91 protein-coding genes, 1 tRNA gene and 2 pseudogenes are annotated in these 103,889 nt (G+C 40.5%); 55 read left to right on the top strand and 39 right to left on the bottom strand.

Annotated features, from left to right (window positions below; translation table 11 throughout):
* The 3 genes and pseudogenes from Q4591_RS12420 to Q4591_RS12410 form a co-directional block, all read right to left on the bottom strand.
* Nucleotides 1–332: pseudogene (locus Q4591_RS12420) on the bottom strand (transposase); the annotation flags it as partial.
* Between the two features lie 88 nt (nucleotides 333–420).
* A pseudogene (locus tag Q4591_RS12415) lies at nucleotides 421–513 on the bottom strand (transposase); the annotation flags it as partial.
* Between the two features lie 98 nt (nucleotides 514–611).
* Nucleotides 612–2,054, bottom strand: a complete 1,443-nt coding sequence (locus Q4591_RS12410) for a helix-turn-helix transcriptional regulator (RefSeq protein ID WP_102519588.1) — start codon at nucleotides 2,052–2,054, stop codon at nucleotides 612–614.
* A gap of 226 nt (nucleotides 2,055–2,280) precedes the next feature.
* Here Q4591_RS12410 and Q4591_RS12405 point away from each other — a divergent pair, with 226 nt between their 5' ends.
* Nucleotides 2,281–3,702, top strand: coding sequence for a sulfatase-like hydrolase/transferase (locus Q4591_RS12405; protein WP_102519587.1), 1,422 nt, complete (start codon nucleotides 2,281–2,283; stop codon nucleotides 3,700–3,702).
* A gap of 4 nt (nucleotides 3,703–3,706) precedes the next feature.
* Nucleotides 3,707–5,146 carry a sulfatase-like hydrolase/transferase gene (locus tag Q4591_RS12400; protein WP_303461248.1) on the top strand — a complete coding sequence of 480 codons (1,440 nt, stop codon included), beginning with the start codon at nucleotides 3,707–3,709 and terminating at the stop codon, nucleotides 5,144–5,146.
* Between the two features lie 41 nt (nucleotides 5,147–5,187).
* On the opposite strand, the gene Q4591_RS12395 is transcribed toward Q4591_RS12400, so the two are convergent.
* The 3 genes from Q4591_RS12395 to punC all read right to left on the bottom strand — a co-directional run bounded on the left by Q4591_RS12395 (nucleotide 5,188) and on the right by punC (nucleotide 7,598).
* Nucleotides 5,188–6,039 (bottom strand): hypothetical protein, encoded by an 852-nt coding sequence (locus tag Q4591_RS12395; protein WP_303461247.1) that lies wholly within the window; start codon nucleotides 6,037–6,039, stop codon nucleotides 5,188–5,190.
* A gap of 125 nt (nucleotides 6,040–6,164) precedes the next feature.
* A tRNA-Ser gene (locus Q4591_RS12390) sits at nucleotides 6,165–6,255 on the bottom strand.
* Between the two features lie 80 nt (nucleotides 6,256–6,335).
* On the bottom strand, nucleotides 6,336–7,598 hold the full coding sequence (punC, locus tag Q4591_RS12385; protein WP_303461246.1) for a purine nucleoside transporter PunC: 1,263 nt from the start codon (nucleotides 7,596–7,598) through the stop codon (nucleotides 6,336–6,338).
* 126 nt (nucleotides 7,599–7,724) lie between these two features.
* Between punC and punR the strand changes: the two genes are divergently transcribed.
* The 6 genes from punR (at nucleotide 7,725) to Q4591_RS12355 (ending at nucleotide 11,052) form a co-directional block, all read left to right on the top strand.
* Nucleotides 7,725–8,627, top strand: coding sequence for a DNA-binding transcriptional activator PunR (gene punR, locus Q4591_RS12380; protein ID WP_102437403.1), 903 nt, complete (start codon nucleotides 7,725–7,727; stop codon nucleotides 8,625–8,627).
* Between the two features lie 266 nt (nucleotides 8,628–8,893).
* On the top strand, nucleotides 8,894–9,553 hold the full coding sequence (locus Q4591_RS12375) for a Bax inhibitor-1/YccA family protein (protein WP_102437401.1): 660 nt from the start codon (nucleotides 8,894–8,896) through the stop codon (nucleotides 9,551–9,553).
* Nucleotides 9,554–9,650: 97 nt separating this feature from the next.
* Complete coding sequence (gene tusD, locus Q4591_RS12370) at nucleotides 9,651–10,040, top strand: sulfurtransferase complex subunit TusD (RefSeq protein WP_102437399.1); 390 nt, start codon at nucleotides 9,651–9,653, stop codon at nucleotides 10,038–10,040.
* A gap of 33 nt (nucleotides 10,041–10,073) precedes the next feature.
* Entirely contained in the window at nucleotides 10,074–10,430 is a 357-nt protein-coding gene (gene tusC, locus Q4591_RS12365) for a sulfurtransferase complex subunit TusC (RefSeq protein ID WP_102437397.1), read from the top strand.
* Nucleotides 10,430–10,720, top strand: a complete 291-nt coding sequence (gene tusB / locus Q4591_RS12360) for a sulfurtransferase complex subunit TusB (protein ID WP_102519576.1) — start codon at nucleotides 10,430–10,432, stop codon at nucleotides 10,718–10,720. Before tusC ends, tusB begins: the two co-directional genes overlap by 1 nt.
* The gene (locus Q4591_RS12355) at nucleotides 10,714–11,052 is read left to right on the top strand and encodes a TusE/DsrC/DsvC family sulfur relay protein (RefSeq protein WP_102437393.1); all 339 of its coding nucleotides are present in this window, start codon (nucleotides 10,714–10,716) and stop codon (nucleotides 11,050–11,052) included. Before tusB ends, Q4591_RS12355 begins: the two co-directional genes overlap by 7 nt.
* 100 nt (nucleotides 11,053–11,152) lie before the next feature.
* Here Q4591_RS12355 and serS read toward each other — a convergent pair whose 3' ends face one another.
* From serS to lrp, 6 genes are all read right to left on the bottom strand, one after another.
* Nucleotides 11,153–12,439, bottom strand: coding sequence for a serine--tRNA ligase (gene serS / locus Q4591_RS12350; RefSeq protein WP_303461243.1), 1,287 nt, complete (start codon nucleotides 12,437–12,439; stop codon nucleotides 11,153–11,155).
* A gap of 18 nt (nucleotides 12,440–12,457) precedes the next feature.
* The gene (gene crcB / locus Q4591_RS12345; RefSeq protein ID WP_076537957.1) at nucleotides 12,458–12,832 is read right to left on the bottom strand and encodes a fluoride efflux transporter CrcB; all 375 of its coding nucleotides are present in this window, start codon (nucleotides 12,830–12,832) and stop codon (nucleotides 12,458–12,460) included.
* A 1-nt stretch (nucleotide 12,833) separates the two neighbouring features.
* Nucleotides 12,834–14,165 (bottom strand): replication-associated recombination protein A, encoded by a 1,332-nt coding sequence (locus Q4591_RS12340; RefSeq protein ID WP_303461241.1) that lies wholly within the window; start codon nucleotides 14,163–14,165, stop codon nucleotides 12,834–12,836.
* 6 nt (nucleotides 14,166–14,171) lie between these two features.
* Nucleotides 14,172–14,810 carry an outer membrane lipoprotein chaperone LolA gene (gene lolA / locus Q4591_RS12335; protein WP_303413150.1) on the bottom strand — a complete coding sequence of 213 codons (639 nt, stop codon included), beginning with the start codon at nucleotides 14,808–14,810 and terminating at the stop codon, nucleotides 14,172–14,174.
* A 174-nt stretch (nucleotides 14,811–14,984) separates the two neighbouring features.
* Nucleotides 14,985–17,753, bottom strand: coding sequence for a DNA translocase FtsK (locus tag Q4591_RS12330; RefSeq protein WP_102531551.1), 2,769 nt, complete (start codon nucleotides 17,751–17,753; stop codon nucleotides 14,985–14,987).
* 243 nt (nucleotides 17,754–17,996) lie between these two features.
* Entirely contained in the window at nucleotides 17,997–18,503 is a 507-nt protein-coding gene (lrp, locus tag Q4591_RS12325; RefSeq protein ID WP_076537850.1) for a leucine-responsive transcriptional regulator Lrp, read from the bottom strand.
* Between the two features lie 178 nt (nucleotides 18,504–18,681).
* On the opposite strand from lrp, the gene ald reads away from it, so the two are divergent.
* Together ald and Q4591_RS12315 are read left to right on the top strand one after the other, a co-directional pair.
* Nucleotides 18,682–19,797, top strand: coding sequence for an alanine dehydrogenase (gene ald / locus Q4591_RS12320; protein WP_102476645.1), 1,116 nt, complete (start codon nucleotides 18,682–18,684; stop codon nucleotides 19,795–19,797).
* A gap of 397 nt (nucleotides 19,798–20,194) precedes the next feature.
* Nucleotides 20,195–20,614, top strand: coding sequence for a secondary thiamine-phosphate synthase enzyme YjbQ (locus Q4591_RS12315; RefSeq protein WP_102519571.1), 420 nt, complete (start codon nucleotides 20,195–20,197; stop codon nucleotides 20,612–20,614).
* Between the two features lie 25 nt (nucleotides 20,615–20,639).
* Here the strand turns inward: Q4591_RS12315 and Q4591_RS12310 are convergent, their stop codons facing one another.
* The 4 genes from Q4591_RS12310 to Q4591_RS12295 form a co-directional block, all read right to left on the bottom strand.
* On the bottom strand, nucleotides 20,640–22,883 hold the full coding sequence (locus Q4591_RS12310; protein WP_303461239.1) for an EAL domain-containing protein: 2,244 nt from the start codon (nucleotides 22,881–22,883) through the stop codon (nucleotides 20,640–20,642).
* A gap of 250 nt (nucleotides 22,884–23,133) precedes the next feature.
* Nucleotides 23,134–24,351: an RsmB/NOP family class I SAM-dependent RNA methyltransferase gene (locus Q4591_RS12305; protein WP_303461236.1), complete on the bottom strand. Its 1,218-nt coding sequence runs from the start codon at nucleotides 24,349–24,351 to the stop codon at nucleotides 23,134–23,136.
* Nucleotides 24,352–24,512: 161 nt separating this feature from the next.
* The gene (locus Q4591_RS12300; protein WP_102437415.1) at nucleotides 24,513–25,778 is read right to left on the bottom strand and encodes a sugar MFS transporter; all 1,266 of its coding nucleotides are present in this window, start codon (nucleotides 25,776–25,778) and stop codon (nucleotides 24,513–24,515) included.
* Nucleotides 25,779–25,908: 130 nt separating this feature from the next.
* The gene (locus Q4591_RS12295) at nucleotides 25,909–27,537 is read right to left on the bottom strand and encodes an alpha-glucosidase (protein ID WP_102437374.1); all 1,629 of its coding nucleotides are present in this window, start codon (nucleotides 27,535–27,537) and stop codon (nucleotides 25,909–25,911) included.
* A 501-nt stretch (nucleotides 27,538–28,038) separates the two neighbouring features.
* Here Q4591_RS12295 and Q4591_RS12290 point away from each other — a divergent pair.
* The 9 genes from Q4591_RS12290 (at nucleotide 28,039) to Q4591_RS12250 (ending at nucleotide 45,029) form a co-directional block, all read left to right on the top strand.
* Nucleotides 28,039–30,819 (top strand): TonB-dependent receptor, encoded by a 2,781-nt coding sequence (locus tag Q4591_RS12290; RefSeq protein WP_303461234.1) that lies wholly within the window; start codon nucleotides 28,039–28,041, stop codon nucleotides 30,817–30,819.
* 82 nt (nucleotides 30,820–30,901) lie between these two features.
* Complete coding sequence (locus tag Q4591_RS12285) at nucleotides 30,902–32,389, top strand: tryptophan halogenase family protein (RefSeq protein ID WP_303461232.1); 1,488 nt, start codon at nucleotides 30,902–30,904, stop codon at nucleotides 32,387–32,389.
* Nucleotides 32,390–32,408: 19 nt separating this feature from the next.
* Nucleotides 32,409–34,304 (top strand): glycoside hydrolase family 13 protein, encoded by a 1,896-nt coding sequence (locus tag Q4591_RS12280; RefSeq protein WP_303461230.1) that lies wholly within the window; start codon nucleotides 32,409–32,411, stop codon nucleotides 34,302–34,304.
* A gap of 76 nt (nucleotides 34,305–34,380) precedes the next feature.
* Complete coding sequence (locus tag Q4591_RS12275; RefSeq protein WP_303461228.1) at nucleotides 34,381–36,357, top strand: alpha-amylase family glycosyl hydrolase; 1,977 nt, start codon at nucleotides 34,381–34,383, stop codon at nucleotides 36,355–36,357.
* A 465-nt stretch (nucleotides 36,358–36,822) separates the two neighbouring features.
* Nucleotides 36,823–37,254, top strand: a complete 432-nt coding sequence (locus Q4591_RS12270; protein ID WP_102476637.1) for a hypothetical protein — start codon at nucleotides 36,823–36,825, stop codon at nucleotides 37,252–37,254.
* Between the two features lie 560 nt (nucleotides 37,255–37,814).
* Complete coding sequence (locus Q4591_RS12265) at nucleotides 37,815–39,866, top strand: glycoside hydrolase family 97 protein (protein WP_303461256.1); 2,052 nt, start codon at nucleotides 37,815–37,817, stop codon at nucleotides 39,864–39,866.
* Between the two features lie 495 nt (nucleotides 39,867–40,361).
* Nucleotides 40,362–41,930: an MFS transporter gene (locus tag Q4591_RS12260; RefSeq protein WP_303461225.1), complete on the top strand. Its 1,569-nt coding sequence runs from the start codon at nucleotides 40,362–40,364 to the stop codon at nucleotides 41,928–41,930.
* A 72-nt stretch (nucleotides 41,931–42,002) separates the two neighbouring features.
* Nucleotides 42,003–44,501, top strand: a complete 2,499-nt coding sequence (locus tag Q4591_RS12255) for a glycoside hydrolase family 15 protein (protein WP_303461255.1) — start codon at nucleotides 42,003–42,005, stop codon at nucleotides 44,499–44,501.
* A gap of 174 nt (nucleotides 44,502–44,675) precedes the next feature.
* Nucleotides 44,676–45,029, top strand: coding sequence for a DUF805 domain-containing protein (locus Q4591_RS12250; protein ID WP_303461223.1), 354 nt, complete (start codon nucleotides 44,676–44,678; stop codon nucleotides 45,027–45,029).
* Nucleotides 45,030–45,131: 102 nt separating this feature from the next.
* On the opposite strand, the gene Q4591_RS12245 is transcribed toward Q4591_RS12250, so the two are convergent.
* The 4 genes from Q4591_RS12245 to Q4591_RS12230 form a co-directional block, all read right to left on the bottom strand.
* Entirely contained in the window at nucleotides 45,132–46,073 is a 942-nt protein-coding gene (locus Q4591_RS12245; RefSeq protein WP_303461221.1) for a DUF808 domain-containing protein, read from the bottom strand.
* A 26-nt stretch (nucleotides 46,074–46,099) separates the two neighbouring features.
* Nucleotides 46,100–47,074, bottom strand: coding sequence for a transporter (locus Q4591_RS12240; protein ID WP_303461219.1), 975 nt, complete (start codon nucleotides 47,072–47,074; stop codon nucleotides 46,100–46,102).
* 76 nt (nucleotides 47,075–47,150) lie between these two features.
* A complete protein-coding gene (locus tag Q4591_RS12235) occupies nucleotides 47,151–48,191 on the bottom strand; it encodes a LacI family DNA-binding transcriptional regulator (RefSeq protein WP_102476632.1) in 1,041 nt (346 codons plus the stop codon).
* Nucleotides 48,192–48,279: 88 nt separating this feature from the next.
* Nucleotides 48,280–48,978: a DUF3334 family protein gene (locus Q4591_RS12230; RefSeq protein ID WP_102476631.1), complete on the bottom strand. Its 699-nt coding sequence runs from the start codon at nucleotides 48,976–48,978 to the stop codon at nucleotides 48,280–48,282.
* Between the two features lie 290 nt (nucleotides 48,979–49,268).
* Here Q4591_RS12230 and Q4591_RS12225 point away from each other — a divergent pair, with 290 nt between their 5' ends.
* The 11 genes from Q4591_RS12225 to Q4591_RS12175 all read left to right on the top strand — a co-directional run bounded on the left by Q4591_RS12225 (nucleotide 49,269) and on the right by Q4591_RS12175 (nucleotide 58,685).
* On the top strand, nucleotides 49,269–50,915 hold the full coding sequence (locus Q4591_RS12225) for a methyl-accepting chemotaxis protein (RefSeq protein ID WP_303461217.1): 1,647 nt from the start codon (nucleotides 49,269–49,271) through the stop codon (nucleotides 50,913–50,915).
* Nucleotides 50,916–51,017: 102 nt separating this feature from the next.
* Complete coding sequence (locus Q4591_RS12220; protein WP_102437341.1) at nucleotides 51,018–51,290, top strand: HPr family phosphocarrier protein; 273 nt, start codon at nucleotides 51,018–51,020, stop codon at nucleotides 51,288–51,290.
* Between the two features lie 25 nt (nucleotides 51,291–51,315).
* Nucleotides 51,316–53,010, top strand: coding sequence for a phosphoenolpyruvate--protein phosphotransferase (gene ptsP / locus Q4591_RS12215; RefSeq protein ID WP_303461215.1), 1,695 nt, complete (start codon nucleotides 51,316–51,318; stop codon nucleotides 53,008–53,010).
* Nucleotides 53,011–53,084: 74 nt separating this feature from the next.
* Entirely contained in the window at nucleotides 53,085–53,594 is a 510-nt protein-coding gene (gene crr / locus Q4591_RS12210) for a PTS glucose transporter subunit IIA (RefSeq protein ID WP_102437337.1), read from the top strand.
* A 54-nt stretch (nucleotides 53,595–53,648) separates the two neighbouring features.
* Nucleotides 53,649–53,999 (top strand): arsenate reductase, encoded by a 351-nt coding sequence (locus tag Q4591_RS12205; protein ID WP_102437335.1) that lies wholly within the window; start codon nucleotides 53,649–53,651, stop codon nucleotides 53,997–53,999.
* Nucleotides 53,999–55,129, top strand: a complete 1,131-nt coding sequence (gene dapE, locus Q4591_RS12200; RefSeq protein WP_303461213.1) for a succinyl-diaminopimelate desuccinylase — start codon at nucleotides 53,999–54,001, stop codon at nucleotides 55,127–55,129. Before Q4591_RS12205 ends, dapE begins: the two co-directional genes overlap by 1 nt.
* Nucleotides 55,123–55,809: a M15 family metallopeptidase gene (locus tag Q4591_RS12195; protein ID WP_241904077.1), complete on the top strand. Its 687-nt coding sequence runs from the start codon at nucleotides 55,123–55,125 to the stop codon at nucleotides 55,807–55,809. Before dapE ends, Q4591_RS12195 begins: the two co-directional genes overlap by 7 nt.
* Nucleotides 55,810–55,908: 99 nt before the next feature.
* Nucleotides 55,909–56,715 carry an alpha/beta fold hydrolase gene (locus tag Q4591_RS12190; protein ID WP_102437331.1) on the top strand — a complete coding sequence of 269 codons (807 nt, stop codon included), beginning with the start codon at nucleotides 55,909–55,911 and terminating at the stop codon, nucleotides 56,713–56,715.
* Nucleotides 56,716–56,905: 190 nt separating this feature from the next.
* Nucleotides 56,906–57,520, top strand: a complete 615-nt coding sequence (gene can, locus Q4591_RS12185; RefSeq protein ID WP_102437329.1) for a carbonate dehydratase — start codon at nucleotides 56,906–56,908, stop codon at nucleotides 57,518–57,520.
* Nucleotides 57,521–57,695: 175 nt separating this feature from the next.
* The gene (gene kdsB / locus Q4591_RS12180; RefSeq protein WP_102437327.1) at nucleotides 57,696–58,439 is read left to right on the top strand and encodes a 3-deoxy-manno-octulosonate cytidylyltransferase; all 744 of its coding nucleotides are present in this window, start codon (nucleotides 57,696–57,698) and stop codon (nucleotides 58,437–58,439) included.
* Between the two features lie 39 nt (nucleotides 58,440–58,478).
* Nucleotides 58,479–58,685, top strand: a complete 207-nt coding sequence (locus tag Q4591_RS12175; RefSeq protein WP_102437325.1) for a DUF2897 family protein — start codon at nucleotides 58,479–58,481, stop codon at nucleotides 58,683–58,685.
* Nucleotides 58,686–58,921: 236 nt separating this feature from the next.
* Here the strand turns inward: Q4591_RS12175 and Q4591_RS12170 are convergent, their stop codons facing one another.
* Both Q4591_RS12170 and Q4591_RS12165 read right to left on the bottom strand, forming a co-directional pair.
* On the bottom strand, nucleotides 58,922–60,028 hold the full coding sequence (locus Q4591_RS12170) for an AI-2E family transporter (protein WP_102437323.1): 1,107 nt from the start codon (nucleotides 60,026–60,028) through the stop codon (nucleotides 58,922–58,924).
* Nucleotides 60,029–60,097: 69 nt separating this feature from the next.
* Entirely contained in the window at nucleotides 60,098–60,331 is a 234-nt protein-coding gene (locus Q4591_RS12165; protein WP_102437321.1) for a sulfurtransferase TusA family protein, read from the bottom strand.
* 180 nt (nucleotides 60,332–60,511) lie between these two features.
* Between Q4591_RS12165 and Q4591_RS12160 the strand changes: the two genes are divergently transcribed.
* The 4 genes from Q4591_RS12160 (at nucleotide 60,512) to Q4591_RS12145 (ending at nucleotide 64,951) form a co-directional block, all read left to right on the top strand.
* Nucleotides 60,512–61,921 (top strand): M48 family metalloprotease, encoded by a 1,410-nt coding sequence (locus Q4591_RS12160; protein WP_102476650.1) that lies wholly within the window; start codon nucleotides 60,512–60,514, stop codon nucleotides 61,919–61,921.
* 96 nt (nucleotides 61,922–62,017) lie between these two features.
* On the top strand, nucleotides 62,018–62,368 hold the full coding sequence (gene arsC, locus Q4591_RS12155; RefSeq protein WP_303461210.1) for an arsenate reductase (glutaredoxin): 351 nt from the start codon (nucleotides 62,018–62,020) through the stop codon (nucleotides 62,366–62,368).
* 8 nt (nucleotides 62,369–62,376) lie between these two features.
* Nucleotides 62,377–62,754, top strand: a complete 378-nt coding sequence (locus Q4591_RS12150) for a DUF2069 domain-containing protein (RefSeq protein ID WP_102437317.1) — start codon at nucleotides 62,377–62,379, stop codon at nucleotides 62,752–62,754.
* A gap of 247 nt (nucleotides 62,755–63,001) precedes the next feature.
* Complete coding sequence (locus tag Q4591_RS12145; RefSeq protein WP_303461208.1) at nucleotides 63,002–64,951, top strand: hypothetical protein; 1,950 nt, start codon at nucleotides 63,002–63,004, stop codon at nucleotides 64,949–64,951.
* Between the two features lie 122 nt (nucleotides 64,952–65,073).
* Here the strand turns inward: Q4591_RS12145 and hda are convergent, their stop codons facing one another.
* Both hda and Q4591_RS12135 read right to left on the bottom strand, forming a co-directional pair.
* Nucleotides 65,074–65,784 (bottom strand): DnaA inactivator Hda, encoded by a 711-nt coding sequence (hda, locus tag Q4591_RS12140; RefSeq protein ID WP_076537757.1) that lies wholly within the window; start codon nucleotides 65,782–65,784, stop codon nucleotides 65,074–65,076.
* A 53-nt stretch (nucleotides 65,785–65,837) separates the two neighbouring features.
* On the bottom strand, nucleotides 65,838–66,968 hold the full coding sequence (locus Q4591_RS12135; RefSeq protein WP_303461207.1) for a DUF2066 domain-containing protein: 1,131 nt from the start codon (nucleotides 66,966–66,968) through the stop codon (nucleotides 65,838–65,840).
* Nucleotides 66,969–67,154: 186 nt separating this feature from the next.
* Between Q4591_RS12135 and Q4591_RS12130 the strand changes: the two genes are divergently transcribed.
* A complete protein-coding gene (locus Q4591_RS12130; protein WP_102437312.1) occupies nucleotides 67,155–68,381 on the top strand; it encodes a uracil-xanthine permease family protein in 1,227 nt (408 codons plus the stop codon).
* 158 nt (nucleotides 68,382–68,539) lie between these two features.
* On the opposite strand, the gene grxD is transcribed toward Q4591_RS12130, so the two are convergent.
* On the bottom strand, nucleotides 68,540–68,881 hold the full coding sequence (gene grxD, locus Q4591_RS12125; protein ID WP_076537750.1) for a Grx4 family monothiol glutaredoxin: 342 nt from the start codon (nucleotides 68,879–68,881) through the stop codon (nucleotides 68,540–68,542).
* A gap of 233 nt (nucleotides 68,882–69,114) precedes the next feature.
* Here grxD and sodB point away from each other — a divergent pair, with 233 nt between their 5' ends.
* From sodB to Q4591_RS12105, 4 genes are all read left to right on the top strand, one after another.
* Entirely contained in the window at nucleotides 69,115–69,699 is a 585-nt protein-coding gene (sodB, locus tag Q4591_RS12120; RefSeq protein ID WP_102437310.1) for a superoxide dismutase [Fe], read from the top strand.
* Nucleotides 69,700–70,015: 316 nt separating this feature from the next.
* Nucleotides 70,016–71,950 (top strand): PrkA family serine protein kinase, encoded by a 1,935-nt coding sequence (locus Q4591_RS12115; RefSeq protein WP_102437308.1) that lies wholly within the window; start codon nucleotides 70,016–70,018, stop codon nucleotides 71,948–71,950.
* A gap of 70 nt (nucleotides 71,951–72,020) precedes the next feature.
* Complete coding sequence (locus Q4591_RS12110) at nucleotides 72,021–73,292, top strand: YeaH/YhbH family protein (RefSeq protein ID WP_102437306.1); 1,272 nt, start codon at nucleotides 72,021–72,023, stop codon at nucleotides 73,290–73,292.
* Between the two features lie 9 nt (nucleotides 73,293–73,301).
* Nucleotides 73,302–74,924 (top strand): SpoVR family protein, encoded by a 1,623-nt coding sequence (locus Q4591_RS12105; RefSeq protein WP_303413089.1) that lies wholly within the window; start codon nucleotides 73,302–73,304, stop codon nucleotides 74,922–74,924.
* A gap of 80 nt (nucleotides 74,925–75,004) precedes the next feature.
* Here the strand turns inward: Q4591_RS12105 and fadR are convergent, their stop codons facing one another.
* Nucleotides 75,005–75,736: a fatty acid metabolism transcriptional regulator FadR gene (gene fadR, locus Q4591_RS12100; protein WP_102437303.1), complete on the bottom strand. Its 732-nt coding sequence runs from the start codon at nucleotides 75,734–75,736 to the stop codon at nucleotides 75,005–75,007.
* Between the two features lie 445 nt (nucleotides 75,737–76,181).
* Here fadR and nhaB point away from each other — a divergent pair, with 445 nt between their 5' ends.
* Together nhaB and dsbB are read left to right on the top strand one after the other, a co-directional pair.
* Nucleotides 76,182–77,768, top strand: coding sequence for a sodium/proton antiporter NhaB (nhaB, locus tag Q4591_RS12095; RefSeq protein ID WP_102437301.1), 1,587 nt, complete (start codon nucleotides 76,182–76,184; stop codon nucleotides 77,766–77,768).
* A gap of 110 nt (nucleotides 77,769–77,878) precedes the next feature.
* A complete protein-coding gene (gene dsbB / locus Q4591_RS12090; RefSeq protein ID WP_102437299.1) occupies nucleotides 77,879–78,388 on the top strand; it encodes a disulfide bond formation protein DsbB in 510 nt (169 codons plus the stop codon).
* Between the two features lie 7 nt (nucleotides 78,389–78,395).
* On the opposite strand, the gene Q4591_RS12085 is transcribed toward dsbB, so the two are convergent.
* The 3 genes from Q4591_RS12085 to Q4591_RS12075 form a co-directional block, all read right to left on the bottom strand.
* Nucleotides 78,396–78,836 (bottom strand): YcgN family cysteine cluster protein, encoded by a 441-nt coding sequence (locus Q4591_RS12085; RefSeq protein WP_303461206.1) that lies wholly within the window; start codon nucleotides 78,834–78,836, stop codon nucleotides 78,396–78,398.
* Nucleotides 78,837–78,876: 40 nt separating this feature from the next.
* Entirely contained in the window at nucleotides 78,877–79,851 is a 975-nt protein-coding gene (locus Q4591_RS12080) for a lytic transglycosylase domain-containing protein (RefSeq protein ID WP_102437295.1), read from the bottom strand.
* A 134-nt stretch (nucleotides 79,852–79,985) separates the two neighbouring features.
* Complete coding sequence (locus Q4591_RS12075; RefSeq protein WP_102437293.1) at nucleotides 79,986–80,264, bottom strand: YcgL domain-containing protein; 279 nt, start codon at nucleotides 80,262–80,264, stop codon at nucleotides 79,986–79,988.
* A gap of 122 nt (nucleotides 80,265–80,386) precedes the next feature.
* On the opposite strand from Q4591_RS12075, the gene minC reads away from it, so the two are divergent.
* Genes minC through minE form a run of 3 tightly spaced genes read left to right on the top strand, consistent with a single transcriptional unit; the run spans nucleotide 80,387 to nucleotide 82,153 of the window.
* Entirely contained in the window at nucleotides 80,387–81,052 is a 666-nt protein-coding gene (minC, locus tag Q4591_RS12070; RefSeq protein WP_076537727.1) for a septum site-determining protein MinC, read from the top strand.
* 28 nt (nucleotides 81,053–81,080) lie between these two features.
* Nucleotides 81,081–81,890: a septum site-determining protein MinD gene (gene minD, locus Q4591_RS12065; protein ID WP_076537724.1), complete on the top strand. Its 810-nt coding sequence runs from the start codon at nucleotides 81,081–81,083 to the stop codon at nucleotides 81,888–81,890.
* 2 nt (nucleotides 81,891–81,892) lie between these two features.
* Nucleotides 81,893–82,153: a cell division topological specificity factor MinE gene (gene minE, locus Q4591_RS12060; protein ID WP_076537720.1), complete on the top strand. Its 261-nt coding sequence runs from the start codon at nucleotides 81,893–81,895 to the stop codon at nucleotides 82,151–82,153.
* 117 nt (nucleotides 82,154–82,270) lie between these two features.
* Here the strand turns inward: minE and rnd are convergent, their stop codons facing one another.
* The 8 genes from rnd to Q4591_RS12020 form a co-directional block, all read right to left on the bottom strand.
* Nucleotides 82,271–83,383: a ribonuclease D gene (gene rnd / locus Q4591_RS12055; protein ID WP_102476621.1), complete on the bottom strand. Its 1,113-nt coding sequence runs from the start codon at nucleotides 83,381–83,383 to the stop codon at nucleotides 82,271–82,273.
* Between the two features lie 69 nt (nucleotides 83,384–83,452).
* Complete coding sequence (gene fadD / locus Q4591_RS12050; protein WP_102437289.1) at nucleotides 83,453–85,126, bottom strand: long-chain-fatty-acid--CoA ligase FadD; 1,674 nt, start codon at nucleotides 85,124–85,126, stop codon at nucleotides 83,453–83,455.
* Between the two features lie 230 nt (nucleotides 85,127–85,356).
* A complete protein-coding gene (locus Q4591_RS12045; RefSeq protein ID WP_102476620.1) occupies nucleotides 85,357–86,271 on the bottom strand; it encodes an alpha/beta hydrolase in 915 nt (304 codons plus the stop codon).
* Nucleotides 86,272–86,314: 43 nt separating this feature from the next.
* On the bottom strand, nucleotides 86,315–87,091 hold the full coding sequence (locus tag Q4591_RS12040; protein ID WP_303461253.1) for a class I SAM-dependent methyltransferase: 777 nt from the start codon (nucleotides 87,089–87,091) through the stop codon (nucleotides 86,315–86,317).
* Between the two features lie 165 nt (nucleotides 87,092–87,256).
* Nucleotides 87,257–87,943, bottom strand: coding sequence for a M50 family metallopeptidase (locus tag Q4591_RS12035; protein ID WP_102476618.1), 687 nt, complete (start codon nucleotides 87,941–87,943; stop codon nucleotides 87,257–87,259).
* A complete protein-coding gene (locus Q4591_RS12030) occupies nucleotides 87,936–88,334 on the bottom strand; it encodes a hypothetical protein (RefSeq protein WP_303461203.1) in 399 nt (132 codons plus the stop codon). The genes Q4591_RS12035 and Q4591_RS12030 overlap by 8 nt, the downstream gene beginning before the upstream one ends.
* Nucleotides 88,335–88,461: 127 nt before the next feature.
* Nucleotides 88,462–89,169: a tRNA (adenosine(37)-N6)-threonylcarbamoyltransferase complex dimerization subunit type 1 TsaB gene (gene tsaB / locus Q4591_RS12025; protein WP_303461202.1), complete on the bottom strand. Its 708-nt coding sequence runs from the start codon at nucleotides 89,167–89,169 to the stop codon at nucleotides 88,462–88,464.
* A gap of 147 nt (nucleotides 89,170–89,316) precedes the next feature.
* Entirely contained in the window at nucleotides 89,317–91,260 is a 1,944-nt protein-coding gene (locus tag Q4591_RS12020) for an ATP-dependent DNA helicase (protein WP_303461200.1), read from the bottom strand.
* 585 nt (nucleotides 91,261–91,845) lie between these two features.
* Here Q4591_RS12020 and hisG point away from each other — a divergent pair.
* The 8 genes from hisG (at nucleotide 91,846) to hisIE (ending at nucleotide 99,127) form a co-directional block, all read left to right on the top strand.
* Nucleotides 91,846–92,745 carry an ATP phosphoribosyltransferase gene (gene hisG / locus Q4591_RS12015; RefSeq protein WP_102437275.1) on the top strand — a complete coding sequence of 300 codons (900 nt, stop codon included), beginning with the start codon at nucleotides 91,846–91,848 and terminating at the stop codon, nucleotides 92,743–92,745.
* A 26-nt stretch (nucleotides 92,746–92,771) separates the two neighbouring features.
* Nucleotides 92,772–94,058 (top strand): histidinol dehydrogenase, encoded by a 1,287-nt coding sequence (gene hisD / locus Q4591_RS12010; protein WP_303413178.1) that lies wholly within the window; start codon nucleotides 92,772–92,774, stop codon nucleotides 94,056–94,058.
* Nucleotides 94,059–94,081: 23 nt separating this feature from the next.
* On the top strand, nucleotides 94,082–95,149 hold the full coding sequence (gene hisC / locus Q4591_RS12005) for a histidinol-phosphate transaminase (protein WP_102476616.1): 1,068 nt from the start codon (nucleotides 94,082–94,084) through the stop codon (nucleotides 95,147–95,149).
* 126 nt (nucleotides 95,150–95,275) lie between these two features.
* The gene (hisB, locus tag Q4591_RS12000; RefSeq protein ID WP_102437271.1) at nucleotides 95,276–96,343 is read left to right on the top strand and encodes a bifunctional histidinol-phosphatase/imidazoleglycerol-phosphate dehydratase HisB; all 1,068 of its coding nucleotides are present in this window, start codon (nucleotides 95,276–95,278) and stop codon (nucleotides 96,341–96,343) included.
* Nucleotides 96,344–96,352: 9 nt separating this feature from the next.
* Nucleotides 96,353–96,991 carry an imidazole glycerol phosphate synthase subunit HisH gene (gene hisH / locus Q4591_RS11995; protein ID WP_102437269.1) on the top strand — a complete coding sequence of 213 codons (639 nt, stop codon included), beginning with the start codon at nucleotides 96,353–96,355 and terminating at the stop codon, nucleotides 96,989–96,991.
* On the top strand, nucleotides 96,988–97,725 hold the full coding sequence (hisA, locus tag Q4591_RS11990) for a 1-(5-phosphoribosyl)-5-[(5-phosphoribosylamino)methylideneamino]imidazole-4-carboxamide isomerase (RefSeq protein ID WP_102437267.1): 738 nt from the start codon (nucleotides 96,988–96,990) through the stop codon (nucleotides 97,723–97,725). The genes hisH and hisA overlap by 4 nt, the downstream gene beginning before the upstream one ends.
* Nucleotides 97,707–98,480, top strand: coding sequence for an imidazole glycerol phosphate synthase subunit HisF (gene hisF, locus Q4591_RS11985; RefSeq protein ID WP_102437265.1), 774 nt, complete (start codon nucleotides 97,707–97,709; stop codon nucleotides 98,478–98,480). Before hisA ends, hisF begins: the two co-directional genes overlap by 19 nt.
* A gap of 23 nt (nucleotides 98,481–98,503) precedes the next feature.
* Nucleotides 98,504–99,127 carry a bifunctional phosphoribosyl-AMP cyclohydrolase/phosphoribosyl-ATP diphosphatase HisIE gene (gene hisIE, locus Q4591_RS11980; RefSeq protein WP_303461197.1) on the top strand — a complete coding sequence of 208 codons (624 nt, stop codon included), beginning with the start codon at nucleotides 98,504–98,506 and terminating at the stop codon, nucleotides 99,125–99,127.
* A 123-nt stretch (nucleotides 99,128–99,250) separates the two neighbouring features.
* Here hisIE and Q4591_RS11975 read toward each other — a convergent pair whose 3' ends face one another.
* Nucleotides 99,251–99,697, bottom strand: coding sequence for a DUF4826 family protein (locus Q4591_RS11975; protein WP_102437261.1), 447 nt, complete (start codon nucleotides 99,695–99,697; stop codon nucleotides 99,251–99,253).
* Nucleotides 99,698–99,958: 261 nt separating this feature from the next.
* Here Q4591_RS11975 and Q4591_RS11970 point away from each other — a divergent pair, with 261 nt between their 5' ends.
* The 3 genes from Q4591_RS11970 to Q4591_RS11960 all read left to right on the top strand — a co-directional run bounded on the left by Q4591_RS11970 (nucleotide 99,959) and on the right by Q4591_RS11960 (nucleotide 102,350).
* Entirely contained in the window at nucleotides 99,959–100,990 is a 1,032-nt protein-coding gene (locus Q4591_RS11970) for a Glu/Leu/Phe/Val dehydrogenase (RefSeq protein ID WP_076537679.1), read from the top strand.
* A 338-nt stretch (nucleotides 100,991–101,328) separates the two neighbouring features.
* Entirely contained in the window at nucleotides 101,329–101,751 is a 423-nt protein-coding gene (locus Q4591_RS11965; protein ID WP_102476614.1) for a CBS domain-containing protein, read from the top strand.
* Between the two features lie 254 nt (nucleotides 101,752–102,005).
* On the top strand, nucleotides 102,006–102,350 hold the full coding sequence (locus tag Q4591_RS11960) for a hypothetical protein (protein WP_102437257.1): 345 nt from the start codon (nucleotides 102,006–102,008) through the stop codon (nucleotides 102,348–102,350).
* Nucleotides 102,351–102,500: 150 nt separating this feature from the next.
* Here Q4591_RS11960 and Q4591_RS11955 read toward each other — a convergent pair whose 3' ends face one another.
* Nucleotides 102,501–102,893 (bottom strand): PliI family lysozyme inhibitor of I-type lysozyme, encoded by a 393-nt coding sequence (locus tag Q4591_RS11955; protein ID WP_303461195.1) that lies wholly within the window; start codon nucleotides 102,891–102,893, stop codon nucleotides 102,501–102,503.
* Between the last annotated feature and the right edge of the window lie 996 nt (nucleotides 102,894–103,889).

The following is a 103,889-nucleotide window of genomic DNA, read 5'->3' as shown; positions in this document are numbered from 1 at the left end:
CCTTTAACAAATTTATGGGTCAGCAAGGTGCCTTTAAAGCCTTTATGCCATTGGGTAAGCACATCTATATCAGACCAATCTTTGGCTTTATCCACATCGACTTTAAGCACCACATGTAAATGATTACTCATCACCGCATAAGCACAAATATCAATCGCGAAAATCGTCGCTAATTCAATAATGCGGCTATCAACCCACTCACGGCGATGTTCAAAGTTTTCGCCTGTCGACTTATCAAACCCACACAAAAATGCCTTACGTACCACACGCGAACAACAGTGGTAGTAAGGCGTATCTTCTAAACTCACGAGTGTTTTTCTAGGTCTGGCCATCATCAATCACCGAATATTAAGCAGTAACTAAAGCCTAGTAGAGTGTTTAATATTTAGCCAATTAGAATGGGTGGCCATGTTATTGATCGCCCCGCTTGCCATCACGAATAATTCTACCCGTTTCATCCACAAGTGCTAAGTAGTCTTTGAGGGAGAAATTTATGCCCTTAGGTTGGATTAGTAAAGAATGAATGAAGAGAAACTCAATATGTGTATTGACACGAACCGGTCCGTTTTCATTGATAATAGCCAAGGTTATAAAAATCACATGGCTTAAACTTATGATTTAACGGAGCATTTATCTTGATATTGTTTGGGTGATAATTGAGTGTACTTTTTAAATACCGTTGAGAAATATGCAGAGTTATTAAACCCAACCGCATAAGCCGTTTCTGTTACATTTTTTGATAATAATATAGACTTAGCATGCTCTATTCTGACATTAACAAGATATTGATTAATGGTTGTTGAAGTCAGCTGCTTAAAATTTTTCATGGTATATGAGCGACTTGCCCCTACGGCACTAACAATATCAGCAACCGTAATATCGTGATGATAGCGATTTAAAATATACACTTTCACCTTATCCACCAACTGTTGCTCAGGGCTACCTGTAGAGAGCTGGCTAACAGTCGTCGCGATCATATCAACTGAATGATGCAAAATACGATCTATGTCTGCAATACTGGATGCTGAGTGTAAACTATTCCCTGCACTCTCCAATCTATCAAGTATGTATTTGTTATTACCACAGTGAAAAATAACTTGATCAAACATCATAAAAGCGACTTCTTTAGCTCTATGCTGATAGCAACTTAATGTATTTTTACTATAACTCTTCAATTTTAGTAATAATTCATCAAGCTTCGCTTTAGCTAAGTCTGGATTTGCTATGCCAATCACTTCTAATAGAGCATCGCGCTCTTTGAGCGGGTAAGTGTTATTCAATTCATAGGGATAATATTGACTAAAGCAACGCTCATTATTAGCAGTAAACTGCGCCAAAGCTAGAGATTGGTGATGCTTTGTATGACGGTGAATTTTTGCATTTGTAAATTTGACATCATTAAATACTGCCCTTGCCCAAATGATTGCACTCAAACTTGCTCCTGCGTAATAAACAATCCATAGCTCAAACGCATTTCCTAAACACATGAAAAAACTTAGTGTAATTGCACCATAAACCTGCGTAGCGACATAAGGTTTAAGATTGTTACCTAACAGTAAAATACAAGGCACTAATAGCTGGATAATAATCAAAACAAGTTGCGATAAATAAATAATCTGATGGTCAATGCTCTGAACACTTATTAACCAAGGCAGTTCACTGGGGTGGTACTGATATAACGGTGCAGCAACAATAAAACCACAACACCAGGCAAAACCTAAAATAACTGGAGTAATGAGCAGAAATTTTGAGATGTGCTGTTTTGCTTGCAAAAATAATGCATAGAGTAAGCAAGGGATACCCACAGTAAACAATAAAACGTTGCGTACGATATCATACCCTCGCCTCGCTTCATTTAATGGCATGATATTAATAAGAGGTCCACACAAAAAGATAATAAAACAGATGATAAATAAGCAATAAAATGGATAAGCCTTACCTATGCGATCTCTGACTAATGTGAAATAAACCAGCACCATAAGAAAAATATTGGCCGCAACAAAAGGGAGTACCGTTCGCAGTAACATATCCCAATTTAATTCAACGTGGTACATAAGCGTTTGATCATTTTGTTTTATTCCAGCCTATAACTATATCTATGGCCTACTTACACAGTCAACACATTGTTAACAATAAATCTTTTTATGTTGCTTAATCATTTGCTAAGATCCTGAATTAAAATGTAAAGATTATTTTATAATTCATTAAAGATGATATTTAATGCAAATATTATTTGCTTGTTTTAGTGTCTAGTGCAATTTCACTAAACAAAAGCTCTTTATGATTAATGACCTTAAACTCTGCACTGGCCTGCTTTTATTGCTATTCAGCCTGGTGGCTCATGCGAATGAAAAACCTAACATCGTATTAATTATTGCTGATGATGCCGGATATCATGACTTTGGTTTTCAAGGCAGCAAAGTGATGAAAACACCAGAAATAGATAAACTGGCACAACAGAGCATTATTTTTGACCAAGCATACGTCACCGCAGCAGTTTGCGGCCCGTCTAGAGCAGGAATTCTCACAGGTAAATATCAACAACGTTTTGGTTTTGAAGAAAATAATGTTACCGGCTACATGAGCAAATCAGGTTTAACCGGTGACGATATGGGCTTACCTCTTGAGCAAAAGACAATAGCAGATCACCTTACAAATCTTGGGTATCGTACTGGGCTATTTGGTAAGTGGCATCAAGGTAATCATGACAAATTTCATCCAACTCAACGAGGGTTTGATGAGTTTTATGGCTTTCGCGGGGGCGCTCGAGATTACTTCGCCTACACAAATAAATTACATCAAGTTCACCCTGCTTTAAAAATGGAAAGAAATTACAAGCAATTTGTAGAACATGAAGGATATTTGACAGATGCACTTGCAATGGAAACCAATAACTTCATCACTCAGGCAGTCTTGGACCAACAACCATTTTTTGCGGTATTATCCTTTTCTGCAGTACATGCGCCCATGCAAGCTACGGCTAATGATTTAGCACATTTCCCCAATTTATCAGGCCAACTTAAAGTGCTAGCTGCAATGAATTTTGCTATGGATCGAGCAGTTGGCTCATTACTCAAGCACTTAAAAATTCACAATGTTATCGATAATACACTGGTTGTTTTTATAAACGACAATGGTGGGCCAACAGATCAAAACAGTGCTAATAACGCTCCGCTAAGCGGCACAAAAGCAAATCACCTGGAAGGGGGAATAAGAGTTCCAATGTTATTAAAACTGCCTAAGCAGCTTAAAACATCAAAAACTCACTACCCATACCCAGTTAGCTCACTAGACTTAGTCCCTACATTTATTAACGCAGCCAAAGGCAAAGTTGATCCTAAAATGCAGCTAAATGGGGTTAACTTACTCCCCTACCTAGCTACAGATAACGCATTAAGACCACATGATATTTTATATTGGAAAAAAGAAACACGTGCTGCAATTCGCCATGGCGATTTAAAATTACTGCGTTTCCCTGATAGACCTGTAGAGCTGTATGACCTATCCAAAGATGAAGCAGAGCAACATAATTTAGCCGCCTCTCATCCAGAAAAAGTTCTAGCGTTAATGAAAGCATTATTCAAGTGGGAATTAACTCTTGAGAGACCTTTATGGCAACTCAAACGTGAATATGAAGGTCAAGCGATGAGCCGTATGGATACCTACCGTAAACCAAAATATAACCATAATAAGGAAGTTTAGAATAATGAAAAAACATGTGATTTATAGCTTAATAACTTTGTTGTTTATAAGTTTTCATACCTATGCAAATGTTGAAAAAACAAATATCGTGGTAATTCTTGCAGATGATCTAGGGTATGGTGATGTTGGGTTTACAGGCTCAACACAAATAAAAACACCCAATTTAGATAACCTAGCGAAAAATGGAATCATATTTAAAAATGGCTATGTCACTCACCCGTATTGTGGGCCATCACGTGCTGGTCTACTAACAGGACGGTATCAAGCCCGTTTTGGGATGGAGAATAATGTCACTTATGCGCCTAACGATAAATATATGGGCTTAACTTTGAGTGAAAAAACCTTTCCTCAACGATTACAATCAGTAGGATACACCACTGCGGTGATTGGAAAGTGGCATCTCGGCGGTGCACCACAATTTCAACCTAATAATCGAGGATTTGATTATTTTTATGGCTTTTTAGATGGTGGCCATCACTATATGCCAAATAAAGTCACTGTTGGAGGTGATGGATATACATTACCGATTATGCGAAATACCGGTATAGCTGAATTTGATGAGTATTTAACAACTGCGTTAAGTAAAGATGCCGCTAAATTTATTACTGATAATGCGCAAAAGCCTTTTTTCATGTATTTATCGTACAATGCACCTCATACCCCTCTAGAAGCCCCCGAACTCGTTATAGAAAAATATAGTCATATTGAAGATCCCAACAGACGAATTTATGCGGCAATGATTGATGTAATGGATCAAGGTATTGGTTTAGTGGTTAACGCTCTTCGTCAAAATGAACTATTAAATAATACCTTAATCATTTTTTTATCTGATAATGGTGGAGTTTACCCTGAAGAGTGGCAACCAGAGAGTAATTGGGCAAGTAATGGCCCTTTTCGCCGCGGAAAAGTTGCATTACTAGAAGGTGGTATACACGTTCCTTTCATTGCGCACTGGCCGAAAAGAATTCAACCAGGACAAACATTTGATGGATTAGTGTCATCTCTAGATATTGCGGCAACGTCTGTGGCGATTGCAGAGGCATCAGACAAACAACTTGATGGCGTGAATCTTATCCCCTACCTTACGGGTAAAAATTCAGGTAGCCCTCATCAGGCTTTATTTTGGCGTTTAGAAGAGGCCAGTGGTATCTATGCTGTTCGTACAGTAGATTATAAATATATGAATCAACCTTTACCGAATGTTGGACGCAGTTTTTTCGATATGAAAAATGATCCTTATGAATCTAAAAATCGAGTAGATCAAATGCCCCAAGCGCAATCTGAACTAGCAAGATTATGGAATAAGTGGAATGGGCTAAATCAAAACAATCTATTGCAACAATCTTGGGAATACCAACAAGAAATGGATAACTTTTATGAACAACTTCAGCGGCGTAATCTACAACAAGCGACGCAAATAAAACCCTATCAAATTAAACAGTAATTACTAATCATCGAAACTAAGGTGTTGTATTAATAGTGTAGTTACGATATCACGGAATTTAACTGACACGCCTCTGATGGCCTTAGGCCGCCATAAAGCATCAATCGGGTGACCCACTTAAAGTCCGCTGTTGAATCTTTAAATTCGGCTGAATGTATCAGCCTTTTTAGTTCACTCGTATCCCAACGGTCTCTTTCTTGGTTGGCTTTAACTTTGGGCTTTTGCCCTACTGTCACATTTTCAAAAGGATTGTGGCTGCAGTAGTTCATTAACTTACACCACTTAAAAAACTGAAATACGGCCGCTAAGTATTCTTTATTGCTTTTATAGCTTCTGCCCTGCGTAAGCAGTTCATCACGGTACTTCATCGCATCAGCCGAGGTAATATCGTTAGTGCAAATAGCTTGAGTGCTTTTTGGTGACCGGTTACCGATTATTGGCAGTAACTTAATGAAGTGAAAGGTTCGCTGTTCAAGTTGTTTAATAGAGAGTGGTCTAATGCCTGACTTCTCTTTTGAAGTAACAAAATCAGCAAGTGCATCGTGTAACGTAACCACGGGCATTGCTTGGGCGACAGCCGTGCTTTCACGGTGTTGTGACAGCTTAGTGTCTCTGATGGGGATTCTATAACTTGCTGGCTTTGTACTGATGGCCAACTTGTTTTTCTCAAATTCACTGCGAAGACTGTTAATCACTTCATCAACATAACGAATAAAGTCATTAATACAGGTTTGATGGTCGATGTTATTGATGATTTTTTTCAGTGTGCCAGCGACATCGATATTACGAATAACCGCTTGTGCTCTGTCACGAGTCAACAAAGAAACTTTAATATCAAAAGGAAAGCCTTTATCGCGTAACGATTTGGCTAAACAGATACGTGTGAAGTACACGTTATTAGGAGCTCTGCTAATGTGAAAGGCAGGTACATTGTCTGAGTCAATCCTCTCAGAAAGCCCCTCAAATGCCAGAAACAAAAAAAGCCGTTGATAATCAACGGCTTTTCTCGTATTTAATATGGCGGAGAGATAGGGATTTGAACCCTAGATGGGCTACAAACCCATGCCGGTTTTCAAGACCGGTGCATTCGACCACTCTGCCATCTCTCCGAACGAGCGAGATAATAGCTATCTCACTCGCTGCTGTAAAGCATAAATTTAAGATTCTTTACTGTTTGCTTAAGTTAGCATCAATCTGCGCTGTTTTTATTAGCGTGAAGTGCGATGCTAGCAGGATCTGGCTTTATGAAGTTATTTGTTACTGAAGCCCAACTATCATGCTTTGACAATAAATAGCCTAAGTAAGCAACAACAGCACTCAATACGATACCTAAACCGATAGTCACTTCATTATATTGTACGAACATCGCGACAATACTTGATGCGCCGAACGCCATACCAATCTGAAGGAAGTTTTGTAAACCTGCAGCTTTGGTGGCATTTTTACTGAACTGCTGTAAGGCATTGTTGACGACCAAAGGATAAGTCGCACCGTTAGCTGCAGCAAGTAATGAGAAGGTTACCAATAGCGGATAAATTGATTCCATTGGGATTACCAAAGTCGCTATTGCAATGGTTGCAACACAAAAGAAAAACAGTCCCAATAAATAATTAAGCGCCTGTGTGGTACCGAATTTTTTAACAAGTACTTTGCTCATGTAACCACCCACGATAAACATGATGGTTTGTGGAATAAAGCTCAAGCCAATGGCTTTAGCTTCATAACCAAATTTAATCATTACACTTGGCCATACCGTTAAATAACTAAAGAATGCTGCAGACAATGCACCAAATATAACCACGTTACCTAAAAACCGGGTGTTTTTTAAGATGGTTTTATAGCTGATATTATCTTCTTGTTCTGCTTGTTTGTTCTCTGGTGCAACTAACAGCTTGGTCATAACGATAAGCAAAACCGCAAGTATTGCTAAAGTAATGAAAACTGCTCGCCAGCCAAATGTATCAACAATTGATGCACCAATGAGAGGTGCAACAGCAGGTGATAGCGCAACTAAAGGCATGATGTTTGAAAACACTTTTTGCGCTTTTTCAGCATCATATTTTTCAACGACAATAGCTTGCCAAATTACACCAGCACTACAGGCACCTAACGCTTGGAAAAAACGTGCGATATTAAGCATAATAATCGAGTTACTGGCGACAATTAAGGCGCTGGCTGCTGCAAAGATAACTAAACCAATTATTAAGGCTTTTTGTTTGCCTACTTTTTCAACTAATGGACCATAAAGTAATTGGCCGATAGCTAAACCCGCTAAGAAAGTCGTTAATGAAAAAGCGACGTTGTTTAAGCTGGTATCAAATGAGTCAGCTATGTTTTGAAATGCAGGTAAATACATGTCGGTGGCAATAAAGCCCAGCATACTTAACAGTGCTAAGTAGCCTAATAAAATAAAGTACTGCACATTGGCAGAGGTAGATGATGCTTTTTTCATAAAAAAAGTGTCCGAAAGTGGCTTAATTAAAAATCAGCGTGCAGTCTAATCACTTGCAAAAGCAATGTGAAACGTTTAGTTTTGATGACTGCATTCATAAATTTTCACAGCAAAGGATAGCAAGCTATGCTTTCAGAACAAGCATTGGAAATGATCGACATTGTCGCTCGCTTAGGTAGTTTCACGGCAGCAGCCAATCAATTACACAAAGTTCCTTCAGCAGTCAGTTATGCCGTAAAACAAATCGAAGATGAACTTGGTGTCATTTTGTTTGAAAGGCATCATCGCAGTGTCAGCTTAACGGAACCCGGTAAACATTTTGTCGCCCACGCAAGAGAGCTATTAGGTGACATGAATGACTTAAAGCGTAGCACTCAACGTGTCGCTAATGGCTGGCAACCGACTCTATCTATCGCTTTAGATAATATTGTCCGCGCTGATCGTATTAGTGTACTAATTGCAGACTTTTATCGTCACTTTGACGATGTTGAACTCATCATCCGTATTGAGGTGTTTAATGGGGTCTGGGAAGCATTAGCAACAGGTCGCAGTGACATCGCCATAGGTGCAACTACAGCTATCCCTGTGGGCGGCGTATATCAGTATAAAGATATGCGCGAGATTCAATGGTCGTTTTTAGTCAGTCGTAACCACCCTCTAGCTGAAATTGATCGCCCATTAACAGACGATGAATTACGCATCTATCCCTCTATTTGCTTAGAAGATACTTCAAGGGAAATACCCAAACGCACAACTTGGTTGCTGGCCAATCAGCGCCGATTAGTGGTGCCTGACTGGATAAGAGCATTCAATTGTTTCCGTGATGGCTCAGGTATCGGCTATATGCCTAGAAACCTGGCAAAACCCTTTATCGACTCTGGGGTGTTAATTGAAAAAACCTTAGAACATCCAAGAAATGCAAGCCCTTGCTGTTTAGCGTGGAATCAAGAAAAGATGTCCCCAGCCCTTGAGTGGGTTTTAGAATACTTAGGTGATACCGATAAGTTACATCAAGAGTGGCTCGCATAACCACAAAGCCAGCATCTTGATGACATTATTAACAAGTTGTAATGATAATTTAATGTTCAGTTCAGCTTTCTTAGTAAAAATGTTGTTTAGGACAATTTTTTATATGAACATGTGTCATTAAATAATAGTTAACATGACAGTGACACTTATATACCTTTAAGCTGTGTTAAAGCTAAGGTATTATAAATCTAAATAATTTAATAAATATCTTTTGTAGTGACTCTTATTGCGTCATTACAGTTTTTTTCGAGTCTATGGAGACTGTTATGAATCAACAAACTTTATCGGGCCATCAAGCTACAACGATGGAAACCAATAAACTGATCAAAAATACCTACATGCTATTGTCGATGACGCTTGCCTTTGCCGCTGTAATGGCTGGTGTAGCAATGATGATGAACATTGGCCCTTTCATGTCAATCGGACTATCACTTGGTAGTATCGTGGTGATGATGGTGACCCTGAAAAAAGCAGACAATGCTTCAGGGCTTGCATGGATTTTTGCCTTTACGGGTATGCAAGGTGCATCATTAGGATACATTTTAAACCACTACGCAGGTTTAGCTAACGGCCCTGAACTTATTATGCAAGCGTTTGGCTTAACCTCAGTTATCTTCATTTCTTTATCAGCTTATGCAATTAGCACTAAGAAAGATTTCAACTTCATGGGCGGCTTCCTTTTTGCTGGTCTGATTGTGGTTATCGGCGCATCACTGATCAACATGTTTGTTGGTAACAGTGTTGCATTTATGGCTATTCAAGCTGCTGTAGCAATGTTGATGGTAGGCTTAATCCTTTATGATACAAGCCGTATTGTAAATGGTGGCGAAACTAACTATATCCGTGCAACGATTTCGTTGTTCTTAAACTTCATCAACCTATTCATGGCGCTATTACACTTGATGGGCATGGGTAATGATGACTAGGCGTTAAGTTACTTGATTATTCATTTGGTTCTGACCTTGTGATTAATCGGCTTACTACGCTAAAATGGCTCCCTTACAGGAGCCATTTTTTATTGTTATGAATAAATTTATTATCCAAGTTAATGGCACGGTTTATGGCTCAACAGCGAGCTTTAGAGCGCTGCGCTTTACGACAAGTGTATTGTCATTAGGCCATCAAGTTACGCGTATTTTCTTTTATCAAGACGGCGTGACTAATAGTAGCCAATTAATCTGTCCTGCCTCTGATGAATATGACTTGCACCAAGCATGGAAAAACTTGGCAACTGAACACAATATTCAGTTGATAAATTGTGTGTCAGCAGCGCTGCGCCGCGGTGTACTGTCACAGCAAGATGCCATCGAAAACACTAAATCACAGTTCAATTCTAGCGCCCCATTTGAAATGGGTGGTTTAGGTGAGCTGGTCACAGGTATTGAAACATCAGATCGATTAGTGTGCTTTTAATGCTGATTTTAAATTGCTTGGCAAGGTAACCACATGAAGCAAATTTGCGTTATTTTCAGACAAAGCCCGTTGGGCAATAGTTCCAGCCGTGAAGGCTTAGACTTTGCGTTACTCAGTGCCAGTTTTGAGCAACAAGTTAGCGTGGTTTTTACTGATGAAGCTGTGCTGCACCTGCTAGCAGATCAGCAGCCAGAATTAGTCGGCAGTAAAGATTACCTATCGACGTTTAAAGCTCTTAATATTTATGATATTGAAACCGTTTTAGTGTGTGAGCAGTCAGCAAAACAATTTGGCATCACTGAAGACAAGTTTAATTTTGAGGCGCAATTAGCTGATAGCAATGCCATTAAGCAATTATTAGCGCAAAGTGATGAAGTGGTGGTTTACTAATGATTTTACATCACATTCAAACCTCAGCCACCACTGACAACGCGCTAAATTGCTGCTTACGTTATATCGCTAGTGAAGACAGTATCATCCTTGCTGACGATGCGATTAATTGCTTATTACAAAACCATTGGCAGCAAAAATTGCTAGATATACAGATTTATATATTATCTGAAGATATACAAGCTCGAGGCTTAACAGCACTTTTACCTAGCAGCGCTAATATCTCAATTATTGATTATGACCAGTTTGTACTGGCTACATTGAAACACACGAAGGTGATTACTTGGTAAATTCAATTGAATTTAATGGGCAACAAATAGAAGTTGATGCTCAAGGTTATTTAAAAAACGTTGCTGATTGGCAACCTGATATGGCAATTATTTTGGCTGCAGGTGAAGATATCGTATTAACCGAGCAACATTGGGAAGTGGTTAATTTTGTGCGTAACTTTTATCTTGAATACAAGACAAGCCCTGCTATCCGCGTGCTAGTGAAAGCCATAGGTCAGACGTTAGGGCCTGATAAAGGTAATTCAAAATACCTTTATACCCTCTTTCCTGTGGGCCCAGCTAAACAGGCGACTAAAATCGCAGGCTTACCAAAACCTGCTAAGTGCCTTTAACTATCATGTAACCAGACCTGCTAAATTTACGGCACAAAAAAACCAAACATGATGTTTGGTTTTTTTTAGGCTCAGATAACGCCTTAACGCTAGCGAAGACTTAGCCTATTTTTTCTAGGCCGCGCATATACGGACGTAATACGTCAGGCACGGTAATAGAGCCATCTGCATTTTGGTAGTTTTCAAGGATAGCAACTACTGTACGACCAACAGCAAGGCCTGAACCGTTTAAGGTATGAACCAAAGTTGGTTTCTTGTCATTAACACCACGGTAGCGTGCTTGCATACGACGTGCTTGGAAATCTTTCATGTTTGAACAAGAAGAGATTTCGCGGTAGGTGTTTTGCGCAGGTAACCACACTTCAATATCGTAAGTTTTCGAAGCGCCAAAACCCATGTCGCCAGTACATAAAATCACAGTACGATATGGAAGGCCTAGCCCTTCTAGTACTTTCTCAGCATGACCTGTTAGCGCTTCTAACGCATTCATTGAATCTTCAGGTTTAACAATTTGAACAAGTTCAACTTTATCAAACTGATGCTGACGAATTAGACCACGAGTATCACGGCCGTAAGAGCCCGCTTCACTTCGGAAACAAGACGTTAATGCCGTCATTTTAAGTGGTAAATCAGCTTCTTCAACGATAGTGTCACGTACTACATTGGTCAAAGGTACTTCAGCAGTTGGAATCAAGCTTAAGCCTTGGCCTTCTTCAGTGGCCGGTTTAGTGTGGAACAAATCTTCACCAAACTTAGGTAGCTGACCTGTGCCTAATAAGCTTTCTTCGTTAACCAGTAATGGCACATACATTTCTGAATAACCGTGATTTTCAGTATGTAGATCTAACATGTACTGACCCACAGCGCGGTTTAGGCGTGCGATTTGGCCTTTCATTACCACAAAGCGAGAACCGGTGATTTTAACGGCGTTTTTAAAATCTAACCCATCTAGATCTTCACCCAGTTTCACATGATCTTTTACTTCGAAATCAAATGTAGTTGGCTCGCCCCAAGTGCGGACTTCAACGTTATCATTTTCGTCAGCACCGGCTGGTACTGCGTCATCTGGTAAGTTAGGCATGCTCATAGCAATAGCATTTAACTCAGCTAACAATTCAGCTAGTTCAGATTTTTTCGCATCCAGTTGAGCACCTAAGTCCCCTACTTTAGCCATGATTTCACTGACATCTTCACCACGACCCTTTGCTTGACCAATGGACTTAGAAATTGCATTTCGGGATGCTTGCAATTCTTCTGTGGCCACTTGTAGCGACTTACGCTTTTCTTCTAAAGCGGTAAGGCGGCTAATATCAAGGATAAACCCACGCTTAGCTAACAGCTCAGCGGTGACTTCAAGTTCGTTACGCAAAAATTTTGGATCTAACATGTTTTATATTCTTAATAGTTAAATGCGAGAAAAAACTAGCTGCTGACCGACATATACCATGAAAATACACAGTACAACGTTCAACAACACGTTGAGAATAGCTTTTGCAAAAAGACCTTCTTGCATTAGCAATAATGTTTCATTGGAAAAAGTAGAAAAAGTCGTTAAGGCGCCTAACAATCCAACACCTATCATGGCTTTTAATTCAGGACTTAACTGGCTGGCTTGACCAATGGCATAAACCACACCCATCAAAAATGATCCCAATACATTTACCAACAGTGTACCAAAAGGGAAACTGCTTCCAAATAGCTGAAGCATGAAAATTGAGATTAGATAACGAAAAACAGCCCCAATTGAACCACCAAGGGCCACAAACATGATATTGCTCATGCTAATCATAGCGCTTTACCTCACTGGTTCGGTCTAGTTCTGCTAAATGGGCAAGTTTGTCTTTGATTCTTTTTTCAAAGCCGCGCTCGGTTGGATAATACAATTGGCTATCTTTTATTGACTCAGGGAAGTAATTCTCCCCATTTGCGTAGGCACCTAGTTCATCATGAGCATAGCGATACCCTGCCCCTAAACCCATATTTTTCATCAATTGAGTCGGCGCGTTACGTAAGTGATCTGGCACTGATTCATGCCCTGTTTCGCTTGCAAGCATTCTTGCTGCTTTAAAGGCGGTGTAAACCGCATTACTTTTTGGCGCACTGGCCAAGTAAACAATGGCTTGGGCGATAGCACGCTCACCTTCAGCAGGGCCAACGCGGTGATAACAATCCCAAGCATTGAGCGCGATATTCATTGCGGTTGGATCGGCGTTACCCACATCTTCAGAGGCAATGGCTAATAGTCTACGTGCTACATAGAGAGGATCGCCGCCGCCTTCAAGTATTCGACAATACCAATACAAAGCAGCATCAGGGGCTGAGCCTCTCACTGACTTATGCACCGCTGAAATCAAGTCATAGAATTGATCGCCATTTTTGTCATAAGCGGCCATTTGATGCCCAGCGACTTGCGTCAGCATCTCTTGAGTAAATTCACCGTTATCAGCAACCAAGTCACTCATTAACTCGAGTAAATTTAATGCTTTGCGCGCATCACCATCACTAATTGAAGCTAACTGCTGCATTACTGTTTCAGGAATAGTAAAACCACGTTTACCAAAACCACGCTCAGTATCCATTAATGCTTGATTGATAATCGCGGCAATATCATCGCCATCTAAGCGATTGATTAAATAAACTCTGGCACGAGACAATAAGGCGTTATTGAGCTCAAAAGATGGGTTTTCAGTGGTCGCGCCAACAAAAATAACAGTACCGTCTTCGATAAAAGGTAAAAACGCATCTTGTTGGCTTTTATTAAATCTATGGACTTCGTCCACAAACAATAATGTACGCTGACCCCGGCTCTGTGCTACCGCTTTAGCTTGCTCAATGGCGGCGCGAATTTCTTTAACGCCTGAGGTTACCGCAGATATCCGCTCAACATGGGCATTGGCATAATGCGCCACCAATTCAGCTAAGGTGGTTTTACCTGTGCCAGGAGGGCCCCATAACAACATAGAGTGAGCTCGATTGGCCTCAAGTGCTTGGCGCAGTGGTTGCCCTTTACCGAGTAAATGCTGCTGCCCTACATACTCACTTATCTCCCTTGGGCGCATTCTTGCGGCTAAAGGACGAAAGTCTGGGGCAAAATCGAAACCTAAAGTAGACACTATAATCTACTGAGCTAGGCTTGAACGTTGATCGTCAATATCAACGTTTGCCGGTACGGTAAATTCAAATAAGCCGTTTTCGTCTGCCGCAACCTTGGTTTGATTTGTTAACGTGAACTGACTGTAATTGCCTTGCTCATCTAACAAATTAAAATCAGTAAGCTCTGCCTCATTGAAACACACAGTGACAGTCACCACACTTGAATCATCCGCTTTGGGCTTAATGGAATAACAGGCTTTAGCTGACTCTGGCTGAATTTGCTCAACACGATACTGAGACCAAGTTGTTTCATCGCGATGAACTAACAAAGCCATTGGAGATGCGTCAATAGCATCGGCAAAATCCATGACTGAAACTTCTTCAGCAAAAGGGTTATAAATCCATAAATCTTTACCGTCAGCCACAATGAGCGACTCATCAGGCTCAGTTAAATGCCAGTAAAATTTGTTTGGATAAGCAAGGGCAAATACCCCTTTACCTGACTGAATGACTTTATTGTTTATATCGGTAACTTGCTGGGTAAAATCAGCTTTTAATGAATCGGCTTTGGCTAAGCGATCACGCAATTGCGCTGATTCATCAGCTAACGCGTTGCCTGACAATAATAATGCTAAGGCTGTAACAACAGCAAAACGCTTGTTCATATAAATTCCTAATACTGTATTGCTAATTCTTAGCGATAAACTTTTAAGGCTAGTGGCTATGCTTTTTGTCACTAAGGCTTTTTCTTTATAAGGTTGATTATTAATGGCTTCATTATAACGGTTTATTTGGCCAAACTGGCTATAAGCGCAGTGATTGTTATGTTCGGTCCGAGGTTAGTTTCTCGGTGGCGGAGGAGCTAAAACCTCACGATTACCATTATGACCTTGTGTACTGACAATCCCCTGGGTTTCCATCATTTCGATAATCCGCGCCGCGCGGTTATAACCAATTTTAAACTTACGCTGCACACTTGAAATTGAACCTCTGCGGGTTTCAGTGACAAACGCAACCGCTTCATCATATAACTGATCAGTATCATCATCAGATTCTGCAGCTTCACCAGGCAGCAATACTTGCTCACCTTCACTGACGCCATTAAGGATTTCTTCAATATAACGTGGCTTACCACGAGCATGCCAGTCTGCAACGACTTTATGGACTTCATGATCGTCAATGAAAGCACCATGGACACGAATAGGTACGCTGGTACCTGGTGGCAAGTACAGCATATCACCCATACCGAGTAGTGTTTCTGCGCCTTGCTGATCTAAAATGGTTCTAGAGTCAATTCTTGATGACACTTGAAAAGCGATACGTGTTGGCACGTTTGCTTTAATCAAACCAGTAATGACATCCACTGAAGGTCTTTGGGTGGCTAAGATTAAGTGTATACCCGCTGCACGGGCCTTTTGCGCAATACGGGCAATCAGCTCTTCAACCTTTTTACCGACAATCATAATCATGTCAGCAAATTCATCGACCACTACCACAATAGAGGGTAATTTTTCTAACTCAGGGGCCTGTTCATCCATACTTTCAGATGACTTCCATAATGGGTCAACTATCGGTTCACCTGCTTCTATGGCTGATTTAATTTTAGCGTTATAACCTTTTAAATTACGTACGCCAAGCGCTGACATTAACTTGTAACGTCGCTCCATTTCACCAACACACCAACGTAGTGCATTAGCCGCTTCTTTCATATCGGTGACGACTTCACATAACAAATGTGGAATACCGCCATATACGGAAAGCTCCAACATTTTCGGATCAATCATGATAAAGCGCACATCATCAGGACCAGACTTATACAAGATACTGGTGATCATCACGTTGACGCCAACTGACTTACCCGAACCTGTAGTACCGGCAACTAATAAATGCGGCATTTTACCTAAATCAACCACCACGGGATCGCCAGCAATATCTTGTCCCAGCACCATGGATAAATCAGATTTACTTTCTTCAAAGGTTTTAGAGTCTAAAACATCGCGCATAAATACCGTTTCACGGAATTTATTAGGCAATTCAAGACCCACAAAGGCTTTACCTGGAATAACCTCAACAACGCGGACACTTTCTGCTAACAATGAACGGGCTAAATCTTTCGACAAATTAGTGATTTTTGAGGCTTTGACACCAGGGGCTAATTCAAGTTCAAATCGAGTCACCACAGGGCCTGGGAATACCCCAACAACATTAGCGACAATATTAAAGTCAGCCAGCTTAGTTTCAACCAACCTCGCGACAATATCTAGTTCTTCTTTGGTAATTGGGTTTTCTTTTCTATCAGGTACATCTAATAAGGTGATACTTGGCAGTGGCGGCATTTCAACTTTAGTTTGGCCATAAACTATTTGGGGTTCTTGGCCTGGCAACACCACAATTCCTTCAACAATACGCGCTTGCTCAACAGCTTTTGTAGTGGCAGGGTTTGGCTGCGAGGTCGCTGTTGCACCTGTGCTATTAGCTTGACTGAATGCTTCACCTAACGAGTCGCTATGACTAACATGAGCCTCAGACTGTTCACTTAAATGATGATTCGCTTGTGTGAAATCAGCTGCGGGGGCATCCCCTGATGCGATCCAAGCTGGGGTTAAATTATCATCGTCTTGGTGATCATTGCTGGCGTTTAATTTGGGTTCAAGTCTACCATTATGTGGCGTTAATTTAGCCTCATGGTCTATTTCAGCGCCAAAGCTTGGCTCTACATCTTGCTCTAAGTCACCTGCCAAATTAGTTTCTTCTTTGTCGCGACTGGGTTTCACTTTCGATTTAATACGGCTGAAAAGAGAGGGTTTTTCTTCTAATTCATCAGTTTCTATTGCTGCAGTAACTTCAGCCTCATTATGCGGCATACTAGTGAGATCAATTGCTGCAGCATCAAGCTCAGCTTTGTCATGCTTTACGTTGCCAGCATCGTCACCACGGTCCTGTTTAAATTTATCAACGACAGACATAAAGCCGCGGGTATCTTCGGTTTCGTTACTAGCTGATAAATAACTTGGGATACTAATGATCTTTTTAACACACCAAATAGTGGCTAGACCTGTACTTTCAATAACGGTTAGCCAGCTTATACCGGTAGTTAAAGTAAAGCCTGCGCCGATAAAACATAGCAGTAATAAAGTTGTTCCAAGGTTATTAAAGTAAGGCATCATTGCTTGGCTGATCACATCCCCTGCCACTCCGCCAGCAGAAAATACATACATGTCATCGGCATTCATACTCGCTAACGCTGCCAATGCAAATACCACCAGTAAAAAACCGATAATCCTTAAACCGACAGAAAAATAGTCGATTTCAAACAGCTTGTGAGTACGATTAAAAATGAACCAGCCAGAAGCAGCAATAATTATTGGTATGAGATAGGCTATGAAGCCGAAAAAATAAAATAGAACATCTGCTGTCCATGCGCCAACTGCGCCAGTTAGATTACTGATTTCACCTTGGAAATGCGACTGGCTCCAGCCGGGATCATTAGGATCGAAGCTGCTAAGTGCAATAAGAATATAAGTTGCAGTCATGCAACAAATGATCAACCCACCTTCCAAAAGACGCTGAAGGCCACTAAGTGTTTGAAGACTATTTCCCTGAGACAAACGAAAACACCCAAATAAGATTTAAAAAGAATGATAACAATAACAGAATATCAATGTGTATGCAGTGATTATGCAACGCGCGGATGCCAAGCTCAACCTAATGTTTTCAGATAGATGACTGTAGAAGATAAATAATTTTAATCTGGCTTAAGTTGGTTACTTTTAAGCCTAAGATTAAGCTTGCTGTAAATTTTTGGCAAAAAAATAAAGGGCAGTGCCCTTTATTTTTATTGGTTATTAAATTTAGTAAGTATCAGCTAATAAATTTAAGGCAACTTTATTAGTTTGCTTAACTTCTTCCATAACCACGTAAGTACGAGTATCAGAAACTGATGGTAACTTAAGTAATGTCTCACCTAACAAACGACGATAAGCTGACATATCTGATACGCGGGTTTTTAGTAGGTAATCAAAATCGCCAGAAACCAAATGACATTCTTGAATATCATCTAACAACTGAACGGCTTTGTTAAAGCGTTCAAAAATATCAGGGGTATCTCGAGTTAAGGTGATTTCCACAAATACAAGTAACGATGCACCTAAGTAATGAGGATTAACTAATGCAGTGTAGCCATTAATGTATCCTTGTTTCTCAAGACGTTTAACTCGTTCTAAACATGGTGTTGGACTCAGGCCAACACGCTTAGATAACTCCACATTTGATATGCGACCATCAATCTGAAGTTCGTTGAGGATATTACGGTCAATCCGATCTAAATCTTTCACAGAATTTTTCTTATTATTTGCCATATTATTAACCTTGCTTTAGCACAAAAACAACATATTCATCTTTTAATGTGTAAAGTTTAGCAGCATAAACTGCGTCAGGGGCACTATACTAGACTTCCCTGAAATAAGCACGTTCAGGTCATCGAATATAATAACTACTGGCTCGTAAAAACGAGTAAAAATCAATTAGAGGCTCAAAATGATTATTGGTATCCCTACTGAAATCAAAAACCATGAATACCGTGTTGGTATGGTTCCTTCAAGCGTTCGTGAATTAACAATTAAAGGTCATGATGTATTTGTTCAATCAGATGCAGGTATTGGCATTGGATTTACTAACCAAGATTATATTGATGCCGGTGCAGAAATCTTAGCAACCGCAGCTGAAGTGTTTGCTCAATCAGATATGATAGTGAAGGTTAAAGAGCCACAAGCTATTGAGCGCGCCATGCTGCGTGAAGACCAAATTCTATTCACTTATTTACACCTTGCACCAGACTTACCACAGACTGAAGATTTGATAAAAAGTAAGGCTGTTTGTATCGCCTATGAAACCGTAACAGATGACCGTGGTGGCCTTCCTTTATTAGCGCCAATGTCAGAAGTTGCTGGGCGTATGTCGATTCAAGCAGGCGCGCGTGCACTTGAAAAATCACTAGGCGGCCGCGGTATGTTACTGGGCGGTGTTCCAGGTGTTGAACCAGCCAAAGTAGTTATTATTGGCGGCGGCATGGTCGGTACTAATGCTGCACAAATGGCTGTAGGCATGGGCGCTGACGTGGTTGTGCTTGATCGTAGTATCGATGCTCTACGTCGTTTAAATGTACAATTTGGTTCTGCAGTTAAAGCCATTTACTCTACTGCTGATGCCATTGAACGCCACGTATTAGAAGCAGACTTAGTCATTGGTGGTGTACTGGTTCCTGGCGCTGCTGCGCCAAAACTTGTGACCCGCGATATGATTAGCCGTATGAAGCCTGGCAGCGCAATTGTTGATGTCGCAATTGACCAAGGTGGTTGTGTTGAAACATCTCATGCAACCACTCACCAAGAACCAACTTATATCGTTGATGATGTAGTTCATTATTGTGTTGCAAACATGCCTGGGGCTGTGGCTCGCACCTCTACTTTTGCATTAAACAATGCCACGCTGCCTTACATTATTAAGCTTGCAAACTTAGGTTATAAGTCTGCATTGCTTCAAGATAAGCACCTACTAAATGGCTTAAATGTCATCCACGGAAAGCTTGTTTGTAAAGAAGTTGCTGAAGCATTAGCACTTGAGTTTACCGAGCCAACAAGCCTGCTAAACTAATCAATATCTGATGGTTTAAGTACTAAAAAGCTGCTCAATGAGCAGCTTTTTTTATGGATCAAACAATTATGCAACAATTTGTATCTTAAGCTGTTTACAAGCAATATCCATCCAGAATCGTCCACTTTATCAGCACCACTGAGCAAGCACTTTGCTAACTTAATAAAATGCGCAATTTTAGTTAGCGTTTATTAATTAAAACCAGTGAGCACCTCAAGCCAACACTCAGCAAGGGTTACAGTAATTACAATGGCTAATATGAGTCATTTTAGTCATACTTTATGCTTACAGTTCATTATCCTACTACAATGTTTAAAATTAGTGCTTTCTACTGTTGGTCAAATCGCTGAAATTCACTACAATTCATCATCAAAATAGCGATTAAAAGCAGACTTATATGTGGTACCAAAAACAAATATCATTAAAGCCAAAAGCTCGTGGCTTTCATTTAATTACTGAAGAGGTATTAACTCAATTACCCGAATTAGCAAGGTTTGATATTGGCTTAGTGCACATATTGCTGCAACACACCTCAGCTTCCATTACTGTAAACGAAAATGCAGATCCAACTGTTCGGCAAGACTTTGAAGCATACTTTAATAATGTGGCGCCAGAGAATGAACCATATTACATCCACACTTATGAAGGCAGTGACGATATGCCAGCCCATTTAAAATCAAGTTTACTGGGCTGTGAATTAACCCTACCCATCACCCATGGTCAATTAGCATTAGGAATGTGGCAAGGGCTGTATTTAGGTGAACATCGCAATCATGGCGGCAGCAGAAAACTACTTGTCACAATACAAGGAGAGTAGTTTTACTGTATTACTATTGCTGAATTTATTGTGCGAGTAATTCGATGAGCGCCTGTTTAGGCAAAGGCTTATAGAAATAGTAGCCTTGAATAGCATCAACATTGTTTTGCTTAACAAAATCCAGCTGTGCTTGGGTTTCAACACCTTCTGCAGTGACTGATAAATCAAGTGCATGGCTCATGGTCGTAATTGCTTCCACTAGCGCCTTATGTCTAGGACCCTGCTCAATTTTTTGAATAAAACTTTTATCGATTTTGATTTGATCTACCGGAAAGTTAGCTAAATAGGATAGAGAAGAATAGCCGGTACCAAAATCATCCACTGAAATTTTGATGCCCCAATTTCTTAATCGACTCAGCAGCTGTTCAACCTTCTCATGCTGCTCCATCATTACTGACTCAGTTATTTCTATGGTTAATAAATGAAATGGAAAGTTTGCTATGGATGTTTCCAGCAGATACTCTTCAAAAAAGCTAATGAATTGTTGTTGTAACTCTGCAGTGATAAATTCACTAGTAGAGACATTTACTGACAAACTAATCGCACGTCCTTGTTGCCAATAGTCATAAATTAAATCTAGCGCTTGTCGCCTAATCCATTTACCGATTGGGACAATCAGCCCTGATTGTTCAGCAATAGGTATAAATTCTTCTGGCGAAATGAACTCACCATTAAGCGGCCAACGAAGTAACACTTCAGCGCTATCAACATGCGTCGATTTAGCCGACAAAATGGGCTGAAAATACAGTTCAAAAGCATCATGACTTAAGGCTTTGTTTAATTCCATGTTTAAAAAAGCGGTTCTTTCTGCATTTTTCTGCATGCTTTGATCAAAAAATTGATAACCATTTCGGCCTTTAAGCTTAGCATTATGCATTGCTTGGCTGGCGCAATTAATTAAAGCATCAACCTCAGTAGAATCTTCAGGATAACGTGAGATACCAATACTCATAGAAGTTTGGATAGCTTTACGATCAAGCCAAAAAACATCACTTACAACTTGATTGATTTGTTTGGCAAGTTCAATGAGTTCGTCTGCAGACACTTTACCTTGTAAGAACACGCCAAATTCATCACCTGCTATTCGGGCAAAAGTGCACATATCAGGAAACAGCGGGGCTAATCTTTTGGTTACCTCAATTAATAATCGATCACCACACTCATGACCTAAGCTGTCATTTATCAGTTTAAAATTATCAATATCCATCAATATGATTGAGCAACCTACCCCAGTTTGCTTGCTGCGCTCTTGCTGCCAAACATAATCATAGATTTTCTCAACAAAATAACGACGATTGGCCAAGCGGGTTAATGCATCATTATTAGCCTGAAAATGGATAAGCTTGCTGGCATCTTTGTGTTCACTGATATCAGCAATTAACCAAGAAAAACAATTTTGTTCACCATGGTAATCCCTAAATGAGGTTACCGTTACTTCAGCATCAAAGGTCTTGCCATTACGTTTGCGGCCTGTTAACTCACCTTGCCAAGTTTTACCGATAGCAAGGTTTTTCATTAAAGACGTGATATTTTCTTGCTGAGAATGTTCGAAAAAGCGCTTTGGTTCAAAGCTCTCTGAGTCAACAGTAATATCGCCACAGATACTTTTAAACTCAGGGTTAATAAACAAAATGGTATTGTTTTCGTTAACGATCAATAAGCCCATAGGCAGTTTATTGAATATTTTACTGGTGAGTGTTTGTAGGTGTAGTCCTTGGCTTCGTTCAATGGCAAGACTTGCCAATCGAGCGGCTTCTTGGATTAGCTCTAAATCCAATGCTGATGGTGACTTTTGGGTATCGTAATACATGGCAAAAGTGCCCAATACGTTGCCAGTAGAGTCGATAATGGGTTCTGACCAGCAAGCTTTTAGCCCTGCCTTTAACGGCAATTCTTTATAAGGTGCCCAATTCGGGTGAGTGGCGATATCTTCAACAATAACTCTTTCGCCGGTGGCTGCTGCAGCGCCGCATGAACCGACTATCGGCCCAATTTCAATGCCATTAATAGCTTGGTTATATTGTTCCGGTAAACTGGGGGCCGCTCCGGTTAACAACCTTTTCTTGTCATTGCTCATTAATAGCACTGACGCTCTGGTGCCAATCTTTTGCGCTTCGATTGATAAGACTAATGAATGGAGAATTTCTCGTAATGGGGAACCCGCTAAGAGCATGGTAAGAATTTGGCTATAACGGTCATTATTAGAAGCACATGTTGTTAACACATCATAGTTTGCTGATTGTGATGCAAAAGTTTGCCCGCTATCCATAAAATTCCTTTTGAAAATATACCATCTGACTTTATTACTTACGGTTAATGCAGATTATTCACTCTTAAGGTTAATTGCAACACTAAGCGAGTAACTATCTGTTTATTATGAATCTCTTCGACTAGTCACTAACATTTATCACTAAAGCAATGCTGCATTTATTGGCTATATATCGCAGGCATAAAAAAACAGTGAAGTTATCTAACTGCACTGTTTTTATTCGGTATGATTTTATTTTAAAACAATGAATTTACACTTCGCTTATGCGTTCCATTCTTGCTAAATAAAAACCATCAAAACCATGCTCAGCAACCAAGATTAATTCATCATCTAATAATGTAAAATGTGGGTTTGCAGCTAAAAAGGCATCAACTTGATTTCTGTTTTCATCAGGCATGATTGAACAGGTAGCGTAGACTAATATTCCGCCCACTTTTACCATTCGGCTATAGCTTTGCAAAATGTCTTTTTGTAGCTCAACTAATACCGGTAATCTTTCTGGCGTGTCACGCCATTTAGAATCTGGGTTACGTTTTAACACCCCTAAACCTGAACAAGGTACATCGAGTAGGACTCTGTCAGCAGTCAACTTCATCCGTTTAATGGTTTTGCTGCTAGCGATAATGCGGGTTTCAACATTATGCGCGCCTGCTCTTCTTGCTCTAATTTTGAGGTTATCAAGTTTCCATTGCTCAACATCCATAGCAAGTAAACGACCTTTACCTTGCATTTGTGCGGCAATGTGCAAAGTTTTACCACCAGCGCCGGCGCAAGCATCAACAACTCGCATACCTGGTTTTGCATCAACTGCAGCAGCAACGAGCTGCGAGCCGGCATCTTGTTGTTCAAAATAGCCTTGTTTAAAGGCTTCAGTTTTGAATAATGCAGAATCTGAACGTATCTCTAACGCACTTTCAACGCCTTCAACCTCTACAGTAGCGACCAACTCTTTAGTTAACCGTTGCTTTAATTCTTCACGGGTGCCTTTTAAGCTGTTAGCGCGAATATAGCGTTTTGGCGCTGTTGCTAAAGCCGCTCTTTCTGCTGGCCATTTTTCGCCTAGTTGCGCAGCACCTAACTCGTCAAGCCACTCTGGGCAGCCATCCCACAAAGCCGGTTGTGCTTTTGCAACCTCTAGACGCTCGGCAAACTGTGCGCTATCAACTTGTAATGCATATTCCATCTTTGGTAAATCAAGATCGTGGAATAAATGCCAGCCGTTTAATAATTTAGAACCGGTACGTTCAATATCTTCTACTTTGATATCAACCAAATAGCAGTAAAGGTTCAAACGACGCAAAATATCACCAGTAACGAGAGTAATTCTTGCTAGCTCCGCAGGTGGATATTGCATACCTGAAAAGTTATGTGAATAAGCGCGATCTAAAGGTTTACCTTCAGTTAGCACCATAGTTAACACATTAATGACCAGTTCAGATGAACTGCCTGAGAGCGGGTAAGTTAGCATTGGGGGATCTCAACGAGTTATAGAAATAAGATAAAACAGAAAAAGCGCATGGATCATAGGAGTTAACCGCCTTTTAAGCAAGTATTGATTCCTATTTATTGGCGGTGAAATAACAAAAAGGCAGCCGTTAGGCTGCCTGATATAAAGCGTCAGCTTAAAGGTTACATTTTAGAGCCTTTCGCGCCGTAAAATATGATAAATGCATAACACACTACAGGAAGAATAAACGCCGGTTGTATGCCCATGGTATCAGCCATTACCCCTTGTAATAATGGGATGATTGCTCCACCAACAATCGCTAAACATAAAAAGCCACTGCCTTGCGAAGTATGTGGGCCTAAGTCTCTTAAAGCCAAACTAAAAATAGTTGGGAACATAATGGAGTTAAATAAGCCAACCGCTAAAATTGCCCACATGGCCACTTCACCACTGGTATTAATAGCAACTAATACTAAGGTCGCAGCCATTAAACCATTAAAGGCTAACATGGTGCCTGCAGGTATTTTTTGCATAAGCGCAGAGCCAATAAAGCGCCCAATCATAGCCCCGCCCCAGTAATAGGTAATGTATTTTGCAGCGTCAGCTTCTTGCAGCCCTACAATGTGCTCTTCACCTAAAAAGTTAACCAAAAAGCTGCCAATTGATACTTCAGCGCCAACATAAACAAAAATGCCCACCGCGCCCAATACTAAGTGAATGCTTTGCAACGCGCTGGTTTTACCTTTGTAAGTAACCTTACCATCTGTTTCAACTGCGGTATGAGATTGGATAATAGGCAACTTTAATTGTGAAAAAATCACAGCTAAAACTGCTAACGTGGCAGATAAAAATAGATATGGCATTTTTACCACGTCAGCTTCAGCTTGTGCATGGCTTAACTCACCGACGGCACCCGTTGCGACTGAAAGAATCAACACAGCGCCAAAATATGGGGCGACAGTGGTGCCTAATGCATTAAAGGCTTGGGTTAAGTTTAAACGACTTGAGGCTGTTTCTTCAGAGCCTAGTGCATTTACATAAGGATTAGCGGCTACTTGTAAAATGGTGATACCTGAAGCCAAAACAAACAATGCCCCTAAGAATAACGCGTAAGTTTCCAATGCTGCAGCAGGGTAAAATAAGGCACAACCGATACTAGCAATAACTAAACCGGACACAATGCCTTTTTGATAACCAATCTTTTTAACCAGACTGCCAGCAGGTAATGACACTAAGAAATAAGCGCCAAAAAAACAAAACTGAATCAGCATGGCTTCAGTGTAACTTAATGAAAATACCGCCTTTAGATGAGGGATTAGTATGTCATTAAGACAGGTAATGAATCCCCACATAAAAAATAGTGAGGTTAACGATACTAGTGCGAAACGGTAACTACCGTCGCCAGTACTGCTAACTGTTGTTGAACCCGTTGGAATAGCTGAAGCCATAATATGAACTCTCTTGTTATCGTTGTTATCACCAATTACTAGCATGTCTACTGGCAACTGAATCTTGTTATTAAAAACCTACAACACATATAAAAACAGCAACCGATTAAGCTGCTGTTTTATCGTTACATTATTTAATTAATGCGAAGAAACTTCCAAATGCGTTTAATGTTAGTTTAGCATCAGCTTGCAAAGATGCAGACTCAAGACCGTGATCATCTTTAACTGCAACAATGTCATATGCAGAGGCATCAAATGTATTGGCACTATTATCTAAGTTAAATACTACCAGCATTTTTTGAGTTTCAAAGGTACGTACAAATACCAAAAGGTTAGAATCCACATCAATAAAGCTAATATCACCCATCACCAATGCAGGATATTGCTTACGCCATTTTAAAAAGCGGCGATAAGCATGTAGATTGGATTGTGTATCTGCTTCTTGAACATCTGCAGCCATAGCTTTATGTGCAGCAGGAATAGGTAACCAAGGTTTACTGCTGTCAGAAAAACCCGCTTGTTGATGATCTTTCGACCACGGTATTGGGGTTCTGCAGCCATCACGGCCTTTAAACATTGGCCAGAAGGTAATCCCAAATGGATCTTGCAGCTCACTGAACTCAATAGGCGCTTCCGTTAAGCCTAATTCTTCACCTTGATAACTGCATACGCTGCCTCGCAGCGAAAACAACATCGCATTGAGCATTTTAACCATGGCGGGATTAGTTTCACCTTTGCCCCAGCGGGTCGCAACGCGTTGCACATCATGATTACCTATGGCCCAGCACGGCCAACCGTCACCAATACTGGCTTCCAGTTCTTCAACTGTTTGGCGAATATAAGCCGCGCTAAAATCATTGGTTAATAGCTCAAAACTATAGGCCATATGCAAACGATCATCGCCTTGGGTATATTCAGCCATGGTCGCTAAAGAATCTTCTGCTGACACTTCGCCTAAGGTCACGGCGCCTGGGTATTGATTAATAAGTGCGCGCAGCTCTTCAATAAAGCCGACAGTTTGTGGACGGGTATTATTGTAATAATGATATTGGTAGGCATAAGGGTTATCTTCACTAAAGCCACGACCTTGGCGTTGATCTTTGGGTTTAGCTGGATTATCACGCAGATGCTCATCGTGATAGCAAAAAGTAATCGCATCTAAGCGGAAACCATCAACGCCTTTTTTAAGCCAAAAATCGACATTTTCAAGCACTGCAGCGCGAACTTCAGGGTTATGGAAATTTAAATCAGGCTGACTTTTTAGGAAGTTATGCAAGTAATATTGCTGACGACGCGGCTCCCACTCCCAAGCACAACCACCAAAAATAGCTAACCAGTTATTAGGCGCGGTGCCATCTTCTTTAGGGTCGGCCCAAACATACCAATCAGATTTGTCGTTATCACGACTTAATTTACTTTGTTTAAACCAGGCATGCTCGTCAGATGTATGACTTAATACCTGATCGATGACTATTTTGATATTGAGCTTATGTGCCTTTTCAATCAGTTCGTCAAAGTCTTCCATTGTGCCGAACATAGGATCAACATCGAGATAATCACTGATGTCGTAACCAAAATCTTTCATTGGCGACTTAAAAAAGGGCGATATCCAGATTGCATCAACATTCAAACTAGCAATGTAATCAAGTTTGGTAATTATTCCTTGTAGATCACCGACTCCGTCGCCATTTGAATCCATTAAGCTTCGTGGATATACCTGATATATCACTCCGCCGCGCCACCATGATAACTGACTCATTACTCGCCCTCTGTAATAAAAGCATTAACCATATAGCTACCTCACCCATGGTTAACCCTATGTTGCGACCTAGTAACTGGTCGTCATTATTATTTAATTGCCTCGAGGATACGTGAATAGTGAAATCAGGTTCAATAGAGCTGCATACGTATGCAAAGAATTAATACGAATTTTAAAAATACAAACCAAGCACTTAAATGCTAATATTCAATAACTTAACCAATACATAAACTATCTTTTGAATGTTAAAAAAAAGTAATAAAGTGGCCATTTAAAGTCTACAAAAGCTTTGAATACGTATGCATAACGTTGTCGATGAAAGAATGCTAGGAGTAGTATCTTTACTGTTCCGCAACAAAGTGGAAATAAACCTCAGCGCTTATGCAGTCATTTAAGCAAGCTGAAGTAAAAATACTATAAAGACTGTAATTATAAATAATAGAAATCTAGCAGCTCGACCTTATAAAAAGGGCTGCTGGCCATTCAGAAGGGGAAAGATGGATGTCGCTATTTAAACCAAGCTTACTAACGTTAGCAATGGTAGCTGCCAGTACAAGTATGTACGGTTACGCTGCTGAAGCAGAAGATGTTGCAACTGCTGATGAATCAATTGAAGTATTAAAAGTCACTGGTATTCGTCGTAGTTTAAAAGAATCACAATCATTAAAAATGTCTTCATCTTCAATCGTTGAAGCTATTTCTGCAGAAGATATCGGTAAATTACCTGATGTCAGTATCGCAGAATCACTTGCACGTCTACCAGGTGTTTCGGCTCAGCGCCTTGATGGCCGCGCAAACGTCATCTCAATCCGTGGCATGGGGCCGGATTTCACTACCGCGACACTTAATGGCCGCGAACAAGCGTCTGTTAACGATAACCGTGGTGTTGAATTTGACCAATACCCTTCTGAATTATTAAATCGTGTTGTGGTATACAAAACACCTGATGCAACCGTTATGGCTCAAGCTATTGGTGGCACGGTTGATATGCAAACAATCAGCCCGCTAACCCATGGTGAACAAACATTCGCTATTGGTTTACGTGGTGAAATGAATGACCTTGGTGCGTTAAATAGCGGTTCTGATGATACCGGTTACCGTGGCAGTATTTCTTATATTGACCAATTTGCTGATGACACTATTGGTATTGCATTAGGTTATGCACGCATGATGTCGCCTAACCAAGAAGAGCGCTGGCAAGCATGGGGTTACCCTGATTTATACAAACATATAAATGCTAGCGGTGAACCTTACTACAACGCTGATGATTCTGGTGAAGCCGCAGGTTTTGCAGGTTTAGGCGGTGCAAAACCATTTGTACGTTCAAGTGAACTTGAGCGAGACGGTGTATTAGCAGTGTTTGAATATGCACCGAATGATTTTTACCATACAACAGTAGATCTTTATTACTCTAAATTTACAGATGACCAACGTTTACGTGGTATCGAAATCCCAGCAGCTTGGGGCGCAAATGGTGGCCTTACAGCAGGTGAATCTGAAGATGGTTTACTTACAAGTGGGACTATTAATGGTGCTGAAGTTGTTGTTCGCAACGACGTTAACAAACGTGATGCAGAATCGCTATCAGTTGGCTGGAATAACAAATTTCAAATCAATGATAACTGGAATGTTGAAGCTGACATCGGTCTATCTAAAGCCGAACGTACTGATATTGGTATGGAAAGCTACAGTGGTACCGGTCGTGGCACAGGCGTTGGCGCAGTTGATGATTTAGGCTTTGCTTACAATGGTGATGGTAGCTACAACTTTACTCACGGTTTGGATTACTCTGATCCAAATGTCATCAAGCTAGGCGATCCGCTTGGTTGGGGTAGCCCACTGGGAGCGAATACTCAAGACGGCTTCATTAACAAACCAGAAATTGAAGATGAATTACAGTCTTTCCGTTTAGCTGCTGAATATATTTTTGATGACAGTGCGATTCGCAGTGTGAAATTTGGTGTGAATTACACTGAGCGTGAAAAATCAAAATTAGATAAAGGCTACTTCCTAACCCTTAAAGGTTATGATGGCACCGATCCAAACTATGTTATGACGGTCCCTGATAAATACCTATTAGGATCAACTTCACTAGACTTTTTTGGTATGGGTGACGTATTAAGCTATGACTCATTAGCTTTTTACAATGACGGTAACTACATTGAAACAGACGTAGCCGATGTTGATGCTAGCCGTGCAGTTAACTCATGGGATGTCAGTGAAGAAGTCACTACTGCATTTGTAATGGCTACTATTGATACTGATGTTTACGATATACCTTTTACAGGTAACTTCGGTGTTCAAGCGGTTCAAACAGACCAAAGCTCTAATGGTACTGCGTCTACGTTAGAAAATGGCGAACTGGTTACTAACGCCAACTACGACAGCGCATCTTATACTGAATGGTTACCTAGCTTTAACTTAGGTTTTGAAGTTGCTGAAGGCCAAATGTTGCGCGTATCTGCAGCTCGTACCTTGACCCGCGCTCGTATGGACCAAATGAACTCCAACATTGGTTATAGCTATGAAGCTAATCCAACTGACGGCGTTAACTGGTCAGGTAATGCGGGTAATACTCAGTTGCGCCCATGGTTAGCACGCCAGTACGATATCAGTTACGAAAACTACTTCAGTGATCAAGGCTACTTTGCATTAGCGGTATTCTATAAAGACTTAGAAAACTACACTTATAAGCAAACAGCATTTATTGACTTTACCGACATTGTTCCACCTCAAAACCCAGGTGATAACCCTGTAGGTCGATTTGAGCAATGGCAAAATGGTCAAGGCGGTTATGTTCAAGGTATTGAAGCGTCATTCTCTATGGACTTTGGTATGTGGGCTGATGCGCTAGAAGGCTTTGGTACGGTATTAAGTGGTTCTTACAACGACAGTGAAGTGAAAGAAACGGCTGATAGCGAGCCAACAACTTTACCTGGTCTTTCAGAGAAAACCTTCAATGCGACGGTTTACTATGAAAACTCAGGCTTTGAAGCACGTGTTAGCTCACGCTACCGTAGTGACTTCTTAGGTGAAGTAACCGCAATCAGCTTAACCCGTCAAAATGTTAATGTTAAAGCTGAAACCGTAGTAGATGCGCAAATTGGTTATGACTTCTCTGAAAGTGGTATTGATGCCCTATATGGTCTATCAGTGCTATTCCAAGTGAATAACTTAACTAACGAGCCATTCACGTCATACACGGGTGAAGATGCTCGTCATGTACGTGATTACCAAAATTACGGCCGTAACTTCATGCTAGGTGCGAACTACAAGTTCTAATCTTAGTGTAGAAATAAAGCCTCTGTAACCTGTTACAGGGGCTTTTTTACTTTAAAAACAATAAAAATATAAGGCGATTACCATGAATAATAACAAGATCAAAAACATTGTAATTGTTGGTGGCGGCACTTCGGGCTGGATGACTGCTGCCATGCTGGCAAGGTTATTCAAACACCAGCTTAATATCACTTTGGTTGAATCAGAAGATATCGGCACCATTGGTGTCGGTGAAGCGACTATTCCGCCACTGCAAATATTTAATAATGTTTTAGGCATTAAAGAGTCAGACTTTATTAAGCAAACCCAAGCCACTTTTAAGCTGGGCATTGAGTTTGAAAATTGGGGCAACCAGCAACAAAGCTACATGCATGCTTTTGGCAATATCGGTAAAGATATTGGCTTTACTCAGTTTCATCATTATTGGAAAAAATCTAACCCAACCGATGTCAATCAATTCTGGGATTACTCATTAAATTACCAAGCAGCTAAAAATAATAAATTCTCCATAATGGACCAGGTACAAGGGTCGCCCTTAGCAGGTATTACCCACGCTTATCACTTTGATGCCAGCCTCTACGCTAAGCTATTACGTAACTACAGTGAAAAGCTGTCAGTTAAGCGTATCGAAGGCTTAATCACCTCCACAACCCTTGCCAATGACGGCAGCATTGAATCCGTGTCATTAAAAGATGGCCAGATAATTAGCGCTGAATTTTTTATCGATTGCTCAGGCTTTGCTGCATTATTAATTGAAAAGCAATTAGATGTGGGTTATGAAAACTGGCAGCATTGGCTGCCCTGTGACAGTGCTTATGCCGTACCTTGTGAACGAACTGAAGCATTAACCCCCTATACTCGCTCTATCGCCCATGATGCAGGTTGGCAGTGGCGTATTCCTTTGCAACACCGTACTGGTAATGGCTTAGTTTATTGCAGTCAATATTTATCTGATGAGCAAGCCAAAGCGTTATTGCTTGAAAACCTCGATGGAAAACCGCTGGCAGAGCCCAGAAAAATCAATTTTAAAACCGGACGCCGTGAAAAGCAGTGGCATAAAAACTGTGTTGCCATTGGTTTATCAAGCGGCTTTTTAGAGCCACTTGAGTCCACCAGCTTACATTTAGTTCAATCAGCCATCATACGTCTGTCTAAGCTGTTCCCCCACAATGGCGTTCAGCAAGCTAATGTTGATGAGTTTAACCGCCAATCTAAATTAGAATTCGAACAAATTCGCGACTTCATCATTCTGCATTACCATCTAAATCAAAAAGAAACACACAATGATTTATGGCAGCAATGCCGTGATATGGCGATACCTGACAGCCTTAAACAAAAAATTGAACTATTTAAAGCCACTGGCACTGTCAGTCGCTACCAAGATGAATTGTTTACAGAAGCTGCTTGGATACAGGTAATGCTCGGCCAAGGCATTATGCCTAAAGACTATAACCCGTTAGCTAACAGTGTAAGTGATGCAGACTTACATGATTATCTGGGCAATATTAAGCAAATCATCAATAGAGCTGTCATCGCTATGCCGTCTCATCAACAATTTATTGATAAATTGTAATTTCATCAAAGGTAAACTTATGACTATTAGAAAACTTGCTCCGCTAGCCTTGATGGTTCATTTATTAATGACTAGCGCAATCGCTGCTGAAATCAATAATGTCACCGTTGAACCACAATCGTGGTGGGCAGGCATGCAAAACAGCCAATTGCAGTTATTAGTCTATGGCGAAGATATTAGTTCCTACGAGGTCAAACTTGTTAAATCTGCCAATGTGGCACTTAAAACGGTTCATCAGTCAGCAAGTAACAATCATCTTTTTATCGATTTAGACTTAACGGATGCTAAGCCGCAAACCCTTGAAATAGGTTTGTTTGATAATGATCTGCTAGTTCAAACCCTTGACTACCCTATTCAGGCCCGAGCGGCAGATTCACGCCAGCGTGAAGGGTTTTCTAATAAAGATGTTATTTACCTCATCACTCCTGATCGTTTTGTAAATGGTAATCCTGACAACGATAATCGCCCAGACATGTTAGAAACAGCCAATCGTGACGATAAAGATGGCCGACATGGTGGTGATATTCTCGGTATTCGTAAGTCACTACCCTACTTCAAAGATCTAGGTATCACACAGTTATGGATAAACCCGCTGCTTGAAAATAACCAAGCCCAGTATTCATACCATGGTTACTCCACCACTAATTTTTATAAAATTGACCCACGTTTTGGTAGCAACGAAGAATACAAATCCTTAGTAGAAGAAGCGAAGCAGTTTGGTATTGGTATTATTAAAGATGTGATTGTTAACCATATGGGTTCGGGGCATCGCTGGATGGCTGATTTTCCAACTTCAACTTGGATAAATGGCCAACAAAAATGGCAACAAAACCCTCAAGACATCATGTATACCAGCCATCGCAGAACCACAGTTCAAGATCCATACGCTATGCCATCTGATACTGCAGAATTCGAAAATGGCTGGTTTACTGACACCATGCCTGACATGAATCAAGGTGATCAGTTTATGGCAAAATACTTAATTCAAAACAGTATTTGGTGGATTGAATATGCCGGCCTCAGTGGTATTCGCGAAGACACCTACTCTTATGCAGATAAAGGCTTTTTAACCACTTGGTCAAAAGCCATTATGGATGAGTATCCCAACTTTAATATTGTTGGTGAGGAATGGAGCGATAACCCCATTACAGTAAGCTACTGGCAGGCGGGTAAACACAATGCTGATGGCTATGTCTCACATACCCCGAGCATGATGGACTTTCCACTTTATGAGGTGCTCATTAAAAGCTTAACTGATGAAGAAAGTTGGGGTAGCGGACTTATTAATCTATATGAAACGCTCGCCAATGATGTGGTTTATGCCAAGCCTACTGATTTAGTGTTATTTGAAGGCAACCATGACACTAACCGTTTATACAGTCTGATGAACAATGACCTAGCCCTGTATAAAATGGCCATGGCCTATGTGTTAACCAGTAACCGCATTCCGCAAATTTTCTACGGTACCGAAGTTTTGATGCAAAGTCCGACAAAAGATCGTAATGACGGTTTAGTTCGCAGTGACTTACCCGGCGGATTTGCTGAAGATAAACTCAGTGTATTCAAGCCATCGTCTTTGTCCGCCCAACAACAAGATGCGCTTGCCTTTAATCGCGCGCTTTTAAACTATCGTAAAAACTCCTTAGCGATACAACAAGGCAGCCTTAAACACTTTGCCCCTAAAGAGGGTGTTTACCTGCAAGCCCGTGAATATAATCAAGCAGGCAACAAAGAGAGTTTATTGATTATTTACAATAAAAATCAGCAAGAATACCAGCTTGATTTAAGCCGTTTCGCACCAGTGATTAAACAACATACTGTGGCTAAAGATATCATCACACAACAAACGTATTCATTAACTAAGCCGCTCACATTAAAAGAAAAAGGTGTCATTATTCTTAAGTTAATCAAATAACGGTTAAACTCTAGATCATAACTAAAGCTTGTTAATCCCCTTTAGTTAAATAATATAAATCTGCCACGAGAAGCATATGTATTTACAAAAATTCAGCGTAAGTTTACCGATAAAATTAGGCCTGGTATTAACGGGAGTCAGTATGGTTATTGCTGGTTGCGCCACAGATAAAGCCAGTATTAATGAGACGGTTAAACAGAGCGGTACTGAGCAGCTAAGTGCTGCTGCACAACCTTTAACCGGTAAGCCGGTGGTTTATCAGGTTTTTACCCGTCTTTATGGTAATACCAACACTACCAATAAGCCTTGGGGCAATATACAAGACAACGGAGTCGGCAAGTTTAGTAACTTTACCGATATAGCCCTGCAAGACATTAAGTCATTAGGGACAACCCATGTCTGGTATACCGGCGTACCCCATCACGCATTGATCAATAATTACACTGACATTGGGATCAGTAATGACGACCCAGATGTGGTAAAGGGCCGCGCTGGCTCACCTTATGCGGTAAAAGATTACTATAACGTTAACCCTGACTTAGCTAATGACCCGGCTAACAGATTAGCTGAATTTGAAGCGCTTATATCACGTACTCATCAAAACGGCATGCAGGTGATTATCGATATCGTGCCTAACCATGTGGCTCGCCAATATCAATCTGCCCCACAAAATTCGCCGCTTCCAGCTAATCGCAACTTTGGTGAGCAAGACAATACCGCTGTTGAATACGATAAAAACAATAACTTCTATTATATTGTCGGTGAGAGTTTCTCTGTTCCCGATGCCAAAGATAACTATCAGCCCTTAGGCGGTGAGTCTCATCCCCTCGCTGACGGTCAGTTTATTGAAACACCAGCTAAATGGACCGGTAATGGCTCACGTTTAGCCAAGCCAGACGCCAATGATTGGTATGAAACCGTTAAGGTTAACTATGGCGTTAAGCCTGATGGCAGCTACGACTTCCCTACTCTGCCAAGTGAATATGCCCAGATGTCTTCTGCGCAGCATTACCAATTTTGGCAGACTCAACCACTGAGCGATATCCCTGATTCTTGGGTTAAATTTAAACACATCACCGAATTCTGGCTAGCAAAAGGCGTTGATGGCTTCAGGTACGATATGGCCGAAATGGTGCCAGTTGAATTTTGGAGTTATCTCAACAGTAATATCAAACACCTAAACCCCAATGCTTTTTTACTTGCTGAAGTGTATAACCCAAGTCTTTACCGTGATTATATTCATTTAGGAAAGATGGATTATCTGTACGATAAAGTCGATTTATACGACACATTAAAAGACATTATCCATGGTAAAAAGTCGACGGCTGAGATTGCAGCCGATCAAGCAAAAATTGCAGATATTGAGCAGCACATGCTCAACTTTTTAGAAAATCATGATGAGCAGCGAATTAATACTTGCGACTTTGCTGGCAGCGCCGAAGCCGCCTTGCCTGCGATGGTGGTGTCGACCACCATTAGCCGCTCACCGACCTTGCTTTATTTCGGTCAAGATGTCGGTGAAAAAGCCGAGCAAGATGCCGGTTTTGGCCAAGCCAGCCGTACCAGTATTTTTGATTACGTTGGCGTACCGGCCCATCAACGTTGGATGAATAACGGCAAATTTGATGGCGGTCAATCAACGGATGCTGAAAAAGCACTGCGCAAATATTATCAAACCTTGGTTAACTTAAGTCACACGGCGCCAGCCCTGCAAGGTGAGTACTTCGAGCTTGATACTATTAACCGTTCCGCTAGCCAAAAAACCAATCAACAAGGCTATAACGATAACACCTTTGCTTTTAGCCGTTATAACGACGAGCAGTTTATGCTGGTAGTCAGTAATTTTAGCGACAGCCAAGCTACGAGTATCAACTTACACCTACCTCGAGCATTAATCACTAAAGCCCAAATCAAGGATGGTAGCTATCAATTAGATGACTTGCTCACCATTGGTGCTAACGAAAATCATCCTATGAATGTGGTAAAGCAACAAGCTAGCATAGCGATTAATCTGCAACCACTAGAATCTCAAGTGTTAGTTATTACCTGGTAATTAGTATTACTAATTCGTGCTGCTAATTCGTGCTAGCAAGATTTAAACCTGCCTAAGCGACTTTAAACCTGCAATAATTAACCTTATTGCAGGTTTTTAGGCTAGTTACTCAAATAGTCAGTTAAAAGCAATTCTTACCATGGATAAACGTCATTTAAATTAAGGTGTTTTGTTATAGATAATGGTAACCCTAGTACTTAAATCGTTTCGAATAATTATAAACAACAAAAAACTAAAATACTTAATCGAGAATATTATACATAACCAGCATATCTTTAACTTATCAAAAGCTATTTGATGCTTTACCCATTTTAGCTTATGCCCCACCATCATTTCAGGTTATAATATTTATTAAAGGTTCAATTAAACTTTCAAGCTATATAATCTAAACTATGTAGCCCTTTTATGAATTTAGTTGAACACATCCACAATAGGATTTAAATTTTATAACTAAAAGGCCTGATAATGTTTTTGATGAACTTTAAAGATAGGTGGCGAGCAACAGAACTCAGTCGCGCAATAGAAGTTACACTTAAATCACAGCCAGTTTGGTTGCAATCATCCAATTCAGCTAAGTCAATTGAGTCAATCTGCAATAAATTATCAGTCATGGTCATACATGACTATAGAAGACTTGATGTGATCCCTAAACAACTGACTGAAAAAGATTTATTAACAGTATTCTTCAATGGGTTTAGTATACTGATTAATAAAAACTTAACTGGTGAAACTTTGGTTACAGAGGAATCCGCCATCATAGATCTTGCAAGAGATTTTGCAGTCCATGTTGATTTAGCCCATGACCAACAGTTAATAAACCATGCCGAAGCAGTTATTCAATTATCACATAACTTGACTAAAAAAATACGGCATACAAACCAAAATATTCACAATTAATTTATTTTTTAACTTAATATTCACCTTGAGGTTTTATTGATAAATGTTTTGATACAGTCTTAAAAACATCAATTAATTTAAATCATAAAAACAAACGAATGTCTTTTTATTTAATTGAACTCAAAACAAAACAAAACTTTAGACTTATACAGCGTCATTAATCGAAATTAACAATGATCACAACTTGAATATACTTTAAAACTTTACAACAAAAACATAAAGTCATCTTTATAAAAACCATCTTAAGTCTTAAGCTACAATTATTGCAATGTAATTTCATTTATTACAAATAACACTTCTATATATCCACATTTAATAATTACATAATATGAAACCTCATTTTATGTAATTGAATTAACCTCTCGCCCCTAATTAAGCTTTCAAAACATCTTTGAGCTACACCCTTTGAATACGTATGCAATAAATTGCCGCTAAAGGCTCAAGCGCTCTAGTATGTAAGAATTAAATAATAACAACAATATGGAGCCTTCATGCTCATACCCACAGCCGCAAACTGCCTTCAGCGTTCAGTTCAATGTCAAAAACACACTCATCAGAACATGAGTTTTAAGCTTACGGCCTTATCAATAATTATTGGCTTGTCAGTAGCAGCTACCACTAGCGATGTCAGTGCTAAAAACGTTTCAATAACGTCGCCAGATAACAATATTACCGTCAGCTTATCTGATGATGCTGATAGACCAGAATATAGCGTCACCTTTAACGGCGAACAGGTAGTAAACGCATCTCGAATGGGTTTGGTTTTTGAGTCTTTGGGAGAATTTGGCAGTGGTTTTAAGATCAGTAAATCTGCCACTGACAGCAATCAATCGCGCTGGCAACAACCTTGGGGCGAACGTGAATGGATTGAAGATCATCACAATAAACTTACCACCAGCTTTAGTAACGGCAATTACCACTTTATCGTAGAATTTAAAGTATTTGATGATGGTTTAGGCTTTAGATATCAAGTGCCAACACAAAAAGGCCTTGCCTCAAAATCCGCCTTAAACATTACCAATGAACTAACTGAGTTTTCAATTCCTGATGCCCATAATGCGACTGCTTGGTGGATACCGGGGCGCGGCTGGAATCGATACGAATACTTATATAACACCACCACGGTAAACAAAGTCGACCGTGCTCATACCCCCTTCACTTATAAACTCGCTTCAGACACTCATTTAAGTATTCACGAAGCGGCGCTAACAGATTATGCCGCTATGGTATTAGATCAACGCCGTGATGGCACCTTAAAAGCCGACTTAACCCCATGGTCTGATGGCATCTTAGTCAAAACTAAACCTGGATTTACTACCCCATGGCGAACCATTCAAATTGCCGAAAAAGCCACTGGTTTACTCAATTCAGATTTAATCCTTAACTTAAACGAACCTAACAAACTCGGTGATGTGTCGTGGGTTGAACCAGGTAAGTATGTTGGGATTTGGTGGGGAATGCATCTTAATGAAAATACTTGGGGTTCAGGTGATAAACATGGCGCAACGACCAGCGAAACCAAACGTTACATGGACTTTGCTGCTAAGTACGGCTTTGACGGCGTATTAGTTGAAGGCTGGAATGTCGGCTGGGATGGCAGTTGGTTCCATAATGGCGATGTGTTTAATTTTACCAAGCCATATGATGATTTTGATATTGATGCTGTCAGTGAATATGGCGCTAAACAAAACGTGCGCTTAATTGGTCACCATGAAACCTCAGGTTCTGTAACGAATTACCGTAATCAAATGAGTGATGCTTATGATTTATATAAAAAGCATGGCGTAACTCAAATCAAAACGGGTTATGTGGCAGATGGGGGTGACATCAAGCGTGTTGATGAAAACGGTATTACCCGCCATGAATGGCATGATGGCCAGTTTATGGTGAATGAATACCTGCACAGTATTACCGAAGCCGCAAAGCGTGGCATTAGTATTAATACTCACGAACCCGTTAAAGATACTGGTCTGCGCCGCACCTATCCAAACTGGATTGCCCGAGAAGGCGCCCGCGGCCAAGAATTTAACGCTTGGGGAACTCCGCCCAATAACCCAGAACATACAGCGATTTTACCTTTTACTCGTATGCTGTCAGGGCCAATGGATTTCACTCCAGGGATATTTAATCTCGCACCAGAAGGCTTAGATGCGGTTAATCGGGTGCAAACAACATTAACTAAGCAACTCGCTTTGTATGTAGTGCTTTATAGTCCAATTCAAATGGCGGCGGATTTACCACGTAATTATGTTGAACGCCTTGACGCCTTTCAGTTTATTCAAGACGTTCCCACTGATTGGAGTGAGAGTATTGCGGTTGCTGGTGAAGTCGGTGATTTTGTTGCCTTTGCGCGTAAAGACCGTCACTCTGATGATTGGTATCTTGGCGCACTCACTGATGAACAAGCCCGCAGTTTTGATGTTGTATTATCATTTTTAGATAATAACCAACAATATGAAGCACAAATATATCGTGATGGCGATAAAGCGAACTGGGAAACCAACCCATATGATTACGTCATTGAAACGACAAAAGTGACTTCGAAAGACAATCTGTCACTGGTATTAGCAAAAAGTGGTGGTACTGCGATTCGTTTTAAAGCCTTAAATTAAAGCCTTTTAAAGCGCTTTAAAGACAAAACACAACAATTTTACCCCAATAAAACCTGATGTATTGCAATGTTCACTTTTTGTGTTCATTGCCATCAGGTTTTTGTTCATTTACATTGACCTACCAAATATCGGTTAATGCGCTATTTACCCCCTTCCTGTTACAAATATGATCAGCTTTCGTTGTGCATAAATGATGAATACGTATGTAATTGGTTGTGCCTAAATCCGACACAAGGCTAATATGAAACCTGCTAAATTTCTCCTCTGCTTGTGTGGATGAAATGGGCTAGGTCGTTACTGGCGCATCACCTTCATCGGATTGTGTCAGGTTTTAAGTGCCTTTTTTACTTCAGCCTTTTTGAAGTGCAAACCAGGTCTTTGGCGAATACCCGTCTTAGGGAGATGTGTATTCGCCATTTTTTTACCTAGTACATTAGCAAACGTGATAATAAGAGTTCAGCCATGAAGTTGAACGACCTATAAAAAGGAAGATACATGTCTACCGATACGATTAGTCAAACATCGACAAATACTCAGCAGCGTCAGCAGCCAGAACTCAACTTTTGGCAAATCTTTAATATGTGCTTTGGTTTTTTGGGGATCCAATTCGGTTTTGCACTGCAAAATGCCAATGTCAGCCGTATTTTCCAAACGCTAGGTGCTGAAATTGACGAAATTCCTATTCTTTGGATAGCTGCTCCGCTGACTGGACTCATAGTCCAACCCATTATCGGTTATTTAAGTGACAACACCTGGAACGGGCTTGGCCGTCGTCGCCCGTATTTTTTAATTGGCGCAATTTGTACCACGCTGGCGTTATTTGTCATGCCGCACTCTCCTACTCTGTGGATTGCTGCCGGTATGTTGTGGATTATGGATGCATCAATCAACATCGCTATGGAGCCATTTCGTGCTTTTGTCGGCGATAACTTACCTAAGAGTCAACGCACTCAAGGCTATGCGATGCAAAGCTTCTTCATCGGCATTGGCGCGGTTGTTGCCTCTGCACTGCCTTATATTCTTACCAATTACTTTGATGTTGCAAACACAGCACCTGCTGGGGAGATTGCCGACTCAGTTCGTTATGCCTTCTACTTTGGTGGCGCAGTATTATTCTTAGCTGTCGGCTGGACGATTGTTAGCTCTAAAGAATATTCGCCAGAAGAAATCAGTGCCTTCCATGCACATGAACAAACCGCTAAGCAAGAAGACCGTATTGATGAAACTCGCAGCCGCACCGCTACGCAATATAAAACAGCAGCACTGGTTTGGATGACTATTGGTGCGATATTTACTGGGTTAGTTTATGGACTCGGTTGGGACAAACAGTTATTTATTCTTAGTATTGGCATCTTTGCTTTTGGCCCATTACAGCTTTATTGCGCTAAGGTACTTGCTGGGGTCAAGGGTAAAAAACGTGACGCTTTAGGTATGGTATTTAACGTCGTTGATGACTTATTTCATATGCCTAAAGCCATGCATCAACTGGCTATAGTACAATTTTTCTCATGGTTTGCACTCTTCGCCATGTGGATTTATACCACCTCAGCGGTCACCTCTTATCATTACGGCAGCTCTGATGTTGTTTCACAAGCTTATAACGACGGCGCTGACTGGGTCGGGATGTTATTCGCTTCATACAATGGCTTTGCCGCCCTTGCTGCTGTGATGATTCCTTTTTTAGCTAAAGCCGTAGGGATTAAATTTACTCACACCATCAACTTAACACTCGGTGGACTAGGGCTGATTAGCTTTTACTTTATTAAAGACCCACAAATGTTATGGATCCCAATGATTGGTGTCGGCATCGCTTGGGCCTCTATCTTATCCGTACCTTATGCCATGCTATCAGGCATATTACCGCCTAAAAAGATGGGTGTATTTATGGGTATTTTTAACTTCTTTATTGTTATTCCACAGTTACTTGCAGCAAGTGTTTTAGGTGTTATTTTAAATGGCTTATTCGATGGTGAACCCATTTTTGCGCTAATCACTGGTGGGGTATTTATGATTATTGCCGGTATTGCGGTGTTATTTGTCGATCAACCCAGCTCACAAGCTTAAACAGAAAATCAAAAACTCATTAAGTTATAAAAATTATTTAAAAATATTTGGGGAACGTTATTCATGAACGCAATGTTAAATATTAATAACTCACAAACAATTTGTTTTAAAAAGTCATTTGTCGCTAAGGCGATCAATACTGCTGTTGTAACGGGTTCATTACTGGCATTATCAGCCTGCTCTGACGCTGAAGTAGCACCAGAACAAACCATTGAAACAGCGGCTGAGATCACCACCATTAAGCAAGTCGCCCCCGGCGCTCCGGGTATCGATCCAACCTGGGCATTTTCTGGTAAGACTGGTATTGGCACCTCTTATGAGCCTTATGTAAACGGTCAATACCAAAGCACAGCAGACAACCCAGTCAGCAAAGTCTGGTTTTCCATAGCCCAAGGTGTGCTAACAGAAACCATGTATGGCTTGATCCACAATGCGCAGTTAAAAGAAATGCAGTTCATCATTACTGGTGATGGCTTTGTTGATACTGAAAAACAAGACACCATCAGTAGCATCGAATATTTACATCAAGATGAACAAGGCCGCCCATTATCGTTAGCGTATAAAGTGATCAATAAAGCTAAAAATGGTCAGTACCAAATTGAAAAGCATATTTTTACCGATCCAAACCGTGACAGCATGATGATGAAAGTGATTTTTACCGCTTTTGCTGATGGTATTACCCCACACTTATATGCCAATCCACATGTAGATAATAGTGGCGCCAATGATATCGCCAGTATTGAAAATGGCGCGTTAGTGGCATACACCAATAATGCTGACTCATCAGTAATGACCATCAAATCTGATGTAGAATTTACTCAAGCCAGTGCCGGTTTTGTCGGTAAATCTGATGGATTAGTTGATCTAAAAGACAACGGTCAGCTCAATAACCTCTATAACAGCACCAGCAGTGATAACAGTGTTATTGGCAATGTTGCGCTTACTGCTCAATATCCAACCTTAAGCAAATCAGCAGATAACAATACCCTAGAAATGAATATTGCTATCGGCTTTGGTCATGATAAGCAAAGCAGTTTAGCCAATGTCGATGCCACATTGACTAGCGGCTATGACAAGGTATTAAGTGCTTATCTTGGCGATGACAAACATGTCGGCTGGAAAGATTACTTAAGTTCGTTACCGGTATTAAATGACATGAGTGCTAATACCACTGATAACGGTCAATTGCTGTATACCAGTGCACTGGTGCTAAAAGCTCAAGAAGATAAAACCCATGCTGGGGCGCTTATAGCTTCATTGTCTAATCCTTGGGGAGACAGTGTTTCTGCAAAGGTGGGTAGCACCGGTTATAAAGCGGTATGGCCGCGTGATTTTTATCAGTGCGCCATGGCATTTTTAGCCATGGGTGACACACAAACCCCAAAAGTGGCTTTTGAATATTTAAAGAAAGTACAAGTCAGCCAACAAACACCTGAATATGTCGGTACACCTGGCTGGTTTTTACAAAAAACCCACGTCGATGGTGAAATTGAATGGGTTGGCGTCCAGCTTGATCAAACGGCAATGCCAATTATGCTTGGTTGGAAATTATGGCAAACGGGCGTATTAACTGATGCAGAAATCAGTCAATGGTATAGCGACATGCTTAAACCTGCGGCAGAATTCTTGGTCACTGGCGGCAATGTAAAACTTGATTGGAATGACACCAGTATTACGCCTCCTAGCACCCAACAAGAACGCTGGGAAGAACAAGCGGGCTTCTCACCTTCTACCACTGCCGCTGTGATTGCAGGGCTGGTAGCAGCCAGTGATTTAGCCAAACTTGCCAAAGATGAAGACGCTGATAAATACTTACAACTCGCGCGTAAGCTAGAAGCCAGTCTTGAATCAACCATGGTGACAACAACGGGTGAACTAAGTCAGGACAATAAACCTTATTATGTTCGTATTAGCCCAAATGGTAACCCAAACAATGCCGACAAGTTATTAGATAACAATGGCAAACCGGGTCTTGATCAAAGAGTCATTCTTGATGGCGGTTTTTTAGAGTTAGTACGTTACGGCGTAAAAGTCGCTAATGACAGTGTGATTCAAAACAGCGTTATGCTAATTGATGACACAAGCCTTGAGCACAACCTAAGAGTTAAGTACGAATTTAAAGCCAAAGATGGCAGTTTAATTCCTGGCTTTAGACGCTATGGTAACGATGGTTATGGCGAAGATATCACTAGCGGTTTAAGTTATGCTGAAAAAGGGAATACTGAAGACCAACGTGGCCGCGTATGGCCTTTCTTTACCGGTGAGCGTGGTCATTATGAACTGGCGTTAGCTAAAGCCAATGACACTCTGACAACTGAAAGCCATCAAGCGCTTATAAACACCTATGTTCAAGGCATGGAAACCTTTGCCAATGAAGGCATGATGTTACCAGAACAAGCTTGGGACGGTGTGGGTAACCCGACGCGTTATAACTACGCGATGGGCGATGGCACCAACTCAGCGACACCACTTGCATGGACACACGCAGAATACGTGAAACTGGTTCGCTCTATGACAGATAAAGCCGTATGGGACTATTACCCTATCGTGGCTGACAAACTGGCTAAATAACCGCAAAGGTTTACATACATTCAAAAGCCGCAAATAAAATTTGCGGCTTTTTTATGCACTTAGGCCAAAAAAACGTGCTTAATTGTTGGTATGTCTGACTAAAGTAGTTAATACTATTCTCGCAACAAATTGTTGCACACCAAACAATAAACAAACAAGGTTAAGGAACAACCCATGGATTGGTATATGAAGGTTTTAAAACAATATTTTGATTTTTCAGGACGAGCAAGACGCAAAGAGTATTGGATGTTTGGTCTAATTAATTTAATTTTCTGCATCGTGTTGATGTTAGCGGATCAAGCTCTAGGCACGGTTTTTATATATTCACTATATTCTATCGCTGTATTAATACCAGGAATTGCTGTTTCTGTAAGACGTCTTCATGATACTGATCGAACTGGTTGGTGGTTATTAATTGGTTTAATTCCACTAGTTGGTATTATCGCTCTTCTTGTTTTCTTCTGCTTAGATAGTAAGGAAGACAATGATTATGGCGCCAATCCTAAAGCGGTTAACACTGACGTCTAATATCGAACAACGAGTATGATTACAAAGCTAAGTTAGTAAAAAAAAGCATATTGAATTTCAATATGCTTTTTTATTTGCCATATAGAAACCAAGCTCCTGAAGCTAACTCAATTGCTGTTTTAATTTTAAGCCAGCATTTATGAACAGCAAAGTGACACCACCAGCAATGAGTCCAAATAATGCGTTTAACAAGCTTGGCGTAATAGCTTGTAGTATCACGCCAACATAAGCTAACTCTCCCGCCATTACAGCGATATGGCTAATTTGTTCACCTACGATATGAATCCCATGGGTTAAAATGCCGCCACCCACCATAAACATCGCAATGGTGCCAATAATGGTTAAGCCCTTCATTAGATATGGCGCTGCTGCAAGTAGCCAAAAACCGATTTTGTGCCATATTTTTACTAATGTGCCCTCACCTTTTCTTTGGGTAAGGTAGAGGCCTAGATCATCAATTTTTACTATGCCAGCCACTAAGCCATACACCCCTACAGTCATAATTATTGCTATTACACTTAAGGTTAAAAACTGACTCATTAAACTACTTTGAGAAACAACACCAAGGCTTATCGCTATAATTTCAGCAGACAGGACAAAGTCAGTTCTAATAGCACCTTGAACCTTCTTCTTTTCAAATGCGGCCAAATCTTGTTTTGATTTTTCAACAATTTGTTCATCTGCCACGGCCACTTTTTTATCTTTACGATGTACATAACTATGATGCACCTTTTCAAAGCCTTCATAGCATAAAAAGATGCCGCCAAACATCAGTAAAGGGGTTATTGCCCAAGGAATAAAAGCGCTGATGAGTAAAGCGGCCGGGACTAGAATTAATTTGTTTCTAAAAGAGCCTTTGGCTACCGCCCATACCACCGGTAACTCACGCTCTGATGCAACACCAGACACTTGTTGCGCATTAAGCGCTAAATCATCACCCAATACCCCTGCGGTTTTTCTTGCCGCGACTTTACTCATCGCGGCGACATCATCTAATATTGTTGCAATGTCATCGAGTAAAACTAATAAGCTTGCACCCGCCATAATGGCTTCCTTGTCGTTTCTACTAATCAGTTAAAAGCATATTGCCAAACAAGTCCAAAGGTATCAAAATCATTGCCTATACGGGTAATAACACCGGTACTGGCATACACTTTAATACTGTGTTGCTGATTTAAAGCCAATGAGTAAGTCAATCCAAAACGCGAATTATCCTGACTATCATTCGCATCAATACCATTTTTATCCGTTTCACCACCAACAAAATAATTGCCGCTTAACGACAACCATTGGCCACGAGCAATACTGTAAATAATATGACCTTGCAACGTATATTGGGGGTCTTTTGAAAGTAAAACCTGATTATAAAACTCATCATTATCGCTATAAAAACGAACAGAGCCCATGGCACTGTAATACCAATCGCCTACTTTATAAGACATACCAATGCCCGGTCTAAATACCCATTGGTTGGCACCAGCATTAATCAATTTGGTTTCATCATAAGAACCAACAGGAATGCTCAGCTGTAAGCTTGTCCCCATTACGAGTCCTTCACGATATTGCCCAAAGTCTTTTTTTTCAACGGCTGGAGCGCCGTAAAAGTTCCATGTTAGCCGTACATTAGGATCACTATAACCACAACGATCAGCTTCTACAAATTCGCCCAAGTAATTTGCACTGCCTTTCATACAAACTCGTGAAGCAGAAACGTCTAGTTTTGATGAACGGCCCGCAATAGCAAAGCTTGTGGCATAACCCACTACCGCGGCATCAAGTGTGAGCTGGGCATCTTTGAGAGGAACTGAAGGAGATGGCGATAATGCCCCTTCAGAGTGTAAATATCCAAGGGCAACAAAGTGCATGCCAATAGGAATATTGGTGTAACTTCTCGGTTCAAGGTCTTGGGCTTTAATTGATAGTGGAAATAGTAGCAGTACGATGAGTAAGAGGATGAGCAATAGCCAGCTTAATGGCCAGTAAAATAACTGGCGCCAGTAGTGTCGAGTCTCAATGACCAGCAAAAATACACCTTTAAATGTCACATTATTATCCATAATAATTTCAAACCAGCTATGAAATAATAGCTGGTCAAGTGTGAATCCGTCAGTATTTATCTGATTAGCTTTGATCTTGCTCTGCAGTACCACATGATTGACGCACCACTAAATTAGTCGGAATAAGTTGCGGCGCCACTTCTTTCCCTCGAATGAGTTTTAGCAGACTTTCTACCAGGATCTCGCCGGCTAATTTAGTATTTTGCCTAACCGTCGTCAGCGCCGGATTAGCAAAACTCGCCACTGGTATATCATCATAGCCAACCACAACAATATCTTCAGGTACCCTCACACACCGTTGCTTTAAAGCGCGTATCGCACCAATTGCAATTAAATCACTGGCGGCAAAAATAGCGTCAAATGGATGGCCACTATCCAATAAATTAATGGCCGCATCAAAACCTGAGCTTTCAGTGCTAATGGCATCAAACTGAATATTTTTATTGGCTTTAATGCCTACTTTTTTTAATGCATCAACATGGCCTAGATAACGGTCTCTAAATTCTGGGCTATGCTCAGATGCATCACCCAAAAAGGCAATGTTTTGTTTATTTAACGAGATAATATGCTCTGTGGCTATCACCCCACCTTGCTGGTTGTCACAGCCAATTGATAACACTTCTTTGTGGTTAGGCTCTGCGCCCCAAATGACAAAATGGGTATTTTGCTCCAGCAGCTTTTGTAGTTTGTGCCCATAATCCACATAATCGCCATAACCTAATAAAATAATGCCATCGGCTTTATTACTGTCTTCATAATCGGCATGCCAGTCGCTAGAAAGCTGCTGAAAAGATACCAGCAAATCATAACCTTGCTGCGCCGTAGCACGGGTTATAGAGCCTAGCATCGATAAGAAAAATGGATTGATTAACGATTCATCGTTAGTGGGATCTTCACAAATCAATAATGCCAGCGTGTAACTATTTTGAGTACGTAAATTACTGGCGTTTTTATCCACTTTATAGTTAAGTTCTTTCGCAATAGCTTGAATACGTTGCCTTGTTTCAAGATTGACTAAGGGACTATTTCTCAGCGCACGAGAAACAGTCGATTGAGATACACCTGCTTTGTAAGCAATATCAATTGAAGTAGCTTTAGATGTCATATTCGCATCACGCCTTTATTATAGTTTTTTAGGTACTCTGTTATTGTTTATACCTAAAATGACATTAACAATCACCGTTTAATTACTTTTATAAACCTAATTCACTTAACAGATCATCAGCTTCATTTGTAACAGCAACTGCAGCACTTGTTGCTGCCAAATAACCTGCCTGCTTGTTAACACGATTGCCATGGCTTTCAATTAAAGCATCAGGGTCTATATCTTCATCCATGGCAAACTCTTTAAGTTTAATAAACTCCGTTTTATCCATGGCAAATTCAAGATAAAAGATATGATTATCTGCCGTTCTAAAGGTAACTCTTCGAGATACGGCCTCATCTAAATTGGTATCGATTGATATAGTCAGCTCTTTATTGATAGTCAACATTTTAGGCTGGCTTTGACTGATAGAGGTTTGTAATTCCTTAGAAATGGTTTTAATGAAATTACCCAAAATTTGATTCATTAATTCGCCCATCACATTGGCAACATCATCAGATGTATGTGAAATGGCTAGTTCAGATTCAGGCATGCCCATGTTAAGCATGTAGCGACGGTAAATTTCTATAGCCGCTTCTTTGGTAAAATTGATCACCACTAAGCCAGAAAAACCACCATCAAATATAGAAAAACAGCCAAGATCAGGTTTTAAACAGGTGCGAGTGATGTTTTGCACCATACCGGCATGAGTCACTTGACTGTCGCTGGTGCTTGAGAGGACATGGGTTACTGAGTGACATAACTTGAGTAAAATATCATCAGTAGTAACGACTTGCAGAGAATTCATAACAATGTTTGCCTTGTTTTAAAATTGCTTCATTTTAGGCTTATCACTGAACAAATCAAAGCTAAAACATTTTATTAGCAAAAATAAATACCCGCACCAACAAATGCTCAATATAAGCAAATATTTTTAATGGTTTAGATCAATATAATTAAACCTTTCCCCACCTAAAAATGTATCATTTTGTACGAAACCGTTATTAGCTCACAAAAAACCACATAAATTGTTATTTATATAACAATTTATGACAATATTTTACTCATAAATATTTACCTAAATACAAAAGGTCAAAAATGATTTCCTTTTTACGGCAATTAACAATTTTAAAACGCCTTTTTATAATGCTAGGCCTAGCAGCTGTTGGTACTGTCATTTTTGCCAGCTTCTCGATTAATGAGCAGTACAACAATTTATTAAAGCAAAAACATCTACAACTTGATGCACAAGTTTCCACGGCGGTATCGATGCTTGATGCACTGAGCGCCAACAAGCTAACAGTTGATAATAACACTAATGATCATCAAAGATTAGCCGAGCAAGCACTCTCAATTATCAATGATATACGCTACCTGACAGATGATGCCTATATTGTATTCAACCAAGAAGGCAGCGTAATCAGTTTTCCAGCTAACGAGTCAAATTTGGGCCGCCGCGCAGAGTCATTTATTGCAGCTGATGGCAGCCTGCCCTTTGTTGAGTTAATCACTGAAGCTAAAACCAACACAACTGCCCATTTGGATTATCAAGGCAGTGAAGGATATTCGAGTAAAGTTACAACAATTTTGGCTGAAGCGCATTTTTATCCTCAATGGGGCTGGACCATTATCGCTCAAGCAAGCGCCGCTGATGTAAATGAGAGTATGGGCAGTGTGATTATTAATTATTTGATTATTATGTTGATAATCTCCATCCCAATTTTTGGCTTTTTTTTACTGCTTAATGTATCAATCACTTCACCTATTAATGCAGCCATTGCTGCTATGGAAGATATCGCAAAAGGTGAAGGTGATTTATCTAAGCGCTTAAACAACAGTGGTAATGACGAAGTGGCGAAAATGGCCGATGCCTTTAATGCATTTGTCGAAAAAATTTCAACTATGGTGGCCAACTTAAAACCACTAGGTACTGAACTTGACACTGATGCGCAGCAATTATTGGTGGCCGTGGAAGAATCCAACCAAAGCGCGGAGCTAATACACCGCGAAACCCAAAGTGTCGCCACTGCTGTTAACCAAATGTTAGCCACCACTAATGACATGGCGCAAAACACCTATCAAGCTGCAGATGGTGCCAACAACGTTAAACAACAAGCGCAGCAGTCTCAGCAGTTTATGCAGCAAACAGTGCATGAAACCCAAATACTGGTGACTGAACTTAAAAATGCTGAAAGCGTTACTCATGATTTAGGTAAATCTTCAGTTGAAATCAGCAGCATTTTAGACACCATTGGCGCCATTGCAGATCAAACCAATTTATTAGCATTAAACGCTGCAATTGAAGCTGCGCGGGCCGGTGAAAATGGTCGCGGTTTTGCTGTAGTTGCCGATGAAGTTCGCGCCCTTGCCACCCGTACCCAAGCCTCTACCAATGAAATTAATAAAATTATTTCTCAGATCCACAATGGCGTTGAACATGTCATAAAAAGTAATACTGAAACCCAGTTGCAATCTGAGCAATTACAAACTAAAGCAATACAATCGCAACAAGCCATGACTGAAATCTTAACCGTGATTGCCAGTATCAGTGATATGAACACGCAACTTGCCAGTGCTACCGAAGAGCAGTCACATGTAACCGCCGAAATTAGCCGTAATATCACCACGATTTCAGATCTCACTGAGGTAGCGGTTAAATCCAATGAAACGAATAGCCAAGCCGCGCAGTCATTACAGCACATCAGCCAACATGTGACTCAGACCTTGAGTCAGTTTAAAACATAATTTTTTTTAATTTAAAGCCTAAAAAATACGTAAACTCGCTACTTACACTAGCGGGTTTGCGTTATTATCATTTGTATTATTAATGCTAAGAACGTAACTTCAATGTCCGATAGAATCTATTATGAAAAAACCGTTACCATTATCGCTCCCCATGGCATTCATACGCGACCTGCAGCTTTATTAGTAAAAGCGGCAAAAACCTTTGACTGTGATGTCATTGTCGAATGTAATGGTAAACAGGCCAGTGCCAAAAGTTTGTTTAAATTACAAACCTTAGGATTATATTTAGGTCAATCAGTTAAGGTCTTTGCCGTAGGTGATAAAGCAGAAGAAGCCGTTGAGACAGTGTCTGAATTACTCATCACCTTAAGTTAGTAGGATAAAATTTACAGGAAGTCATATGGCGGTATCAGGTATTGTAGTGTCACCAGGAATAGCATTTGGTAAAGCTATTCATATTAATCTGCACCACTCAAAGGTGGACTACAGATTATTGCCTGTCGCACAAATCCCACAAGAATGTGAAAAAGCCACCAAGGCGATTATCTTCCTAAGTCAATATTTAACTGATTGCCAGCAACACCTTGCCGTAGACAGCGAACACTTTAGCCTGATAGATGCTGACATCATGTTACTGCAAGATGATGATTTGGCCTTAGAACTAAAAAAGTATATCACCCGCTTTCGTTTTTCAGCCGAAGTTTCCATTGAGCGGGTATTTGCTCAACATGCTGATGAACTGGCTCAGCTAGACGACCCTTATATGGCTAATCGCAGTAATGATGTTATTTGCTTAGGCAAAAGACTGATGGCTGCCGTTAATGGCACCTTGCTGTGGGATGTTTCAAAGTTAACTGAAAATGCCATTTTGCTGGCTGAAGACCTCACCCCTGCAGAATTTGCCACTATTCCACTCAATAAAATTAAAGGCATAGTGCTCAAAACAGGTGGGCTTACCAGCCATACTGCTATTTTAGCCAAGGCGGCCGGTATTCCAGCACTACTAAGTTGTCAGTTTGACAATTTCAATATAAATGATGGTAGCCCACTTATTTTAGATGGTATTAATGGTGAGCTACACATTAATCCCACTGAATCAATTACCCAGCAACTTCAGCTTAAATCAGCACAAGAAACTCAACGACGCCAAGCACTAAAACAGTATGTGGACCAAGACAGTATCACCCAAGATGGCCATCCTGTGTGCTTACTCGCTAATGTCAGTAGTTTAAATGATGTTAGCCAAATACAAGATGCGGGCGCAGCGGGGATCGGTTTATTCCGCACAGAGTTTTTACTCATGCAAGTGGATAGTGTACCTGATGAAAAACAACAGTTACATTTATACTGCGATGCGCTGCACAGCTTAAATGGAAAGGTGCTGACCATACGTACCTTCGATATTGGTGCAGATAAAGAAATCCCCTGCCTAAGTCAAGATTATGAAGACAATCCGGCACTTGGCGTACGCGGGATCCGCTACAGTTTGCAACATAAATCGCTATTTAGTACTCAAATTAAAGCAGTGTTACGGGCCGCTAATCATGGCCGAGTTCGGCTATTATTTCCTATGGTCAATCAAATAGAAGAATTAGAGCAAGCATTGGAAATCATAGACTGGTGTAAGCAGCAATTAATTGAAGAGGAAAAAGGCTTTGGTGAGATTAATATTGGCATCATGGTTGAAACACCTGCTGCAATATTAAATTTACCCCACCTATTGCCTAAGTTAGACTTTATCAGTATTGGTAGTAATGATTTAACCCAATACACCCTTGCTGCAGATCGAGGTAACCCTGAGCTGGTTAAGGATTATCCCCCCGTATCACCTGCAATGATCAAATTTATCAAAATGGCGGTTGATGAGTGTAAAGCGCATCAAACCAAAGTCTGCTTATGCGGAGAATTGGCCAGCGAACCCAAACTCATTAGCCTACTGGTGGGTTTAGGCATTGATGAGTTAAGCGTTAACAGTGCCAGTTTATTGGATGTAAAAGCCACTATTTGTAACGGCAATTACGCCCAGTTTACTCAACAAGCTGAGCAAGCATTAACCTTAAGTCATATTAACCAGCTCAACGAATTGTTAAATTAATAACAGCGATAGCGATGTGTTATCGTTAACTATTTTAAACATCGAAATAATCATAATAAAAGAGGCTGCATGTAATGGGATTTTTAAGCCGTATACGCAGATTAATATCAGGGCAACCGACCTTAACTGGTGGGATCAAAGTCTACGCGCCAATTTCTGGCGAGCTAGTTGATATCGAGAAAGTACCGGATGTAGTTTTTGCCGAAAAAATTGTCGGCGATGGTCTTGCAATTAACCCAACAGGAAAATTCATCCTAGCGCCGATTGACGGCACCATAGGTAAAATTTTTGAAACAAACCACGCATTCAGTATAGAGTCACACCAAGGACTCGAGCTATTTGTGCATTTTGGGGTCGGCACGGTCGAATTGCGCGGTAATGGCTTTAAACGACTCGCAGAAGAAGGCCAACAAGTTAAAGTTGGCGAACCCATTTTAGAATTTGATTTAGACTATCTAACCGATCAAGTTGAAAGCCTGTTAACCCCTGTAGTGCTCGCTAACATGGAAGATGTGCAATATTTAGATAAAGCCCAAGGCGCAGTAATTGCTGGGAAAGACGTAATATTTACCGTTGAATTATAACGTTAGCAGCAACATAATGACTATCACACCACCATACTGGGAAATCAAACAAAAATGAGTAGTAGTGTTATTTTCGGAATAAAGAATTGCGATACCGTACGTAAAGCCCGTAAGTGGTTAGAAGCAGAAAACCAACCTTTTAGCTTTCACGATTTTAGAGAACAAGGTATCGATGCCAAAACCATTACTCAGTGGACTGAATTAACCGACTGGGAATTATTATTCAATAAACGCAGCACCAGTTTTCGCGCCTTAACTGATGCCCAAAAAGACGGCATAGATAAACAAAAGGCCATCAGCTTGATGGTTGAACACCCAACCTTGATTAAGCGTCCCGTCCTTATTCAAAATAATAAGATCCTTATTGGCTTTAAAGCAGCAGATTATCAAGCGTGGTTTAACTAATGACTCAAGACGTATTAGCATTAACCAAAGAGTTAATCTCACGCCCTTCTGTGACTCCATTAGATGAAGGTTGTCAAACCTTAATGGCTGAGCGCCTTGAAGCTGCTGGGTTTAACATTGAACCTATGGTATTTGAAGACACCACAAATATGTGGGCAAGACGGGGCACCGAAGCGCCTGTTTTTTGTTTTGCTGGTCACACTGATGTGGTGCCCGCGGGCGATTTAAATAAATGGCACACCCCGCCTTTTGAACCTACGGTTATAGATGACTATATTCATGGCCGCGGCGCCGCAGATATGAAAGGTTCACTGGCAGCGATGACTGTTGCTACCGAACGTTTTGTGGCTAAGCATCCCGATCATAAAGGCTCTATTGCATTTTTAATCACCAGTGACGAAGAAGGCCCATTTATCAATGGCACCACTCGCGTTATTGATACCCTTGAAGCTCGCAATGAAAAAATCACCTGGTCATTGGTTGGCGAGCCTTCATCGACCCATAAGTTAGGTGATATTGTAAAAAATGGCCGTCGAGGCAGCTTAACCGGTAATCTTACCGTTCATGGCATTCAAGGCCATGTCGCCTACCCGCACCTTGCAGATAACCCAATCCATAAAGCCTCACCCGCATTAGCTGAGCTTGCGCAAATGCATTGGGATAATGGCAATGAGTTCTTTCCACCAACCAGCTTTCAAATAGCCAATATTAATGGTGGTACGGGTGCGTCCAATGTCATTCCAGGTGAACTAGAGGTGATGTTTAACTTCAGGTATTCAACAGAAGTCACTGCTGAGGAACTAATTAAACGCGTGCTCAACATCTTAGATGCCCATGGATTAAATTATGAAATTGACTGGGTGTTTAACGGCCTGCCTTTTCTAACCGGCGGCGGACCCTTGCTTGAAGCCACTAAAGCCGCGATTTTAGAAGTCACTGGTTATGAAACCGATCCTCAAACAACAGGTGGCACCTCTGATGGACGCTTTATTGCACCAACAGGCGCACAGGTTATCGAGTTAGGTCCGGTAAATGCGACCATTCATAAGGTCAATGAATGCGTGAAAGTCTCAGATTTAGAAGTCTTAGCCCTATGCTATGAGTCTATATTGGAAAAGCTTTTGTGCTAAATGTTGATATCAGCAATCCAGCCCTTTATGGGCTGGACGAATCACAACTTGTCACTGTACAAGGGCATTTACTGACTCAAAAAACCGCTGACGCATTTGGCCAAATGCAGCAACACGCAGTCCTTGATGGTATTGCCATTGAGCTTTGTTCGGCTCACCGCAATTTTGCTAAACAAGCAGCAATTTGGAACGCGAAAGCCCAAGGGAAACGGATTCTTTTAGACCTCAACAACCAAGTATTGGATTGTCAAAACCTCACTGACGATCAACTTGTTGATACGATTTTAAATTGGTCTGCCCTACCCGGCGCATCACGCCATCACTGGGGGACTGACATTGATGTCTATGATGGCAATAACATAAATCGGCAACAACTAAAATTAATTAGTGACGAATACTTGATTGATGGCCCTTGCGGCGCCCTTTCAGTATGGTTGCAACATCATGCTCAACAATATGGGTTTTATTTACCTTATCAAGCCGGGCGCAGCGGCGTGAGTCCAGAACCTTGGCATTTAAGCTATTTTCCTGAATCTAGCCTTTATTTAGCCCAATACGATCGCAAAAGCCTCAAACAACTGTTGTCTAATTCTAATATCTCATTAAAATCAGCGCTGATAAATCGACTCGATGAATTAGTTGACCGCTATGTGTATTTTATTGCAGATGCGCCGAAGTGATTTTAAGCCGGTTAAATCAGTATCAAACACTAGATCTGATGAATTTATCATAGTATCCGCAGATTATTTTTATATTGTTAACCTTTATTGAGACCATTCATGCCTAATCAAAGCCAGACCTTTGCTATTAATGAACAACCGCTACATTTTATTGATCAAGGCCAAGGTCCTGTCATCTTGTTTATCCACGGCTTCCTCAGTGATTGTCAACAATGGCAGCCGCAAATAGAATTATTTAGCCTATCTCATCGCTGTATTGCGGTTGATTTATGGGCTCACGGTCAATCAGGTGCACTACCTAGTGGCACCACATCTTTGGTCACTGTCGCTCAGCATTGCTTATCCTTATTAGCCCATTTAAATATTGATCAGTGTATGGTTATTGGTAATGGTTGCGGCGGCGCGATTGCAGCAGAAATGGTCTTAGCCCAACCTAAAACGATTTCAAAATTGGTCCTAGCCAACAGTTTTATTGGCTTTGAACCACAGGTTAATAGTGCCAAATACCAATTATGGATTGATGAGCTTTGCGCAGCTAAACAGTGCAGTGAAGCACTCGCCGATACGATAAGCAGCCAGTTTTTTGCTGCAACCGATGATTCTCAAACATTAATGGCTAACTTTAACCAACAGCTAATGGGGTTATCAGCTCAACGCATTGAACAACTTGCCTTGTTTGCGCCGTTAGTATTTTATAAACGTGACAGCTTAGAATTAGCAGAGCAATTCACCCTGCCATGTTTAATCCTCGTTGGCTCACAAAATAAACTGCGAACGCCGCTAGAAGCCTATTTAATGCAAGACTGTATTAGCGCCAGTAAACAGCTGCAGATCAGTAACGCTGGTCACATGTGTAATCAAGAACAGGCAGACGAATTCAACCAGCTTTTACACGCTTTTTTATAAAGCCTAAAACAACTAATGTTACTGCTAATAAGCTGCACGACTTGATTAAAAGTTATAATAATTACGCATTTTCATCACCTTATATAGATTAAACAGTACATTGCAATATACTGATATAATAATAAAAATTTATAGTGCAACCAGTACTCCTGTTTGTCCGAGTAAACTTAAAAACGGTTATAAAGCATAAATGAAATTATTAAAGCCTCTTTTTGACAATAATCGCCGCTGGGCTGAACGCATTAGTAAGGAAGATCCTGAATTTTTTGCCCAGCTTGCCCAACAGCAAAATCCTGAATATTTATGGATCGGTTGCTCTGATAGCCGCGTACCTTCAAATCAAATTATCGACTTGATGCCTGGCGAAGTATTTGTGCACCGTAATATTGCTAATATGGTGATCCATACCGACCTTAATTGCTTATCTGTCATTCAATACGCTGTGGAAGTGCTCAAAGTAAAACATATTATGGTTGTGGGGCATTATGGCTGTGGCGGTGTAAAAGCGGCTATGAGCAAAGAGCGTTTAGGCTTGATTGATAACTGGTTAGGTCATATTCGTGATATTTACCGCATACACAACAAAAACCTAGAACAACTTAGCCCACAACAACGTTTTGACCGCTTGTGCGAGCTAAACGTTATGGAACAAGTTGCCAATGTCACCAGCACAACGATTGTTCAAGATGCATGGGACAGAGGCCAAGAAATTGCCATTCACGGCTGGATATATGGCATTAATAACGGACTACTTACAGATTTAGATGTCACGGTAAATAGTGAGCATGCCAATAATGCGCTGTAAAAATGTTGATATGGCCAACGAACCATCTCTGCAGATCAGATAATCTTTACAGAGATTAAACTAAATAGGTAACAACCAAATGCTGACTAAGCTAATTGGTTGTATATAATAAAGCATAAGTTACATTCGGGCTCAGTAGCCCCTTTGTTTAGCGTTTCAGATAAGTAGGATATTGATGAAAGTTACTCTTTTAATCCCAGCAAGATATGGCTCAAGTCGTTTTCCAGGTAAACCACTGGCACACATTAACGGCAAACCAATGATACAGCATGTGTGTGAACGTGCGGCACTCGCTAAAGGGTTAGATAATATCTACGTTGCTACTGATGATGTTCGCATAAAAGACACGGTTGAGTCTTTTGGTGGTCAAGTAGTCATGACCAGCTCTGATGCGGCTTCTGGTACTGATCGCATCAATGAGGCCATTGATATACTTGGATTGGACGACAGTGATTTAGTGATTAATGTACAAGGGGATCAACCGTTAATTGACCCTATTTCAATTGAACAAATGATCAGCTTATTTGAACGCCACCCAGGCGAATTCGAAATGGCGACATTAGGTTATAAAATTGATAAAGACAAAGATATTGATGACCCTATGCAAGTAAAAGTGGTTTTTGATAACGAGTTTAATGCCCTGTACTTTTCACGTTCTCGTATTCCTTTTTGCCGTGATAATGACAGTGAGGATTACGCGGTATACAAGCATATCGGCATTTATGCTTACACCAGTAAATTTGTTAAAGCGTTTGCTAAATTGCCCCTCGGTCGCTTAGAGAATCTTGAAAAACTTGAACAGTTACGAGCCCTTGAATATGGCCATAAGATAAAAATCGCCATCAGCGCTTTCAACTCACCAGAAGTTGATACCCCTGAAGATATCCGTAAATGTGAACAACGCTTAGCTGTTGATTAATCAGCAACTTAATGGTCAAAACACCAGTTAAGGATTATCATGAACGATTTAGAAGTTTGGCTTATTATCATTTTAGTCGTCGGTATTATTGCCAGTAATTTAGCGGTATTAAAATATAGCGCTAAGTTTAAAATGCCGCAGTTTGGTGAGCCAAAAACTAAAACTGATAAAGCTGCAGAGGACGAATCAGTAAAAGATCTTAATACCGACCAAGCGCCAACGGATAAGGGTGATAACGACAAGTAACTCAAGTAATTCAAGTAACTACCGGCTTAAATACCTTATGATGCATCAGGTATGACTCATAGGCTTCAGCCCTGGTAAATTAGCCTGACTTGATCGAAAAAAATAAAAAAAGCGAATGACACTGTTTATATGCAGTAGTCATTCGCTTTTTGTAGTTTTCTCTAAATTTATACAAACTATGCCAGTTGAATTAGAGCAGTAGCTTGGCTCAGTTTTAACAGGTTTTGAGTGTCTATTTAGGATTTTGAAACAGACGAAGTCTCTTTATCTAAAGCTAAACTGTTGTTTTGATTACTACTGTTAGGCCAAGCATTAATCACCGCTTTTACCAGTGACGCTAATGGAATTGCAAAGAATACCCCCCACACGCCCCATAAGCCGCCAAAAACCAACACCGCGGCAATAATCATCACTGGGTGTAAATCCACTGCATCAGAAAATAATATTGGCACCAACACATTACCATCAAGGGCTTGGATTATCCCGTAACCAATCATCACATAACCAAATTCAGGGCTTACGCCCCACTGAACAAAGGCCACTAACGCTATGGGTAATGTCACCAGTGTCGCGCCAACATAAGGGATCAATACGGATAAACCCGTTAGCACCCCTAACAATGCTGAGTAACGCAGTCCCATAATGGCAAAAAATACGTAGCTCACAGTACCAATGATGACAATCTCAATCACTTTTCCGCGAATGTAATTGAAAATTTGTTGGTCCATTTCAAACCAAACTTTACGAGCTAAATCACGATTATTAGGAAAAAAACGTTTACTGCTTTTCAGTAACTGATCTTTATCTTTTAAGAAGAAAAACACCAATAACGGCACTAGAATCACGTATACCATCAATACCAGTAGCGAGGCAGAGTAACCTAAAAGTTGTTTGCCTATATCAAATAAATGCTGGGTATCAACTAACTTTTTAAGCTCTATTACCATGGCATCAATTTGTTCAATGCTGACATATTGTGGGTAATCAACCGTTAATGCCTTAAGTGACTGCATCCCGGTATCGATCATTATCGGTAAGTCCGTAGCTAAGGCAACTCCTTGACGCCATAAGCTAGGGATAAGCCCAAATGCGACTAATACCATAAGGCCGACAAATAACACTAAGATCAGTGAGGCGCCGACTGTGCGATTAATACCAAATTTCGCTATTTGCGCCACAGGCCATTCAAGTAAAAAAGCTAAAATGAGTGCTACAAACAATGGCGCAAGTAAGCCACCAGCAAAATAAATTAATAGCCCGATCCCCAATAAAATAAATAATAATGTAATTGCATGTGGATCACTAAAGCGCGCTTTATACCAATCACCTAAAAATGAAAGCATTTTGTTCCTTAAACAGTGTCACAGAAGACTGAGTCATATTAAGAGTTAACTAATCTTAAGTCAGCCTAATTATTCAGTTAAATTGTTACCTTTCGTAACCATAAAAGACAGAGAGTTAGGGCTTTCATCAGTTATTTTGAGCTGATAACCCATTTTTTTTAAAAACTGCGGAACATCTCGACGTGAACCAGAGTCAGAGATACTGAAAGATAGCGATTCACCGAGCTTGAGCTTCTTCAATGCCAACTTGATTTGTACCAAAGGATACGGGCATTGATATGCAGTTAAATCAATTAATTTCATTATAAATTTGCTTAAAAAATTCTCTAGCCATTATCCTAGCAAGGATAGTAAAGTACAAGTAATTCGCTTTAGCTTAAATTGCTTACCACCCTATTTAAATAATTATAATAAAGGTTACATTTGCGCAAATTATCGTTTACCCAATTCTCAAAAAGTGTTGTAACAACTGCAGTTGCCTTAATGCTAACCGCTGGTGTGGCAAAAAGCTTTGCCAGTAACAATCTTCCCGATCTTGGTACTGCCGCAGTCAATACCTTTAGTTTAGAAAAAGAAATGGTATATGGCGATGCCTATATGCGGGTCATTCGTTCATCAGCACCTATTGTTAGTGATCCTGTGCTGAATCAATATATGTCAGAACTTGGCAATAAACTGGTTGCCCACGCCACTGGAGTAAAAACACCCTTTTACTTTTTCTTATTAAAAAATGATGAAATTAACGCCTTTGCTTTTTTCGGAGGCCATGTAGGCGTACATACTGGCTTATTTCTTAATGCCGACACAGAAAGCGAATTAGCCTCTGTACTTGCCCATGAAATTACTCACGTAACGCAACGTCACTTAGCCCGTTCGTTAGAAGCACAAGAAAAAAGTTCTACTGCTACTATTGTGGGGATGTTAGGGGCGATTTTATTAACCATTGCTGCGCCACAAGCAGGTATGGCAGCGTTAGCTACAACCCAAGCGTTATCTACACAATCACGCATTAACTACACACGTTTACATGAAAGAGAAGCTGATAGAATTGGCATGCAAACGCTCGCAGCTGCGGGGTTTGACCCCAATGGCGCCGCCGATTTTTTCTCTAAGCTTGCTATACGCTATCGCTTTACTACTACGCCACCGCAAATGCTACTGACTCACCCATTACCCGAGTCACGTATTACCGATGCCCGTAACCGCGCAACCCAGTTTCCTCATCGATATATCCCTGATCAGTTAAACTACCAACTTGCTAAAGCGCGTATTCAAGTGCGCTTTTCAAGTTACAGTGAACAAGCGGCTTTATCTATGTTTGAGCAGCAACTAAAAAAAGAAAGCTATAGCTTTAAAAGTGCTGCACTTTATGGGAAAGCATTGGCTCTATTTAGAGCGAAACGCTTTACTGAAGCAGAAGATATTATCGATGACTTGTTAGCAAATAAGCCAAACAATCTGTTTTATATTGATACTAAAACTGATTTGTTAGTTCAAAAGAAAGATTTTGACGGCGCCATTGAGATGTTATTGCATCACAATAAGCTTAAACCTATGTCGCAAGTAATTTCAGCTAACCTTGCCAACGTGTATGTGGAAGCTGAACAACCCGAAAAAGCCATTCCGCTATTAGAAGATCTTATATTTCTAGATAAGCAAAATATATTGCCTTATCAAATTTTAACTCAGGCCTATCGCAAAATGGGTAATAAGGCACTTGAATATTATACTAATGCTGAAGTCATGGCCTTAGCGGCCAATTATGATGGCGCGATTGATCAACTTAACTATGCCTATCGCCACTCAGAAGGCCAATCGTTACAAGTTGCCAGAATTGAGGCGAGGATCCGCCAATTTAGACAAGCTAAACGTGAGCTTGACGCTCTCAAATAATTACCGCTAAGCAATGGTGAGTTAAGTTATCAGATAGCTAACCATTGCTTAGATTTTTTGTTAATATGCCCCAAAATATAAAAAAGAAGCAATCTAATGACAACTGTTACCCTTTATCATAACCCTCGCTGTTCAAAAAGCCGCCAAACCCTTGCGTTACTAGAAGCACAAAATGTTCAAATAAACATTGTTGAATATTTAAAAAACGTTCCTTCTAGCGACGAAATTAGCGCTATTTTAGCCATGTTAGCAATCAGTCCAAGAGAGCTAATGCGCACTAAAGAAACCGAATACAAAGAACAAAACCTTACGGATGTTAATTTAACCGATGAGCAATTAATCAACGCCATGATTAACACCCCTAAATTAATTGAGCGCCCTATTGCTATTGCAAACGGCAAAGCTGCAGTAGGTCGACCACCTGAAAATGTGTTAGCCATTTTGTGAGAATAACCATGACAACACATACCTTATTTCAACTATGCCGTGTGGGCTATGTCTCATTATTAATGCTGCTTACTGGCTGGTTTATCCAGCAAGGCATGACAGGTGAATATTCATTAGCCTTTAATTTGTTATGGATAGCCCCTTTGTTACTGCCCATTAAAGGGATATTAACGGGTAAGCCATACACTTATGCCTGGGCAAGTTTCATTTTATGCTTATACCTTTTACATGGACTAACCCTGCTGTATGTCACAGAAGATGCATTATATTTTGCGCTTATTGAATCTGTACTTATTAGCGCACTGTTAGTCGCTTTTCCTTTTTATGCCCGCCTACGTGGTAGAGAACTAGGCTTAGGTTTAAAGAAAAAGTCCAAAGACCAATAATATAAGCTTGCTACTTATAAACTAAATTACTTAAGCGCCTTTGGGCGCTTTTTTATTTAAAAACAGCAAATCACTTCGCCATAACCAAGCACCTAGTAAGTGACAAGTAGATAAAAAGATAAGTAAGTAACAAGTAAAGAAAAGGTTACCAAATAGTTTCACCGTTCTTTTTGCAAGCAAGACTCCATGCTATATTGATTTTTGATAACATTTTTAGATTAGAATGCAAAAGCAACGGAGATTGTGTATGAAAAATAACATGGCTATTACAGCTATACTCGCCTCAGTGACTTTTCTGTCAGCCTGTGGCGGTAGCTCTGACTCATCTTCGCCAGGAGCCCCTGAAACCACATTGCCCATCAATGTCTGCGAAACCAGCTCCGGTTTAACAACCGTTAATAATGGCACAGAATTGAATTTTAATGTTGAACAGCAATATTACGTCAATCAATCCGCCAGTATTACTGTTGGGGTCAGTAACCAAAACAGCAACGACTACCAGTTTAACTGGCAACAAACTGCAGGACCTGCATTAGATATCAGCTCAGAAAACAGCCCAGTGCTGGCATTTTATATTCCTGAAGCTGCAGACTATAGCTTCACTGTTGAGGCAACCAGTGGCCAAATTTCTTACAGCGACAAAATTTCCATCAGTGCTGCGCAAATGTCGCAACAGTTAAATGTCTATAGCGATCATCAAGTTGTTGCAGGTAATGATGTCAGCCTGCGCCTTGGTCAGATCAACAACCAAGTGCCATCTAACATACAATGGTGTTATTTTTCAGACCAACAAATTAGCCTTGATTTAACCAATGCAGAAAGGCCACTATTTACCGCACCAGATAATATTGCAGAAGATACCTTTGTTGGCCTTAAAGTGACCGCAGACTTTGCCGGTGAAACCTTAACCGATGAAGTGTTTGTATTAGTGACGAAACAAAACGCCATCACCTCGCCCTACTTTGATAGCCCCATCGCTAAAACCTATGCCTATAACAGTGCATCACCTTATGCAATTAACGCGCAGCGGTGTGTTTACTCTAATCAATTAAACCAAACGTGTGAGCTAAATGACTTACCGTTAATTGGCCAACAACTAGACTCAGAAACCATTGCAGATGTCATGGATAGAGTGGTTGTTTCCCATGACTGGATGGGCCGAAACTTTGAGCAATTTTTAACTCAATCGGATCCTAACAGTGATTTTATCAAGTTATTACAATCAGTAAGCGCAGTTGTCATTAGCTATGATATTAGACCATCATTTTACTGGTGGGCTACGGGCGCTATTTACCTCGACCCTGAGTATTTATGGTTAAGCCCGACGGAAAGAGACACCATCAATGAAGCACCTGATTATCGTAGTGACTTTGGTAACGATTTAAAATTTATTATGCCGTGGCGTTATGTGAAAAATAATGACTATGTATCTATTAGTTATGATCGGGCAATCCGTCAATCGCGCACTATTGAAGATCTTACACCGCGCTTAGCCAGTTTGATGTATCACGAATTAGCTCACGCTAATGACTTTTTCCCGCGTTCGACCCATAGCCAGTTACAAGGCCCGACTTTAATTGATGACTTCTATCGTAGAGCAAATAGCAATTCACTGGTATCTGATCAATTGCAGAATATTGAGCCATTAACCAGCGCTGAAATGTATGGTTTAGCCGCCGTCAGCTTTTTAGGTGAAACCGCTGACGCAACTCAAAAAGCCTATGTACCTAGTGATGTCACTAGCTTCTTTTTGACCGATTATGCTAATGATTTTTATAACTACTCGTCGACTCGTGAAGACGCCGCAATGTTGTTTGAAGAAGCCTTTATGAGTCATCGTTATCAAATTCAAAGGGATGTGGCAGTCACAGATACCGATAACTTAATCGTAGATTGGGGGCAGCGAGGCCGCATTGGCGCAGACGAACTCTCAACCCGAGCTGCATTTGTTATTAATCAAATGATGCCTGAAGTAGATGGTGAATCGTTATTAAATGGCTTACCTGCGCCAATAAACATGATTGCCGGCCAAGATTGGTTTGATAATGTCGATATATCACCCAGCCTGTCAAGAAACATGTCTAGAGCCAGCACAATGTCAAACATCAGTTCAGACGCTAACGCTGTGACATCAGATAATAGGCCTGCAATACAAGTGGGTCGTGAGCACAGAGATATGCCTATACCCTCTCGTTAACCAAATCAGAAATTAACCAATTTTTTGTGACTACCAATAAAAAACCACCTTAATCGGTGGTTTTTTATTTTAGATTGTAAGCTTTCATAAAAGCGTAAAACTCAATTATAAAAAATTGTCACTTACAATCGCAGCATTTCTTTAATGAAAGGAATCGTCAATTTACGTTGATGTACCATAGAAGCTTTATCTAGCTTATCAAGCACATCGAATAAGGTACGTAAGTCTCGAGCCATGCGAGTTAACAGAAAGCGCCCCACCTCATCAGAAAGCTGCAAACCACGCATCGCTGCACGCCGCTGTAATGCCACTAACTTTTCTTCGTCTGCCATGGGTTGTAATTGATATATCAAGCCCCACTGCATCCGTGAAATTAAATCAGGTAATGCAAAACCAGCTTCAGTTGGTGATGAGGTGCCACTTACAATCAAGCGACAATCTTGCTGCTCTTCAATACGATTGTATAAATGGAACAGCGCCTCTTCCCATATTGGGTGTCCTGCAATGGCATCAATATCATCGATACAAATTAGTTGTAACGACTCAATACCTTCAAATAGCTCAGGAGAAATACTGGCATGAATGCCAAGTGGGATATATAAAGTACGGCGCTCTAAATCGTTCGCGTGCGCACAAGCTGCGTGCATTAAGTGAGTACGGCCAGACTTTACCGGACCATATAAATACAAACTAGAAGCAAGGCTGCCTTCAGCGGCAGCCTGTAGCTTTTGGATTAACTCATCGTTACCTACTGCAGGGTAATAACTCTGAAATGTTTCATCATCAGGTAAATAAACTGGTAACGATAATTGTTTTGGTGAGTTTTGGGTCACTCAAAAATTCTCTAATAATTAATACAAGCGACAGTTAGTATAACACACTCAATCTAATGCCATTGATAGATTAATGACACTGTTGTTTCAGAATCTAGATTAGGATCAACATTATTGATACTGTTTTCTTGCCCAGCGTTTAAATTGGGTGGAACCACTGTGTTAACAGTATCAATTTGCGTCAGTCTTTTATTAATACTCAGTAATTTTTCTAAATCGCTGGCATCACCAAATAACGATAAGTTGTAAGTAACGGTATCAGCTTTAAACTGGCTTAAACTCACTGACTTAATCGCACTTAATTGGGTTAAGTAAGCTTCAATGTCAACTAATTGCGCCATAGTTTGAACCCCTACTAAGGTTAACTTAGTTTGGGCGCTGTTTCCTGAGTCAGCGAAGGCATATTGGCTAACAAAATATCCCGCTAACCTTGATAAGATTTCATCTGTTGCTTGCTCGTAATCCGCGACTTCTGCTTGGTGGTTAATTAAAGGCTGCATAACACCGCTAGCATTGCCTTTATCAAATAAAGCTACATTAAAGCGCACAAAACCGCCCACTTGATCAATATCGGCCATGGCAAAATAGTCCGCTTGGTAGCGTTTTGATGCATTGGCAACCACATCGGCAAACATGCCTCGTACATCAGAGACATTAACTTGCATCACATCGTCTAAATCCATCACAGGTAACAGGATTGGAATGCCTTTATTATTGGCATCTAAATCGATTTGCGTTCTAATATCAGATTCAGCTGCATCCGCTAAAATAGCTCTATCGCCAGCATTTTCGATAGACATCCATAACAAAGTTGATGGGCGTTGGCGGCCCCACACTGGTAATTCTGCTTCACGAAGGGCCGAAATAATACGTTTATGATCAAAGTTTGCCTTTAACACTAACTCATCATCCACTTGGCTGTAGCCGTATTGAGTCAGTAAGGATTCAGGCTTGTTAATATGACTTTTAATCAATGGGTGTTCAAGCACTGAAGTTAAGCCCGAATTCTTTATAAATACAGTGGATAGCGCTTGTTTTAAGGCAACTTGTCGTTCATTTGTGGCTCGAGAAGTTACCACAACATCAGCTTCATCGAGTAAAGCGATTTCAGCAGCAATAACAGCAAAGCTGTTTAGGGCAAACACACAACCAATAACAATGAACTGAATTAAAAGTTTTAACATGGCAAAGTAAACGCAATCTAAGAAAAGTGTTCGAAGTGTAGCATATTAATTTTACTTCTAAAATTACATTACAGTGCTGTAATTTGCAGCAAAAGGCTGTTAAAGATGATCTAAAATACAGACATTATTAGCAATTTCACTTATCTTAAATTCGAAACTCTCATTTATAATAAACATAGGATTTATATGAAACGCTTGTTCATACCCTTACAGGGCGCACAAATGCTGTTTGTTGCATTTGGTGCCTTAGTATTAATGCCATTGTTAAGTGGGCTTGATACAAGTGTCGCCCTATTCACTGCCGGATTTGGCACATTGTTATTTCAAATCATCACTAAGCGCCAAGTGCCTATTTTTTTAGCCTCATCATTCGCGTTTATAGCGCCAATTATGTATGGGGTACAAACATGGGGCATTCCCGCCACAATGGGTGGACTCATGGTGGCAGGTTTCGTTTATGTGCTGTTAGGTTTGATGGTCAAGGTCAAAGGGAGTGGCTTTATTCATAAGCTTTTACCTCCGGTTGTTGTTGGGCCTGTCATTATCATTATCGGTTTGGGCCTTGCGCCTATGGCCGTTAACATGGCGCTGGGTAAAACAGGTGACGGTAGTAGCGTTATTGTAGAACAAGAAATTGCACTATTTATCGCGCTAATGTCATTAGCGACCACTGTGTTAATTGCCGTTTTTGCCAAAGGTGTGCTTAAGCTAATGCCGATCCTTGCCGGTATTTTGGTGGGTTACGGCTTTAGCTTGGCGTTCGGTATTGTTGATTTTAGTCCAGTTGCGCAGGCAAGTTGGCTTTCTGTTCCCAAATTTGTTGCCCCTGAATTTCACTGGCAAGCGATACTGTTTATGATCCCCGTAGCCATAGCGCCAGCCGTTGAGCATATTGGCGACTTATTAGCGATTTCAAATGTGACAGGTAAGGATTACTTTAAAAAGCCTGGGCTACACCGTACGTTAACGGGTGATGGCGTGGCCACCATTGCGGCCTCAGCACTAGGCGGACCACCAAACACTACCTACAGTGAAGTCACTGGCGCAGTAACACTGACAAAAAACTTTGACCCGCGAATAATGACTTGGACTGCTATCACGGCGATCACGTTAGCGTTTATTGGTAAATTAGGCGCATTGATGCAAACAATTCCGTTACCCGTTATGGGCGGCATTATGTGTTTATTGTTTGGCTCCATCGCCGCAGTTGGCTTAAATACCTTAATTAGAAATCAGGTAGATTTAAATGAGCCACGTAATCTCAGCATTGTTGGGGTGACTTTAGTGTTCGGTATTGGGGGAATGGCTTTTGGTATTGGTGAGTTTAGCCTGACAGGCATTAGCCTATGTGGCTTAGTGGCGATTGTAATGAATTTAGTCTTACCTATGCCAAAAGAGCCTCAAGCCGATTAAGTTTTAATTCCATATTACTATTGTAGGCAACAAATTATAGGCAATAAAAAACCCTTAATTTAAGCAAATTAAGGGTTTTTACTTTAAAAGTTCATCTATTTTGCGTTTAAGCTTTGAAAAATTCGAAGCTAACGCTTACAGGCGCAACAAAAAATGACTTATTCAGCGTCTTCTTCAGTGCGGAACTTATCAGCTGTTGCGGTGATCATTGGCTGTAACTCACCTTTTTGGTACATCTCAGTGATGATATCGCAACCACCGATAAGCTCACCTTCAATCCACAACTGTGGGAATGTCGGCCAATTAGCGAATTTTGGTAATTCAGCACGGATATCTGGATGCTGTAAAATGTCTACGAAAGCAAACTGCTCACCACAGTTGATCATCACTTGCGCGACTTGAGATGAAAAACCACAGCTTGGTAATTTTGGAGAGCCTTTCATATAAACAATGATAGGGTTTTCACTAATTTGCTGCTTAATTTTGTCTACTGTTTCCATTTTTATTCCTAAGTGCTACTTAATAATCTAAGGCTATTGTACGCCAGCTTTCATCATAACAAAATCCCACAGTTTGTAGGGTTTTGTTAGAAAATGATTTTTTCGATTGACTGTATCGACATATTTCATCAAACAATGATTCACATCACAAAAATTTTAAGTACAATGTCAGGGTGAGCATGTCATACCAAAAGGTATATAAAACGATAACCTAAGTCCATGGAGAGATACTAATGGCTTTCGAATTACCAGCATTACCATATGCTAAGAACGCACTTGTACCACATATTTCTGAAGAAACTATCGAATTCCATTACGGTAAGCATCACAACACTTATGTTGTTAAGCTTAATGGTCTTGTTGCAGGTACTGAATTTGAAAACAAAACCTTAGAAGAAGTTGTAAAAACTTCAACTGGTGGCGTATTCAACAATGCAGCTCAGATTTGGAACCACACTTTTTACTGGAACTGTCTAGCGCCTAATGCTGGCGGTGCTCCAACGGGTGCTATCGCTGAAGCAATTAATGCAGCTTTCGGCTCATTTGAAGAATTCAAAGCGAAATTTACTGATTCTGCAGTAAACAACTTTGGTAGTGCTTGGACTTGGTTAGTTAAAAATGCTGACGGTTCTGTGGCTATTGTTAACACAAGCAATGCTGCGACTCCTTTAACTGACGAGTCAGTAACACCATTGATGACTGTTGATGTTTGGGAACACGCTTATTACATCGATTACCGTAACGTTCGCCCTAACTACCTAGCTGCTTTCTGGGAATTAGTTAACTGGGAATTCGTTAACGCAAACTTCGCTGGCTAAATGCTAACAAGTTTACAATGAGATGAATAAAAGGAGCTAATTAGCTCCTTTTTTATTGGTTCATGTTTAGTGTTTCTGTTTTATCGTTACTGCTCAAACCGACTAACTACATTTGCAACAGTTGCATTTGCAACGTTTTATCTTTGTTTTTATTAGAATTTTTTACAATTCCCTATTCGCTAATCTCAAATCCCTGACCTAGACTTTATCTAACGGCCATTAAAAAGCACTACTATTTTGTTTAAATTAAAATCGGCTTAACACCATAAATGCGCTGTCACTCAAGTACTTTCACCTTAGTTTAAAGGGGTTTCTTATGGGCATATTCGAACATTACCAACAACGTTATGAGCAAAAACTAGACGAAGAATACTCACTGCAGCAGTTTCTTGAAATCTGTAAGGAAGACAGAAGTGCTTATGTGTCGGCGGCCGAACGGATGTTAATGGCCATCGGTGAATCTAAAACCATCGATACTTCAAAAGATCCTAAACTCAGTAGAATTTTTTCAAATAGATTAATTTCTTACTATCCAAGCTTTACTGATTTTTATGGCATGGAAGAGTCCATTGAACAAATTGTCTCTTACCTTAAACATTCTGCCCAAGGTCTAGAGGAATCAAAACAAATCCTCTATCTGTTAGGACCAGTAGGTGGTGGTAAATCATCATTAGCAGAAAAACTCAAAGCCTTAATGCAAAAGGTGCCTATTTACATCTTAAGTGCCAATGGCGTTCGCAGCCCCGTTAACGATCACCCTTTATGCTTATTTGATCCCGATGAAGATGCTGAGCTGCTAACTAACGAGTATGCGATTCCACCACGTTATATTAAAACCATCATGTCACCATGGGCAGTAAAACGTTTACATGAATTTGGTGGGGACATTACTAAATTTAAAGTAGTTAAGGTTTACCCTTCGATCTTAGATCAAACCGCTATCGCTAAAACCGAACCCGGTGATGAGAATAACCAAGATATTTCAGCATTGGTGGGTAAAGTTGATATTCGTCAGTTAGAGCATTTTTCACAAGATGACGCTGACGCTTATGCCTACTCGGGCGCATTATGCCGTGCGAACCAAGGGGTGATGGAGTTTGTGGAAATGTTTAAGGCTCCAATTAAGGTGTTGCATCCACTGCTTACAGCCACACAAGAAGGTAATTACAACGGTACAGAGGGCTTATCTGCCTTGCCATATAACGGTATGATTTTAGCTCACTCCAATGAGTCTGAGTGGACCACTTTTAGAAATAATAAAAACAATGAGGCATTTTTAGACCGAGTTTACATCGTAAAAGTGCCCTACTGTTTACGGGTCTCTGAAGAGATGGAAATTTATCAAAAATTACTGTCAAACTCAGAACTATCCAAAGCGCCTTGTGCCCCTGGCACCCTAGAAACTTTAGCTCAGTTCAGTATTCTGTCACGCTTAAAAGTACCTGAGAACTCCTCTATTTACTCAAAAATGCGCGTCTACAATGGTGAAACGTTAAAAGATACTGACCCTAAAGCCAAGTCTTACCAAGAGTATCGTGATTATGCCGGTGTCGATGAAGGAATGCAGGGGTTATCAACTCGTTTTGCATTCAAGATATTATCTAGAGTGTTTAACTTTGACGATACTGAAATTGCTGCAAACCCAGTACATCTATTTTATGTACTTGAAAAGCAAATCGAACAGGAACAATTCCCTGCAGAGTTAAGTGAAAAGTACCTCGAGTTTTTAAAAGGTTATCTCATTCCTAAGTATGTTGAATTTATCGGTAAAGAAATCCAAACCGCATACTTAGAGTCTTATTCAGAATATGGTCAGAACATCTTTGATAGATACGTCACTTATGCAGACTTTTGGATTCAAGATCAGGAGTTTAGAGATCCAGAAACTGGCCAATTATTTGACCGCTCAGCGCTAAATGCTGAATTAGAAAAAATCGAAAAACCAGCTGGTATCAGTAACCCTAAGGATTTTCGTAATGAGATCGTCAACTTTGTATTACGTGCTAGAGCCAATAATGACGGTAATAATCCACTGTGGACCAGTTACGAAAAGCTCAGAGTGGTGATTGAGAAAAAAATGTTCTCCAATACCGAAGATTTATTACCGGTTATTTCTTTTAACGCGAAAACCTCAGCTGATGATCAACGTAAACACGATGACTTTATCAATCGCATGATGGAAAAAGGCTATACCCAAAAACAAGTCAGATTACTTTCAGAGTGGTACTTGAGGGTACGTAAATCGTCATAAGTATTGCTAACTTTGCCCTTACCTTTATGCGCTAAAAACCGTTAAGGGCAAAGTCCATTAGGAGTTGTGTATGGCAAATTTTATTGATAGACGCCTCAATGCAAAAGGTAAAAGTACCGTCAACAGGCAACGTTTTATTGAACGCTACAAAAAGCAAATCAAAAAATCAGTCAGTGAAGCCGTAACCAGAAGAAGTGTTACAGATATCGATAAAGGCGAGAAAATCAGTATCCCAACACGTGACATCAGCGAACCGACATTTCATCAAGGACAAGGCGGTGTGAGAGAGCGTGTCCACCCAGGTAACGATCAGTTTAATAAAGGTGATCAAATTGAGCGCCCCAAAGGCGGCGCAGCCGGACAAGGTAGTGGCGAAGGTGAAGCCTCTAATAGCGGCGAAGGTAAAGATGAATTCTTGTTTGAAATCTCAAATGATGAATATTTAGAGCTGTTATTTGAAGATTTGGCGTTACCGGATTTACAGCAAACTAACGCCAAGCAAATGGTTGAGTTTGAAACATACCGCGCTGGTTACACTAATGTCGGCGTACCAGCCAATATCAATATTGTCCGCTCACTGCGATCTTCATTGGCTAGACGCATTGCCATGACTGCAGGTAAAAAGAAATTACTCGCCGAGCTTATTAAGCAGCTTCACGAGCTTGAAAATACCCCCGGCACCCAAGCTGAGTTGATCATGGATTTAAAACAGCAAATTGAAGATCTTAAAAAGCGTATCGATAGCGTGCCTTTTATAGACAGTTTCGATTTACGTTTTAATAATTTTTCCAAACGTGAAAAACCATCTAGCCAAGCAGTCATGTTTTGCCTAATGGATGTTTCAGGTTCAATGGATCAAGCCACCAAAGATATGGCAAAACGATTTTATATTTTACTGTATTTATTTTTAACCCAGACCTATAAAAATCTTGAAGTGGTCTACATCCGGCATCACACCCAAGCAAAAGAAGTAGACGAACATGAATTTTTCTACTCACAAGAAACAGGCGGTACCATTGTTTCTAGTGCCTTAAATTTAATGCATGAAATTCAGCAAAAACGTTACCCTGCTGATGAGTGGAATATTTATGCCGCACAAGCCTCTGATGGCGATAATTGGGCTGATGACTCACCAGCTTGTAGGCAACTCCTTGCTGAGAAAATATTACCGGTATCTCGCTATTTTAGTTACATCGAAATAACCCGTAGAGCGCATCAAACGCTTTGGCGTGAATATGAAACCTTACAAGCACAATTTGGCAATATCGCCGTACAACACATCAAAGAAGTAGACGATATTTATCCAGTGTTCCGTGAATTATTCAAAAAGCAGCCTAGCTAAGGAGTCACAATGACAAAACCGACTACTGACGACAAAAGTGCTGGCATTGAAGAGCTACAAAACACGGCACAATCAGCCAATATTGCCGAAAAATCACAGCCTAAAGCCCATGGTAAACAGCCTTTAGATGATGGCCCTGATTGGACCTTTGACCTACTCGAAACCTACATGGCAGAAATTGAAAAAGTAGCGGCTTTTTACAAATTAGAAAGTTATCCCAATCAAATTGAAGTGATCACCGCAGAACAAATGATGGATGCCTATGCAGGTATCGGTATGCCTATTGGTTACACCCATTGGTCATTTGGCAAACGTTTTATTGAAACGGAGCAAGGTTACCGTCGCGGTCAAATGGGATTAGCCTACGAAATTGTGATTAATTCCGATCCGTGTATTGCTTATCTAATGGAAGAAAATACCATTACCATGCAAGCCCTTGTGATGGCTCACGCCTGTTTTGGCCATAATAGTTTCTTTAAAAATAATTACTTATTTAAAACATGGACCGATGCTAGCTCGATTATTGATTACTTGGTGTTTGCTAAAAACTACATCCGAGAATGCGAATTAACTTACGGTGTTGAGCAAGTTGAGCTAACCCTCGACTCTTGTCACGCATTAATGAATTATGGTGTTGACCGTTATAAACGCCCTGCTGAAATATCGTTTAAAGAAGAAAAAATGCGCCAAAAAGACCGTGAGAGTTACTTACAGAGTCAGGTTAACGACCTGTGGCGAACCGTACCAGTTAACCCTGATAACATAAAACCGGAAAATGAAATTAAATTTCCTGAAGAACCACAGGAAAATATCTTATATTTTATCGAAAAGAACGCCCCATTACTTGAACCTTGGCAACGTGAAATCGTTCGAATTGTGCGGAAAATGGCGCAATATTTTTATCCGCAAAAACAAACCCAAGTAATGAACGAAGGTTGGGCCACCTTTTGGCATTACACCATTTTGAATCATATGTTTGATCAAGGCACTGTGACAGATAGATTTATGTTGGAGTTTCTACAAAGTCATACTGCTGTGGTCGCTCAGCCAGCTTACAATAGCCCACATTATAGTGGCATAAACCCCTATGCTTTGGGCTTTAACATGTTTGTTGATATCAGGCGTATATGTGAGCACCCTACTGAAGAAGACAAACGTTGGTTTCCTGAGATAGCCGGAAGCGACTGGTTAACGACGGTTACATTTGCAATGGAAAACTTTAAAGACGAAAGCTTTATAAGCCAATACCTGTCGCCAAAAGTTATGCGAGATTTTAAGCTCTTTAGTGTGTTAGATGATGATAGTTGTAACCGTTTATCTATTTCAGCTATTCATGATGATAGTGGTTACCACTTAATCAGAGAAAAATTATCACAGCAATATAACTTGTCAAATCTAGAGCCAAATATCCAAGTGCAACAAGTAAAAGTTAATGGTGATCGATCATTAACATTACGCTACATCCCCAATAAACGTATTCCACTGAGCCACAGCCACGAAGAAGTGCTAAAGCATTTACACCGTTTATGGGGCTTTGATGTCAGCATTGAGCAACTTGAAGAGTCTGGTAATGTAACTAAGTTGTCGCAATGCCCCCCAGCTAAAGCAGAAACTAAGATGACTACCATGTAATCACTGCTATTGAGTTCCATTAAACTTAAGCCATAAAAAAACCAACCTCGCGGTTGGTTTTTTACTGTATTAATTAGCTATTATTTATTACTGATAGCAATCTCTGCAGGCATATCATCACGCAACTTTTGCCACATAACGCCGCTGTTAATGCCATTTGATTTCATCAACCCATTAACGTCATTGTATTTGTGCTCAATGGCTAAAACTTCAAGCTTTTTGTAAAAATCTAGTGAGATCGCTCGCGCCTCTTCACTCGAGAAATAATAGCGACCTACTCTGCTATACAATCCCTTGAAACCATTAAGAATAAGAACATAGAGCGGGTTTCCTGAAGAAAACGCTAACGCATGATGTAATTCATAATCATAATCAGCATAAGCTTCAGCAGTGTCTTCTAACTGATGAATTTTTGCTAATACCGCTTGAGCTTTTTCTGGGTTATTTCTAATGGCGCCGCGAAAATAAATAATACTCACATTGGCTCGCGCTGAAAGCAGCTGATCAACCAATAACGGGAATCCCTCAGGGTTTAAATCAGCAATAGTTTCTAAAATATTTAAGCCAGAGGTTTCCCAAAAATTATTCACTTGGGTTGGTTTGCCATGTTGAATTTTGAGCCAACCATCACGCGCTAATCGTTGTAACACTTCTCTTAATGTTGTTCTTGTTACGCCAATTAATTCTGATAGTTCACGCTCTGCGGGTAATATCGACCCCGGTGGAAACTTATTTTCCCAGATGGAACGCACAATCCATTTTTCTGCAAAACTTGCAGGACCCTTTGCATTGATAATTGTCAACTTTAACATCCCGTGGTTAACCAATAGACAGATCATACCAGAGGAAATATAAATACACACCATACATAGCAGTTAAAGCCTAGATCTAACCTTGTTACCGGTTACTTTTTCACCAATCACAGATAAGTTTGTGACGTAGCAGTTATATTCGTTGGCTATTTGTCGAATGATAGATTTTCTTGGATTACAATCAATGAAGTTTGCGCTAAAATACCGCGTCAAACAAAAGGATGTAAGTTAGCGATACAGCTAACGAATTTTGAAACTAACAAATATAATGCGTTTAAATGACTGATAAAAAAGGCTATGACGAAAAATTGTTTACTGAGCAAGATAGTTTAGAAACAATGTAATTCGTCTTATTCAAAGTCAGCTGTAAATACGTCGCTCTATTTGTCACGAAATTCCTTCCAGTAAATTTCACTATCACAAAATCACAACTGGAGAGGCTATTATGCCGTCAACTGCTGGTAATGCATTTTTTCATAACTTCTTGGGTAATTCACCAAGATGGTATAAATATGCAATATTGTTGTTCCTCGTTATAAATCCATTATTATTTTTCTATGTCAGCCCATTCATCGCAGGTTGGGTACTGGTAGTAGAATTTATTTTTACCCTTGCAATGGCACTAAAATGCTATCCATTACAGCCTGGCGGCTTACTCGCCATACAAGCTGTAATTATAGGCATGACCTCCCCCACACAAGTTCTACATGAAATAGAAGCTAACCTAGAAGTATTATTATTATTAATCTTCATGGTTGCTGGTATTTACTTCATGAAGCAATTGCTACTTTTTGTATTCACTAAAATGATCACTAAAGTACGTTCAAAAATTGTTGTTTCATTGATGTTTTGTACCGCTTCTGCTTTTCTGTCGGCCTTTTTAGATGCCCTAACAGTTATCGCGGTTATCATCGCTGTAGCCGTTGGTTTCTACTCGATTTATCACAAGGTGGCATCAGGTAAAGACTTTAGTTCAGATCATGACCACACTAAAGAAGATCGTGAACAGTTATGCGATGAAGAGTTAGAGGCTTTTCGTGGTTTCTTAAGAAACTTACTAATGCACTCTGGTGTAGGTACTGCTCTTGGCGGTGTTTGTACTATGGTCGGTGAACCACAAAACTTAATCATTGCAGCCCAAGCTCATTGGCAATTTGGTGAATTCTTTATTCGTATGTCACCTGTTACCATGCCAGTATTAATCGCGGGTGTAGCCACTTGCTTCATTGTTGAAAAATTTAAATGGTTTGGCTATGGCGCACAACTGCCAGATGCGGTTCATAAAATTTTAAGCGATTATGCTGCCTATGAAGATGCAAACAGAACCACTGCCGATAAGATGAAACTGGTTGTTCAGGCTCTTGTAGGTATTTGGTTGGTCGTAGGTTTAGCCTTCCATTTAGCCTCTGTTGGTTTGATTGGTTTATCCGTTATCATCTTAACCACGGCATTTAATGGCGTGACAGATGAACATGCGATTGGTAAAGCATTTGAAGAGGCCTTACCTTTCACAGCCTTACTTGCGGTATTTTTTGCCGTGGTTGGTGTGATTATTGATCAACATTTATTCGCCCCTGTTATTCAATGGGCACTAAGCTTTGAAGGTAACGCCCAGTTAGTGGTGTTCTATATTGCTAATGGCTTATTGTCGATGGTGAGCGATAACGTGTTTGTGGGTACTGTCTATATTAATGAAGTAAAAGCAGCATTAATCAGTGGCCAAATCACCCGTGACCAATTTGATTTATTAGCTGTGGCGATTAACACAGGTACTAACCTGCCTTCTGTTGCGACCCCTAACGGTCAAGCTGCATTCTTATTCTTACTGACCTCTGCTTTAGCACCATTAGTAAGACTGTCCTATGGCCGTATGGTTTGGATGGCACTGCCTTATACGATTGTACTGTCAATTGTCGGTGTTGTTACTATTGAATCTGGCTTCTTAACCGATATGACCCAGTATTTTTATGATAGTCACATCATTATTCATCATACTGCGAAAGACGTTATTGGCGCTGCAAGCGGGCATTAATGTTTAATAATTTGAACATTATCAATTAAGCACCCTCTAATGAGGGTGCTTTTTTATATCCCGTTGAGTTTTCATACTAATAATAAATATAAGATCGAAAGGAGTTTGATTTGAATCGTTTACAGAGTTTCACTCGTTCACGTAGCGCTTGGTTAATATTACTTATGTCAGCAATTGGCCTAGAGGCTGCTGCGCTATTTTTCCAATACGTGATGAATTTAGCCCCATGTGTCATGTGCATTTATGTCAGAGTGGCGGTTTTAGGATTAATTATTGCCGCTATGGTGGGGCTGATAGCACCAAAATTCTGGTTAACCAGAATAATAGCTATCGGAGCTTGGGGAGTCAGTGCTGCCTGGGGATTAAAGTTATCACTTGAACTTAATAAACTACAGGTCGACCCATCGCCTTTCTCCACCTGCTCATTTTTCCCTGAATTTCCAACATGGATGCCACTGGATAAATGGCTCCCAGCAGTGTTTTCCCCTACTGGCATGTGCAGTGACTCGCCTTGGACATTCTTATCAGTAAGCATGGCGCAATGGATGGTTGTCACTTTTATCGTTTATTTAGTCGTACTGGCAGTAATAATCATTCCTGCAGTAAAACCAGCTAAATAAAAAATGACTATTCAACGTCTTTTAATGGCCAAAGTACGATATAGTCTTCTAGCTCACGTACTTTGGTTTCATTAATGGTTTTACCCTTCACCGATATGCCAGCTTCATGCATGGCCTCTTTAGAACCTGTCAGTAAAGGATGCCAGATGGGAAGCGTTTTGCCTTGGTATAAACGCTTATAAGCACAAGAATCTGGTAGCCATGTTAATTCAGCTACATTATCTGCAGTAATGGCCGTACAGGCTGGAACATATTTGAAGCGTTCAGGATAACGTCGACAACCGCCAGATTCATCATCTAACAAATGACAAGCTGCATTGGTGTAATACAACTCTTCTGTTTCATCATCGATTAATTTGTTTAAGCAGCATTTTCCACAACCATCGCACAGTGATTCCCACTGCACGATACTCATTTCTTCGAGTTTTTTTTCATTCCAAAAAGACATAGTTCAATAGTAATAAAATAACATTGCCGCTATTGTACCACTAATTGATTGGCGGATTTTTGATTCGTTCAGAAAGGTAAGTCACAGTTAATAAAAAATGTTCGCTGTTAGACCATTTTTGAAGCAGTTTGAAATTATTATACACCAGATATTGGCGACCTTTTTCACCGTCAGGCATTAACAAAGCAACTTGCATATCATCACGCTTGGGCAAATCATTACCGTTATAGCGACGTACACCAAGCGCTTGCCATTCATTAAACGTTTTAGCATTGTCTATACCGGTATCTTCCACGGCTAATGCTTCAATTGAGCTAACTTGACGCCCCCAGGTTTCATCATTACGCCAACCGGATGCCTGCAGCATTGATGCTGCAGTTGCAAAGGCATCGTACTGATTATTCCAAATATCTTTATTGCCATCGCCATTACCATCTTGCGAAAAAGCTAAGTACTGTGACGGCATTAATTGTAGGTGGCCCATAGCGCCAGTTGATGAACCGATTAATTGCTCGTATTGAACATCATTAGATTCAATGATGCGTAAAGCAGCAATAAATTCATCAATGTAAAATTGCTCACGATTGCCAGAATAAGCATTGGATGCGGTGACAGATAAAATCGGAAAATTACCTTGTTGCTCACCAAACTCTGAGGTTAATCCCCATAGCGCAACTAAAAAACGTGGCTGAACACCATAACGATCGCCAATAGCAACGATAGCGTCTTGTTGCTCTTTGAGCATAGCTCTTGCGGTAACGACGGTTATTTCAGGTACATTTTTAGGTATGTAACTTTCTAGATTCAAACTGGTTTCAGAGCCCTTTACTGTGGCTCTTTTAAACACTTTGATTTTTGAGAAATGTTCATCGATCGTGTTTGAGGAAATACCCGCAGCGATAGCTTTATCTTTAAGTGAGTCTAAATAATCATCAAAACTAATATCTTGCTGCGCAAAAACCAAATTCACAGCCAATAAATAAACTATTACAGATGAAATGATCTTCCAAATCATAAATTGTCCTAAATTAACTCAGCATTGCTATTCTTATTTTTATTAACTAAACGTTAACACGTTTTAGCAGGCACCGGAATAGTAAAATATATAATTATATCATAAACAAACTATAACTATTTTAAAAAATATCGCTAGTCATTTAAACCTAAACTTCTACGATGCTCTGCCAGTAAATTAACAACAGGGGGCGGTATTTGTAAATAGTAGCCTTTGTCAGCAAGCTCAGCTTTTACTTTTTCAATGTCGGCCATGGCAAGTTCAGTTCTTTTTAATAAAGGCACCATCATCACCAGTTTGGGGACGCCAAACATTTTCATTAAAGCCTCAGGAACGGCATCGAAATTGTCACGCTTCTCGACAAATAAATAGGTATCAACTTTTCGACTACTTTTATATACAGTACAAATCATCTTGGGGTTAAATTCCTCTGTTTCTTGCTTGATAGTAAACAACGCACACTATAACATGGACAATGATTAAATTAATTGTAATTCAGTTCTTAGACTGACATTTTTTGGAGAGTAAAGCCTGGATGGCCACACAAAGTCTCGAGTTAAAAGCTACCTCTTTCACGCTTTCAGTACTCCATATCAACACCCATGATTTCAACGCTATTGCAGCTGACTTAGAAAGTAAATTATCCCAAGCGCCACAGTTTTTTATTGGTGCACCGTTAATCTTAAATTTAAGTGCAATTGAGCAAGAAAACATTAATTTAGCCGCATTAAAACAACTTCTTACTGATAACCAACTCATTATAGTGGGTGTAACATCAGCAAATGAAAGCATTAGTAGCCAAGCCAAACTATTAGGCCTTGCAGTGGTTAAATCAGGCAAACAAGCTAAAAGTATGCCTGCGCCATTAAAAGAAACCAAAATAGTTAAGCAAAATATCCGTTCAGGACAACAAATTTACGCAAAAAATGCTGATTTAGTCATTTTTGGTGCGGTTGGCAATGGCGCAGAAGTCATTGCAGATGGTAGCATTCATATATACGGTGCATTACGTGGCAAAGCAATGGCCGGGGCGTCTGGCGATGTTAATAGTATTATTATTGCCAATGCATTAGACCCCGAACTCGTTTCTATTGCTGGGCAGTATTGGTTAGCTGAGCATTTGCAACAAAACTGCAGTGACCAACGCGGCTGCATTCGCTTAAATGGCGAAACACTCATGGTTGAATCATTGCCACAGTAAGTGGCAACTTAAAAGGATATATAACAACATGGCACAGATTATTGTTGTCACATCAGGAAAAGGCGGTGTTGGTAAAACAACCTCAAGCGCAGCAATAGCGACTGGCTTAGCCTTGAAAGGAAAGAAAACAGTCGTCATTGATTTTGATATCGGTTTACGAAACCTCGATTTAATTATGGGTTGTGAGCGACGAGTCGTTTACGACTTTGTCAATGTTATCAATGGTGAAGCCAATCTTAATCAAGCATTAATCAAAGATAAGCGTTGTGACAAACTGTTTATTTTACCCGCGTCACAAACACGTGATAAAGATGCCCTGACTAAAGAAGGCGTTGGCGGTGTATTAGAAGAGCTAAGCAAAGATTTCGATTATATTGTTTGTGACTCACCGGCAGGAATCGAGCAAGGCGCAATGATGGCATTGTATTTTGCTGATATTGCTATTGTTACCACCAACCCAGAAGTCAGTTCAGTACGAGATTCTGACCGTATTTTGGGAATGTTGCAAAGCCGTTCACGTCGAGCTGAACAAAATTTAGAACCTATTCAAGAGTTTCTATTACTAACACGTTATTCTCCTGCTAGAGTTAAAACAGGTGAAATGCTCAGTGTTGAAGATGTGAATGAGATTTTGGCAATTAAATTACTTGGGGTCATTCCTGAGTCACAAGCAGTGCTAAAAGCTTCAAACTCTGGTGTGCCAGTAATTATCGATGACGAAAGTGATGCAGGTCTTGCTTATGCTGATACTGTACAACGTTTACTTGGTGAAGAAGTACCATTTAGATTTCTGACAGAAGAGAAAAAAGGATTCCTAAAAAGGATATTTGGTAGCTAACTATGTCTATACTCGACTACTTTAAAAGTAACAAAAAAACCAACACAGCGGTCACAGCTAAAGAGCGTTTACAAATTATTGTTGCGCACCAACGTGGTGAACGTGACGCGCCAGATTATTTTCCGAAAATGAAACAAGAGATCCTTGAAGTCATTAGAAAATATGTACATATCTCTGAAGATCAGGTATCGGTTCAATTAGAACAAAATGATGAAAACCTATCTGTATTAGAACTAAATGTGACCTTACCTGAAGGTAAGTAAGCCTGAGTTTGTGCCTGAGCTTGTAAAAAATACTCTCTAGTCACAGAGCGTAAAGAAAAGCCAAGAGTTTACTCTTGGCTTTTTTGTAGCAACAATTTTTACACTTGATGTGTCTATTTAGCTAAACTTGATTGCAACTAGGGCATCTTTTACTAGCTTGGCGCGCCAGCCTTTTAATAACAATGGTTTTTCTGCAGGTTGCTTATTGTACAACCACATTAAAAACTCATGAATTAAACGTTTAGAACCGATAAACTCAATAGCAACGTCATGTTGCTCAGCCACCTGAATAAGAATATTTTTCACTTCTTTAAATGAGGCTTTGTAACCATTTTTCAGAGCGATTACATCTACTGCTTCAGGCAGATTGTTTAAGTCAGCAGTTTGTAACACTTTAATCAGTTCTTTACCGTGAAAGCGTTTTTCATGCTCTGTTAGATCATTTAGCTGATTAAGCTCAATCACTGTCTTAGGTTGTTTTTTAGCTAATGCAATTAAGGCATGATCTTTAATGATAAACCCAAGGGCTGAGTCTTTTTTCAACGCTTTTTGTAAGCGCCAAGTAGCTAATACTTTTAAGTAAGCGAGCTGCTGTGGAAATAGTTGAAACGCATTTTTCACTTTTAAATAAGCAAGCTCTTCATCAGGCGGAGTTAAACGCCCTTCTGTCATGCGCTCACCTTCTTCAAGTAGCCAATCCATACGGTTAGATTGTTGTATTTTCGCTAACAATTGCGGGTAAAGCTTGTAAAGGTAAAACACATCATTTGCAGCGTATTGCAGTTGTGCATCAGTCAGTGGACGTTTCATCCAGTCGGTGCGTGATTCACCTTTATCTATTTCGATATCTAAAAAGGTATTAACCAGTTTCGCGTAACCTAAACCATGCCCTAGGCCTGTAAAGGTCGCTGCAATTTGACTATCAAATAAGGGACTTGGCTGACATTGACCATAGCGCGCGAACACTTCTAAGTCTTCACTGCATGAATGAACAAGTTTAGTGATCTTCGTATCTGACAATAACTGCCAAAATGCTGATAAATCAGCTAAGGCAACGGGATCAATCAACGCTAGCGTCTTACCATCATAGGCTTGAATAAGCCCTAACTTTGCGTAATAAGTTCGTGTTCTAACAAATTCGGTATCAAGCACAAGTAATTCACTTTGCTGATACTGTGCTACTAATTTCGCTAAACTTTCTGGGTCGCTGATATATTCAAACGATAACAAAATACGCTCCAATTTTATCTTTTTAACCAATATAAAGCTAATAAAAAGCCGGCTATTGCCGGCTTTACTTTACGCTGATTTAACTTCGTCTCGAAGTTCTCGTCGTAAAATCTTACCTACATTGGATTTGGGTAACTCATCTCTGAATTCTACCAGTTTTGGTACCTTATATCCTGTTAAATGTTGGCGACAATGCTTAATGAGATCGCGTTCAGTCACAGTGTTATCTTTTGCAACGACAAAAATCTTAACTAATTCCCCGCTTGCATCATTTGGAACACCAACAGCAGCAACTTCAACCACTTTTGGGTGCAATGCCACCACGTCTTCCACTTCGTTAGGGAAAACATTAAAGCCAGAAACTAAAATCATGTCTTTTTTACGGTCAACAATAAAAAAGAAGCCTTGCTCATCCATGTAACCAATATCACCCGTGGCTAACCAACCATCTTTATCAATCACTTTGGCAGTTTCTTCTGGGCGTTGCCAGTAGCCTTTCATTACCTGAGGGCCTTTAGCAAATAACTCACCTGTTTCACCTTGGGCTAATACCTTACCGTCATCATCTCGGACTTGAATGAAAGTCGAAGGAGCAGGAAAACCAATTGAGCCATTGTAACCTTCGAGGTTATAAGGACAACAGGTCACTAGTGGTGATGCCTCGGTTAAACCATAACCTTCTAACAGGCGCGTTTTGGTAATGGCCTGCCATTTATCAGCCACTGCTTTTTGTACCGCCATGCCACCGCCAATTGAGAACTTTAAGCGGCTAAAATCTAAATTTTTAAAATCTTCGTTATTCACTAAGGCATTAAATAAGGTATTAACCCCAGTTAAGGCTGTGAATGGATATTTCTTAAGTTCACCAATAAATGCTGGCAAATCTCTTGGGTTAGTAATAAGTAAGTTTTTACTGCCCTTGTGTAAAAACAATAGGCAATTAACAGTTAATGCAAATATGTGATAAAGCGGTAAAGCGGTAACCACAAACTCTGAGCCATTTTTTAAGGCTGGCGAATAGGCACCATTAGCTTGCAAGACATTACTGACCACATTGCCGTGAGTTAGCATTGCGCCTTTAGAAACACCTGTGGTACCACCGGTGTACTGTAAAAATGATAAGTCATCAGTGGTTATCTCAGGCTTGATATATTGTAAACGGCGACCTTTGGTAAGCGACTGTCTGAAAGATAATGCATGTGGCAAATCATATTTAGGCACCATCTTTTTGATATATTTAACAATAAAGTTAACTAGGGTGCGTTTAGGTGCACTAAGCTGATCACCAAGCCCGGTGATAATCACAGATTCTACCGGTGTTTCTGCAACGACTTCTTCAAGGGTGCGGGCAAAATTAGATACCACCACAATAGCCTTAGCGCCAGAGTCGACTAACTGATGTTTAAGTTCTCTTGGGGTATAAAGTGGATTGACGTTTACCACTACCATCCCTGCACGTAAAATACCAAACAGTGCAATAGGGTATTGCAACAGGTTTGGCATCATTAACGCGACTCTATCGCCTTTTTCAAGCTTGAGTTCGTTTTGTAAATAGGCAGCAAATGCACGACTTCTTTCTTCTAACTTACGATAGGTTAATGTCGCCCCCATGTTGATAAAAGCAGGCTGATCAGCATATTTAGACACTGCTGTTTCAAACATGTCTACCAAAGAGGTAAATTGTTCAGAGTCAATTTCTGCTGGTACATTTTCTGGTAAATTATTAATCCAAGGATGGTCCACAATTTTCTCCTATTTAATTAGCCCATTGCTATGAAGGAGCCCTTCAATATTGGCAAGGTCTAAAAATCACTGCTCTTTAAAACTAGCGTAAAATTTTATTATTGTTAGTCGCAGCAAAGTTGTTTGCGTTAATTTTTATTGTTTAGCCATAAAATCATACGGCCGTTTAAATTCGGACCATAATCACATAAATGAAATAAAAATCCTAGTGATTTCACCACAACAAGATACTAACTTAGAATAAAAGTTCTAATTTTATCGGACACAAGCTTTGCACTACCCATATGTAGGTGGTGATCACCTTCAATTTGTATATGGGATAGGCGACTAAACCATGATAATGCTTGAGGTAAAGCTAATTTTAACTGCTTAAAGCCCTGCTCGCCTAATATTAATAAACACTGGGTATCGCTCATGCTCATTAATGCGTCAACCTGTTCAAAGGTTAAACGATAAGGTGAGTCTAGCTTAAGGCGGGGATCACTTTTCCAACATAATTGCTGATGTTTAATTTCAACATTACGTTTAATGATTAACTCACACCATACTTTATCAAGGCCAGTTAACTGATGACGGGCATTAACCGCCCTGTCGAGGGTAAAGCTTTGCTTAACTATTGCTATGTTTGCCATCGATGATTTAGCGCCATTAAAACGATTATGCTGTTGAAAGCTATTAATCAACCGCTTTTGGGCATGGGTTGGCTTTTCATATAACGGTGCTAATGCTTCAATCAAAATGAGCTTATCGACTTTGTGTGCAAAGCAAGCATTATAAGCCGCAGCAATAATACCACCTAAAGAGTGTCCAATGATGTTGAGGGGGGTTGAAGGGCTTATTTGATTGATTAATTCATCCAAGTCATAAATATAATCAAGCCAATGAAGTGGATAACTACCAGGTCTATGTTGTGAATTACCGTGACCTGGCCAATCAATAGCGAGTAGTTGAAATTGGCTTAATATACCCTGAGTATGTAACGCTTTAGCTAAAGGTTCAAAGCTATCAGCATTATCTAACCAGCCATGTAAAGCCAATAAAATAGGCTTATTTTTACAGCCATAGCGTTTGGCGCTTAAACGAATATGAGCCAATTGAAAATCGACTTCTTCAACTGGCAGCGATTGTTCAATTGACTCATTCATAAGCACGTAATTGACTCTTTTTATCTGAATGTCTAACTTAAGATTACTTAGCTTTTTTGATGAATTTTAGCGTCATGCGATCGCTTTCACCAATAGCAATGTATTTTTCTTTATCTACATCTTCTAACGCTAAACGTGGAGGTAAAGTCCAAACCCCTTTAGCATAATCTTTGGTGTCATTAGGGTTCGCATTGATTTCAGAGGTTGCCGCTAAAGTGAAGCCCACTTTTTCAGCTAGAGTAATCATTTCAGCTTGATCCATATAACCGCTTTCAAATGACATTCCAGGGTTTGATCTGTGTTCTACTACACCAAACACACCACCCTCTTTTAACACTTTATAAGATGCAGTGAAGGCATTTTCTAATTGCGCTTGCCCAGCCCAATTATGTAGGTTTCTGAAAGTCAGTACATAATCAACACTGTTATCATCCCCTAAAGCTAATGATGCTGGCGGCTGGAATGTAACTGTTGAAGCATTGCCTAATACCGCTTTGTTTTCAGCAAGCCAAGCTTCAAACTTTTTACCGGCTTTAGCGTAATACTGGGTTCTTTTAGTGTCTTCTTTTGGGTTGGTCTCAAAAATCGCACCAATATAATGGCCTTTATCAGCTAGGTATGGTGCTAAAATTTGCGCATACCAGCCACCGCCAGGCCATAATTCAATCACGGTATCATCAGGTTGAATACCTAAAAATGTTAAAGTTTCTGATGGGTTACGGTATTTATCCCGTGCGCTACTTTTCTCGGTTCTGAAATCACTGGCGACGGCTGCAGCCAGTTGCGGGTTAACCTTAACAGCCTGTGTATTTTCAGCCATGCCATGGTTATGAGCTATTGCTGTGTTAGTGACAGCAGACAAGCCTAAAACGCTAAGCCCAATAGCGGTAGATAATAATAACGTACGTTTCATTGTCTTCTCCCTGAAGAAATTGTCTCGAAAATATCAGCAACTGGTACGGCAAAGGTTGCTAAGTCGATCACTTTAGCCGATTGGCAGCTTTTTGTCGTCAACTCTTTTCCAACACATCCATAACATAAAACAACTGAATATCAGCCACATAATCACCCATATCCATGCAGGAATCCAAGTCAGTTGCGACAGTTTAGCTGCATCCCCTTGGCCTACGACTCGAAATAGTACCGTAGGGCTCGCCATGGCATTTAAGACAATCATCAATCCCATGACCCTTAATAGGCTATTAAGTAAAGCATTATGATCAAATTTAAGAGGTAATAAGAATACCACCGCAAGTGAAATTAATATGCCGATGGTGAGTAGATCCCGTGCCCACAGGATTAATGAACCAATAACGGTTATTCCTAAAATGCCTAAGGTAAAGCGGATCCCTGCACGCCAAGTGGCTAGCAAGAAAATCATATAGCCCCACAAGGCAGCACCGGGGTAGCCAGAAAAAGTAATCAATGGCGCAAAACCGCCTTGAGTAAAACAAAGGCCTGCACCATTGGGAAACAACTGGATTTTAGTGACTATGCCGCCAGATAAGATGGCTGCTATGCCATGAGATATTTCATGGAAATAACTTTCAAACCATTTGAATGGAATACTAATGAAAGGCAGTTTGGTAATTAAAAAGGCAAATAATAGTTCGAGAAAAAAGCGACCTTTTGAAGGGATAGCGGATAACTTGTTAGGTCGCGCATCATGCATATAAATCTATTCCTACCATTTGTTGAATATGTTCTCGTTGCGCAGAATGTTGGTTTATTAAATATTCTTGTATCGCACCAGCACTGGCCAATGTCTGACAATGGTCTTTGAGTGGCTTATCTCTTGTCGCTGACGCCATGTCATTGTCGTATTGCAATTTAGCATCAAGCTTGGAATCAAATTCTGCGCTAGTTAGCGCCGGTAACTGTTTGCTGTCATCTTTAACGGCATCAAGCGTATCTGTTTGATTAGTTAGTTGAGTTTGATTTTGTAATGCAGAAAGCTTAACAACAGCGTTAGTTGAGATAGCTGAAACGTTTTTATGGCCATTAATATTGCTGGGATTATAGGAGGATAAAGGCTGAACTGAAGTATGTAAAAAAGCATTCATTGTTATCACTCCTATTATAAAAAGCCATTATGGCGCATTTGACAATGGCAACCCAATCGGCCTTATCTGTTACATCAGTGATAGCTGACAATAGCTCCCTATCACTGCTGTAAACTCATGGTGTTATTTATTCACGACCAGGTAATTTTTTCCAGGTGACTTTGTCACGTAAATACACAGGTGCAAGTTCATCCACTGAGGTCGCAAGTCCTTGCTCATGAGCTTTTATAGCTAACTTAATCATAGCTGATGCGTCGGGTAATGTTATCTGGGTCGCCTGTTTTTTCGCTACATCATTTAATAAATCTGGATAGGCTACAAAACCAGTGCCACAAATATGCATTGGCTTTTGCTTATCTAAAATAACGTCAACTGAATCAGGGCTAGAAACATGCTCAGCCCCCACTAGCGTTGCAATGCCGTCGACATTAATAAATTGTCCCCAATAAATTTCACTCATACGGGCATCAATGGCACAAAATATCTGTTCAGCTTGTTCGGTTTCGATGGTCATTTGCGCCATTGCAGCCAAGGTTGATACTCCAATCACGGGAATATCATGACCAAGCGCGAGGCCTTGAGTCATACTGGTACAAATACGAATACCGGTAAAGCTGCCAGGTCCACGACCATAGGCTATTAAATTTACATTTGAAATTTTAATGCCGGCTTCGGTTAGCACCTCATCAACCATAGGTAATATACGTTGGCTATGCTCTCTTGGTGCATCAAACACGCGATTATACTGTTTGTTGTCATGTAACAAAGCCGCTGAACAAGATTCAGTGCAAGTATCTAATGCGAGAATCGTTAAATCTGTATGAAGTTGAGTCATGTAAAAACGTGTTTACCTTACCATTAACTATGGAAAAAATGCTGGGCTAACTAATGCTGAGTATGGTGATTTAGCTAAATAACCTAAAGCCTGCAAGGCATTGTATCGGCACTGAGTCAGCTAAATCATCAACTGCAGTATAATAACTTATGGGATGCTTTTTAAAAAGCTTAACGCTTTATCTAAATCTCGGGTGCGATGCATTGGCGGTAACGAGTTAATAAAAGCTTCACCATAAGCTTTGTTTACGATGCGATTGTCGCACAATATTAACACCCCGCGATCTTTCTCATCTCGAATTAACCGTCCTACACCCTGCTTTAAACTGATCACCGCTTGGGGCAAAGATATACTGGCAAAGGGATCTTTATTACTGCGTTCAGCATTAGCTGCACGGGCGCGGTACAAGGTATCATCAGGTGAAACAAACGGCAGCTTATCAATAATCACACAGCTAAGTAGCCGCCCTCTTACATCGACACCTTCCCAAAAACTGCTGGTGCCAAGTAATACCCCATTACCGAGTTGCCTGAACTTGTTTAACAGACTTTGTTTACTGGCCGAGCCTTGCACTAACAAGGGGTATTGCACTCGCCTTTGTAATGCGATAGCCACTTGCTGCAACATCTGGTGACTGGTAAATAAAATAAACGTTCGCCCTTGGGCCGCATTAATGGCTTGAATACAAACATCCACCAGCTGATTAACATTAGCTGCAGACTGGCCTGATTTCGCTAAATGGCGCGGCACGCAAAACATGGCTTGATTGGGGTAATCAAATGGGCTATCTAAAATCATTTGCTTGGCTTTCGATAAACCCATTTCATCGGCAAAATGCGTTAACTGGCGATTAACCTGCAAGGTCGCCGAGGTAAAGATCCACTGGGTTTGCTTATCAAATAATTGCTGACATTGTTTAGCAATATTAATCGGCGAGATCCGTAGCATAGTATGCTGCCCGCTGGGCTCAACACTATAAGCTGCATTACTGTCATTGCATTCAAAGTAACTATAAAGATTAGCCACCAGTGTCGATAACTTCACTACAATGTCATCTAAAGATTCACTTCGTCCGACGTGTTCGGTAATAACCTGTGTTAATAAATTGAATTCTTTCAACAATTCCCAAGATGAACTCGCAAGTGATTTATTGGAAATAACCTGTCGCCAGTCAGAAACATCAGCATCAATCAAATCATTTTGCCACGAAGCCAATTTGATTAAACAACGTTGACTTAATTGCTCAAGCTGAATGGTATCGCGCAGCTCGTTGCGATAGACCTCAATGATACGATGAAGTAATCTGTCTAGCTCTCTGGTTGGAATTTGTTGGCCGAAATAATTAATACAAACATCAGGCACCAAATGTGCCTCATCAAAAACGACCACATCAGCATCGGGCAATAACTCGGCAAAGCCAGTGTCTTTTAATAAACGATCGGCAAAAAACAAGTGATGATTCACCACCACAACTTTGGCATCTTGTGCTTTTATTTTGGCTTTACGATTGAAACAATCATCATAAAAACTGCAACGTTTACCGGTACAAGTTTCTTTGGTGCTGGTTACTGTGGCAATGGTGGCTGAGTTTTCAGCCACAGCGGTCAAGTTACCAATATCACCATCTTTGGTCACACTGGCCCATTGATTAATTTTAATGAGTTCATCAACCACTTTCGGTGGCATCTGGCTAATATGTTGTAAGTTTTTGTCCAATTTTAATTGGCATAAGTAATTACTACGGCCTTTTAATAAGGCGGTTTTGGGCGCTACTGAAAACATCTTCAGTAATAAAGGTAAGTCTTTAAAAAATAACTGCTCTTGAAGGTTTTTACTGCCAGTGCTGATGATAATTTGTTTGCCACTTAATAACGCCGGGATCAGATAGCCGTATGTTTTACCCACCCCAGTACCAGCCTCAAGGATCACATTATGCTTTTGATCTATAGCATCGCTCACCGCCAGCGCCATATCGTATTGGCTTTGTCTTGGGCGATAGGAATGGATCCCTCTCGCTAATGCGCCAGTTGGCGAAAAAGCCAGTTGTACTTCTTTTTGTAATCGAGTGGTCACATTTGACTCTTTCAGCATTGATAGTAAGCAACTTATATGTGGCTTATTATCTATTTTAATCGCTTGGGTAACAATCTTTGCCTATCAATTTATCAATTTAAAGTTGCTATTCGAACAGTAATCTAGGCTCACTATTTTACAGCCCTTTTTAAATATCGATAAAATCCTTAACTTTACATAAACTAATGTTTATCATTAACTTGTATATACAAACTGGACAAATAAACGCCTAAAAACCATGTAATCATCAGCCTGATATAAGATATATTTTTTATTTCAAAAAAATACAAAATATGTGTTTATTCTGTATTGCAAACAAACTTAAAAGCGGTTAACGTGTTTGTACACAAATTACAGTCTGTCGCAAAATAGGTTGTAAAAAAATTACATACGTTAATTTAAAGAGAATTTATTATGTTCATCCGAATCAATACAAATCATCATCATCACCATATGCGGTAGCCTTCGGATGCTAACTGCCGAAGGACTATTTCCTTCAGGCGGTGGACAAAATACCCAAACCCCTGAAAGAAATTTCAGGGGTTTTTTAGTTTTAGGTTTTAAATATTTGTTTTTTATATCAATTTTATTAGAGGCTTCATTATGAGCGAAAATAACAGACTACGTATCGCAATCCAAAAATCTGGCCGACTTTCAAAAGAGTCTCAAAAGCTATTAAAAAGCTGTGGCGTTAAATTCAATGTTAATGAGCAGCGCTTGATTGTGCACGCTGACAACATGCCAATCGATTTATTGCGGGTACGTGATGATGATATTCCGGGTCTAGTTATGGATGGTGTGGTTGATTTAGGGATTATTGGCGAGAATGTTCTAGAAGAAGAACAAATAGAGCGTCAATCACTGGGTAAACCATCAGATTGCGTTAAATTACGCGAACTTGATTTTGGTGCTTGTCGTTTATCACTGGCGGTGCCTAATGAATTTAGCTACCAAGATGCCACTTCTTTAGAAGGTTTACGTATTGCCACTTCTTATCCCAACCTGCTACGTCGTTATATGCAAGAAAAAGGCATTAATTACAGTGACTGTATGCTTAAAGGTTCAGTTGAAGTCGCACCACGTGCAGGCCTTTCTGACGGGATCTGTGACTTGGTTTCAACTGGTGCCACCCTTGAAGCCAACGGCTTATACGAAACTGACGTTATCTACCGTTCAATGGCTTGTATTATCCAATCAGCACAAGAGCAAGTGCCTGCTAAACAAGCACTTATCGATAAAATATTATCACGCATGAATGGTGTGGTTCGCGCTCGCGAAAGTAAATATATCCTGCTACACGCGCCAACTGAAACATTAGATCAAATTGTGGCTTTATTACCGGGCGCTGAAAACCCAACTGTGCTGCCATTAAACGATGATAGCAATCGAGTTGCTGTTCACGCTGTCAGCACTGAAGATTTATTCTGGGACACGATGGAAGAATTAACCGCCTTAGGGGCAAGTTCAATTCTAGTTATGCCAATTGAAAAAATGGCGGGGTAGCCTTTATGGCAAATGTGAAGCAGCAAATGCAAATTCTTCAATGGACCAAGCTTGATGCTAAGGCGCAGCAACAAGCCTTAGCTCGCTCGCCATTAATTGGTGATGATAGTGTTGAGCAAACCGTGCGCGACATAATTAATGCTGTGGTTAAAGACGGCGATCAAGCGTTAACGCTCTTTAATCAAAAGTTTGATGGCGTTGAAGTCGACACCTTAGGGTTAACTGAGCAGCAAGTTAATGCCGCCTGCGCCCGCGTATCTGATGAGGTGAAGCAAGCCATTGCCGTGGCCTCAGAAAATATTGAACGCTTTCATCAGGCACAAACCTTTAGCCCTATTGATGTTGAAACTCAGCCAGGGATCCGCTGCGAGCTTCGCTCTGAAGCTATTGAAAATGTGGGTTTGTATATTCCAGGCGGCAGTGCGCCGTTGATTTCCACTGTAATGATGCTAGCGCTGCCGGCAAAAATTGCTGGATGCCAACAACGGGTTTTAGTTAGCCCGCCACCAATTAATGATGCCATTGTTTACGCAGCAAAAGTATGCGGCATCACTGAGATTTATCAAGTTGGCGGCGCACAAGCAATTGCCGCCCTCGCCTTTGGCACTGAAAGTATTCCTCAAGTAGACAAAATCTTCGGCCCTGGTAATCGCTTTGTGACTGAAGCAAAACGTTTAGTATCCCAAGATGGTCGCTGCAGTGTATCTATTGATATGCCAGCAGGTCCATCAGAGGTATTAGTGATTGCCGACAAAGACGCTGAGCCTGCGTTTGTTGCGGCAGATTTATTATCACAAGCTGAACACGGCCCTGATTCACAAGTTATGTTAGTTACTGAGTCTATGGCGTTAGCTGAAAAAGTTAATATGGCGCTTGAGTCTCAATTAAAGACCTTATCGCGCAGTGATATAGCAGCTCAAGCACTGAGCTGTAGTCGCAGTATTATTGTGAATGATATTGAGCAAGCGGCTTTAGTGTCTAATTTATATGGGCCGGAGCATTTAATCATTCAAACCAACAACCCACGTGCAGTTCTAAAACAAGTTCGCGGCGCAGGTAGCGTGTTTCTGGGTGCTTATACCCCTGAATCTGTTGGTGATTATGCTAGCGGCACTAACCATGTACTGCCGACATACGGTTATAGCCGCTCTGTATCAAGCTTATCCCTTGCAGATTTTAGCCGCCGCTTTACCGTACAAGAACTGAGCGCCCAAGGATTACAAAGCTTGGGTGAGACAGTGATGGTATTGGCTGAAAATGAATTACTCGATGCCCATAAGCAAGCCGTTGCCATACGTTTAAACAGCCTGTGAAATAAAAGTGAAGTGAGATTAGGATGATGACTGATTCGATGAATACGCCAATAGCAGCCAGACTTGCACGACCAGAACTGCTTGAGTTAACGCCTTACGAAAGTGCAAGGCGTATTGGCGGTCAAGGTGATGTATGGATAAACGCTAACGAGTCGCCATTTAACAATAATGAACTTGATAAGCTCAACCGTTACCCTGAATGCCAGCCAGCAAGTTTGATTAATGCTTATGCTGAATACTCAAAAGTGAGCGCAGATAAAATTGTCACTTGCCGCGGGGCTGATGAAGCTATCGAATTATTAATAAGAGCATTTTGTGTTCCTGCGGTTGATAGTATTGCGTGCTTTGGCCCCACTTATGGCATGTATGCCATCAGTGCTAAAACATTCAATATTGGCATCACCAACTTATCGCTGACCAAAGATTATCAGTTACCTGATGCTTTTGCCCAGCAAGTCGAGAATGCCAAACTGGTGTTTATTTGTAATCCGAATAACCCCACTGGCACCATCATGGATAAAGACACCATTGAAGCCGCTATTGCTGCTATGCCTAATGCCATTGTGGTGATTGACGAAGCCTACATTGAATTTTCAGCCCAATATTCTGTTGCAGACCTGCTCCCTAAGTACCCTAATTTAGTGGTGTTAAGAACATTATCAAAAGCCTTTGCACTGGCTGGCGCACGTTGTGGGTTCTTAATGGCAAATACCGACATCATTGATTTAATCATGCGAGTCATCGCGCCCTATCCGGTGCCTTTACCTGTTCAACAAGTGGCAGAAAAAGCCTTATCCGCAAATGGTATCTCCTTGATGCAACAACAGGTTGAAGCACTAAAAGTGCAAGGTAATAGATTATCCGCAACCTTAACTGAGTTTGGCGCCAAGGTATTACCTGCCAATGGCAATTTCATCTTAGCGGAATTTGAGGATGTAGAACGGGTCGCCGTCGCACTAAAACAAGCGGGCATTGTCGCAAGAGCCTACAAAGACAACAGACTTGCTTCGCGTATTCGTTTTAGTTTTAGCTCACCAGCCGATACCGATAGATTAATCACTATGTTCAGAACGCTAAAAACTCACTCTTAAACTAAATACAAAAAACGCTCAACCCCTATTAAAAATATAATCGCTGGATAAATAGCTACTCATAACGCATTAAATTAAGACGTTAACGTCCTGCGAAACAGAATGATAAAAATTGAAGGAAGTAAGATGAAACAGAAAATACTCTTTATCGACCGAGACGGTACTTTAGTTGAAGAACCAGCAGTAGATAAACAGCTCGATCGTTTAGACAAATTGGTGTTTGAGCCACAGGTTATCCCTTCTCTGCTTAAGCTACAAAAAGCGGGCTATCGCTTAGTCATGGTGTCTAATCAAGATGGTTTAGGCACAGACTCATTTCCACAAGCTGATTTTGATGCACCACATAACATGATGATGGACATTTTTTCGAGCCAAGGGGTGATATTTGATGATGTGGTTATCTGTCCTCATTTTGATGCTGACAATTGCAGTTGTCGTAAACCCAAGCTTGGCTTAGTCAAAGATTACTTAACCCAAGGTAAAGTGGACTTTACGACCTCTGCTGTTATTGGCGATCGCCACACAGATATTGAACTGGCTAATGCCATGGGTATTGCCAGCTTTCAATATCAGCGCGATGGCTTAGATTGGTTAGCTATTACCGATGCACTGCTCAATAAAGGCCGCACATCAGAAGTGGTTAGAACCACCAAAGAAACTGACATTAGAGTCAATGTGAACTTAGATGACACCAGTAAAGGCGTTATCAACACCGGCATTGGCTTTTTTGACCACATGCTTGATCAAATACAAACCCACGGTAATTTCAAAATGGACGTCACTGTTGATGGCGATTTAGAAATTGATGATCACCACAGCGTAGAAGACACCGCCCTTGCCATTGGCGATGCACTGCGCCAAGCATTAGGTGATAAGCGTGGTATAGCCCGTTTTGGTTTCAGTCTGCCTATGGATGAAGCCAGTGGTGAGTGTTTAATGGATATATCAGGTCGTCCTTTTATCAAATTCAATGCTGATTTTGAGCGTGAAATGGTCGGTGAGATGGCCACAGAAATGGTACCGCATTTCTTCCGCTCATTTGCTGATGGCCTTCGATGCACCTTGCATATCAGCACCACGGGCGACAATGATCACCACAAAGTGGAAGCTTTATTTAAAGTGCTGGGCCGCACCCTTCGTCAAGCCGTGAAAGTTGAAGGTGATATTTTGCCATCAAGTAAAGGCGTCCTGTAAGGAGTGAGTATGAATACTGACACTACTGTGATTTTAGACACTGGCTGCGCCAATTTAAGCTCGGTGCGCTTTGCCTTTGAACGCTTAAATGCCGACGTTATCGTGTCACGTGATCATGAGGTTATCAAAGCTGCCACCAGAGTAGTACTGCCTGGCGTAGGAACAGCTGGCGCTGCTATGGATGCCCTCAATAATCGTGATTTAACTGAGGTTATTAAACAGCTCAAGCAACCGGTTATGGGTGTTTGTCTTGGCATGCAAATGATGGCTGACAAGTCTATCGAACACGGTGGCCGATCAGAAGCAGGCCGCAGTGACAATGATATTACTTGCCTTGGTTTAATCCCAACACAAATTGATCATCTTGATAGTAAAGGACTACCACTACCTCATATGGGCTGGAACCAAATAAGCGTGTCAGATCATCCGCTATTTGAAGGGATAGAAGATGGCAGTTACGTGTACTTTGTCCATAGCTTTAAGGCACCGATAAATAAATACACCATCGCGACATCAGAATACGGTGAAAAGTTTAGCGCCGCCATTGGCAAAGACAATTTCTTTGGGGTCCAGTTTCACCCAGAAAAAAGCGCCAATGTCGGCGCCAAAATATTACAAAATTTCCTAAACATGGGGAAACCAGCATGATCATTCCAGCAATCGATTTAATTGATGGCCAAGTAGTGCGTTTGTACCAAGGTGACTATGCCCAGCAAACCACTTTTAATTTAAGCCCGTTAGCGCAATTGCAATCTTATCAAGACCAAGGCGCAAAGCTATTACACATTGTTGATTTAACTGGTGCGAAAGACCCTGAAAAACGCCAAATAGCACTCATTGGTGAATTAGTAGCGGGTCTGAGCACCGACATACAAGTTGGCGGCGGTATTCGCAGCGAACAGCAAGTTAAAGAGCTGCTTGAGCTAGGAGTTAAACGAGTCGTTATTGGCTCTCTCGCAGTTAAAGAACCAGCATTAGTTAAAAGCTGGTTGCTAAAATACGGTAGCGAAGCCATTTGTTTAGCACTTGATGTCAATATTAACCAGCAAGGCGAGAAAATTGTTGCAGTCTCTGGTTGGCAAACCGGTGGCGGGAAATCACTTGAATCCTTAGTCAGTGAATTTAAAACCGTTGGCCTTAAACATGCTTTAGTCACTGATATTAGCCGTGATGGTACCCTTCAAGGTGCTAACAATGAGCTTTATCAAGAGCTAGCAACCACCTACCCTGACATCAACTGGCAAGCATCAGGTGGCATTGCCTCACTTGATGATGTCGCTGCGGTGAGAGACAGTAACGCCGATGGTATTATCATAGGTAAAGCACTACTTATTCAAAACTTTACCGTTGAGGAGGCAATAACATGTTGGCCAAACGCCTAGTACCTTGCCTTGATGTGCGCGATGGCCAAGTGGTCAAAGGAGTGCAATTTCGTAATCATGAAATTATCGGTGATATTGAGCCCCTTGCTGCGCGTTACGCCCAAGAAGGCGCCGATGAATTAGTCTTTTACGATATTACCGCCAGTGCCCATGAACGGGTCATAGATAAATCCTGGGTAAGCCGGGTTGCTGCGCAAATTGATATTCCGTTTTGCGTCGCTGGCGGCATTAAAACCATTGAGCAAGCTCGGCAAATGCTGGCCTATGGCGCAGATAAAATCTCCATCAACTCGCCAGCGCTTACAGATCCTAGCTTGATATCAAGGCTTCAAGATGAGTTTGGCCGTCAATGTATTGTGATTGGCATTGATTCATTTTATGACGCCGACTCAAACAGCTATAAAGTAAAGCAATTTACTGGTGATGAAGCCGCCACTAAAGACACCCAATGGTACACCCAAGATTGGGTTGAAGAAGTCCAAAAACGCGGCTGTGGTGAAATTGTTTTAAATGTAATGAACCAAGATGGTGTGCGCGGTGGTTACGACATTACACAACTGAGCATCGTCAGAGCCATATGTGATGTACCATTAATAGCATCCGGCGGTGCTGGCACCATGGCACATTTCAAAGAGGTGTTTGAACAAGCGAATGTCGATGCCGCCCTTGCAGCGAGTGTGTTTCATAAAGGCATTATTGATATCAATGAATTAAAACAATACCTAGCCCAGCACAAGATCGCGATCAGGCTATAACTTACAAAACAACAGAGAACACTATGACAACACAAATTACCTTTGATGGCAGTAAGTTAGATTGGGAAAAACAACAAAACTTAATTCCTGCTGTAGTGCAAAACCACCTTACCGGTAAAGTCTTGATGCTAGGTTATATGGACCCAGCAGCACTGGCTAAAACCCTTGAAACAGGCAAAGTCACCTTTTTTAGTCGCTCAAAACAGCGCTTGTGGACAAAAGGTGAAACCTCAGGCAATACCCTAGATTTAGTCGCCATCGATCAAGATTGCGATAATGACAGCTTGCTTGTGCAAGTCATCCCTAATGGCCCAACTTGTCATACCGGCACAGAAAGCTGCTGGGAAGATGGTAATGCCCATAGCTTTATCGATAACTTAACCAATGTGATTATTTCTCGCAAAGGCCAAAGCGCCGAATCAAGTTATACCGCATCTTTATTTGAGCGTGGCACCAAACGAATTGCCCAAAAAGTCGGTGAAGAAGGTTTAGAAACAGCACTAGCGGCAGCCACTAATGATAAAGAAGAATTGATCAATGAAGCTTCAGATCTAATGTATCACTTAATCGTGTTACTTGAAGATCAAAAGCTATCAATGGCACAGGTAAACCAAAACCTAATGCTGCGTCATCTAAATAGTAAGTAGTAGATAAGCCACTTTCTATAGCGTGAATTATTTACTGCAGATTAGGCAACAAAAAAGGCACTATCAAGTGCCTTTGTTATTTTTATTAAAAACAGCTAATTACGGCGTTTTAAAATATAGCTGCTAGGCTTGATCAGCCCATAGTTTTTCATCACCATGCATCTTATAAAGACTTTCAGCACGAGACACTAATAAGTTAGCAAACTTCAATTGAGTTTCATCTCGGGTCACCCCTGACTTATGTAGGTTTTCTGCTTTAAGTTGCCACATCATTGAAAAATGACGAATCGCATCGCGGGCAGTTGCAGCAACTTTAACATCAACATAATCAGACGGTAAATCACCAGACATCACCCAAAATGTTTGCTTAGTTGGCTGCTTGGACTCCATTTTCCAAATCGCTAAATAAGGCACTAAATAACGGCTTTCATCAGCAATGACTTTTGATGGTATTACACCTTTTTCAGCGAGAAATCGGTTCGCTTTTTGAAATTGTGTTTTTACCCATTCCTGTCTTAATTGCTCAGGATCTTGTTGCGCAGTTGTCGGCTCAGCCACTGATTCACTCATACTACCTTCCTATTTTATTGTTATTTGTTGTCATCATTAATTCAACAATTGCACTCATTTTCAGCTCAAAATGTTACGAAACGATTAAAAAGTTTACGTTTACGTAAAGTGGCAAGCAAAATTGCCACGTAGATCACAAAATTAAATGAATCTAACTTTGTTGAGAGTATCGCTAAATGCTATCGTTCTGCAATAAATATCATAAGCCGTCGTTAATCAGCAGTGGTTGACGACTAATAAATCGCACAGCGGAGATCACAAGTGGCTCTATTTAATCATGTCTCGTTTGATGAACACGAACAGGTCGTGTTTTGTAACGACAAAGAAAGTGGCTTAAAAGCAATTATTGCCATTCACAATACTAACCTTGGGCCAGCAGTTGGCGGGTGTCGTATGTGGAACTACGATTCAGATGATGAAGCACTGACTGACGTATTACGTCTTTCACGTGGTATGACTTATAAAAATGCACTTGCTGGATTAACCATGGGTGGCGGTAAGTCAGTGATCCTTGCCGATCCTAAAACTACAGATCGTGAAGCGTTATTCCGCGCTTTTGGCCGCTGTATTCATACACTTGGCGGTAAATATTTTTCAGCGGAAGATGTTGGCGTAACCACAGCCGATATCATGATTGCTCATGAAGAAACCCCATACATGGCAGGCCTTGAAGGTAAAAGTGGTGATCCTTCACCTTATACTGCTTTAGGTACCTACCTTGGCATTAAAGCAGCGGTAAAACACCAACGTGGTCTTGATAGCTTAAAAGGCCTTAAAATTTCAGTTCAAGGTGTGGGTCATGTGGGATATTACTTATGTAAACACCTGCATGAAGAAGGCGCTGAATTAATCGTAACTGATATTCATCAAGCATCACTTGATAAAGTGGCGACTGAATTTGGCGCGACAGTGGTTGCTCCACAAGACATTTATACTCAAGATGTTGATGTGTATGCGCCATGTGCTTTAGGTGCCACTATCAATGACACGACTATCCCGTTATTAAAAGCAACGATTGTTGCTGGTTGTGCCAATAACCAATTAGCAGAAGTACGCCATGGTGAAACATTAAAAGACATGGGTATTTTATACGCCCCTGACTATGTCATTAATGCTGGCGGTATCATTAATGTTTCGTTTGAAAGTGACTATGATGCAGCTAAATCAACTCAAAAAGTTGAAGAAATCTACAACACGCTTCTAAAAATATTTAGCCAAGCTGATGCAGAAAACCGCACCACAGGCGATGTTGCTGATGATATGGCACGTGCCATTATCAATGGCGCAAAGTAACTGTTAGCGCAGTTGATTTAATAACAGCCGATTAAGTAAAAATACTTAAACGCACATTAATTGCTAAAGAGCACCTATTTAAGGTGCTCTTTTTGTTTCCGACTTCTGACAGGTCAATAAATTAACTTTATACCCATCTTGAATCAATTTTAAATTTATCTTTCAATTCCTGTTTAAACTCAGCTGTTAACTCAGCGATAACTCAGAAATAAGCTTTGAAAGCTTTGAACTGTACACCTCAAAGTAGCTGAATTTAACCTCATAAACTGTATCTTAATTTGATATTTGTTGTCGCTGCAATTGTCTGATATAACTTAATAAAGGAATGGGAGGAAGCGATGAAAACAATTGAACATGTAATGAGTCCTCGAGTTGTCACTGTTGAAATGGATGACAGAATAACTATCGCTAAAAACATTTTTGATAATATGCCATTTCATCATTTAGTGGTGAAGGATGAGCATAATCAAGTTGCAGGTGTTTTATCACGAAAAGATTTATTTAACGCCATAAGTCCCAATTTAGGCACAGCTGCCGAGTTAACCCGCGACATTGATACACTGCAAAAACGAGTTCATCAGGTAATGTCACACCATCCGATCACCATAGGGCCAGAGATAACAATTGAACAAGCCTCACAAATATTACTAACTGAAGGTATAACTTGTTTACCAGTACTTAAAAACCAACAGCTTATTGGAATCGTAAGCTGGCGAGATCTGCTATCTCATTATTGTCATTTAGGCTGCAGCGCCGCTTAAAAAGGCATCTAGTGATTGCAGGTATATCACTCTCCACTTATTCGCCCCTTGAGGTTAAAATCATTGCCAATCTCAAGTGTGGCCCCCTGTATTACGCCGAATATACAAGTATTGTCAGCTTTTGAAATAAAAAATATTTTCCTTATCTCAACAAGTACATAGTCTAAGATTCAAAAATAGTTCATCTGATAAACTGGAAAACGTCATATTTGTCTGCTTATCTTAAGGTAGCTTTAGCAGCCAAGGAGTAGGTCATGACAAGTTTTACATATCAGCTGAATCAAGAGAAAATTGAGTTGCATGCCAGTGACTGGAGTGGTGTTGAGCGAGTATTAGTTAACGACAAAGTGGTTTCAAGCAAAATTAACTTTGGTCAGCGCAGTACTCACCAAATTAAGCTACAAAATGGCAAACCTTGCATGTTGCAGTTGCTTATTGATCCCCAAACAGAACAGCTTACCTGTCGGGTGTACAAGCAAAACGAATTGATTGCCAATTTGAAAGAAGGTAAAACCAAGCTGTTAAGCAGTAAAATTATTTTTGAAGCCAGTGTATTACTCGCCTGTTTAGCAAGCTTAGGGCTTTACTGGATGAGTTAGAGGCTTATTGGCTAGTGTGCCTTTGACTTGTTAAATTAACAAGGCTGCTAAAATCTATCTCTCCACACAATAAAAGCCACTTTAAGTGGCTTTTTGGTTATTTATTCATTCATTGAATACAACATAGGAATAAAGGCCGTAAATGCCCTATTAGCATAATGACAAGCTGTCATTATTGATACAAACCAGCTGCGTGTTTTCATAATTACCGCTACCTGCAGTTACTGTGGTAATGGTTATTTTGCGAAGCGGTTCAGACTCAATAGCCACCGACAATATGGTGCCATCTCGGGCAATAATCAGCCCATCAATAAAATCTCCCACATTTAAGTCAGCATATAATTTAATGCTCATAGTACCAATTGATCGTGGTTCAAGCCGCCCTTCTGCAATCACGAGCGTTTGATTATTATCCAGTGGATACGCTTTAATAAAGGTGCCGCTAGTTGAGGTGGATATCTGATAACCATCCTTAGCATAGGAAGGACTAGCAAGGAACAAAAGCACAGCGCTTATTAACATCATTAATTTTAACTTCATCATGTCACCTATATATCAGTCAGTAAACTTAACTATAGCAGTTGTTTAGACTTCTTAGAGCAAGATCTCTTTCAAGCTAGATAGTAACTTTCTAACTTACTTTTGATGGCAGATATTAGCTTGCTAAAGCGTTTATGCCCCATAGCCATTTTGAATAAATCAACGTCGCGGTACTGAGTTCACAGCTGATTTATAACGCTGGATTTCACTTAATTTCCAAACTCCGTTTGGATTAACGTCGTGGCGCTTCGCCCCTTCTTTTGCAAAGAGCAGAGTCAAGGGGGAAAGCGCACACATTTTACAAAAGAAGCCCTTAACAATCCCTCAGCACCCCAACGAAAAATGCTGAAAAACGCATGATTTTCGACGGGGATTGATCCAGCTTCTGACTTCGTTTGTAGACTGCTTCGGTCTTATTCAAAAATGCTAGCGCTTCCGATGGTGCATCCATGCACCGCGAAAGCTAGCTTGGCATCCATGCCAAGCTCACGGCTTTTCTCGATGACCTCAATTCATATTGAGTCTTTTAGCTGATTAGATTCTTGGTATTTTTAGCTTTTTAATTGCAACAAATAAAGTCAAATCGAAGAGAGAATAATTCCAGTGTAGATGCAGCAGCGAGCTTCTGACTGCCAAGGATGGAGGGAATGTCATTATTTGTAGGGAACAAATATGACCAAAACATGGCGAAGTTTCACAGTGTGAAACGCTCTAAGCGAGAGGCATGGATGCCGAACTGGCCGTTTAACATGGATGTTATTTGTTTTCGCAGAGCCCACAGGGATGTGTTCACGGCGTGTCTTGGATGCATCTGCACATAAGCCTGCGGCAGGCAATGGATTAGATTGGAGTAATGGCCTGCTGTAACTGAGCCAATTTAAATGAAGTATAAAGTTAGTGATCGTAACACATTTATGCCCCGAAATGAGTTGGTGCTAGCAATGGGATAATCAGCATAACCTTACTTTTTCTAATCGATTATGACCGCCTTACTTGTCG

Origin of the sequence: Shewanella sp. 3_MG-2023, assembly GCF_030548765.1 — a bacterium.
Classification (GTDB): domain Bacteria; phylum Pseudomonadota; class Gammaproteobacteria; order Enterobacterales; family Shewanellaceae; genus Shewanella.
This window is presented reverse-complemented; position numbering and strand designations above follow the sequence as displayed.

What these genes read in the sequence shown, in the direction of transcription:
- Q4591_RS12205 (WP_102437335.1), top strand. Translation starts at nt 53,649, where the DNA reads ATGAGTAGTAGTGTTATTTTCGGAATAAAGAATTGCGATACCGTACGT.
- Q4591_RS12110 (WP_102437306.1), top strand. Translation starts at nt 72,021, where the DNA reads ATGGCAAATTTTATTGATAGACGCCTCAATGCAAAAGGTAAAAGTACC.
- hisB (WP_102437271.1), top strand. Translation starts at nt 95,276, where the DNA reads ATGAAACAGAAAATACTCTTTATCGACCGAGACGGTACTTTAGTTGAA.
- can (WP_102437329.1), top strand. Translation starts at nt 56,906, where the DNA reads ATGAAATTATTAAAGCCTCTTTTTGACAATAATCGCCGCTGGGCTGAA.
- hisA (WP_102437267.1), top strand. Translation starts at nt 96,988, where the DNA reads ATGATCATTCCAGCAATCGATTTAATTGATGGCCAAGTAGTGCGTTTG.
- Q4591_RS12145 (WP_303461208.1), top strand. Translation starts at nt 63,002, where the DNA reads ATGAAAAATAACATGGCTATTACAGCTATACTCGCCTCAGTGACTTTT.
- Q4591_RS12115 (WP_102437308.1), top strand. Translation starts at nt 70,016, where the DNA reads ATGGGCATATTCGAACATTACCAACAACGTTATGAGCAAAAACTAGAC.
- Q4591_RS12400 (WP_303461248.1), top strand. Translation starts at nt 3,707, where the DNA reads ATGAAAAAACATGTGATTTATAGCTTAATAACTTTGTTGTTTATAAGT.
- Q4591_RS12270 (WP_102476637.1), top strand. Translation starts at nt 36,823, where the DNA reads ATGTTTTTGATGAACTTTAAAGATAGGTGGCGAGCAACAGAACTCAGT.
- Q4591_RS12075 (WP_102437293.1), bottom strand. Translation starts at nt 80,264, where the DNA reads ATGATTTGTACTGTATATAAAAGTAGTCGAAAAGTTGATACCTATTTA.
- Q4591_RS12165 (WP_102437321.1), bottom strand. Translation starts at nt 60,331, where the DNA reads ATGAAATTAATTGATTTAACTGCATATCAATGCCCGTATCCTTTGGTA.
- Q4591_RS12300 (WP_102437415.1), bottom strand. Translation starts at nt 25,778, where the DNA reads ATGGCTTCAGCTATTCCAACGGGTTCAACAACAGTTAGCAGTACTGGC.
- Q4591_RS12245 (WP_303461221.1), bottom strand. Translation starts at nt 46,073, where the DNA reads ATGGCGGGTGCAAGCTTATTAGTTTTACTCGATGACATTGCAACAATA.
- tusB (WP_102519576.1), top strand. Translation starts at nt 10,430, where the DNA reads ATGATTTTACATCACATTCAAACCTCAGCCACCACTGACAACGCGCTA.
- Q4591_RS12295 (WP_102437374.1), bottom strand. Translation starts at nt 27,537, where the DNA reads ATGAGTCAGTTATCATGGTGGCGCGGCGGAGTGATATATCAGGTATAT.
- sodB (WP_102437310.1), top strand. Translation starts at nt 69,115, where the DNA reads ATGGCTTTCGAATTACCAGCATTACCATATGCTAAGAACGCACTTGTA.
- hisIE (WP_303461197.1), top strand. Translation starts at nt 98,504, where the DNA reads ATGACAACACAAATTACCTTTGATGGCAGTAAGTTAGATTGGGAAAAA.
- Q4591_RS12260 (WP_303461225.1), top strand. Translation starts at nt 40,362, where the DNA reads ATGTCTACCGATACGATTAGTCAAACATCGACAAATACTCAGCAGCGT.
- ptsP (WP_303461215.1), top strand. Translation starts at nt 51,316, where the DNA reads ATGGCGGTATCAGGTATTGTAGTGTCACCAGGAATAGCATTTGGTAAA.
- tsaB (WP_303461202.1), bottom strand. Translation starts at nt 89,169, where the DNA reads ATGACTCAACTTCATACAGATTTAACGATTCTCGCATTAGATACTTGC.
- Q4591_RS12265 (WP_303461256.1), top strand. Translation starts at nt 37,815, where the DNA reads ATGAGTTTTAAGCTTACGGCCTTATCAATAATTATTGGCTTGTCAGTA.
- Q4591_RS12310 (WP_303461239.1), bottom strand. Translation starts at nt 22,883, where the DNA reads ATGGATAGCGGGCAAACTTTTGCATCACAATCAGCAAACTATGATGTG.
- ald (WP_102476645.1), top strand. Translation starts at nt 18,682, where the DNA reads ATGATTATTGGTATCCCTACTGAAATCAAAAACCATGAATACCGTGTT.
- minC (WP_076537727.1), top strand. Translation starts at nt 80,387, where the DNA reads ATGGCCACACAAAGTCTCGAGTTAAAAGCTACCTCTTTCACGCTTTCA.
- hisF (WP_102437265.1), top strand. Translation starts at nt 97,707, where the DNA reads ATGTTGGCCAAACGCCTAGTACCTTGCCTTGATGTGCGCGATGGCCAA.
- crcB (WP_076537957.1), bottom strand. Translation starts at nt 12,832, where the DNA reads ATGAGCAATATCATGTTTGTGGCCCTTGGTGGTTCAATTGGGGCTGTT.
- hisG (WP_102437275.1), top strand. Translation starts at nt 91,846, where the DNA reads ATGAGCGAAAATAACAGACTACGTATCGCAATCCAAAAATCTGGCCGA.
- Q4591_RS12235 (WP_102476632.1), bottom strand. Translation starts at nt 48,191, where the DNA reads ATGACATCTAAAGCTACTTCAATTGATATTGCTTACAAAGCAGGTGTA.
- Q4591_RS12285 (WP_303461232.1), top strand. Translation starts at nt 30,902, where the DNA reads ATGAATAATAACAAGATCAAAAACATTGTAATTGTTGGTGGCGGCACT.
- Q4591_RS11965 (WP_102476614.1), top strand. Translation starts at nt 101,329, where the DNA reads ATGAAAACAATTGAACATGTAATGAGTCCTCGAGTTGTCACTGTTGAA.
- Q4591_RS12175 (WP_102437325.1), top strand. Translation starts at nt 58,479, where the DNA reads ATGAACGATTTAGAAGTTTGGCTTATTATCATTTTAGTCGTCGGTATT.
- hisC (WP_102476616.1), top strand. Translation starts at nt 94,082, where the DNA reads ATGATGACTGATTCGATGAATACGCCAATAGCAGCCAGACTTGCACGA.
- lolA (WP_303413150.1), bottom strand. Translation starts at nt 14,810, where the DNA reads ATGAACAAGCGTTTTGCTGTTGTTACAGCCTTAGCATTATTATTGTCA.
- grxD (WP_076537750.1), bottom strand. Translation starts at nt 68,881, where the DNA reads ATGGAAACAGTAGACAAAATTAAGCAGCAAATTAGTGAAAACCCTATC.
- tusC (WP_102437397.1), top strand. Translation starts at nt 10,074, where the DNA reads ATGAAGCAAATTTGCGTTATTTTCAGACAAAGCCCGTTGGGCAATAGT.
- Q4591_RS11975 (WP_102437261.1), bottom strand. Translation starts at nt 99,697, where the DNA reads ATGAGTGAATCAGTGGCTGAGCCGACAACTGCGCAACAAGATCCTGAG.
- hisH (WP_102437269.1), top strand. Translation starts at nt 96,353, where the DNA reads ATGAATACTGACACTACTGTGATTTTAGACACTGGCTGCGCCAATTTA.
- Q4591_RS12170 (WP_102437323.1), bottom strand. Translation starts at nt 60,028, where the DNA reads ATGCTTTCATTTTTAGGTGATTGGTATAAAGCGCGCTTTAGTGATCCA.
- hisD (WP_303413178.1), top strand. Translation starts at nt 92,772, where the DNA reads ATGCAAATTCTTCAATGGACCAAGCTTGATGCTAAGGCGCAGCAACAA.
- arsC (WP_303461210.1), top strand. Translation starts at nt 62,018, where the DNA reads ATGACAACTGTTACCCTTTATCATAACCCTCGCTGTTCAAAAAGCCGC.
- Q4591_RS12255 (WP_303461255.1), top strand. Translation starts at nt 42,003, where the DNA reads ATGTTAAATATTAATAACTCACAAACAATTTGTTTTAAAAAGTCATTT.
- Q4591_RS12220 (WP_102437341.1), top strand. Translation starts at nt 51,018, where the DNA reads ATGTCCGATAGAATCTATTATGAAAAAACCGTTACCATTATCGCTCCC.
- Q4591_RS12190 (WP_102437331.1), top strand. Translation starts at nt 55,909, where the DNA reads ATGCCTAATCAAAGCCAGACCTTTGCTATTAATGAACAACCGCTACAT.
- minE (WP_076537720.1), top strand. Translation starts at nt 81,893, where the DNA reads ATGTCTATACTCGACTACTTTAAAAGTAACAAAAAAACCAACACAGCG.
- Q4591_RS12375 (WP_102437401.1), top strand. Translation starts at nt 8,894, where the DNA reads ATGAATCAACAAACTTTATCGGGCCATCAAGCTACAACGATGGAAACC.
- Q4591_RS12045 (WP_102476620.1), bottom strand. Translation starts at nt 86,271, where the DNA reads ATGAATGAGTCAATTGAACAATCGCTGCCAGTTGAAGAAGTCGATTTT.
- Q4591_RS12225 (WP_303461217.1), top strand. Translation starts at nt 49,269, where the DNA reads ATGATTTCCTTTTTACGGCAATTAACAATTTTAAAACGCCTTTTTATA.
- tusD (WP_102437399.1), top strand. Translation starts at nt 9,651, where the DNA reads ATGAATAAATTTATTATCCAAGTTAATGGCACGGTTTATGGCTCAACA.
- Q4591_RS12030 (WP_303461203.1), bottom strand. Translation starts at nt 88,334, where the DNA reads ATGAATGCTTTTTTACATACTTCAGTTCAGCCTTTATCCTCCTATAAT.
- Q4591_RS12105 (WP_303413089.1), top strand. Translation starts at nt 73,302, where the DNA reads ATGACAAAACCGACTACTGACGACAAAAGTGCTGGCATTGAAGAGCTA.
- serS (WP_303461243.1), bottom strand. Translation starts at nt 12,439, where the DNA reads ATGTTAGATCCAAAATTTTTGCGTAACGAACTTGAAGTCACCGCTGAG.
- Q4591_RS12305 (WP_303461236.1), bottom strand. Translation starts at nt 24,351, where the DNA reads ATGCTAACTTACCCGCTCTCAGGCAGTTCATCTGAACTGGTCATTAAT.
- crr (WP_102437337.1), top strand. Translation starts at nt 53,085, where the DNA reads ATGGGATTTTTAAGCCGTATACGCAGATTAATATCAGGGCAACCGACC.
- fadR (WP_102437303.1), bottom strand. Translation starts at nt 75,736, where the DNA reads ATGTTAAAGTTGACAATTATCAATGCAAAGGGTCCTGCAAGTTTTGCA.
- Q4591_RS12280 (WP_303461230.1), top strand. Translation starts at nt 32,409, where the DNA reads ATGACTATTAGAAAACTTGCTCCGCTAGCCTTGATGGTTCATTTATTA.
- nhaB (WP_102437301.1), top strand. Translation starts at nt 76,182, where the DNA reads ATGCCGTCAACTGCTGGTAATGCATTTTTTCATAACTTCTTGGGTAAT.
- Q4591_RS12085 (WP_303461206.1), bottom strand. Translation starts at nt 78,836, where the DNA reads ATGTCTTTTTGGAATGAAAAAAAACTCGAAGAAATGAGTATCGTGCAG.
- punR (WP_102437403.1), top strand. Translation starts at nt 7,725, where the DNA reads ATGCTTTCAGAACAAGCATTGGAAATGATCGACATTGTCGCTCGCTTA.
- Q4591_RS12275 (WP_303461228.1), top strand. Translation starts at nt 34,381, where the DNA reads ATGTATTTACAAAAATTCAGCGTAAGTTTACCGATAAAATTAGGCCTG.
- Q4591_RS11960 (WP_102437257.1), top strand. Translation starts at nt 102,006, where the DNA reads ATGACAAGTTTTACATATCAGCTGAATCAAGAGAAAATTGAGTTGCAT.
- Q4591_RS12315 (WP_102519571.1), top strand. Translation starts at nt 20,195, where the DNA reads ATGTGGTACCAAAAACAAATATCATTAAAGCCAAAAGCTCGTGGCTTT.
- Q4591_RS12250 (WP_303461223.1), top strand. Translation starts at nt 44,676, where the DNA reads ATGGATTGGTATATGAAGGTTTTAAAACAATATTTTGATTTTTCAGGA.
- Q4591_RS12410 (WP_102519588.1), bottom strand. Translation starts at nt 2,054, where the DNA reads ATGTACCACGTTGAATTAAATTGGGATATGTTACTGCGAACGGTACTC.
- Q4591_RS12405 (WP_102519587.1), top strand. Translation starts at nt 2,281, where the DNA reads ATGATTAATGACCTTAAACTCTGCACTGGCCTGCTTTTATTGCTATTC.
- lrp (WP_076537850.1), bottom strand. Translation starts at nt 18,503, where the DNA reads ATGGCAAATAATAAGAAAAATTCTGTGAAAGATTTAGATCGGATTGAC.
- Q4591_RS12135 (WP_303461207.1), bottom strand. Translation starts at nt 66,968, where the DNA reads ATGTTAAAACTTTTAATTCAGTTCATTGTTATTGGTTGTGTGTTTGCC.
- Q4591_RS11955 (WP_303461195.1), bottom strand. Translation starts at nt 102,893, where the DNA reads ATGATGAAGTTAAAATTAATGATGTTAATAAGCGCTGTGCTTTTGTTC.
- Q4591_RS12230 (WP_102476631.1), bottom strand. Translation starts at nt 48,978, where the DNA reads ATGAATTCTCTGCAAGTCGTTACTACTGATGATATTTTACTCAAGTTA.
- Q4591_RS12020 (WP_303461200.1), bottom strand. Translation starts at nt 91,260, where the DNA reads ATGCTGAAAGAGTCAAATGTGACCACTCGATTACAAAAAGAAGTACAA.
- dapE (WP_303461213.1), top strand. Translation starts at nt 53,999, where the DNA reads ATGACTCAAGACGTATTAGCATTAACCAAAGAGTTAATCTCACGCCCT.
- minD (WP_076537724.1), top strand. Translation starts at nt 81,081, where the DNA reads ATGGCACAGATTATTGTTGTCACATCAGGAAAAGGCGGTGTTGGTAAA.
- Q4591_RS12035 (WP_102476618.1), bottom strand. Translation starts at nt 87,943, where the DNA reads ATGCATGATGCGCGACCTAACAAGTTATCCGCTATCCCTTCAAAAGGT.
- Q4591_RS12040 (WP_303461253.1), bottom strand. Translation starts at nt 87,091, where the DNA reads ATGGCTGAAAATACACAGGCTGTTAAGGTTAACCCGCAACTGGCTGCA.
- Q4591_RS12160 (WP_102476650.1), top strand. Translation starts at nt 60,512, where the DNA reads ATGCTAACCGCTGGTGTGGCAAAAAGCTTTGCCAGTAACAATCTTCCC.
- Q4591_RS12150 (WP_102437317.1), top strand. Translation starts at nt 62,377, where the DNA reads ATGACAACACATACCTTATTTCAACTATGCCGTGTGGGCTATGTCTCA.
- Q4591_RS12080 (WP_102437295.1), bottom strand. Translation starts at nt 79,851, where the DNA reads ATGATTTGGAAGATCATTTCATCTGTAATAGTTTATTTATTGGCTGTG.
- punC (WP_303461246.1), bottom strand. Translation starts at nt 7,598, where the DNA reads ATGAAAAAAGCATCATCTACCTCTGCCAATGTGCAGTACTTTATTTTA.
- Q4591_RS12130 (WP_102437312.1), top strand. Translation starts at nt 67,155, where the DNA reads ATGAAACGCTTGTTCATACCCTTACAGGGCGCACAAATGCTGTTTGTT.
- Q4591_RS12290 (WP_303461234.1), top strand. Translation starts at nt 28,039, where the DNA reads ATGTCGCTATTTAAACCAAGCTTACTAACGTTAGCAATGGTAGCTGCC.
- kdsB (WP_102437327.1), top strand. Translation starts at nt 57,696, where the DNA reads ATGAAAGTTACTCTTTTAATCCCAGCAAGATATGGCTCAAGTCGTTTT.